This is a genomic window from Mesorhizobium sp. WSM4810, assembly GCF_055811235.1.
Genome location: NZ_JBVVQV010000007.1, coordinates 165,710 through 279,439, shown reverse-complemented (window position 1 = coordinate 279,439; position 113,730 = coordinate 165,710). Strand labels below are relative to the sequence as shown.

Genomic DNA, 113,730 nt, shown 5'->3' with positions numbered 1-113,730 from the left:
TCCCAACTTGCCCAGGGAATGCCATGTAGTTCCCGAAGGGCGGTCTTCGAATAGGGCGTCCGAATGCGCAGATCGTCGGCAACCTCCAGATAGGGACTGGAGATCGGGTCGAACGCATAGGTGTCACGTCCCTTGCTGTCGGCGTGGGCCGCCAGCAACTCGGCCTCACGCGCCAGCCAACGGTCGACCTACGGAGACATCCGGTTGGCAGCGTGCCATCGGACAACGGAGAGAAACTTATGTGTCTATCAGGCCAACTGCTCGACATGTTCTCACGAGAGAGCGGCTCAACGAGATCGCAAGAGAGTGACTTACCGAGACTGGAAAGGGCGTCCGTTCAACCCCGCCGACCGCGCCGAATGTGAACTAGATCCCCTTACGTTGGATGCGTGGCGTGGACCTTCCAATCCCTGATAAACGCTAGCGACGCTCATTTATCTTCGCCTGAAGTCGAGCTACTGCGTCGAGAAGCGCGACCGTTGCCTCGCTGTCTAGCGCAATCTCCAAGCGGCCACCTGTAGTGCGAACAGAGAGAATGCCGAAAGGGCCCTTGTCGTCCGCGACCGTGCTTATGTGAAACTCGGTGGGAACGAAAGGCTTTTCCTTTTTCATCGTTCACCTATCACTCCGTCACACAGCTTACGAACTCTATCGGTGCGACAGGAATTATCCTCGTGCATGGTAGCATGGCAGACGGGGAACTGTCAGCAGAGCAGGCAGGAAGGCCGTTCTTCGCGAAATGACTGCATCGCATATCGGCACAGAACGATGTCGGATATGGCCATGCTCGCCGCAGAGGTGCCTGATGCGCAGCTTCACCACCTCTGGCTGTACTCATTGCGTCGCCGGCCCTTTCTTCAACTCTTTGGGCGGTGGACCGGCGTGTTTCTGAAGCCTGGCCGCCGATGATCGCATTCTCGATCTCAAGCTCTCTGGTGGCTTCGCATGAGCCAAGTGTATTTGCGCGTCCAATCCGCACCGGTTTTCGTGAAGACCCGGGTAAGCACGTTGGGAACAAATCGGCCATCCGCTGCTTAGAGAAGCCTAGAGCCATTGGCATGGACTGGCGAGGACCAAACGTGGCGAATTATCTAACACTGCCTACGACTACATCGAAGGGTCGGATCAGGGTGGTCGTGGAAACACCGCGTGGCGCCGAAGCAAAGTTGACTTACAAGCCCAAGAAGAAGCTTTTCGAATATACGCGGCCGCTTCCAGCGGGCCTGGCCTACCCGTACGACTGGGGCTTTCTGCCTTCTACACTGGGCGACGATGGCGACGCCCTCGATGGCCTGGTCATCCATGAGGCCACCAGCGCTCCCGGTGTTGTCATCAAGTGCGATCTGCTGGCTGCCCTTTGTGTCATGCAAACGGAGAACGGCGAGACCGTGAGAAACGATCGCTTTGTATTTTGCCCGCACAAGCAAGACGCCCATAGCGAGTCTCTCCTTGGCGAGAATGTTCCGGATCGTCTGCGATCCGAGATCGAGCAGTTTTTCCTCGCGTCGGTGTCCGGCACCGACAAACAAATCGAATTCGAAGGCTGGCACGATTCCAGCCAAGCTCTCCGGAACATCCATCGGGCCATGAGAACTTTCGAGCGGAAACAGCGAGCCGCCGGTCCCTGAGCGCTCCACAATATGAGAAGAATGTAGCTTGAGAACACAAGGCTGCCTGGACGTCGGTGGCGGCACTTTCACAGGTCAACAACGGCGAAGTGCACCCGCAATAGAGCAGGCAGGAAGGCCGTTCATTTTTTCGCGAAATGACTGCATCGCATATGGCGCAGGGGTTGCGGGCGGGCACTTGAGGCGCGGGCATATTTTGACCCGTCAAGCAGCCCACCAGCTCCTGCGGAGATATCGGCAAGGTGGCTAGTTCCCGCTTATAAAAGACTAGGGGATTGCCGCGCGAGAACGTTTCGCACATTCGAGACCTGCCATTGGCCGTTGCGGGCTGTTCGAACGCCTCGATTTGTTCAGAGCGATTGCCAGGCCACGCAGGCTGGTGATGCCCGACTGCTGGATGGAGGCGATGATCGGCAGCACGGTCTGGGCAAATCTGTCAGCCTCCCGGATCGAGATCTTCCGACCTTTCGCCGCAGCTTCAGCTGTGTTGGTCGGATTACCGAGTTTTATGCCAGTGGTCTTGCGAGAGGCGAGGGCGGCCTTGGTTCGTTCCGAGATCAGCCGCCGTTCTTTTTCTGCCAAGGCGGCGTAGAGGTGCAACATGAACGGATCGGCATCGGCGCCAAGTTCGGCGACTATAAAAGGAACGCGCTGGACCATCAGGCCGGCTATGAAGGCGACATCGCGCGACAGGCGGTCGAGCTTGGCCACGACGACCGGGCATTTGAGCTGCCGGGCAAGGGCGAGGGCGGCTGCAAGTTGCGGACGGCGATCCAGGGCGTCCGAGCCCTTGCCGGTTTCGACCTCGGTGAACTCCTGGATGATGGCAATTCCCTCGGCTTCAGCAAAGCGGGCGACCGCGGCACGCTGGGCCTCAATGCCGAGACCTGATCGTCCTTGGCGCTGGGTCGAGACCCGATAGTAGGCGACTGCTCTCGTCATGCTGCTGTTTCCGGGGTGTTCAAACTGCAAACCACCGTTTGCAGTGTGCTCACAAGACACGGTTCAGCAAGTTCTTTCAGGAATTAGCCTTCAGCAGCAACGCGGTTGAGCTGGAGCGCCGCCTATATGACGCAGACTTGTTGGAAGGCACTTCATGAGCAAGCCGAGTTTTCGCATCCAGTGCAGATAACCATCCTTCGTCAGCACGTTGCTTCCTTATCGCGCCCGCCACAGAGGCGCAGCCGCCGCGGATGCAGCTACTTCCAATTCGTATGGGCACGCCCTAAGTCTGCGGCCAGAACGCAATCTCGCGACAAACGTTCACGTCAGTGTGGATTACAGGTGCGGCTGTGCAGGCCCTATCGAGCTCGGCCCTAGCCAAGCTAGCTGCGCCCCTTCACTAGGACGTACCCATGCAGAACAAGTCCCTAGCAGCCACTGGCTTTCTCTGCCTGGGCGTTCTCGTCTTCTCACTGCAGGACGTGATCCTGAAGGGCCTCTCGGACACCTATCCCGTTACGCAAGCGATGACTGTTCGATCAATCGTCGCATTGCCCATTCTGCTGGTGCTGGTCGGCGCGACCGCCAGAATACGGTCTATTTTCTCAAAGCGAGCCGGGCTGCTCGCCATCCGAGCGGTAATCTCGCTTGGAGCATACCTCTTCTATTATCTCTCGATCGCAGCGCTTCCTCTGGCCGATGCTGTCGCACTCTTTTTCGTCGCCCCGCTTATCATTGCAGGTCTCGGGATTCTCTTCCTCGGAGAGCGGCCTCACACCGCAACCCTGATCGCGCTCATTGTTGGTCTGCTCGGCGTCATCATAACGCTGCAACCGGGTCTTGCTATATTCGAATGGGCAGCTGCGTTGACCCTCCTGGCTGCTGCTCTGTACTCGTCGGCCCAGGTCTTGGCGAGGAAGCTTGGCGACAGCGAGGTCGCCGCGGTTATCACCTTCTATCAGAACCTGGCCTTCCTCACCGGCGCGCCGGCGCTGGCGGCGCTTGTGAGCTTGGGCGGCCTTGAAGACGCCAATCATCCAAGTCTTGCCTTCCTCACGCGCCCATGGGTCTGGCCTACGCTCCAGGATACTTTGCTGATGGCCGGCTGCGGTGTGATCGCATCTGCCGGAATGACATTGCTTTCCCAGGCTTATCGCCTTGCCCCAGCAGGCAACGTTGCCGTCTTCGAGTACACGGCCATCGTCTGGGTTCCACTTTGGGGGCTGCTGTTTTTCGACGAGGTGCCGAAGATCACCACCGTTCTCGGTGCAGTTTTGATCTGCGGAGCGGGGCTGTTCGCCCTAAGATCCGCGAGGTGAAGCGGCTCTAGTCGGGAACAAAGTCGAATAACCGTGATTTTGTACGTTGCCCAGAGTGGCAGGACCGATAGCTATCCAACGGGTGTTCCATGGATTCTCCAACGTTGCCTCCGCCACCTCCGCATGAACTCAGCCAAGCACTGAAACGCAATATCCAAGCGATTGAGGAGCGCCGGGCGAAGGAAGCAAGCGAGGCAACTTTGGAAGAGAAAATCGCTGAGGCGATTACCTCTTTTACGGGCAGTATGCGTTTCGTGTACCTTCACTTGGCCGTGTATGGCGGCTGGATCGTCTCGAACTTGGGCTGGATACCGATCACTCCGCCATTTGATCCGACATTCGTGATATTGGCCATGGTAGCTTCCGTCGAGGCCATATTCCTCTCGACCTTTGTACTGATCAGCCAAAACCGGATGTCAGCTGCCGCAGACAAGCGGGCGGATCTGGACCTTCAGGTGAGCCTGCTGACGGAGCACGAACTCACAAAGCTTATTGGGCTTGTCGATTCGATAGCGGATCGGTTGAATGCAAAACCAGCCGTAAGCGATATAGAAGTTGGCGAGATTAAGAGGGACATCGCGCCAGAAGCAGTGCTGGACGAGATCGAATCGAAGCAGCGGGAGACTGCGGAGAAGCTGGACCAGCGCTAGTGTCGTGATTTCGGTTGATTTTGATTTCGGGCTTGGGTCGAACTCGAAATCAAAACGACAGTCGGAATGACAGATCGGTACTGTCGGCAATGCCGCCCTACAGAAGCTTGCTTCTTCATAGGTGGTAACGAAGGTCACTGATGTGTCCAGTTTTCCTTCTAGCTCATGGATGGAGGTCTCCTTCCAGCGCGCCCTGGTCTTCAGCCAGAAAATTGCTGCGGTGACGGCCTCCCGACCTTCACCGGTCGCTCTGCGGTAAAGGCTTTCAGCAACCCGTGCGTTGGCCCATGCTTCCCGCCAGTCGGCGCGGTCGTCATTGAGCACCTTGCCTCTGGCGAGACCTTCTCCATCGCCGAACCGCTCTCGCCATGAGGGATCGTAGCTGACGCCATATGGAGGATCGCAAACGCACAGGTGCGGCTTGACGCCGGTAAGCACCCGCTCGACATCCTCAGCATTGGTGCTGTCGCCGCAGATAAGCCGGTGCTTGCCCAAAAGCCAGACATCGCCGGGCAGGGTGACCAATTGGTCACCAGTTGGTTTGCTTTGTGTGTTCTCCGCATAGCGGCATTGCACCAAACGACCCGCAGCTTTCGAGCCGGAAAACCCTGTGATTTCAACGGGGGAAAGCTAGGGAGTAAAAAGGCGCACTCCCCAGCTTTGGAGAATATCGGCCGACAGAGAGCAAATGAGTCGCTTTCACCACTACAGCGACTCCACAGCTTTTGGCCGAAGGGCCTGCTGTTCTGCGGGGTTTCGGGGCCGCGAAGTCCATGCAGAGAACATTGTGAAAGAATTAAGTGGTAGCGGGAGAGGGACTTGAACCCCCGACCCCAGGATTATGATTCCCGTGCTCTAACCAACTGAGCTACCCCGCCAGGGCGGCGAAAGGCCCGAAATCTGCCTCAAATCAGAGGGCATGTCGAAGCGTTCGCCGAGGTCGGGGGGATATAAGGTTGGGACGCCAAGCCTGTCAAGCATCGATGCAGCCGGTGTCGACGCAGCCGGTCTGGCGCCACACTCTATCGCATCCTGTCGCGTCGCCAAGCTTCTCGGTCTGAGACGTACTTTGTGTGTCCAGGCGGACGCACCTCGCTCTGATGGCCGAAAAGCTTTGCCGGGCAGACAATCGGGCACAGAAATGCCGGGTTGAGTTCGGCGGGGCGCGCCGCTATGTCTCGGCCACGAAATTCTAGAGTTGGAATGATGAAACCGCGCATTGCAGTCCTCGGTTGCGGATACTGGGGCAGCAACCACATCCGCACCCTCAAGGCGCTCGGCGCGCTGCACGCGGTCTCGGACGTCAACCCTGCCCGCGCCGAAGGTTTCGCCAGTGAGCAGGATTGCCTGGCGATCGAGCCGGAGGCGCTGTTTGTGCGCAGCGACATCGACGCCATTGTGATGGCGCTGCCGCCGCAGTTCCACGCCGATATGGCGGTGCGCGCCGTCCAGGGCGGCAAGGACGTGCTGGTGGAGAAGCCGATCGCGCTGACGGTGGCCGATGCCGAGCGTTCGGTGAAGGCGGCGGTCGACAATGGCCGCGTCTTCATGGTCGGTCATGTGCTGCGCTTTCATCCCGCCTTCGAGACGTTGAAGGCGCTGATCGACAATGGCGAGCTCGGCGAGGTCCGCTATATCCATTCGCACCGGCTCGGGCTCGGCAAGTTCCACACCGAGAACGATGCGCTGTGGGACCTGGCGCCGCACGATCTGTCGATGATCCTGGCCATCACCGGCACGGAACCGATCGAGGTGCGTGGCGAAGGGGCAGCGCTCCTCGACAATCTCAGCGATTTCGCGCATCTGCACATGCGCTTTCCCAACGGTCTGCGCAGCCACCTATTCGCGTCGCGGCTCAATCCCTACCGCGAACGGCGGCTGACCGTGGTCGGCACCAAGGCGATGGCGGTGTTCGACGATGTCGAGCCGTGGGAGCGCAAGCTCGCCGTCTACCGCCACGCGGTCTGGCAAGACAGCGGCCAATGGGCCTTCACCACCAACGAGCCGTCCTATGTTGCAGTGGGCGAGGGCATGCCGCTGACGCGAGAGCTCGAGCATTTCATCCAGTGCATCGAGACGCGGGCAGAACCGCGTACCAGCGGCGAGGAAGCCATCAGGGTGCTGCGTATCCTGACCGCTGGCACGGTTGCCCACACCGGATCGTCTTCCTGAGAGAAAGTGCGGCTGTATCAGAGCCTGATCGATCCCGATAGATCGGGATTATCGTCTATTCGGCGGGAATCTGCGCCGGCCGGGCCGCCAGCCGCGTCAGCATCGCCTCGGCCTCGGCGCCGCGTTCGGAACGCTCGATGAAGCCGCCGCCGAAAACGCGGGCCTCGTTGCCGTCGTCGGAATAGAGCACGCAGGCCTGGCCGGGCGCGATACCGGACTCGCCCTCGACCAGTTCCACCGAAGTGATCCCGGCGTTGTGACGCAGCACGGCCGGGCGTGGCGGGCGTGTCGAGCGGACCTTGGCGAAAAGCTCCAGCCCGGCGGCCGGAATATCTGACAGCGCAGCGTCGCCCAGCCAGTTCATGTCGCGCAAATAGATCTTGTGCGTTTCCAGCGCCTCGCGCGGGCCAACGACGACGCGGGCCCGGTCGGCGTCGAGATGGACGACGTAGAGCGGCTCGCCCGAGGCAATGCCGATGCCGCGGCGCTGACCGATCGTGTAGCGCAAAATGCCTTCATGGCGGCCGAGCACGCGGCCGTCGATATGGACGATGTCGCCCGGATTGGCAGCAGTCGGCTTCAGCTTGGCGATGATATCGGAGTACTTGCCCTGCGGCACGAAGCAGATGTCCTGGCTGTCCTGCTTGGCAGCGACCGTCAGCCCCATTTCCTCGGCGATGGCGCGAACCTGCGGCTTCGACAGGCCGCCGAGCGGAAAGCGCAGGTAGTCGATCTGCGCCTGTGTGGTGGCGAACAGGAAATAGCTCTGGTCGCGATCTGCGTCGACCGGCCGGTACAGCGCGCGATGGGCGCCGTTGGCGCCGGAGCGGATGTAATGGCCGGTGGCCAGCGCCTCGGCGCCGAGTTCCTTGGCGGTCGCCAGGAGGTCGGCGAATTTCACCGTCTGGTTGCAGGAAACGCAAGGGATCGGCGTTTCGCCGGCCACATAGCTCTCGGCGAAGGGGTCGATAACCGCCTTGCGGAAACGCTCCTCGTAATTAAGCACATAATGCGGAATGCCGAGCGTTTCGGAGACGCGGCGGGCATCGTCGATGTCCTGGCCGGCGCAGCACGAGCCGGCCCGGTGCGTTGCCGCGCCATGGTCGTAGAGCTGCAGCGTGACGCCGACGACATCATAGCCTTCATGCTTCAAAAGGCCGGCAACAACCGACGAATCGACGCCGCCCGACATGGCGACAACGATGCGGGTATCTTCGGGGCGTCCGGGAAGGTCGAGGCTGTTCATGGTTCTTTCGTTCTGCACGGCGCCTGGATGACGGCGCCTGAATGCCAATGGCCGGAATATAGGTCAAGCTTTCCGGGTGCGCCAGCTTCGCGAACCGGCCGATTTTTTTGAACGGATTCGGGCGCTTGCTGGGCAGATGCCTCAAATGCCGACGAAAAGACTAACGCGGCGTTCATGATCCTTACTTAGCTATTAGGGATCGCTTAGGCAAATTTTAAAGCTGTGGCGGTAATGTGGTGGGGATTGGGTCTTTGAGTTTTTAGTAGAGAGTACGATGACCGATCTTGTTAGACCGCGCGTCAAATATGTTATCGGGCCTGACGGCAGCCCCCTTACGATTGCCGATCTGCCGCCGACGAACACACGTCGCTGGGTTATCCGGCGCAAGGCCGAAGTGGTGGCGGCGGTGCGCGGCGGGCTGCTGAGCCTCGAAGAGGCATGCCAGCGCTACAAGCTGACCACCGAGGAATTCCTGTCCTGGCAGGCGTCGATCGATGAATATGGCCTTGCCGGCCTGCGCACGACGCGCATCCAGCAATATCGGCATTAGGGCTGGTTCAAGGATGTCAAAAGGCGCGGCAATCCGCGCCCTTTTTGCTTTGCCGACAGGTTTTCTCTGCTTCAGACGGTCAGCACCACCTGCCGATCGGGCTGACAAAAGGCATGAGCAGCGCCTGCTTCTTGGAGCAAGCATTTTCGCGTCGACCTTGCCGAGTTCCACAAGCCTGCGCGGTCGGCCCCGAGCCGAACTCGGCCGGAACCTGGTGGGCTGCTCAATCAGATAAGGTCCTGGCCGGAATCGCCTGCGCCCGACACCAGGATGCCCAGGTGCGGGCGGTCGCGGAGCATCAAGGGGATTTGGCAGCGTAGGCCTGAAACTGGCAGTTGCTCGACCTACGAGCGGCGACATTCCAGATGGGCAACGCCCTGATCGCTGGGTGCTGACCGGCCTGAAAGCCTTGTTTTCAGCCGATCATGGCGCTGCGGCCGCCGGTCTCGGCGTCTCGGATCTTGGTGTCGCGTGATTCGAGCATTTCTGCTTTGGAAAGCTCCGCTTCGGCTTCGCCAAGCAGTGATTCGGCAACGCTACGCTGCTGGGCGAGGTCGCTTTGCGAATTTCTGAGATTGTCGCGGCGCAAGCGTGCTGCCTTGGCGAAGGTCGGATAGGCAAAATGGTTGATGTCGGTGATGCCGGCTTTCTTTTCTTCGGCAGTGATCTGGAGTTCCAGTTCGACAGCCATGCGCTCGAATTCGGCGATCATCATGTCGAGTTGCAGCATCTGCCGCCGCTTCTCGTTCACCTGAAACTGCTTCAGCCGAACGAGGTTTTCACGTGACTTCATGATTCGGTACTCCTGGAAACGCACACCTGCACATATCGTCTAATCCGCCTGGCAAACTCAGGCTTCGACCCGCTTCCACCGACTTTACCAGAACTATGGGAAACAAATTCCTAAAGTTTTTTGCCGGCGGTAACCATTCGTTTACGGGCATTGTTAATCATACGGCTCAGGACTTAAGGCCGGGTAAAAATTCCGGCCCCGATGCGGAAGCACGGCTAGCGAGTCCCTGGAGTCACTTAGTCTGGCTTATTAATGTTTTGCATTAGCGGTTTGGTTCTTAGATTCGCTATTAGATTCAACAGGGTGTAGAAAAGGGTTAAAAAATCTGGTACCGTCAACGGCACGGAATTAGGTTTTGTTAACCATTCGATGGCAGCCTCTGCTCAGGCAATCACTGCTCCGGTCCTGGACGGGTCGTGAAATGGTCCGGCAGCAGAAAAGGGGAATGAAATGCGTGTTCTGCTGATAGAAGATGACAGTGCGACCGCACAGAGCATCGAGCTGATGCTGAAATCGGAAAGTTTCAATGTCTATACGACCGATCTTGGCGAAGAAGGGGTCGATCTAGGTAAGCTCTACGACTACGACATCATCCTTCTCGACCTTAATCTCCCCGACATGTCGGGATACGAGGTGTTGAGAACACTTCGCCTTTCCAAAGTGAAGACGCCGATCCTTATCCTCTCCGGCATGGCCGGCATCGAGGACAAGGTACGTGGCCTCGGCTTCGGCGCAGACGACTATATGACCAAGCCGTTCCACAAGGACGAACTGGTCGCCCGCATCCACGCCATCGTGCGGCGTTCCAAGGGCCATGCCCAGTCGGTCATCACCACCGGCGACCTGGTGGTCAACCTTGATGCCAAGACCGTCGAGGTCGGTGGCCAGCGCGTGCATCTGACCGGCAAGGAATACCAGATGCTGGAGCTGCTCTCGCTGCGCAAGGGCACTACGCTCACGAAGGAAATGTTCCTCAACCACCTTTACGGTGGCATGGATGAACCGGAACTGAAGATCATCGACGTCTTCATCTGCAAGCTGCGCAAGAAGCTCGACGCTGCTTCCGGCGGCCAGAACTACATCGAGACGGTTTGGGGTCGCGGCTACGTGCTGCGCGAGCCGGAAGACATCCGCGTCAGCGCCTGAGCTGACGACGCCGATCCGATCGATTTTTCCGACAAAAATCCGGCTTCGGCCGGATTTTGCGTTTTTATGTCGCAGATATTGGAGAGCCGATTTCCGCGGCCATGCGCCAGCGGCGGCGAATCAGCCGGCAAATCTCAAGGTGCGGAAGCGCTCGAGAAGTTGCGGCCGAGTGAACGGCTTCAGCAAATAGCCTTGCGCGCCGGCGCGCTTTGCCCGCATGATCGAAGCGACGTCGACCTCAACCAGCAAAATCAGGATCTGGGGTTGTATCGGACTTTCCATGGCGCGTACGCGGCGAATGACGTCCTCGGCCTGCATGTCCGGCAAGGCGCCGTCGACAATGATGATATCCGGCATGTCGGCAGTGCACATCTCAACCGCATCAAGCCCGCTGGCAGCTTCGATGACCAGCATGTCGGAACCACCCAGGATGCGCTTTGCAACCCTCCTGATGACGCTCGACTCGTCGATGAACATGCAGCGTTTCATTTCCGGGCCCTCTTTGCCATGCGGCAATCCGGCAGCGTCGCGGTCTGGAGGCACCGTAGGATCAATCCGGTAAAGAAGCTGAAAAGCCGATAGGTAAAATTTTTGCAAGAACAGCTTTTACGGAAACTTCTTAACCGATGCTTCGGCCGAACTAGCCTGGATGGCTCATTTCATTCCACCGTGATGGCGTAGTAAATATTGTCTAAAAACTCTTATCTGTTCTTTTCAATCATTTCTTAGCAACTTCAAGCAGCCGAGAGAACGATTTCTTCTGCGGTCGCGTGGATCGATATTGTCATGTTCGCCTCGCGCGCCAAAAGCAGTGTGTAGTAGGGCTGCACCGAATGCGCGTCGATCGGTTCTTCAGGCTTGTTGCCGGAATGGAGCTCCAGGAATTTGGGCGGCACGCGCAGCATCGGACCGCTCGCGGCGAGCGCAAAGCGTGGTTCCGTGTCGAGGTTTTCAAGCGTGACCGTAAGCTTGCCGCCACGCGGAATGGCAGCGTTGGCGACGAGAATGAGGTTGAGCAGCAGCTTTACCTTGTTCTTGGGCAGCAGCGCACGGGGTCCATTCCAGATCAGTTCCGGCTTCTCGTTCTTCAAGAAGGCGATCGCAACGGCCTCGGCATCGCCGGTGTCGATCATCATGCCGGCAGAACCGGCTGCGCCGAAGGCGATGCGGGCGAATTGCAGGCGGGCCGAAGCGTTTCTGGCGCTCTGGCGAATCAATCTCATGGCGTCTTCGTCGGCGCCGCCTTCGTCGAGCAGCTCAAGCCCGTTGTTTATGGCGCCGACCGGCGAAATGATGTCGTGGCAGACCCGGCTGCACAAAAGCGCGGCGAGATCGGGTGCGGAAAGGGTGAAAAGCTCGGCCATCGGCGAAAGTCCCTGCAAAATTTCACTGGAAATGGCCGGGCGATCAACGATCACGCCTGCCCACACGAATCACGCTCGCTCTCCCAAGGCCTACTGAATACACAGCGCCTGAGCGTGCAGCAACAAATCCGGAATTGTCGTTATCGAAAATGGTGTGTTCACCCAGGGTGCGGATACTGCGGGCCGACGCGAAATCAGCGCGAAACCAGCCTACTAACCGCCATCTTCATGTGAAAGCTTAATGGTTGAAAAAGGATTACGGCATAGTTTGTCCTTAACAGTCATCCTTAACGGCCGCCAAAGAGCCGCACGGATGCGAGGCGTCGGCGAAAGTGCTCCCTGACGGAGATTGGAAGCATGTTTTCCCGATACTACGACCGGAGTTTTTTCCGTGTCTTCACAGACCGGAGTTTTCTCCGTGTCTTCTCGATGGCGATCGCTCTCATGGGCCTTGTCGTCTTTTCAACCTCGCCTTCGCGGGCCCAGGAGTACACCGCTCAGGAGATCGTCGATTCCGGTCATAAATTCTTCGGTGCGACGTCGGGCGGGCTCGCCACCGTCGTGGAGAAGATTTTCTCCTCCTATGGCCTGCCCAATGGCTATTTGCTTGGCGAGGAGGGCTCGGGCGCCCTGATCGGTGGCCTGACCTATGGTGAAGGCACACTCTACACCAAGAATGCCGGCGATCACAAAGTGTTCTGGCAGGGCCCGTCTCTCGGCTGGGATTTTGGCGGCGAGGGCTCGCGGGTGATGATGCTGGTCTATAATCTCGACGATGTGAACAGCCTCTACAATCGTTTCGGCGGCCTTGCCGGCTCCGCCTACCTCGTGGCTGGCGTCGGCTTCAACGTGATGAAGAACAACAATGTGCTGCTGGTGCCGATCCGTACCGGCGTCGGCGCCCGGCTTGGCGTCAATCTCGGCTACCTCAAGCTTACCCAGCGCGCCACCTGGAATCCATTCTGAGCAAGTGGTTGCCTCGTCACCGCGATTGTTTCCAGGATCGACGGTCTGAACAATGCTGCGGCAGACCCTTGCCGCGGCACTGGAATTCCGTCATGCGAACGTGGCACAGTCCCTTACGGTTGTTTGCCGTTCATAACGGATAGTCACCTTGGTTCAGTCGGTCCTGTTCTTTGTCCTCGGCTTTCTCTGCGCCGGCTTTCTGGCGCTGATGATTGCCCCGGCCATCTGGCGGCGGGCCGTGATGCTGACGCGTAAACGCATCGAGGGCTCGATGCCGCTGACGCTGGCCGAGATCCAGGCGGAGAAGGATCGCATCCGCGCCGAGTTCGCCATGGCGACACGTCGGCTTGAGATGAGCGTCAAGGCGTTGCGCGAGAAATCGGCCGAACAGCTTGTCGAGATCGGCCGTGGCCGCGAAGCACTGAAGGAACTGGCGCTCGAGCGGAAGGACAAGGAACAGGCCCTTTCCGCGCTCGAGGTCAAGGGCGAAGACCTTCGGCAGCGCAAAGACCAGTTGCAGCTTTTGTCGGATCGGCTTGCTCAAACCGAGGATGCCCTGGAAAAGCGTGTGCTCGAGCTGAAAAAACTGGAGCACATGTATGACGACGCCAGCTTTTCTTCCAGCAGCCGTCAGATCGAACTTGTGGCGCGCGAATCCGAATTGCAAAAGCTGGCCGATGATATTTCAGTGCTGCGCGGTCAGCGCAAGGAGGCGGACAGGCGCCAACAGGAGATCGCGGCCGAGAGCAAGGCCGCGCGAGACGCGTTGAAAGCCGAGAAGAAAAGGACCGGCGAACTGGACAAGAAGATCGAGCGCCTGCTCGCCACGCTTGCCGATCGCGAGGACAAGCTTGAACGCCGCGAAAAGGAAATCGCGCGGCTTCGCGAAAAGCTGAAAAGCGAAAGCGTGGAAAATGCGTCGGCGGCGGTGCGTCTCGTCGGAGCGCAAGGCAGTCAGGCCGATGTGGCCGTCAAGGGCGATATGGAAAAAGCTATCGCCAGGCTCGACAGCGACCGGGAGCAGTTGGAGGCGAGATTGACGGCACTGGCCAGCGAGAACAAGCGGCTGAAAACGGATCTTGCCGCCGACGCGGCATCCAGATCCGAAGGCGCCAGCGCTGCGTTGCGCGAGCAGATGAGCGACCTGGCGGCGCAGGTCGTAGCCCTGACGGCGAAGCTCGACGGGCCGGAATCGCCGATCGCAAAGGTTCTTGCGGCACCCAACCCACCAGGAAGCGGTGAACGCAGCCTTGCCGATCGCGTGCGGGCGCTGCAGCAGGCCGAATCGGGGCATTGAGCCAAGGCAGTGATGCTGACTTCTGCGGCTCAGGTCCTGCTTGCCGAGAAATGATGCAAGGCGATGGCTGACGCGGCGGCGACATTCAGGCTGTCGAAGCCTTCTGTCATATTGATCCGCACCGTCCGCAGGCGGGCGAGCAGCATCTCGGGCAGGCCTTCGCCTTCAGTGCCGAGATAGAGTGCCAGCCGTTCGGTCCTTTTCGCATCGCGGATGTCGGTTTGTCCGCGCGGCGACAATGCGAATTGGCCGAAGCCCAGCCGATCGAGCGCCGCGGTAAAGCCGACGGTCTCAGCGAAGGAGGCAAAAGGAACTTTCAGCGCGGCGCCGACCGAAACGCGGATCGCCTTGCGGTACAGGGGATCGCAGCAGGTCGCGTCCAGAAACACGGCATCGGCGCCGAAGGCGGCGGCGTTGCGAAAGATCGAGCCCATATTGTCATGGTTGGCGATGCCGACCAGCGCGACGATCAACGCGCGGGCGGGCAGGGCATCCAGCAAGGCCTCTGCAGGCTGCGCCTCGCCCTTGCGGCCGATCGCCAATATGCCGCGATGCATGTGAAAGCCGGCAATCCTGTCCATAACCTCGCTGGCCGCCACGTAGACCGGAAGGTCCGCGGGCGCCTTGCGCAGGGTTGCGTCGAGGCCTGCCAGCCGGTTTTCGAGCACCAGCACCGATTCGGCGGCAAAGCGTTTGGCCGCGAGCAACATTTCGAGCACCACCTTGCCTTCGGCAACGAAACGACCCTGCCGGCCGGCAAGATCGCGCTCGCGAATGTCGAGATAGGCGGCGACGCGCGGGTCTTGCGGGTCGTCGATACGAATGCTGCGCATGCTTGCCTCAACTGACCCGCATCGGCCCGATCGTGGTGGGTTTTGCGACAGCACGACGCGTGGATCCAAAGTGTCAGAGCGTACCTTCTGGGTCCAAGTGGACGCAAGTCGCTCAAAAGCGCGTCGCGTTCGACCGACCTCAACCGACCTCTCGCGACGCGCTTTAGGTTGTTGTTTTATGCATGTCGCTATCGCAAAACCGCTGCACGGGCATGCTTTTGCGCGACATGCATTAGGAGTCGTCAGCGAGGCAAGGGGCGCTCGGACCAGTTCTTATCTTATGCATGTGCCGGCTTTGGGCGACATGCATTGGCCGGTCAAGTCCCGGAGCGACGCGAGCGGTATGCCATCTGCGATAGCTCACCCTCGCCGAAAACCCCGTCCAGCGTGTTGAGAAGTTCGCGCACGGCATCGGATTTGCAGGAATAGTAGATCATCTGCCGGTCGCGCCGGGTCTCGACGAGATCGAGCGCCCGCAGTTTGGCCAGATGCTGTGACAGGGCGGATTGGCTGAGCAGAACCTTTTCGGCGATAGCGCCGACGGACATTTCACCTTCGGCCAGGTGGATCATGATCAACAGTCGTTTCTCGTTGCCCATCAGCGTCAGAAACGAGGCCGCTGATTCGGCATTGGCGATTAGCTTTTTCGAGACCATCGATCCCCCATACCTTCCTGCTCCTCCGGCGCTATGGGGGCAATAGCGTCTGATTCCATAGGCTCACTTGCGAATTTGCGCTGGCGATTCAACGCGACCGGGAAAGCGTAGAACATCTAGCTCAAACCTCAAGACTTGCTTTCGACCCGGCGCGATTAACTGTCGGACTGTGTTTAATCCGCCACTCGGCCGGTTTTTGCCATGTCGACCAGAACATGCCTGAGCTCGCGCGCCGTCCTCAATGGCTCGGGAAAGAACACCCGGCAGATATCGTCGCCCAATGCCAGGTCCATGCCGTCGGCGTCAAAGCCGGTGACGACCCAGCCGTCGCCCGCCGCCTTGGCGAAGTGGCGCGCGTAGACGGCAATTGCGTCGCTATGGTCGGCATTCATATGGTCGAGGGCGGATTGTTCGCCAGCGGCAAGCTCTTCGACGATCGGCGCGGTCGTGACCAGATCGGCGCGTTCGAGCAGGTAGGCCTTGCCAAAGCCGCCGTTGAGACTGGCGCGCTCCAGCTCTAGGCGGAAGATCGAGAAGTCGCCAAGGCCGGCATAGAGCTTCGCCTTGGGGTTGCGGTTGAGATAGCGCCGTTCGGCGCCGGCGTGCTCGTCGGATCCACGCTCAAGCCGTGCCGCCCGACTGACGAGCGTCAACCGTGGGTGCGCCAGCGGGTCGCCCCTGCCGGGCTCGCCGACAAGCAGCGAACAGCGCGGGTCGGCAAGGATCGCGCCGGTATGGGCGGACAACATCGATACAAGGATCAGCGGCGTGCCGTCGATATCGGTGGCGACACCAACCCTGCTGGCCAGCGGCGAACCGGTGCCGGGCTCGATCACCGCCAGCGCGCCGAAACGGGCACTGCGGATCAGCGTCTTCGCCAGCCTGATCGCTTCGGCGTCGGTCTCGCGGATCACGTCCTTCTTCCGATCGTTCAAATCCACACCGTCCTAAGCTGATCTTTGCTCTCCAGTTATCAACCTATCACACGGGATTTGACAAGGGCCCCAGATTTGAAAAGGGCCTCAGTCTCGCTTTCCGAAAGACCGAAGCGTGCCAGCACCGTCGCCGCCTGACAATCGTGATCGGCCGGCATGGCGGCAAGCGTCGGCCGGGAGCGCGAAAAGCGCGGCGCTGGGGCGGGGCGCTCAAGCGCACCCGACTTCAAGAAGGCGTTGCGAGCGCGATTGTGCGGATGATCCCTGGCTTCCCGCAGCGACAAGACCGGTGCGACGCAAGCATCGGTCGCAGCAAAGAGACGGTCCCAGTCGTCCCGTGACTTTTGCCCGACCCGATCGACAATGGCGGCCCGCATCTGCGGCCACAAATACCTGTCGTATTGGCCGCGTACAAAAATCTGGTCGAGCGGCAGCAGTCTTGCGAATTCGGCGAAGAACCGGGGCTCAAGGCAGCCGACGGCGACGTGCCGTGCGTCCGCGGTCTCATAGGTGTCGTAAAAGGGCGCGCCGGAATCGAGCAGGTTCGTGCCACGCGTGTCACTCCACAGGCCCGCCGCCATCAGGGCGTGCACAGGTGTCGCCAGCATTGAAGCGCCCTCGGTCATCGCGGCGTCGATCACCTGACCCTTGCCGGAGCGCGAGCGCTCAAACAGGGCGGCCAGTGCGCCGGCGACCAGCATCATGGCGCCGCCGCCGTAGTCGGCGACAAGATTGAGCGGTGGGACCGGCCGGCCGCCTTGCTGGCCAATGGCATGCAGCACACCCGAATAGGCGAGGTAGGTGATGTCGTGGCCGGCACGTCCCGATAGCGGACCGTCCTGACCGAAACCCGTCACGCGGCCGTAGATCAGGGCCGGATTGCGCGCCAGAACCGCATCCGGCCCGAGACCAAGCCGCTCCATGACATCGGGACGAAACCCTTCGACCAGCATGTCGGCCTTTTCGGCAAGGCGCAGCACCAGTTCGGCGCCTTCCCAGCGCTTCAGGTCAATCCGCAGGATGGAGCGGCCGTGACAGTCGATGTCGTATTCGTCCGGTAGCGCCAGAAACGGCTGGCTCGATCCAGCCCGCTCGATGCGCAGCACCTCGGCGCCCATCTCCGACAGCATCAGGCCGGCCAGCGGCACCGGTCCAAGCCCGGCCATCTCGATCACCGTCAGGCCGGCGAGCGGGCCAGTCTTCGCCTGAAGGGCGACTTCGGCACTCATGGTCGGCTACTTCGGCGCCATGCGGATGGCGCCATCGAGGCGGATGGTCTCGCCGTTGAGCATCTGGTTTTCGATGATATGCAGCACAAGGGCTGCATATTCGGAAGGCTCGCCGAGACGGGACGGGAAGGGCACCGCGGCGCCGAGCGTATCCTGCACCTCTTGCGGCATGCCGGCCATCATCGGCGTCTTGAAGATGCCGGGCGCGATGGTGCAGACGCGAATGCCCGACCGGGCAAGATCGCGCGCCACCGGCAGCGTCATGCCGACGACGCCGCCTTTGGAGGCTGAATAGGCCGCCTGGCCGATCTGACCGTCATAGGCGGCGACCGATGCCGTGTTGACGATGACGCCGCGCTCGCCGCCCTCCACCGGCTCAAGCTTCGCGGCCCGGTCGGCGACGAGGCGGATCATGTTGAAGGTGCCGATCAAATTGACCTCGATCACCTTGCGGTATTGGTCGAGCGGGTGCGGACCGTCCTTGCCGATCGTCTTCATGCCGATGGCGATGCCGGCGCAATTGACCAGGATACGGGGTTCGCCGAACTTTTTTACCACTTCTGCCACTGAAGCAGCACCGCCGTCGGCGCTGCTTACGTCGCATTGGATGGCGATGCCGCCGATATCGGCCGCGATCTTCGCCGCACGCTCGATGCCGAGGTCGAGGATGGCAACGCCGGCGCCCTTTGCGGCCAGTTCACGTGCCGTCGCTTCTCCGAGGCCGGAGCCGCCACCGGTGACGATCGCAATCTGGCCGTTCGGGTTCATGTCGGCGTCCTCCATCTAAAGCGCGTCGAACTGAACGGACTCAATCGAAGCGCTTTAAATCTCTGTTTTTATTGCATCTCGTTACCCAAAACCGCTGCGCACTTTTGGGCGACATGCACCATCGGCAACATGCTACGAAGCCTGACAGTATGGCGCAACAGCATCCGGATGGTCACGCCATCGCGGCGATTTGCGCGGCAATCCTTGCCTGATCGGCGTGGCAAACCTCCCCCACCAGCCGTGCCATCGCGCCCGGCACGATCTCATGCGACAACAGCCGGTCAGGATCGACCGGGCGCGGCATGGAGATTTGCCCACGCGGGATTCTCTTGAAGCCGAGCGGGCCGTAATAGGGCTCGTCGCCGACAAGCATCACCGCCGGCATGCCGGCCTTGGCGGCGGCCTCTAGCGCGATCGCCACCAGCCGGCGGCCAATGCCGAGATTCTTGTAGGCCGGCCGCACGGCAAGCGGTCCGAGCATCAGCGCGCGGCCGGCGCCGGCCGCGATGCGCGTCATGCGCACAGAGGCGACGACGATATCGCCATCGACGGCCACGAAGGACAGAGCGCGTTCATGCGGGCCGCCCTCACGGATCTTGTAGGCGCCCAGCACGAAACGGCCCGGCCCGAAGGCTTCGTCGTTGATGGTTTCGATTTCGGGGTCATGCGCCGGAGTTTCCGGCAGGTATTTCACGTCGGCAAGGCTCATGGTCTTTGCGTTCCGGTAGACGGGGAAAGGTTTGCTGCAAACGGCAGCGTTCGCCGGTCAGCGCTTCATCAAGCGCGGGCGCCCTTTCGTCGTCGGTCGAACCGGATCAAGGCAAAGTCAAGCATGCGGATTTTCCGCTAGCACCAATCTTCAGCCACTGCAATCGGCCGTTTGCTGCCGCCATTCGTTTGCCGCCTTCGTTTGCCGTCATTCGTCTGCCGCACCGGGCGATTGACGAACTGTTCAACGCCTGGCGATTTCCGCATCGTCGGTTTGTGCCTAAATCCCTACGAAGAGGAAAGGACATCACATGGGATTGCTGGTCGACGGGAAATGGCAGGACAGCGGGTACGACACCAAGGCGAGCGACGGCGAATTCGTGCGGGCGCAGTCGCAATGGCGCGACTGGGTCACGGTTGACGGCAGGCCGGCCGAAGGCCGCACGCGCGGCTTCAAGGCCGAGCCGGGCCGCTATCATCTCTATGTCTCGCTTGCCTGTCCCTGGGCGCACCGGACGCTGATCTTTCGGGCACTGAAAAAACTCGAGGACGTGATTTCCGTCTCGATCGTCCATCATTTCATGGGCGCCAACGGCTGGACCTTCCTGGCCGAGGACGGCGCCACCGGCGATACGCTCTGCGGCCTCGACTTCCTGCATCAAATCTACACCAAGGCCGATCCCGCCTATTCCGGCCGCGTGACGGTGCCGGTTCTGTGGGACAGGCGAGAACAGACAATCGTCTGCAACGAGTCCTCCGAGATCATTCGGATGCTCAATTCAGCCTTCGACAAATGGGGCGATGCCAGCCTCGATTTTTATCCGAAAGCACTGCGCGGCGAAATCGACGCGGTCAACGCTCTGGTCTATCCATCAGTCAACAACGGTATCTATCGCGCCGGCTTCGCCACCACGCAAGCGGCCTATGAGAAAGCGTTTGGTGAACTGTTCGCGGCGCTCGACCAGCTCGAGGATCGCCTATCTCGCCAGCGTTATCTCGTCGGTGACCGCATCACCGAGGCCGATTGGCGGCTGTTCACCACGCTGGTCCGCTTCGACCCGGTCTATGTCGGCCATTTCAAGTGCAACCTGCGCCGCATCGCCGACTATCCGAACCTGTCGAACTATCTGCGCGACCTCTACCAGGTCCCGGGCGTCGCCGGCACGGTGAGCCTGCACCACATCAAGGCGCACTATTACGGCAGCCACGCAACGATCAACCCGACGCACATCGTGCCGGTCGGGCCGGAACTGGACTACGCGGCGCCGCATGATCGGGCGCGGTTCAGGAAGGCAGCGTGATCTACCAGAAGGGCGATGCCGCCGCGCCGCTGAAAATCTCGGCAATCCGCCGCAACGTGGCCGGCGTCGTTGCTTCCGGCAGGCGGTCGAGCGGAAAGAAGCCGGCTGCGGCGATCTCGCGGTCCGGCAGCTTCGGCGCCGTCTGATTGAACTGCTCGACCAAATAGAGGCCGACATGGTCGCGGCGGCTGGCCCGACGGTTGAAATGCATCGATTTCAGCACCGGCGGCGCGGTCAATGCAATATTGCCCTCCTCGGAGAGCTCGCGCGCCAACGCCTCGATCATCGTCTCGCCCAGCTCGACGCCCCCGCCGGGAAGCTGCCAGCCCGGTACATAGGTATGGCGAATGAGGAAGACGGAACTGGACGTGCGATCGTGGATCAAGCCACGCACCCCAAGCGTCATCGGCCGCCGCAGCACGAAGTACAGATGAAACAGCCTTGCCCTGAGACCCGGCCAGCCGGTCTGGCGGAAAGCTTGCTCCGGATCGGGCCGCATCATCACCCACGAAACCGTGGGTGGAAAGCAGCGCGTGCGTCGCTTATGAAGGAGGGATGTTCAGGCTCGCGCATATTTCCGATATCCACTTGGGACCGCTTCCCGGTGTAACCTATCGCGATCTCGCCTCCAAGCGGGTGGTCGGTTACGTCAACTGGCAGCGCAATCGCCGCCGCCACATGCGCGACGCCGTCATCGACACCATCGTCGCCGATATCAAGGCGAGCGCACCCGATCACCTTGCCGTCACCGGCGATCTGGTCAATCTGGCGCTCGATGGCGAGATCGAGATGGGCAAGCACTGGCTGGAGACGCTGGGCTCCCCCGACGATGTGTCGGTCGTTCCGGGAAACCACGACGCCTATGTGCCCGGTGCTTTCGACAAGTCCTGCCGGTCGTGGACGGCGTGGATGACCGGCGACGGCGTCAATACGCCGGTCGACCGCGAAGCCTTTCCCTATCTGCGCGTGCGTGGCAACGTCGCGCTGATCGGTGTCACGACGGCGCGGGCGACGGCTCCGTTCATGGCCAACGGCTTTTTTCTGGAAGACCAGGCGGAAAGGCTGCGGGACGTGCTCGATGCCACGGCCAAACGCGGGCTGTTCCGGGTGATCATGATCCACCATCCGCCGGTGCGCGGCGCCGTTTCGCAGCCCAAGCGGCTGTTCGGCATTGCCCGCTTCCAAAAGGTCGTTCAGCGGCACGGGGCCGAGCTTGTGCTGCACGGCCATTCGCACGAGCCGACGCTGTTCTCGATCAATGGGCGCGGCGCCAAAATTCCAGTGGTCGGCGTCGCTGCCGCAGGGCAGGCGCCAGGCGGCAGGCGTCCAGCGGCGCAATATAATCTGCTGGAGATCGATGGTGAAATAGGCAACTGGCGGCTCAGGCTGACGCGACGTGGCCTGACCGGGCCGGCCATCCCGCCTGCCGATCTGGAGGTTGTGGAGCTTGGCGCGGACGCTATGGCGTGAAACTCAGTCCCATCGCAACGAGGCGGTCCCAGAACAACACGATCGATACCGCCAGCCCGACCAGGGCGCCGGCAGCGATCAGGCCGAGACCGGAGAGAAAGGCTGACCAACGCTTGCGGCGCTTGACGGATCGCAGCGGCGGCTCGGCTTCCGGGACCAAGGCACGTTTCAGGCCGGCAGCCTGCTCGACCCCGCCTTCCAGCATTCTCTGGCGTTCGATGACGCGCTCCGCGACGTAGCGCGTCACCTGATCGGCAACCGGTTTCATCTCGGTCGATTCGGCGAGCACCACGCGGCCGATGCGCGTGTCCTTGAGGAAGCGATAGGTGCGGCGGTCGCGCCCCATGGCGACATGGCTGACGGCGTCGATCCAGAGGCGCGGCTGCAGCCCGGACGAGACGGCGAAGTCGAAATTGTCCATGTCGGCGGGCACGTCGGCGAAGACCGGCGCGAGTTCGGCGGCAAGCAATTCGAGCCGCATGCGATGCGCTTCGCGCATGTCGACCACGACGTCGTCGCGGTCGGCGAAAGCGTTTTTCACGTCGCGGATGGCGTCCGACAATTTTCGCGACTCATCGGCCTGGCTTATGGTCTCGGCTGCATCCTTCATCGGCGTTGCCTCGCGTTTGGTTAACACCGAATTAACATAGTCGTTGGCAAAATGCAGCAAAATGCGCTTGCGAGATCGATAGGCGGCTTGCAAAATCCGGCCCGAAGCCGCGCTTTGACAGGGATCAGCCCGCTGCGGGAGCGGAGTTTGGACGAAGCGGCCTGCTGCGGCGTTTCATGTTGTGGCGGACGATCTCGGCGATCAGGACGGGCGCTTCCTCGACCAGCATATGGCCGGCCTTCGACACGTGGTGCAGGTGGAAATGCGCCGGCAGACCATCGGCCTGGCTGAAGGGCAGCACCGCGTCATCGGTCCCCCAGACCACAATCACCGGCATATCCAGTGTTTCGAGCCGTTCGTGCGGGATGACGCCCTGCCGATCGTCCCTGGTCATGGCGGCTGCGATCTCGACAAGTTTGTGCAACTGGCCGGGACGCGCGCGCATTGCGCCAAGCACATCCACGATGCGCTCCGAGGGCGGGCTTTGCGGTCCGGACATGGCGGCGAGGCAGGCGCGAATTTCACTTTTGCCGGCTGCCGCTGCGTAACGGCGCAACAGCGGGCCATTGATCTCAGTGCCAAACCCGCCCGGCGCCAGAAGCGTCAGCGAGGCTATTCTTGCGGGTTCGGCCAGTGCCATCAGCACAGCCGCCGCCCCGCCCATCGAATGGCCGACGAGATGCACCCTCCTGATTCTGCGTGCGGCGAGGTCTGCCAGAACAGCCTGGGCGGCTGTCCTGGCCGGGCCGCCACCCGGGAAATCGAGGGACAGCCCATGGCCCGGAAGATCATAGGCCAGTGTCCGTGAACCAGGTGCCAGTGTCGAAATCACCTCGTGCCAGTCGCCGTGGCAACCGCCGAAGCCATGCAGAAATACAACCGTCTTCGGGCCGGCGCCCCGTTCGGTAGCGTAAAGCGATGAAATCATGAAATTCTATGGTTTTACGCGAATTCGGATGTTGCGGGATTGCGTCTTTTACCAGGTTCGATGGCCAGTAAGTTTTCGCGATCGGCCGTTCTGGTCGCAAGGACTAGCTGGCATTGCCGAGCCCGGCCGCACGCAAAGCCTCGACCAGCCGCTCGGTCAGATCTGCGGGGTATCTCCGCTCGACAAAAGTCGCGCGCGGATCGGCGGCGAATTTCGGGAACTTGACAGTCAACTCGTCCAGAAGTTCGTGCGCCAGTTGATCGCGGCCGGCGACCTTGGCAGTGATCAGCCGCGCAGCCAGATAGTGCGATTTCGTCGGCGTCGCTTGCAACGCATCGCTAGCAAGTGCGGCCTTGTTCATATCGCCAGCCATGAACTGGCCGACGAAAAGCCCGTAATCCCACCAGGTCGGATGGGCGCTGGAGGTTTCGGCGGCGTGAGCAAGGATCGGTGTTCCCTCCCCGTACCTGCCGGCGAAAATCAGCCCGTAGGCATAAGCTGCCGCCATGCTGAGGTCGTAAGGGTTGAGTTCGTAGGCCTTGCGCATCCAGCGGATCGATTCCTCCGAATTGCCGAGGCGGGAATTGAGATAGCCATAGGCACGGTGGGCATAGGGGCTGGTCGGCCCCATCTGCACGGCGCGACGCGCCAGCGACATCGCCTGTTCGATCGTTGCGCCGGCTGGATAGGCGTAGTGATCTGTGCCCGCCTCGAGATGCAGGGTCGCCAGCTCCGAAAAGACGAGCGACGATTTCGCATCCCGATCGACCAGGATTTCGAGGCAGCGATAGGCAGCCTCATGGGTTTTGGCGCCCTGGTCGAGATAGTATTTGTCGTTGAGCAGCAGACATTCCGTCAGGCCGGTCTGAAGGCCGCTCTGTTCGATATAGTTGTAGATCGCGCCCGAGGCGGGAACGGCCGAACTCAAAATGCCGGCGACACTGTCCTCGACGGTGGAGGGTGTGCTGTCGGCGGCAGTCAAGTTGCGTGACAGCAGGACCCGCCCGGTCGCCACGCTTTGAAGCTCCAGCGTGACATCGCCTGCCGTTGGCCCCGGCAAGACATCGAACACGAAGCTGATCGCATCGGCGACCGGATCGGGCGGGCCGTCAGCATCGCGACCGATGAAGGTGACCGTGTCGAAGCGGCTGAGGCCGGCGCGCAGCGATGCGGCGACTCGGGCAGCCTCGGCACTGTTGGTTTTCACCGCAATGTAGACGAGCGGAAGGCTTTCAACCGGAGCCCATGGCGCAATGCTGCCGGTTGCCACCGCATTTTCAATCGTCGGCGCGGCATCGCTTCCGGCCAGCAATGCGCTGCCCCCCTGACGAAGGATCAGCACCCCCAGCATGGCGATGACCAGAGCGATCGCCAGCCAGAAGAACTGGAGATGACGCAGCACCGAGGGTGCCGGCTGGCGAACGACGGGGGACGATGCGGCAGGTGCGGCCATGACGGGTTCTTCGGGCGATTCCGGCAAGGTGGCCGCCGCTTCGACGTGTTCCGCCGACGCCGGCTCGACCGGCAGGCGGATCGCGTTGAGTTCATAGGATGGAACATAGCCGCCACGCGGAATGGCAATGCGGATCGGCTCGGCAACACCCTCATTGGCAAAGTAATGCTGCAGAAGCTCGCGCAGCCTGCCCGCCTGCACCCGCACCACGGCGTCGGTCGACGGATCGAAATCGCCGTCCTTGCCGAAAACATCCATCGCGATGGAAAAGCCCTTGAGCTTGTCGGCTTCGCCTGCCTGCTCGCGCTCGACCAGATAGCGAAGCAGCTTACGCGCTCGTTCGGATCTCCCGAACGTTTCGCTGGCTAGCAATCGCTCCAGCGTCTCGCGCACTGCGGGGGCGGCAGGCGTGGCATGCTGCAAGTGTCGATCCTCTCGAAGTCGGCACAGGTTAAGACGCAATCATATAGCGCCTGCACTGCCATACAAGCATGCATCCATTATGCGATCGCGTACCCCACCGGATAATATTCCGGTGGTTAATGGCGCGAAAGACTGGAGCAGGATGATACCATCCGGGGTCATCTTGCTCCAGCTCAGCTCCTCTAGTCGGCCTTTCCGCCGACGATGCGATTGGCGGCGGAAACCACGGCTTCCAGCGAAGCGGCCACGATATTGGTGTTGATGCCGGCGCCGAACAGCTTGCCGCCGGGATGCTCCATCTCGACATAGGAGATGGCCGAGGCATTCGAGCCGCGCTGCATGGAGTGCTCCGAATAGTCGAGCACCGACATCGGCACGCCGACATGGCGCGACAGCGCGTCGACAAAGCCGTCGATCGGACCGGTTCCGGAGCCTGATATCGTCACCTCCTTGCCGCTGTCGAGGATGATCGCCTCCACCGCTCGCCGCCCCTTGATCTCGATGTCGGGATAAGTGTGGTGGTCGAGGAATTTCAGCCGCGCGTCGGGCTGATCGACGTAGGTTTCGAGAAAGCGCTCGTAGATGCGCTTGGCCGGCACCTCCTTGCCTTCGGCGTCGGTGATCGCCTGGATCGCTTGACTGAACTCGATCTGCAGGTTGCGCGGCAGATTGAGGCCGTAGTCCGCCTGCAGCACATAGGCGATGCCGCCCTTGCCGGACTGCGAGTTGATGCGGATGATCGCCTCGTAGTTGCGCCCGACATCGGCCGGGTCGATCGGCAGATAGGGCACTTCCCAGTACGGCGTGTTGGCCTTGCGCAACGCCTTCATGCCCTTGTTGATGGCATCCTGATGCGAGCCGGAAAAGGCGGTGTAGACGAGCTCGCCGACATAGGGATGGCGCTCGGGGATCTTCAACTGGTTCGAATATTCGTAGACGTCCTTCATCCGGTTGATGTCGGAGCAGTCGAGCTCGGGATCGACGCCTTGCGTGTACATGTTGAGCGCCAGCGTGACGATGTCGACATTGCCGGTGCGCTCGCCATTGCCGAACAGCGTGCCTTCGACGCGGTCCGCGCCCGCCATCAGGCCGAGTTCGGTGGTGGCGATCCCGGTGCCGCGGTCATTGTGCGGATGCAGCGAAATGAGCAGGTTCTCGCGGTTGTCGAGATTGCGGCACATCCATTCGATGCGATCGGCATAGATGTTGGGTGTCGACATCTCGACCGTGGACGGCAGGTTGATGATCAGCTTGTTTTCCGGCGTCGGCTTCATGATTTCGGTGACGGCGTTGCAGATTTCCAGCGCCACTTCGAGCTCGGTGCCGGTAAAGCTCTCCGGCGAATATTCGAAACGATAGAAGCCGCCGGCCTTCGCTGCCATGTCGGTGATCATCTTGGCCGCATCGGTGGCGATCCGCCTGATGCCGGCGACGTCCTTCTCGAAGACGACGCGGCGCTGCAGTTCGCTGGTCGAATTGTAGAAATGCACGATCGGGTTGGTGGCGCCCTGCAGCGCCTCGAAAGTGCGGGTGATCAGTTCCGGCCGGCACTGCACCAGCACCTGCAGCGAGACATCGTCTGATACATTGCCCTCTTCGATGCACCAGCGGGCGAAATCGAAGTCGGTCTGCGAGGCCGACGGGAAACCGATCTCGATCTCCTTGAAGCCCATGTCGAGGAGCAGGGCGAACATGCGCGCCTTGCGCTCGTGGCCCATCGGATCGATCAGCGCCTGGTTGCCGTCGCGCAGGTCGACCGAGCACCAGATCGGGGCCTTGTCGATGACTTTCGAAGGCCACACGCGGTCGGTGAGACCGACGGTCGGGTAGGGTTGGTATTTGCGGGCTGCCTCCGGCATGCCCCGGGCTGCCTCCGGCATGCCCCGGGCTGCCCCCGGCATGGCCCGGGCATCCTGGCCCATCTCCCCGCTGTCTGAGCGGATCTCTTCTCGTGCGTTCATTGTCGTCTCTCCCGGCGGCTCGCGGGATCCGCCTTCAGGCGGATTTGGTGCCGAGCGGCGCCTTTACCAGATGTTCATTCGCTAGATGTGACTTGCCAATTTTGAGACTGGCCAAGGAGCATGCGCGTGAGCGGCGGTTCGACCGCCGGGCGCTCCTTCAGCGAACCCGGCGATCGCCGATAAGGCCGAGCAGCAGCAGAGCGGAAGCAAGCGCGCGCACGGTCTCGCCAGCAAAGCCGGTCTGACGGGAAGCGACGGAGGTGGCGCGGTTGGTCATGGCGGTTTTCATACAGGAGCAGCCAAAGCGAGGCAAGTGGGGCCGAACGACAGTGTCGTAAGCAGATGAGTTGTCCGGATTAGGTAGCACGTGAGTTGTCCGATTTTATCACCAGCGCATGGAGGCTGGGGATAAAACGGACAGCATGGCAACCCGGCGTCGAACACTCGCCGTCCACAGCAACATCGGCCGTCTCTCGATCGAACCTGGCGCCGACTGGAACAAAAAACGTTCCTGCGTTGTTCTCCAACCGTCCCGATGTTCGAAGGGGCTGGGTTATACGCCGGCCAGAGGCGATCCTTGCGGCAGGCGCTCGGCGGGCACGCAAAGCCAAGGGATGGCGAGGCAAATGGATCCTGACGATCTCAATACAGAACGGATCGTCACTGTGTTCGGCGGGACAGGTTTTCTCGGGCGCCGGATCGTGAAGCGGCTCCTGGAAAGGGGTTTCACGGTCCGCGCCGCATCCCGCCACCCGGCTCGTGTGGGCCAGGTTTTTTCCTCGACGGCAAGGCCGCCCGAAGCCGTCGAGGCGGACATATTGGATGCGTCCTCGATCGGGACGGCCATTGACGGATCACAAGCGATCGTGAACGCCGTCAGTCTCTACGTCGAGCAGGGCGCCCAGACGTTTGAGCGCGTGCATGTGGAAGCCGCAGCTGAACTTGCCGCCGCGTCGCGCGCTGGCGAGGTCGACCGGTTCGTCCAGATTTCGGGGATCGGCTCCGATCCTCAATCGGATTCGAACTACATCAGGGCACGTGGGCGCGGAGAAGAGGCGGTGGCGGGCGCATTTCCCGGCGCCATCATTGTGCGTCCCGCCGTCATGACGGGACCTGACGACGTTTTCCTCACGACGATTGTCAGGCTGATACGTCTCCTGCCGGTTTATCCGCTGTTCGGCGATGGTGGCACACGGCTTCAGCCGGTCTATGTGGAAGACGTCGCAGACGCAGTCAGCCGGCTGATCGGCGGGCGAAACCACAAGGGCTCATCGATATTCGAATTCGGCGGCCCGCGCATCTACACCTATAAGGAACTGCTGCGGGAGATCGCCCGACAGCTCGATACCCACATCAGGCTGATGCCGGTGCCGTTTGCGGCGTGGGACGCCTTGGCCGGCGTCGCGGAGCTCCTTCCGGGAGCGCCGATTACGCACAACCAGGTCGATCTTATGCGGCACGACAATGTGGCCGCAATCGGCGCGCCGGGCCTGAAGGAACTCGACATCGCGCCGCGCGATATCGAGGAGGTGATCCGCTTGATCGAACGGCGCGCGTGAGGCTGCTCGGGCTCGTCTCCTGCTTGGCAGGACTCTACGATCCTGCCGGGAACCTATCGCCATGCGGCGGGTTGGTCGAGTTTGAACCAATGAAGAAGAAGGAAAAGAACCATGGCCAGATGCGATCAATGCGGAAATGACTATGACAAGGCTTTCGAAGTGACGCTGGCTGAGGAAAGCTATACGTTCGACAGCTTCGAATGCGCGATCCAGAAACTTGCGCCGCTCTGCCCGCATTGCGGGTGCCGGATCATCGGACATGGTGTCGAACAAGATGACATCATCTACTGCTGCGCACATTGCGCCGCGGAGGAAGGTGCAAGCGCGCTGACCGATCGCGCGCCTTGATCGCCCGCATTCCCAGTGGCAAGCGACGGTGCCGGTCGTCGAGCCTAGCTGTCCTTCCTCGGTTTCTCGGCGACGATATTGCCGCGCTTCTTCCACTCCGAGAAGCCGCCGCGCAGGCTGCGCGCGTCAAGTCCCATCTCCTGCGCGACCTTGGCGGCGAGCAGCGAGCGCCAGCCGGACGCGCAGTAAAACACAAAGGTCCTGGGCTCGGCGAATATCGGCTTGTGGTAGGGGCTTTCCGGGTCGATCCCAGAATTCGAGCATGCCGCGCGGCGCATGGAACGCGCCGGCGATCATGCCCTCGCGCTCCAGTTCCCGCGGATCCCGGATGTCGACCATGACAACGCCGTCGGGAATGGTCGCCATGTCCGCTGCCTCGACCGAGCGGACGACCGCATCGGCGTCGGCCAGCAGGTCCTTGTATCCCTTCGGCATGGTCAGCGCCCCATCGCGTAGAACTCGTCGTTCGGCCGCATGCTGGTGACGTTGGCCAGCCGGTTTGACATGGCGAAGAAGGCGGCGATGGCCGCGATGTCCCAGGCGTCCTCGTCGGTGAAGCCATGCATCTTGAGGTCCGCGATGTCCGCGTCGCCGACCTCGTAGGCGCGCGCGGAAACCTTCATGGCGAAATCGAGCATCGCCATCTGGCGCGGGGTGATGTCGGCCTTGCGGTAGTTGGTGGCCACCTGATCGGCGATCAGCGGGTTCTTTGCGCGAATGCGCAGGATCGCACCATGGGCGACCACGCAGTACTGGCACTGATTGGCATTGCTCGTGGCCACGACGATCATCTCCCGCTCGGCCTTGGTGATCGGGCCGGGTTTGTCCATCAGCGCGTCGTGATAGGCGAAGAAGGCGCGGAACTCGTCCGGCCGATGCGCAAGCACGAGGAAGACGTTGGGCACGAAGCCCGACTTCTCCTGCACGGCGAGTATCCGTTCGCGGATGTCGTCGGGAAGGCCGGCGATCTCGGGAACCGGGAAGCGGCTTATGGCGGGCGCGGTCATCTGTGTTCTCTCCCTTGCACGGCCGTCAATGCGACCAGCTTTAGGCCGTCGAAGGCTTTTCTGCGAGCCTCATGGAAGGGCTGAAGTCGGAACGGCCGCGCGCCGGCCAGGTTGAAAGGCGCCGCCCCAGGACCATGGCTGCGAAAGTCAGGAACATTGCTCGACACGGGCTTATTGGCAGGCACGGAACCGTGGTAGCAAAACCGTGACCAGCGAAAGCAACAAAAGGGCGGTTTGGCCGTTCTGATCAGCCGCACAAGCGGCGGGGTATCCGAAGACATGACTACGCCGCAAATCCTGTCGTTCGCCGTTATCTTCATAATGATGGCGGCGCTCGTATGGGGTCGGTATCGATATGATCTGGTTGCAGCCGCGGCACTGTTGTCCGCACTCGCGGTTGGCATCGTGCCTTTTGACGAGGCCTTCAGCGGGTTCAGCGACGATATCGTGATCATTGTCGGCAGTGCCCTGCTGGTGAGCGCAGGCATCGCACGCTCGGGCATCATGGAAGTCGCCATCAGGCGGTTCGCTCCGAACCTGTCGGGCGTTCGCTCGCAACTGGCGCTGCTGGTCATCGTGGTCACGATCCTGTCTGCCTTCGTAAAGAACATCGGTGCGCTCGCGATCATGATCCCGATAGCCTTCCAGTTCGCGCGCCGGTCGAGCGTTTCACCGTCGATATTCCTGATGCCTATGGCGTTCGGGTCGCTGCTCGGCGGACTCATGACGCAGGTGGGGACATCTCCCAACGTCGTTGTGTCGCGGGTGCGGGAGGAACTGACCGGCACCGCCTTCACAATGTTCGATTTTACACCTGTTGGAGCTGCCCTGGCCGCCGCCGGAACGATCTTTCTGGTGTTTTTCTATTGGCTGCTGCCGGTGCGCGAAAAGCTGGGCGGGTCGGTGAATGAAGCCATCGATATCAAGAATTACCTGACAGAGGCCCGGATTGTCCGCGATTCCACTGTGCTCGGCAAAACCGTCGCAGACCTCATGAAGCTTTCCGGCGGCGATGCTATCGTGACATCGATCCTGCGCAACCGGACCATGCGGATGACGCCACTGCCCGACGTTGTCCTCAAGATGAACGACATTCTGCTGCTCGAGGGCGACCCAGGGGCGCTGGATCGCCTTGTCTCGCAGGGCAAACTCAGCGTTACGGGCAGCCGGGCCAGCGGGGATGACACGACCGGCGAGCTGGTCGCTATCGAAGCCGTCATCGGTGAAAACTCCCCGTTGATCGGCTGGACAGCCCAGCGCCTTGCCCTCTATCACCGCTTCAATGTCAACCTCCTGGCTGTCAGCCGTCACGGCGAGCGCCCCGACCGCAGGCTGGCCGAAATCCAGCTAAGGCTGGGCGACGTCATCGTGCTGCAGGGCAATGCCGCGACGATACCCGAGATACTGCGTGAACTCGGCTGCCTGCCGCTGGCAGAAAGGGCTATCCTGCTTGGCAGCGTCCGCAAAGGTGTTGTGCCGGTAACCATCCTTGCTCTCGCCATGATGGCGACTGCGTTCGGGCTGCTCCCGGTCTCCGTCGCTTTCTTTGCGGCCGCGGTCGGGATGGTGCTTTTCAAGGTCATCCCGGTCCGAGACGTCTACCAATCGCTGGATGGGCCAATCCTCGTCATGCTCGCCGTTCTCATTCCGGTGAGCGATTCGCTACGCAGTACAGGGGCGACCGGCGTCATTGCCGGCGAGCTTGCCAAACTGGGGACCATTCTTCCGGCGCCCGGCGCATTGATGCTCATCCTTGTCGCCGCGATGGCCGTTACGCCATTCCTCAACAATGCCGCCACCGTTCTGGTCATGGCGCCGATCGCCGCCGCGTTTGCCGGCGATCTCGGCTACAGGCCGGAAGCATTTCTGATGGCAGTCGCCATTGGCGCCGGCTGCGATTTTCTCACCCCGATCGGCCACCAGTGCAACACGCTCGTCATGGGGCCGGGCGGCTACCGTTTCAGCGACTATCCGCGCCTGGGACTGCCGCTATCGTTCCTCGTCGTCATTGTTGCCGTGCCGATGCTCATGATCGTTTGGCCAATGAACTAATATATGCTCCTCGCCATCCTCAAAAGAGGCCGAGCGTTTGCAGCAGGCTTTCGAATGTGACCTTTGGTTTCTTACCTGTTTGCCTATCCGTGTACATGTAGTCGTCGGACGACTGCTTGCGTATGTTGCTCGGGCTATACCCGAACTGCTGCGTGAAAGCTCGACTGAAATTCGCCGCTGAATCAAAGCCGACTGCTAGACCAACTTCGGCGACCTTTCGGGTGTCGGAAGGATCCGCTAACATTGCATGAGCTGCGGACAGACGTCGTCGACGAATGTAATTCGCAACGCCGCCGGACGTTTCGAAAAGCTCATAGAGCCGTGTCCTCGAGGTCGCCAGTTCCCGGGCGAGAGCATCCGGTGTCAGGTCGGGCGAGGCAAGATTGCTCGAAATGAAGCGTCTCGCCCGCGTCATCAATCCGATTTGTGAGATCTGATCGTTGCCGTCATCACGATCCACCAAAGGTGTAACCGCGTCGAATACCATTTTCCGCAAACGGTCCTTGATTCTAGGAAGGTCGTCTTGCGTGAAGCGATCGAGATTGGCTTCAACGCTTGACACAAGATCGATCAGCAGTTTGGCCCGGTGTCCACCCAAAACGACGTTGTTGCTCGCCGCCGGCAAGCTACCTCCATCGGCAAACAGATCGACGGGAACGATCAGGCTGATCGACTCCGTTGCCAGCGCCCGCCCGCTAAACGGATGCCCGAGCGACCGGATTTCAATCATGCCCGGTTCATTTTGCGCGACACGTCCGTCAACTCCGGTCCAGGTGCGACCGGCGCGGAGAACGGTGATCTGCCAATGGTCAATTGGACTGAACCGCACCGCGTCTGGCGAGCGTTCGTAACTGAAGGCCGGAACCGTTTGTTGCAACAAAAGCATGCCGCCCAGATTCCACACCGCCTGCTGGACGACAAATCCATCCTCGGGATTCACATTGTTCGGCAGACGCGAATCCATCAATATCGCCATATGCTCCCGCCAGGCAGCAAACTGCTGGACTGGTGGAAGGATTTCCGTCTCAAAGCGTAACGACGTCAGGACGGCCTTCTCCACCTCATCCTCACCGAGTGGATCCTGCGACATGCGCGGCCAGCGGCGACGTTCGACAGATGTCGGCTCCCTGTCGTTAGGTGGGACCGTCTTATCCGACATCATTGCCTCCAGCCACGACCCGGAAGTCCGCGACGTCGCGCTGCTTCAGGAGATATGCCACGTCATCGCCATGGGGAGGAACTGACCGACCGCATAGACAACATTCCGACCCTGCCAACTTGTATGGAAGAACGACATGCGTCGTCATCTTCGAAGTGTATCGTTTATAAGAAACAAAATCATTGGCTATATTTAAGGATCCCTGGTTGTAAAGTAGTTAATTATATCGCGCACCAAGTCAACAAAGCTTAGCCGTTAGCGGATCGATCCTGAACCGACCATGAATGGGTTTCTTGGCTCGCTTCGAGATAAAGGCCTTTGGCAGCACCGATCTCGGCACAGGCAATAGAATCGCCTGAAGCCCACCGTCTCCCTCAAAAAACAAATGTCTGCGGCGGTCAGCTGCAAAAATGGACGATGTGAAAAGTTTCCGGATTCCCTGATATCGCAACGTACGAACCGGGGAGGTATTGGACATCATCAAATTCACTCGAGAAAGAAAACCTGAAGTCTCAGTGCATTCTAGACACCTACATGTCTTCATTCTAGCGCTGATGGTTAACGAATGAGGTGTTCCAGTGAGTATAGCATTTCATCCTACAAATTTGAACTCTGCTCTTTCATCGCAACGGAGGGTACTTGTCGCGGGCGGGGCCGGCTTTCTCGGATCACATCTGTGCGAACGTCTTTTGCAAGACGGCCATTCTGTTATCTGCGTAGACAATTTTTCCACGGGGCGGCTCGAGAATTTGCGCCACCTCCTGAACTACGACACGTTCAGCTTTGTGCGCCACGATATCGTGGAACGGCTCGATCTGCCGGTCAACGAGATCTACAATCTCGCCTGCCCGGCTTCACCGCCGCACTATCAGGCCGACCCGGTCCATACGTTGAAGACGAACGTGATCGGGTCGCTCAATCTTCTGGAACTGGCAGCACATTACCAGGCGCGGATTTTCCAGGCTTCCACCTCGGAAGTCTACGGCGATCCCCATGTGCATCCGCAGCCCGAAAGCTATTGGGGCAATGTCAATTCCTTCGGTCCGCGCTCTTGTTATGACGAAGGAAAGCGCTCTGCCGAGACTCTGTTCTACGATTTTCATCAGCAATACGGCGTCGACATCCGTATCGTGCGCATCTTCAACACCTATGGTCCGCGCATGCGCCCGGATGACGGCCGGGTCGTTTCCAACTTCATCGTGCAGGCGCTCAAGGGCGAAGACATCACCGTTTACGGCGACGGGTCGCAGACCCGTTCCTTCTGTTACGTGGACGATCTGATCGAAGGCTTCTACCGGCTCATGTACAGCCCTCAGGCGATCCATACGCCTGTCAACATCGGCAATCCCGGCGAATTTACAGTCGGTGAGTTGGCCGAGCAGATCGTGGGAATGACCGGCTCGAGCTCCAAAGTCGTCTATCACCCGTTGCCCGTGGACGATCCGCGCCAGCGTCGGCCCGACATCACAGTGGCCCGGAGAGAACTTGGATGGGAGCCGACCGTGGCGTTGGCCGATGGGCTGAAGTCAACGATCGCTTATTTCGAACGGCAGTTGAGGAAGCCCTCCGGAAAGCTGGCGGAGGCCGCCTGATGTCCGGCAAGAACGTACTTGTCGTTGGTGGGGCCGGCTTTATCGGCAGCCATACAGCCAAGCTTTTGGCCAGGCAGAGTTATGATCCGATTGTCTACGACAATCTATCCACGGGTCACCGGTCAGCCGTCCGATGGGGCGCCTTCGTTGAAGGCAACATCCTTGATTCGGAGCGGTTGACCCACGTCATGGATGAGTATCGCCCTATCGGGGTGATCCATTTTGCTGCATCGGCCTATGTCGGCGAATCCGTAGAGAAACCGGCAAAATATTATCAGAACAACGTCAACGGGACCCAATCGCTGCTGGACGCCTGCCAGAGAAGCGGAACGCGCAATATCATCTTCTCGTCAAGCTGCGCCACCTACGGCATTCCGGATCGCTTGCCGATTCGCGAAGGCGAGAGCCAGCGCCCGATCAATCCTTATGGACGCACGAAGCTCATCGCGGAGCAAATGCTTGCCGATTATTCGGCTGCCTATGCGCTGCGCTACGTGGCGCTGCGTTATTTCAATGCGTCCGGCGCGGATATCGACGGGGAAATCGGCGAAACCCACGATCCAGAAACACATCTCATTCCGCGAGCCATGATGGCCGCTGCAGGCAGGATCGATTTTCTCGAAGTCTATGGCCAGGATTACGATACGCCCGACGGCACCTGCATTCGCGACTATATTCATGTCGCGGATCTCGCGCGCGCGCATGTGCTGGCGCTCGAACATCTGATCAACGGCGGTGGCAATCTGGCCGTCAATCTTGGCAGCGGGCGTGGTACATCCATCAAGGAAATTCTCGAAGCGATCAGCCGGCTGACAGGTCGTAACGTGCCGGTCGAGATGCGCGCTCGTCGTGCGGGCGATCCTCCGGTGCTTTATGCCGATCCGGCGCTCGCTGCCGAAAAACTTGGCTTTCAGGCGCTCTATTCCGATCTCGATACGATCATTCGCACAGCGGCTCCCTTCTTCGGGCTCGAGGTGCGCTCATGAGCACGCCGCGCATCGCGCTGTCCGTTGACAGGGAAGAACCCCTGATGGTGCCGGTCTTCACCGGCCGAAAGCGCGTCGAGTACATTATGGGCGCGGTTTTGTGGGCGATGGCCGTCGCATTCTTCTGGCAATGGTGGGTTTTCGGAGCCACCCACACCAACATGGTCGGCTCAATTCTGGTGACGGCGCTTCTGGCGTGGGTAACGCTTTTGCCAGTCTACTTCATCACCATTTTCTTCAATGCACGCCGGCCGCACGGACGGCTGCGTATCTCCGCCGGCAGTCGCGTTGCCATGGTGGTCACCAAGGCTCCATCAGAACCTTTTGAGGTGGTGGCCGAAACCTTGCGGGCCATGTTAGCCCAGAACGTGCCTCACGACACGTGGCTGGCCGATGAGGATCCATCGCCCGCAACGCTCGCATGGTGTCGCGAACATGGCGTATTCGTTTCCACCCGCAAAAATCGCGCCGATTACCATCGCCAGTCCTGGCCCCGCCGCACACGCTGCAAGGAAGGCAACCTGGCTTTCTTCTACGATCATTATGGCTACGACCAATATGATTTTGTGTCGCAGCTCGATGCCGATCATGTTCCCGAACCGGACTACCTATATAACATGTTGCGGCCTTTTGCCGACCCGACAATCGGTTATGTTTCCGCGCCCAGCATTTGCGATCGCAATGCACATGAAAGCTGGTCCGCGCGTGGCCGCCTCTACATCGAAGCGAGCATGCATGGGTCACTGCAAGCCGGATACAACAATGGCTTCGCGCCCGTATGCATCGGATCGCACTATGCGGTGCGCACTGCGGCACTGAAGGAAATCGGCGGGCTGGGGCCAGAACTCGCCGAGGATCATTCCACAACGCTCTTCATGAATGCCTATGGCTGGCGAGGGGCTCACGCGCTTGATGCCATCGCCCATGGCGACGGCCCACGGACGTTTGCCGATCTTGTAACGCAGGAGTTCCAGTGGTCGCGGAGCCTGGTGACGATCCTGTTGCAATACTCACCAAAACTGATCGGACACTTGCCGCTGCGTTTGAAGGTTCAATTCCTATTTTCGCAGTTCTGGTACCCGCTATACGCCTTCTTTCTTGCTCTGACATTCCTGTTGCCCGTGATTGTGCTGGTCAAGGGCGATAATTTCGTCAACGTCACTTACCCAGAGTTTCTGCTCCATTTCATGCCGCAGTCGCTTATGATCCTGCTTTTGGCATTCTGGTGGCGGTCGAGTCGCACATTTCGGCCTATCGACGGCAAGATTTTCAGTTGGGAAGCGATGTTGTTTTTGCTGGCACGCTGGCCGTGGGTTCTGGCTGGAACCTTTGCCGCGTTCCGTGACTGGATGACCGGATCCTTTGTTGATTTTCGCGTCACGCCAAAAGGCACGTCCGAAGTCGATCCACTGCCGTTTCGCGTGCTGGCGCCGTATGCCTTCGTGGTCCTGATCTCCATTCTGCCGGTCGTGTTCGTGCAGGATGCGTATCAAACGCGCGGCTTTTTCGTCTTCGCCATCATCAATGCTTGCTTTTACTTGCTGCTGATTTTCATCATCTTGCTGCAGCATGGCAGGGAGAATAACGTGCGGATGAAAAGCCGCGCCTATCGCCCCGCGCTGGCAAGCAGTTTCATGGCCCTTTTGATGGTTACCAGCTTCGCCACGGTCGAGCGTGGACGCGACGGCATTGAGGCGCTCGCCTGGGGAACCAAAAGCTTTTCCCTGTTCGACGACAGATTCTCAATTGCAGGGGCAGGCGTCGGTGGTCGCGCTGTTCACAAGACCATCTTCAATCCACGTTGGCGCACTCCCAGCAATTCAAATCAGCGATAGAAGGCAATCAACACATGAAGATCGCAATCATTGGAACAGGCTATGTCGGTTTGGTCAGCGGCACATGCCCGGCCGCACTGCCTCATGCGATCGAACACGCCCATCGAGGACAAACGGCGGGCACCGCTCATCTCGAGATGGCAGGAGGTTCCGGTGGCAGTTTCTAAATCTGAAAGGGCTCTATTGCTGTCAGGTTTCCGGATGCTGACAGCAGTCGCTTGGGCAGTGTCCTGCATTGCTGCACCGGCCTTTGCCTCTTCCTCACAGGTTTCCGTTCTGCCGGAAGGGGCACGTCGCATGACAGCAGGCGAAATCTACGATCTCTATAGAGACAAGAGCTGGCAGTGGGACAGCGGAGCCGGACGAATGGTGGGCGCGAACCGGCAATTTTCGGCGTGGACTGACGGTGAGACGGGCAAATCCTGGGCGGAAGGCCGCTGGATCATCACCGAGACAGGTTGGATGTGTCTCAACGCGACATGGCATTCCGAACAGGGTGTATTTCCCGCCAAGACCTGCTTTTCGCATCGCATCGACAATGGAACGATCTATCAGAAGCGCGAGCCCGGTGGTGAGTGGTATGCGTTCCGTAACGCCGAGGTCCACCAAGGCGACGAGGCCAGCAAGCTAGTGTCCACCGATCTGGTTTCCCGTCCACTCGATGCCATCAAAGCCGCGCTTGGTGCGGCACAGCAATCTGAACAGTAAGAAAGGGAGGGGTCCTTGAAAAGTCTCTTTAAACTATCAGCAGCCTTGCTTTGCGGCTTATGCATTTCCGGTGGTGTTTATGCAGCCAGCGGCGTGTCGGGAGCGAGTGTCGACAGCCGCAATCAGTTTCGGGATAAGCGTCCCATCATCACGGCTGACTCTGTAACCCCCGGCGCCTACGATCCGCATGCGGATTATACCAACGATTCCAACTCAAAAATCGAACACCTTTTTCTTCCCTGGGAAGATGTGGATCTGGCAACGCTCAGCGCCGCAGATGCCTATGCGCGTGAGCGTGGACGTTCCCTGTTGATCACAGTCGAGCCGTGGTCCTGGGCGCGGGACTGGCGTGTAGGTCCCGAGGATTTGCTCGCCGGGATTTTGGGCGGGCGCTACGATGCCAATATGTCAGCGGTCTGCTCTGCGGCGGCGCAGCTGAAAAGCCCCGTCACTATCCGCTGGGGGCAGGAAATGGAAGATAATGACGGGCAATTCACCTGGGCTTTCTGGAATGCTGAAGGTTATGTGAACGCCTATAGGCATGTCATCGACATATGCCGCAAGCATCTTCCGTCGGCCCAATACATGTGGTCACCGAAAGGAGAAGAAGGACTGGAAGCCTTCTATCCTGGCGACAAATATGTCGACATTATCGGTCTGTCCGTCTTTGGCTATCAGCCCTATGACAAGCTGGAGGTCGGTCGTGATACGACTTTTGTGGAGCGCACAAAGCCGGGTTATGACCGTGTGACGGGCTTCGGCAAACCAATCGCCATTGCGGAGCTTGGCTACGAAGGTAACGACGAATATGCTCGTGACTGGGCCGCGGAAGCAAACAAGCCGCATGCCGAGTTCCCGGACATGACAGCCGTTGTCTACTTCAACGATCTTGAAGTCTATCCATGGCCGAGAAAGGTTGGCCGGCCCGATTGGCGCGTGGCCAACCATCCGCTGGACTGATCCAAGTCGTTCGACAGAGTGGTTCGGCTTTCACCAGATGGCCGAACCGCTCCATCCCTTTATTTCTATGCGGTTCCAACGCAGGACTCTTACGCAGTCTTACTGGAATTGCCTTGGTGGAGAGGAAGTAAAATGTTTTCGATCCGTTCGATTATCTCAAGTGCGGTGCTGTTTGTGTTCTTGCTTGCAGGCAATGCCTACGCCGCTCCCAAACAACCGGCGGGCGACGCTATAGAAAAACGCGCCGCTGCCGCGACGCCGATGAAGGCCTCAGCGGTTGAAAAGCTCTATGCCGGCCGCACCTGGAAATGGCAAAACGGCGGTGGGTTCTATTCTGCGGAGACAACTGCTCGCGGGCTGTTCTCTGCAAATAGGAAGCCGTTCGCCGCTTGGTCGCGCAAACGGGCAGCATGGTCCTATGCGGAGGGAAACTGGTATGCGACCAATGGGGGCAAGCTCTGCATGCGCGCTCTCTGGACCAGCAAAGTAGCGAAAGGGAGTCTGGCCAGAAGCGGTGCAATCACATGTTTCCTGCACCGTGAAAAACATGGCGTCGTTTATCAGAAGCCTTTCAAGGGTGGGAAATGGTATGTCTTTCGTCACAATCCCGCTCGCCGGGACGATGAGGCGCGCAAACTGGTCAAAGGTAATCGGGTAAGCAAAGAAGTTTCGCATCTTAAGGCGAATTCTCGATAACCGCGCAAAAACGGAGCCGCCGCGGCTTCAGGCTCAGGCGCGGCGGCTTCTGTCAAAACCAGGTCCAACATTAAACGCCCGGCTGATTCGAGACCCTTCGAGTGTAGCAACGCGCTTTCTGACCAAAGCCGCTCGGAGTGCAGACATAGCTGTTGCTGTTCAAGTACCGGGATGCTGATATTTTAACGACCTTGCCGGCGGGTTTCTTGTTGTAGCGAACATCGTTGTTAACCCGATATTTGACAAGGTAGACGGACCGTGTCTCTCTCTCTGGCTTACGCAATTCGCCTGCTCGCGCGTTTGCGCCGAGAGCCACGGAAAAAGCAAGCCCGATCGCTGCAATCGCCACTCTTCTAAAACGGTTCCGATGCGCAGTAGAAAACGTCATGTGCTAGCCTCCAATGTTTTTGTTCTGGAGTGCGTTGTACCCACAGGACTTTAGGTTCTGGTTTGAACTATCTTGATAAATTTAGACAAAATGTTGCATTCCCCATGCAGAGAGATCGGCCTTGGACTTGGCTTCGGCGAGAGCGTGCCGGCATCGACAGCTCCTGCAGGCAGTCATCGCGCGGGCCTGCAGGAATTCTGTGCGCGAGGCCATGATGATGGAAAGGAAAGAATCATCGCTTGGCTATCGAGGAACTGCTGGACCAGCTGCTTGCTGGTCGACACGCCTTGCACATACAACCCCGCAAGCGTGGCCACCAAGGCCCGCTCCGAACGCTGGCGACGCTCGAACAGCCCGGTGGAGAAGCGGCCAACCCGGTCCTACGGAATCCGCAGCTCAAGCTTGCCGACGCGGGTGACAAGGGTGCGGCCGTAATAAACTCGAGCGGTAGCCGAGCCGCTCCAGCGTCCACTCGCCTTCGAGGCACTCAGCGCCTCATCCCGCCGCGCCCCATTGGATTCGAGAAAAGGGCTGCCACCGACCGGCCACCAGTGCAACACGCTCGCCATGGGATCGGGCGGCTACCGTTTCAGCGACTATCCACATTTGGGACTGCTGCTATCGTTCCTCGTCGTCATTGTTGCCGTGCCGATGCTCATGATCGTTTGGCCAATGAGCTGATATGCGGCGGACGGATCAATCCTGGCGGCCTTCGCGGGTCCACAGTTCGGAAAATTCCGGATTGGCTGGGGCGCCAGGATTCGAACCTGGGATTGTCGGTACCAAAAACCGATGCCTTACCACTTGGCTACGCCCCAGCAGTCGGAACATGCCCGCTGCGCGCGGCCTTATAGGACGAGCCGACGGAAAGCTCAATGGCGAGAATGGCAAGTGTCGAGAACGGAAAGTGCGCGGAACTGATCCACCGGTTCCCGCAGATTGGCGTCGCGTATCATCTGCTGTCGGGCGATGGCATCTATTCACCCCAACTGCCATTTCATTGCCGGCCGGATCGAAGAAATGGAACCGCCTGCCGCCGGGAATGAGAAGATCGGCTTGGGGTCGTGCCGCCGGCATTTTCGACGGCCAGCGTTTCAAGTTCTCCGGTCAGTCACATGGCGCTATCGCTAGTTCCTGTTTTGTCCTCCTAAACTGGCCGTCGAGCCGCAAGTCTTTTTGTCATCGCTTTTTCTTAATCGATTGTAGAAGCCGGCTGGCCCGCCGACGGCTTGCCTTTCGCACTGCAGCATCATATCGCTCGTGCAGGGACACGGCGGAACTTCGGCTTCGTTGATCTTTTCAATCTCCTGCAACCGGAGAGCAAGCATGACCAAATGGGTCTACACCTTTGGCGACGGCGCTGCGGAAGGCCGTGCCGGCGACAGGAACCTTTTGGGCGGCAAGGGCGCCAATCTGGCCGAAATGTGCAGCCTGGGGCTGCCGGTGCCGCCGGGCTTCACCATCACCACCGAGGTCTGCAACGCCTATTACGCCAACGGCCGCACCTACCCGGCTTCGCTGGAGGCGGACGTCGCGGTCGCGCTTGACCACATCGGCCGGCTGACCGGGCGCCGTTTCGGCGATCCCTCAAAACTGCTTTTGGTGTCGGTGCGTTCCGGTGCCCGCGCTTCGATGCCCGGCATGATGGACACCGTGCTCAATCTCGGCCTGAACGACGAGACGGTCGAGGCACTGGCCGCCGATTCAGGCGACGCGCGCTTTGCCTATGACAGCTACCGGCGTTTCATCCAGATGTATTCCGATGTCGTCATGGGCCTCGACCATGAGGTGTTCGAGGAAATCCTCGAAGACCAAAAGGGCGGCCTCGGCCATGAACTCGATACCGAACTGAGCGCCATCGAATGGCAGGGCGTGATCGCGCTCTACAAGGCCAAGGTCGAGGAGGAACTCGGCAAACCGTTTCCGCAAGATCCGAACGAGCAGCTCTGGGGTGCGATCGGCGCCGTGTTTTCGAGCTGGATGAACAACCGCGCCATCACCTACCGGCGCCTGCACGACATTCCCGAAAGCTGGGGCACCGCGGTCAACGTCCAGGCCATGGTCTTCGGCAATATGGGCGAGACCTCGGCCACCGGCGTCGCCTTCACCCGCAATCCGTCGACCGGCGAAAAGATGCTCTATGGCGAGTTCCTGGTGAATGCGCAGGGCGAGGATGTCGTCGCCGGCATCCGCACGCCGCAAAACATCACCGAGGCGGCGCGCATTGCCGCCGGCTCCGACAAGCCGTCGCTGCAGAAGCTGATGCCGGAAGCGTTTCAGTCTTTCGTCACCATCTCCGACCGTCTGGAAAAGCACTACCGCGACATGCAGGATCTCGAATTCACCATCGAGCGCGGCAAATTGTGGATGCTGCAGACCAGGTCCGGCAAGCGCACCGCCAAGGCGGCGCTCAAAATCGCCGTCGAGATGGCGCGCGACAAGCTCATTTCAAAGGAGGAGGCCGTCGCCCGCATCGATCCGGCCTCGCTCGACCAGTTGCTGCACCCGACCATCGATCCGAAGGCGGCACGCGATGTCATCGGCATCGGCCTGCCCGCATCTCCGGGGGCAGCCACCGGCGAGATTGTCTTTTCCTCCAACGATGCCGAGGAGCTCAAGACGCAAGGCCGCAAGGCGATTCTCGTGCGCATCGAGACCAGTCCCGAGGACATCCACGGCATGCATGCGGCGGAAGGCATCCTGACCACGCGTGGCGGCATGACCAGCCACGCGGCGGTGGTGGCGCGCGGCATGGGCAAGCCCTGTGTGTCGGGCGCCGGCTCGCTGCGCGTCGACTACAGAGCCGGCACCCTGATGGCGATGGGATCGACGTTCCGCAAGGGCGATATCATCACCATCGACGGCGGCAACGGCCAGGTGCTGAAAGGCGCCGTACCAATGCTGCAGCCGGAGCTCTCGGGCGATTTCGCCGCCATCATGGAATGGGCCGATGCCGTGCGCCGCATGAAGGTGCGCACCAACGCCGAAACGCCGCTCGACGCGCGCATGGCGCGTTCCTTCGGCGCCGAAGGCATCGGGCTTTGCCGCACCGAGCACATGTTCTTCGAGGGCGACCGCATCGTTGCCATGCGCGAGATGATCCTGGCCGACACGGAAAAGGGCCGGCGAACGGCGCTCGCAAAACTCTTGCCCATGCAGCGCTCGGATTTCCTCGAATTGTTCGAGATCATGGCCGGCCTGCCGGTGACGATCCGCTTGCTCGATCCGCCGCTGCACGAATTCCTGCCCAAGACCGAGGAAGAGGTGGCCGAAGTCGCCGCCGCCATGAACGTGCCGCCCGACAAGCTCAGGCAGCGCACCGAAGCCCTGCACGAATTCAACCCGATGCTTGGCCATCGCGGCTGCCGGCTTGCGGTTTCCTATCCCGAAATCGCCGAGATGCAGGCGCGCGCCATTTTCGAGGCCGCCGTCGAAGCCGGCAGGAAGGCCGGCGCGCTGGTGGTCCCGGAAATCATGGTGCCGCTGGTCGGTCTGGTGAAGGAGCTCGACTACGTCAAGCTGCGGATCGATGCCGTCGCCAGGAGCGTGATGGAGGAAACCGGCGTCAAGATCACCTATCTTACCGGCACGATGATCGAACTGCCGCGCGCCGCGATCCGCGCCCAGGTCATCGCCGAGGCGGCCGAATTCTTCTCTTTCGGCACCAACGATCTGACCCAGACCACTTTTGGCATCTCACGCGACGATGCGGCCTCGTTCCTGGAGACCTATCGCCAGAAGGGCATCATCGAGCAGGATCCGTTCGTGTCGCTCGACATCGAGGGCGTCGGCGAACTGGTGCGGATGGCGGCCGAAAAAGGCAGGGCAACGCGGCCGGACATCAAGCTCGGCATTTGCGGCGAACATGGCGGCGATCCGGCGTCGATCCATTTCTGCGAGGAAATCGGCCTCGACTACGTGTCGTGCTCGCCCTACCGCGTGCCGATCGCCAGGCTGGCTGCCGCGCAGGCGGCGGTGCAGGCTGCAAAGACCGGTCGCGGGTAAGGGGGCCGGCATCGGCCATGGCCGTGCCATCGAATGATCGGCGGGACAGGCCGCGAGCCGTCCCTGCTCAGGCTGGCCCTGCTCAGGCTGGTTTGGCTTCGACCGTCACCTTGTTGGGATAGAACGCGCCGTGATCGCGGATTTCGATCATCTCGTCGAAAGGCCGCTCATAGGCCCACATCGCATCCTTGCCTGCTTCCGCGGCAGGCAGCACGCTCCAATAGCTTGCATCGCCCTTATATGGGCAATGAGTCGACGAGTCCGTCTTGCGAAGCTGGTCGAAATCGATGTCTTCGAATGGAATGTAGAGGATCCCGGGGTAGGGGGATTCGGTCAACACCTTGGCCCTCCTGGACGAGGCAATGACCGCGTCGCCGGCGCGTACGGTCACAGTTCCGCTGTACGGCTCGATGGTAATGACTTTATCCGGGTTGCGCTGAAAGCCGGGTGACGGATTGGCGGTCTGGTCCATGACGGTTCTCCTTGCACGACCTAAGGTGTGTAGGGCGTGTGCGCTACGCAAGGGCGCTGTCGAATGCGGGGGCTCCATCGCCTTTTGGCGTTGAAGGATATCTCGTCAAATCGAGCATGGCTATGACCGATCAGGGCCGATGACCGATCAGGCTGATGACCGATCAGGCGGCAGCCTGAAAGGCGTCCATCAGCCCGGCATAGGCGGCGGCGATACCGGCGACAGGATTGGTGCTTCGCGACGCGGTTTCGACCTTGAGCGCACCACCGCCGGTCGGCAAGGTAAGAAGCAGGAACTGGCGGTTGCCGCCATCGCCGACGCAAGCCGCGGCGACATGCTGGCTTTCGCCTTCGTTCTGAACGCACATCTTGAACAGCAGCGTGCCGCCGACCGCCTCAAGGGCGCCGCCGACGACTTCGACGAATTCGTCCTCGGAAACGGTTTTGGCGTCCGGCACCAAATCGGCCAGGCTTTCGGCAAGCGAATCTTCGAGAGCTTTGTCGTCGAGCTGCGCGTCCATGCGAACCTCTTTCATTCGCCAATCACACCCCTACCATTAATCAAAGTTAATGTCGACAATGGCCGGATTGTGGCGGTTTTCCCTGCCTTTTTGAACAATGGGCTGCTTCTGCCCGGTCATGGCTGGACAATCCGCGTGTTCGTCCCACAATGGAACGAAAACCAATGGGGGAACGAAAACCCATGGGAGGAGAAGAATGCTCGGACTGATGCAGGAATGGCCGCTGCTTTGCCACAAGCTTATCGACAATGCAGCCAGGCAGCACTGCGAACGCGAGATTGTGTCGCGCTCGATCGAGGGCCCGATCGTCCGGACCACTTACGTCGAAATTCATCGCCGCGCCTTGCGGGTCGCCGAGCGGCTCGAGCGTGATGGCTTTGGGCTTGGCGATCGCATCGCCACATTGGCCTGGAACACGGCGCGCCACATCGAAGCCTGGTACGGCATCATGGGTGTCGGCGCGATCTATCACACGCTTAATCCGCGCCTGTTTCCCGAGCAGATCGCCTGGATCATGAACAATGCCGAGGACAAGGCGATCTTCGTCGACCTGACATTCATGCCGCTGCTTGAAAAGATCGCCGGCGCGGTCAAATCGCTCAAGCAAGTGATCGTGCTGACCGACAAGGCACACATGCCGCAGACGGCGCTGCCGAATGCTGTTGCCTATGAGGAATGGCTTGACGAAGCCGACGGCGCCTTCACCTGGAAGACGTTCGATGAAAACACCGCCGCCGGCATGTGCTACACCTCGGGCACGACAGGCGATCCGAAAGGCGTGCTCTACAGCCATCGCTCGAACGTGCTGCACGCCATGATTGCGGCGATGCCCGATGCGATGGGCCTCTCCTCGCGCGACACCATACTGCCGGTTGTGCCGATGTTCCACGCCAACGCCTGGGGCCTTGGCCAGAGCGGCCCGATGATCGGCGCCAAGCTGGTCATGCCTGGCTGCAAGATGGACGGCGCCTCGATCTATGAATTGCTCGACACCGAAAAGGTGACGTTCAGCGCCGCCGTGCCGACAGTGTGGTTGATGCTGCTGCAGTACCTGGAGGAGACCGGCAAGAAACTTCCCTATCTGAACAAGGTCGTTATCGGCGGCTCATCCTGCCCGCGTGCGATCACGGCAAAGTTCCAGGGCAATTACGATGTTGAGGTCATCCATGCATGGGGCATGACCGAAATGTCGCCGCTCGGCACGCTGTGTACCTTGAAGCCGGGCTATGCCGGGCTTGAGGGCGAAGCCCGGCTCGACGTCCAGAGCAAGCAGGGTTTTCCACCTTTCGGGGTCGAGATGAAGGTCACCGACGACGACGACAAGGAACTGCCATGGGACGGCGAGACATTCGGACGCTTGAAGGTCCGCGGACCGGCCGTCGCGCGTGCCTATTATGGCGGCATCGGATCCGAACAGTTCGATGAAGAAGGCTGGTTCGATACCGGTGATGTCGCCCATATCGACCCAGGGGGCTACATGCAGATCACCGATCGCGCCAAGGACGTCATCAAGTCGGGCGGCGAATGGATCTCGACCATCGAGCTCGAGAATCTGGCGATCGGTCATCCGGATGTGGCGGAGGCGGCCGCCATCGGCATCCAACATTCGAAATGGGGCGAACGGCCGTTGCTTGTCGTCGTCCGCAAGCCGGGCCGGGAGCCGACCAAGACGGATATCCTGGCTTTCATGGACGGCAAGGTGGCGAAGTGGTGGATGCCGGATGACGTCGCCTTCGTCGGCGAAATTCCCCACACCGCCACCGGCAAGATCCAGAAGACAACCTTGCGCCGGCAGTTCAGGGACTATCGCCTGCCGACGGACTGACTGACATGACGTCTTTCGCCTTCAAGCCGCCGCTGAACGGCTTAAGCGCCGGTCCGGGGTGAAGCAGTGCTGAAAATGATGAAAACTCCCGAGCGACAGACGTCGAAGGCGGCCGGCTGGTCGCGGCGGACAGGCGCTTTTTCGGCGGTCCTTCTGCTGACCGTTCTCGTCGGCCACCGCTATCAGCTTGTTGAAACGCCGGCTTTCCTTTGGGTGCTCGGCATTGTCGCGCTGCTTGCCGCCTTTGCGCTGTTGTTCGCCGGATTTGCGTTTTCGAGACTGTGGAATTTCGGCGACCGTGGCGGTCGCGATCTCACCGTCGGCACGGTGCTGGCGCTGCTGGTGCTTGTTCCTTTTGGCATTGCCGCCTACTGGGCAGCGACTTCTCCGCCGCTCAGGGATATCTCGACGGATTTCGACGATCCGCCGGTGCTCGACACCAGCACCCGGACCGGTGATATGAACGCGCTTTCGTCACCGAACCCGGGCGAGCGGCGCCTGCAGACCGAGACCTATCCGCTTGTCACCGGACGCAGCTACAATCTGCCTTTCGATCGGGTCCTGGAAGCAGTCGAAACCGTGCTCGATCGTCGGGACTGGCAGCTTGCGGCGCCGTTTCCCCGTGCGATCGGGCAAAGCGAGGTGACGATCAATGCCCTGGCCAGGAGCTTCATCCTCAGCCTTCCCGCCGACGTCGCCATCCGTGTGACCGACGATGGCGACGCGGTCATCGTCGACATGCGCTCGGCCTCGCGTTACGGCCGCTACGACCTTGGCGACAATGCGGCCCGCATCGTGGATTTCCTGGCCGAGCTGGATAAGGAAGTCGCCGGCCAGGTCGGCACGGCCCCGGCCGAGTGAATCGCTTTGACGCCACAGAAATGCGGCTGATACAATCACGGGTTGAGTATGCGGGCAGGCTATTCGCCGGGGTCGAATTCACCCTTGAGCAAAATTGTCTCCACCGGTCCAAGCGGATTGATGATGCGGCTCTCCAGGACTTCGACAAGCTTGCGTCCGACAGCCGTCATATCGACGGAATGAACTTCGATCTTCGCCGGCAGGAACCGTGCCAGCCGCGTGCTGTCACGCGTTACGATGTGGACGTCGCTCCCCGGAGCAAGACCTCTTTTGCCAAGAGCGTGCAGCGCCCCCAGAAGGCCGAGTTCGTTGGCGCATGCCAGGCCTGTCGGCGGATCTGAACAAGCCAGCAAGCGATCGAACCAGGCTGCGCTCGATTCCATGGTGAACATGCCATGACCGATCAGCGCTTGGTCGATCGCAATGCCGGCCTCGGCCATTGCCCTTGCATAGCCGGAAAGACGCATGGCGCTTGCCTGATCCTCCGGCACCAGAAGTTGCAGTGCAATGCGTCGGCAGCCCTTGTCCATGAGCCGTCGGGTTGCCTCGTAGGCAATCTGTTCATTGTCGACATCGACATAAGGATAGGCGGTATCCAGGTCGGTTCTTCCAAACGCGACGAATGGCATGCGTTGATCCAGCAGCAGCTTGACGCGCGGATCACCCGACACCAGGCGCGTGATGATCAGTCCGTCCGTGCTGCGCGCCTGAAGCTGCCGCTGCACGCTCTCGACGGGATCGTCGTCGGGCGTGGTGGAATAGATGGACAGACTATAACCGGCTTGCCGCGCCGCCAGCGTCATGCCTTCGATCAAAGGCAGCTTCAACAGATCGGACAGATGGTCTCGGGTCTCCATCGGCAGCACTGCCGTCAGCGTCAGCGTTCGACCGGTTTTGAGCGCACGACCATGATGGTTTGGCAGATAGCCGACCCGCTTGGCCGCCTCCTTGACGCGGGCTATGGTCGAGGGCTGCACTTCCGGCCCATCCTTCAGAGCGCGGGACACCGTGGTCACCGAGAGGGAAAGTTCCGCCGCGATCTGCTTTAGATTGGCCATTGTTCGCCCGACTTCATTTGCGAAAGCGCCGGCTGACTTGCTGACCGCCATAACGTTACCGGATTCGACATCCCGGTCAATCCGAACGCCCGTGGCAAGCAGCTTGACTCCTGCGTATTCAGATGCAATCGTAACGTTACGATTACGAATAAATGGCCATTTCAGGCAATGTTTGATGACGTTGGGGAGGAGAACCTATGTCCTGGCTGCGCATTTCCTTAACAGCATTCGCCATCTCGGCTGCCGTGCCCGTCCACGCGCAAACACTCACCATTACGACCGCAGGCGGCGATTATGGCAACGCCATGAAAGAGGCCATGTGGGGCCCTGCTGCAAAAGAGCTTGGCTATGATGTCCGCGAGGAGACCCTGAGCGACGGCCTGGCCGCCTTGAAGATGCAGGTCACCTCGGGGGCAATTGCGACCGACATTATCCACCTCGGCTCACCGGAAGGCGCGCAGGCGGCCGCTCAATCGCTGCTCGAGCCGCTCGACTACAAGATCATCGATCCCAAATCCGTGCCCGACGGCGCAAAGTCGGACTACTGCTATCCGTTCGATTCCTATGGCACTGTCCTGTCGTGGAACACCAAGACCTATGGCGAGAACCCGCCGAAGACCTGGGCCGAGTTCTGGGACGTAGCCAAATTCCCGGGCCGCCGCGCGTTGCGCGCCAATGCGCAGGACTCGATCGAGATCGCGCTTCTCTCCGAGGGCGTGGCGCCGGCGGACGTCTATGCCGTGCTCAGCACGCCGGAAGGGCTGGAGCGCGCCATCAAGCGGCTTGAAGCGATCAAACCGGATGTCGCCGTGTGGTGGACCTCGGGAGCCCAGTCCGCGCAGCTGCTGAAGGATGGTGAGGCGGATCTGGTCGTTACCTGGAACGGAAGGGCAGAGACCGTGAAAAAAGATGGCGGCGCGGCTGACTACACGTTCAAGGGGTCGGTCATCGGCACGGACTGCCTTGGGGTGCCGAAGGGAGCGCCGAACAAGGAAGCCGCGATGAAGCTCATCGCTGCGATGACGCAGCCCGCGCGCGTTGCGAAGCTGACCGATTTCATCGCCTACGGCCCGGTCAATCCTGCGGCCTATGAGGGTGGCCTGATTCCCGAGGACCGTCTGAAGACGCTTGCGACGGCGCCTGAAAATGCCGGCACTTCGGTGTTTTCCAATTCGGAATGGTGGGTCAAGAACGGCGAGGCTGCCCAACAGGCCTTCGATGAGATGATGGCCCGCTGAGTCTCGGCTGACAAGGCAGGAGCAGATGATGAAGTCGCTCCCGATCACCATCGACAGCGTCAGCAAGGCTTACGGGTCCTACGTCGCACTGGATGATGTCTCGCTCGACATTCAAGCTGGCGAGTTCCTCACGCTGCTGGGGCCATCGGGATCGGGCAAGACCACGCTGCTCATGGCTCTGGCCGGTTTTGTCCGGCCGGATTCCGGCAAGCTGTTGTTGGGCGATCGCGACATCACCCGCCTGGCGCCGAACAAACGCGACATCGGCATCGTATTCCAGAATTACGCCTTGTTTCCCCACATGAATGTCCTGGCGAATGTCGCGTATCCGCTGGCGCTGCGCAAGACGCCGAGAGCGGAGGCGCGTCAACGGGCGCTTGCCACCCTGGCCCGCGTCAAGCTGGATGGCCTGGCGGAGCGCAATGTTGCCGCACTGTCCGGCGGCCAGCGTCAACGGGTGGCATTGGCGCGGGCAATCGTCTTCGAACCGCGCGTGATGCTGATGGACGAGCCGCTGTCGGCGCTCGACAAGAATCTGCGCGAAACCATGCAGTACGAGATCCGGCGTCTGCACGATGACCTGGGGATCACCACAATCTATGTGACACACGACCAGCGCGAAGCGCTGATCATGTCCGACCGGATTGCGGTGATGAACTCCGGCCGCATCCAACAGATCGATACGCCGCAGCGGATCTATGATCGTCCGTCGACCCGCTTCGTCGCCGAGTTCATGGGCGAGGCAAACATTGTGCCGCCGGGCTCGGTGCGCAGGATCGACGGCGCCGAAGCGTCACGCGAGACCCTGATGATTCGCGCCGAAAGCTTCCATCTTGATGCCAAGCTCGCCGGGGCAGACGCAGTGGCTCTCGAAGGAACACTGCGCGCCAAGGCGTTCCGCGGCGAGAACTGGCTTTTGACGCTGGCGCTTGACGGTGGCCAGGAGGTCCTTGTCTGCATTCCGGCAGCACTGGCCGGCGGTTGCGCCGAGCTTGCCGCCGGTCAGCGGATGACCGCCTATGCACCAGCAGCGAAGATTCACGCGATACCGGGAGCGCTGGCGTGACCGTCACCGCGGATCCAGCGCTCTTGGCGGATGCGCGCCGCGAGCGGCGGTTTTTTCTTTCGCTTTCGCTGCCGGCGCTGTTCATCGTTGGACTGGCGGCGATACTGCCCATCCTTTGGATCATCCGGCAATCTTTTTTGACCACAGGCGGTGAGTACACTGTCGGCAACTACGCGAAAGTACTTTCGAGCGGACTGACATGGTCGGCGCTCGTCACCACCCTCGAACTGTCCCTCGGCACGCTGGCGATCTGCATTCTTCTGGGCACCCCGCTGGCACTCGCCTTGGCCAGCGCCAGGCCAAGGGTGGCCAACGTGCTGATGGCCTTCGTCATGCTGCCGTTGTGGACCGCCATCCTGGTGCGCACCTATGGCTGGCTCGTGCTGTTGCGGCGTGATGGCCTGATCAACGCGGCCTTGACTGGTTCGGGCCTGACGGCGGAGCCTTTTCCGCTGGTCTATAATTTTACCGGAACGCTGATCGGCATGGTTCACTACATGCTGCCGATCTTTCTGCTGCCGGTTTATGCCGCGATGCGCGATATCGACCCAAACCTCGTTCGCGCGGCAGCGAGCATGGGAGCGACCCTCGGGCAGGTCATCCGCACCGTCATCATGCCGCTTTCGGCCGGCGGCATCTTCTCGGGTTCGGTCATCGTCCTCATCTATTCCATCGGTTTTTTCATCACGCCGGCGGTGCTTGGCGGCGGCAAGGTAAATCCTCTCTCTACCCGGATCGAGCGTGCGCTATCGACCTTTCAGGATTGGGGGTCGGCCAGCGTCCTGGGCATTCTGCTCCTCGTTCTGATGGCGCTGATCGGTGTGATGCTGCTGGCGGCACGCCGCCTGCTGGCCCACAACACAGGGGCAGCCTCCCATGCTTGAAGCCTATCCGCAAAACAGGCTCGCCCGCATCGTCCTCTGGAGCTTTGCTGCTCTGGTCATGGCATTTCTGATGTTGCCGACGCTGGTCGTGGTGCCGCTTTCGTTTTCGGCGTCTGATCTCCTCGAGTTTCCGCCGCAAGCCTACTCGCTGCGCTGGTACGAGAACTTCTTCGGCTCGGCGACGTGGATGGCAGCACTCAGGACCAGCCTGATCCTTGGGACGTTGACGGCGCTGATCGCGGTGCCTTTTGCGCTGCTCGCCTGCATCTCGATGAATCGGCTGGGCGGCAAGACCGCGGCTTCCATCCAGGGCGTCCTGCTCACCCCCTCGGTCACCCCCGGAATCCTGCTGGCGATCGGCCTCTTCTTTGTGCTGGCGGCGCAACGTCTGGTCGGAACGCTGTTCGGTGTGCTGGTCGGACATGTGGTGCTGGCTGTTCCGGTGGCGTGCATTGTGTTGTTGCCGGCCCTGGCTCGCTTCGACTGGAACCAGGTTCAGGCCGCGCGCAGCCTCGGCGCGGACTGGGCCAGGGCCATTGGCGGAATAATCGTTCCGCAACTTCGGCTCAGCCTGTTGTCGGCGACCTTGATGGCCTTCCTGACGTCGCTCGATGAGTCCGTGATTTCGATCTTCGTCGCAAGTGGTCGCAACAGCACGATGCCGAAGCTCATGTTCATCTCGCTGCGCGATCAGATCGATCCGACCATTGCGGCGATCTCGACATTGTGGACCGCTATTGTTGTGGTCGTCGTCGTGATCGTGGCCGTTCGCCAAAAATCCTGACCGAGACTGGAAGCATGCCCCAAAATCATCACGCGGCCGGTGCTCCGGCGGATCAATCGACTGACATCCCTCAGGTTGGCTTGGCCATCATCACCGGGTCGGCAAACTGGGGGCTTGCCTTCCCGGAAGATGTCGGAGTCGAGGGCGTGCGCACGCTGCGGCGCGACATGAGTTTTGAAACGCCTTTCGGTCGTTCCGACAACTGGAAGTTGCTCGAGTTCGATGCCTCGATTTCAGCCGAAGGCAGAGCAAAGCGGGCGTTGTGCATGTATTCGCACGGCAATCCCCGCGACCATATCGACCATTCCTGCCATCGCCGCGCGTTCTGGGTGTTGATGCAAGCGGGGGTGCGGCAAGTCCTCGCCTGCTCGACCGTTGGCGCCGTCAACAAGGCGATCCAGCCCGGCGACATGGTGGTGCCCGCCGATATCATCGAACTGACGCAGACCCCGTTTTCACTGCTTCCGGACCGCCAGAGTTTTGACTGTTCGGGCAAGCAGATCGTATGTCCAAGATGTGCGGCGGTTCTGGCCGAGACGGCCCGCCGCCATTGGCCGGCCGAATGCCGCGTGCATGGCATCGAACAGCAACTGGTGGCTGCCCATTGTTATGGGCCGCGGCTGACAACCCCGGCCGAAGCCTTGGCCTATCGCGGCATGGGGGCGGACGTGCTCAACCACTCCATCGCCCCTGAGGCGACCCTGGCGCGCGAGATCGGCGCCTGCTTCGTGCCCTGTGCGTTCGTCACGGCGGGTTTCAACGACTATATGGACCGCAACCGCCAGAAATTGCTGCAGGAGGACGTGCTGCCCAATCTCTCCATGACAGCCTCGCTTGTCGCGCTGGAGACCGCCGCGCGGCTTCCGGCCAATCCGCAATGCTCTTGCCAGGGTCTGAAGTCGCCCCAACCCGAAGAGCGTTCCAGCCGGTTCTGAGCTTTCAGGAGCGTAGTTCTGGCGGGAGCTTAGCCAGGCAGGCTGAAAATGCCGTCGATGTCAGGGTCGCCGTCGGTGCTCGCCAGGCCGCGCGCCACCAGGTCCTCGAGATGGGCAAGCACCGACAGCGCGGCCGCGCCATGCAGGCGCGGGTCGGTATCCCGATAGATCGCCGCGACCATCTCCTTGATCGTCCGGTCGCCGCTTCTGATCCGCTCCAGGATCGCGCGTTCGCGCATCCTGCGATGCGACTTCAGCTCGCGCATGAAGCTGCTCGGCGCTGTCACCGGCCCGCCATGGCCGGGCAGCAGCAGGCGGTCGTCGCGCTCGATCAGCCGATCCAGCGAGGCCATATAGTCGGCCATGGCGCCGTCCGGCGGCGCAACAATGGAGGTCGCCCAGGCCATGACATGATCGGCCGAGAGCAGGATACCGGCTCCTTCCAGCGCAAAGGCTGCGTGGTTGGCGGTATGGCCCGGCGTCAGCACCGTTCTGATCGCCCAGCCGTCGCCGTCGACCACCATATCGTCGGCAAGCGCGATATCCGGATTGAAGGCGGTGTCGGCGCTGGCGTCGAGCGGATTGATTTCGCCGGTGCGCAGCGGCCTCGCCGGCCGATGCGGACCCTCGGCCAGGATAATTGCACCGGTGTGCTGCTTTAGCCGCGCTGCCAGCGGGGAATGGTCGCGATGCGTGTGGCTGACGAAAATATGGCTGACCGGCCTGTCTGCGATCACCGCGAGCAGTGTCTTGAGATGCGCCTCGTCATCCGGCCCCGGATCGATCACCGCCAGCGTCTCGCGCCCGACGATGTAGCTGTTGGTGCCGTAGAATGTGAACGTGCCGGGATTTTTCGCGGTGACCCGAACCACGTCGGGCGCAACGGTCACGCCCTGGCCGTAGGCCGGGTCGAAGTCTGTGTCGAATTTCAGCGCCATAGCGAATGTCGTTCAGCTCTGTTCCAGAGGCGGCAAAACCGATTGCCGCATAACACGGAAGCCAATATAGGAAAACGCAAGGCCGCGATCTGCGGCAATCCGAATGAGGAAGACCATGGCAATTGCAACGACGCCGCTTGTTTCTCTCGCTCTGCCTGAAAAGGGTGCGGCCCGCCTGGCGACCCAGCTTTTGCTGGCGATCGTCGGTACGCTGGTGCTGACCTTGTCGGCCAAGACCAGGGTTTTGCTCGGACCGGTCGACATCTCGATGCAGACCTTGGCCGTCTTCCTGATATCAGCTGCGTTCGGCATGCGCCTCGGCGTCGCCACGCTGCTTCTCTACATGGCGGAGGGCGCGATCGGCTTGCCGGTCTTCCAGGGCACGCCGGAAAAGGGCATCGGCATAGCCTACATGCTCGGCTCGACCGGCGGCTATCTCTTCGGCTTCGTCGTCATGGCGGCGATCGTCGGCTGGGCCGCCGATCGCGGCTGGGATCGCCATCCGGTCAAGCTCTTCAACGCGATGCTGGTTGCCGAAATCGTCATGATGGCGATGGGCTTTGCCTGGCTGGCGCTGCTCATCGGCCCGGAAAAGTCATGGCAGTTCGGCGTCGTGCCCTTCATCGTCGGCGACCTGATCAAGGTCGGCCTGGCAGCGAGCCTTGTGCCCGCCGTCTGGTCGCTGCTCAAACGCTCCTGAGCTCTGGTCGACAGATCGGGCGCGGCACTGATCGAGCACGCAACCACAGATCGTGGAACGGTTACCGTTTCAGCGACGGCCTACCGCGAGTTCTCGTCAAAGCAGACCGCCGCCAAGCGGTCGGTAACGCTTTGCTAACGATAACCGTCACACAATGTTCAAATCGACTGATTAAGCACCAGAAGAGCCAGCGGTTCGTCGCGAGTCAGCGTAACCAGGCAGCTACATATCGACGCAATTGCTCGATACCGCTGCTGGATAGCTAAACAAGAAATCGGCGCGATGACTATTAGGCGCAGCTAAAGTAGTGGACAATTAACAGGATTCGACCAATCGCCTTGATTCTCGCGACATGGTTGCTTGCTGGTGTCTTCACGCTGTCGTAACGCTTGCCCCGACCGTGCCAAGACCGCCGAGAAGGATACTTGTGATCAGCCCGGAAAAAACAACTGTTAAGGCGACTGTATTGCCGCAGCGGCCCGCAACCGGCATCGCAGCACGCTGGTATGCCGCCAGCGTTTTTCCGGGAAAGGAAGACGTCGCCGAACGGCATCTCCGGCTGCAGGGGTTTCACCCGTTTATACCTCGCTGCGAGAGGACCATTCGTCATGCCCGGCGCGTCGAGACGCGACCGGCAGCCTATTTTCCAGGTTACATGTTCATCGCCCTCGATGTCGCGCTGCAGCGCTGGCGCTCGGTCAATGGAACGTTCGGTGTGCGCTCCCTCATCATGCAGGGCGAGCGGCCATTGCCGGTCCCCTCGGGGCTGGTGGAGCGGTTCATTGCCCTGACCGGCAAGGACGGCTTGCTTGATTTCAGCGGAGGCCTTACTGCGGGCGCTTCGGTTCGGATTCTCTCAGGCCCTTTCGCGGAGATGATCGGTCGTCTTGACCGGCTCGATCCGGCCGGAAGGGCTCGGGTTCTGGTTGCCATCATGAATGGCGAGATTCCTGTCGACATGGATTCAAGAGAACTCGTCGCGATCGCGTAGCGCCACCATCAAGGCGGCGCGGTGATGTAGATTGTTGTGGTATCCGCTCTCGGGATTCACCCTGGAGTGCGGTAGCCGTCGATTGGTAAGTCTCTGCGAGATCGCCTCATCCGCGCCGATTGGGAGTACGTGGCATGCGAATAACAATGATTGGCGCCGGCTATGTCGGGCTTGTCTCGGGCGCCTGTTTCGCCGACTTTGGCCATCAGGTCTGCTGCATTGATCGCGATCCAGAAAAGCTTGCCATGCTCAAGGGCGGCAAGATACCAATCTATGAGCCAGGGCTCGAGGAACTCGTCACGACCAACGCTTTGCAAGGTCGCTTGCGTTTCGACGACAATCTGGCGGATGCGGTTTCTCAATCGGATGTCGTCTTCATTGCCGTGGGCACGCCGTCGCGACGTGGCGACGGTTTTGCCGATCTATCCTTTGTTTATGACGCGGCGGCCGAAGTAGGCCGGGCGCTGAAGGGATTTACGGTCGTTGTGACGAAATCGACGGTGCCTGTTGGTACTGGTGACGAGGTCGAGCGAATTATCCGCGAGCAGAATCCAACGGCCGATTTTGCGGTGGTCTCCAATCCGGAATTTCTTCGCGAGGGATCGGCGATCGACGATTTCAAGCGGCCTGATCGCATCGTTGTCGGGACCGACTCGACAGCGGCCAAGGCAGTGATGGGCGAGGTCTACCGTCCGCTCTCGCTGAATGCCGCGCCGATTTTCTATACGAGCCGACGTACGGCGGAGCTTACCAAATATGCAGGGAATGCATTTCTGGCGATGAAGATCACCTTCATCAACGAAATTGCCGATCTCTGCGAGCGGTTGGGAGCCGATGTGCAGGACGTCGCGCGGGGCATCGGCCTGGACAATCGCATCGGCGCAAAGTTTCTTCACGCCGGGCCGGGCTACGGCGGCTCCTGTTTCCCGAAAGATACGCTGGCGCTGGTCAAGACCGCGCAGGACGCGGCAAGTCCCATCCGGCTTATTGAAACGACGGTCTCGATAAACGACCAGCGTAAACGGGCAATGGCGCGCAAAGTGGTCGATGCCTGCGGGGGCTCGGTTCGCGGCAAGACCATTGGCGTCCTCGGCCTTACGTTCAAGCCAAACACCGACGATATGCGCGACGCCCCCTCCTTAGCCATCATTCAGGCGCTCAAGGATGCGGGCGCTTCGATCAAGGCGTATGACCCGGTCGGCATGGAGCAGGCGCGCAAGCTGATCGACGGCATTGAATTCGGGGACAGCGCCTACGCGGTAGCCGACGGCTCCCATGCGATAGTGATCGTCACCGAGTGGAATGCCTTTCGGTCATTGGATCTCAAGCGGCTCCGTGCACTCATGGCGATGCCAGTGATGGTTGACCTTCGAAACGTTTACCGAGGTGAGGATGTCGTGAAGGAAGGCATAGCCTATTCGAGCGTTGGCCGAGAGCGGCATCTAGTCAGGTGAATGTCAGGTTTTCGTGGGACCCGGTTCGCGAGTGGCAATTTGAACACCACCACCATCCAACTGCCCAATCGCAGACATCTCCTGCTTCGGATGCGGTTTCAGCTGCTTGGCGGATTGATATTCGCCATTCTGCTGCCGGCTCTCATCAGGATGTCGGTCGATCCCCGCGTAATCTGGTCATCGAACATGCAGGCCACCATTTTTGCGGCATTCGTCGCTCATACCACGGGTTACATGCTTTACAAGCGGATCGGCAACTTCCCCGGCGTCGCCGCGGCTGGCTACATCTTCCCCACATTCGCCCTGACCTACGGCCTTGTGTTCGTGACCATCTTCTTTTTCAGGTTCGATTATAGTCGATTTCAAGCGGCAGCCAGCTTCAGCCAATCGACCTTGTGGTATTTTGGCTTGAGCCTAGCCACGCGGCGGATGGACTCATACCGGCTTGCCATAATTCCGGGAGGGGATGTCGACCGGCTGCAGAGCATCGAAGGTGTGAGCTGGCACAGAGTTAATTCGCCCAACACAATTGTCGAGTATGCCAGCGGCGTGGTTGCTGATCTGCGGGCCGATCTTTCCGATGAGTGGGAGCGATACATCGCCGACCGCGCGCTGTCGGGAACGCCAGTCTATCATGTGAAACAAATAAGAGAATCGCTCACAGGCCGTGTTGAAATCGAGCATTTGTCTGAGAATACATTGGGGTCGTTGAATCCAAATCAGGCCTATCTAAAAATAAAACAGGCAATAGACTGGTTGTCTGCCTTGTTTGTGCTTGCTGTGTTCTCGCCATTGCTAGTGTTTGTGGTGATTGCCATAAAGATCGATTCACCCGGACCTGCGCTATTTAGACAGAAGCGAATGGGCTACCGGGGAAATCCGTACGAGGTCTATAAATTCAGAACGATGAAGCTCGGCAGCGCTTCCAATGACGAGAAGGAAGAGGCTATTACGAAGATTGGCGACGCGCGCATCACTCGTGTCGGGCGTTTTTTGAGAACGTCCAGAATCGACGAGTTGCCGCAGGCTATCAATATATTGCGCGGCGAAATGAGCTGGATCGGGCCACGCCCGGAAGCACTCGTACTCTCCAACTGGTATGAGGCCGAGCTGCCGTTCTATCGATACCGGCATATCGTCCGGCCTGGCATCACTGGATGGGCGCAAGTCAATCAAGGTCATGTCGCGGCGGTAAGCGACGTTCTGGAGAAGCTTCACTACGACTTCTACTACATCAAAAACTTCTCCCCGTGGCTCGACGTGCTGATCGTATTTCGGACCATCCGGACCATGCTGACAGGGTTTGGCGCGCGTTGATAAAGCGGCAACCCGCACATCTCCAGTTTTTGAATGGGTATTGTAATGTCTAAAGACACGCTGATCAGCGTTGAGAAATATCGTCGTATCGACCTTGGAGACGCACAATGACCAGAAAAACCGCCCTTATCACCGGCATCACCGGCCAGGATGGCGCCTATCTGGCGGAACTTCTCTTGGCAAAGGGCTATGACGTCCATGGCATCAAGCGACGGTCCTCGTCGTTCAACACCGGTCGCATCGACAATCTCTACCAGGATCCGCATGAGAAGGACGTAAGGCTGTCGCTGCACTATGGCGACATGACCGACGCCACCAACCTCATCCGTATCGTCCAGGAAGTTCAGCCAGACGAGATCTACAATCTCGCCGCGCAATCGCATGTCCAGGTGAGCTTCGAGACCGCGGAATATACCGCGAATGCCGACGCGATCGGCACATTGCGTCTCCTCGAAGCAGTCCGGCTGCTTGGCCTGACAAAAAAGACGCGTTTTTACCAGGCATCGACTTCCGAGCTCTACGGCAAGGTGCAGGAAATCCCGCAGCGGGAGACGACGCCTTTCTATCCTCGGTCGCCATATGCGGCGGCAAAGATCTATGCCTACTGGATCACCGTGAATTACCGCGAAGCTTACGAAATTCATGCTTCCAACGGCATCCTGTTCAATCACGAAAGCCCGATGCGCGGCGAGACCTTCGTTACCCGCAAGATTACGCGTGCGGCGGCTGCAATCAGCCTCGGTCTTCAGGACAAGCTTTATCTCGGTAATCTGTCGGCTGAACGGGATTGGGGCCATGCCCGCGATTACGTCGAAGGCATGTGGCGAATTCTTCAGCATGACGTGCCAGACGACTACGTTCTTGCAACCGGGGTGAAGAACTCGGTCCGCCGTTTTGTCGAGCTTGCATTCAGCGAGGTGGGGACTGAGATTGAGTGGGTCGGTTCCGGCGTCGACGAAAAAGGCATCGACGCGAAATCGGGCGCCGTTCTGGTCGAGGTGGACCCGCGCTATTTCAGACCGACAGAAGTAGAGCTTCTGATCGGCGACGCCTCGAAAGCGGAGCGCGTTCTAGGGTGGAAGGCGACAACGTCGCTCGCCACGATGGTCCAGGAGATGATCCAGTCCGACCTCGAAACGGTAAGGCGGGAATCCGAACATCGGCGCCTGGACGAGGATCGCATTCGCGTGGCGGCACAGTAGTGAAGTTTGGGTCGGTATGAAAATCTCTGTCTTGACCGTCTGTTGGAACTCGGCGGCGACGATCCGGCATACGGTCGACAGCTTCCTGGCCCAGGATCATGGCGACAAGGAACTGGTGGTCATCGACGGGAATTCGTCGGACGAGACGTTGTCAATTGTCCGGTCTTACCCTCCGGACCAGATCCGGCTGATCAGCGAGCCCGACAGCGGAATGTATGATGCACTCAACAAGGGGCTGGGTCTCTATACCGGAGACGCGGTAGGCGTGCTGAATTCAGACGATTGCTTTCACGATCGCACAGCGCTGCGACGGATATCCGCAGGGCTCGAAACAGCCGACATCGTGCATGGTGACCTGGATTTTGTCGAAGACCATCTGGGCAAGCGGGTCGTACGCCGTTGGCGTGCTGCGGCCCGACCCGCCAAGGGCTTTCGGACCGGATGGATGCCCGCCCATCCAACGTTCTATGTGAGGCGAACAGTGGCGGAAGCTGTGGGCGACTTTGATCTCGAACTGAAGGTCGCATCAGACTACGATTGGATGCTCCGTGCCATTGAGTTATTCGGATTCAAATCCGCTCTTATCGATCAGGTCATGATCGACATGATGCAAGGCGGCAAAAGTACCAACGGCATTCGCTCTCACGTAGCTCATAATTTCGAAGCCTTGCATTCCAGGCGCAAATGGCTCGGTTCCGGTCCGGTCGATTATGCGCTGGTCGCGAAGCCGGTTCGCAAGGTCGGCCAGTTCATTGCAGCACGAATTGGATCGTAGCTTGCGTTGCGCTGACTTCTTTTCGGCGGTGATGGAGATATTGACGCCGACTGCCGGTTTCTGCATGCCAGGAATTTGGCTGGATAGTACATTGGCAGTTGGTCCTTCAGTGGCGTCAATGCGCATCATGGTTTTATCTGCCAGACACAATGGGCGGACCGAGCTGAGCCGGGTGCTTCAGCATCATCTTAACCTCAGCGAGTAAGGCACAATGGCCCGTATTTATGATAGCCGTAAACGCATTCTAGTGACCGGTGGCGCCGGTTTTCTGGGGTCTCATTTGATAGACAAGCTGTTATCCCAAGGGCACGAGATCATCTGCGTGGACAATCTGTTTACCGGCACAAAGCGAAACATCGACCACCTTCACAATCACCCACGTTTTGAATTTATGCGCCATGACGTATGTTTCCCCTTATATGTCGAGGTGGATGAAATCTATAATCTGGCATGCCCCGCGTCGCCAATTCACTATCAGCACGATCCGGTGCAAACGACGAAGACCTCCGTACACGGGGCGATCAACATGCTGGGCCTGGCTAAGCGCTTGAAGTGCAAAATCATGCAGGCTTCAACCAGCGAAGTGTATGGAGATCCGGTCGTGCATCCGCAAACCGAGGGATATTGGGGAAACGTTAATCCGATCGGCTCGCGTTCTTGCTACGACGAGGGAAAGCGGTGTGCCGAAACGCTATTTTTCGACTATCACAGGCAACATAGCGTAGCCATCAAAATTGCGCGAATATTCAACACCTATGGTCCCCGCATGCACCTGAGGGACGGCAGGGTCGTCTCAAACTTCATATCGCAAGCCTTGGCAGGTGAAGACATTACCCTGTACGGCGACGGGAGCCAAACTCGCTCATTTTGCTATGTCGACGATCTTGTCGAAGCATTTGTCCGGTTGATGGATACGGATGCCACGGTTACCGGGCCGATCAACCTGGGTAATCCAGTTGAATATACGATGGTGGAGCTTGCAGAAGCTGTCCTGGAAATCACCGGCTCTCGTTCAAAATTGGTTCGTCAGCCTCTTCCTGCCGATGATCCGACGCGCCGACGCCCGGACATCTCTCTGGCCAGGGAGAATCTTAAATGGGAGCCTAAGGTAAAATTGGTTGAAGGTTTAATAAAAACAACAGAGTACTTCAAGTCTATTGTATAGACTGAGTTTGTGAGGCGTCAAGTCTCGTAGTAATGCGTACGTGCCGCGAGGCCATTTTAGTGCGCAAGGTAATTCCTAGGAAGCGCAGGATCGCGCACAAAGTGCTAAGGGTTCGATGTTCCCTAGTACGACCGAAGGCCGCCACGTATGGAAAGCGGTTAACGTCATATCCTGTTGACAGCGCAGGTGTTTCCTGCGGTAGGTTTTCTCACGTTCGATCTAGGGCTGTTCACATGCTGCAATCTCTGAGTAACAAAACGAAGGTACAGTTGCGCGACGTTGGGCGGCGGTTCGGACTTGAAGTCCGTCTGAATGGCGTCAATTCGCGCGATGATTTGCGTTTGGTGCATTTCCTTCGCATGCATGAAATCGATCTCGTTATCGATGTCGGCGCCAACAAAGGCCAGTTTGGTACAATGCTGTTTGCGGCGGGGTTCCAAGGCTCAATGATTTCGTTTGAACCGCTGCCGGACGCGCATTCCGAACTCATGCGCACGACTAAGGCGTCAGGCCGGCGCTGGATAGTGGGACCGGCTGTTGCGCTGAGCGACACCACCGGGTCGGCGACGTTCAACGTTACGGAAGCATCGACGAGCAGCTCGCTGCACGAGCCGCGCGAGTCGTTCGTGGAACATACCCCTCAGGTGGCCGTCGCCAAACGGATCGAAGTCAAGACAGAGCGGCTCGATTCGTTCGCAAATATGATCGATCATGCTGGCAAGCGAGCGTTCTTAAAACTTGACGTGCAGGGCGGCGAAGCTGCTGTTCTTGCAGGTGCCTCCGCGGTATTGCCGCAACTGCAGGGCGTCCTGTCTGAACTATCGCTGGTCGAACTTTATGCGGGTCAAGCGACGGCTATCGAGGTGCACCAACTCATTGCCGGTGGTGGGTTCGAACTATGGGATATCTGGCAAGGGTATCGAAACCCGCGGACTCAGCGTTTGACCCAGATTGATGCACTGTATTTTCGTGCAAGCGCTCGGCCTTAGAATCTTGAAACAATGTGCAGGGCTCGAGAGGGCTAAATCCAATCGTGAGCTTCCCAAGCAATGAATGTGACGGCTCCGCACGGATTATTCGACTAGCATGAATGTAGTTCAGATCGTTGGCTGCGCGCTCGACTCTGGTGCGGGTCGAGGAATCCGCGCTGTGCACGAAGCACTATTGACTGCTGGAGTTCGTTCGCGCATCGTGGGAAGGGTTGAGCGAGACCTTCCGAAGGAGTTGTACGCCAGAAGAGTTTCTCTGCTCCAACGACTGCCTGTTGGTATCAAAAACCGTTTTTACAAGTGGAATTTCACGCGGCAATTTGGCGAGATTCCGGCGAATTTCCATCCCATCTCCCATGGCCTCGGCCTGCACAATTCGCCGGAATATCGAAGGGCTGATGTCATTCATGTCCAGTGGGCCCACGCGCCCACGCTTGGGCCGGCATTCTGGCGCGCAATTGGAAGTGAAAAGCGGCCGGTGATTTGGACACTGCGCGATATGTGGCCGTTCACCGGCGGGTGTCATTTTTCCGGCAGGTGCGAGAAGTATGCCAGTGGCTGTGGCCAGTGCCCGCTCTTGGGTGGAGGGTATGAGACGATTACATCTAACGATCTTGTATTCAAGGCCGAGCACTACGGGCCGCAATCGGTATTTGTCGGGATCAGCAACACGATCGCCGAGCAGGCCCGAAAGAGTGCGGTGCTGCGCGAGCGTGATATATATATAATCCCAAACAGCGTGCAAATGAGCCATCTTTGCGCGATGGATAAGGCGCAGGCTCGTAGCGCATTGGGACTCCCGGCGAAGAAGTTCGTTATCGCCACTGGTGCTTTGAATTTGGCCGATCCGCGCAAAGGCGCGGATATCATGCGGCACCTGCTCAATGTATATCGAGAAGACAAAAACGTTCATTGGTGTTTGTTTGGAAATGGCCTTGCAGAACTTGTCGATCCGGTGCCCGAAAACTGCACCAGTTTTGGCCTCCTCCGCGACGATGTCATTCTAAACCAGATATATTCGGCAGCCGACGTGTTTGTAATGCCCTCACTTCAGGAGTCGTTCGGCAAGGTCACGGTCGAGGCAATGGCATGCGGAACTCCCGTCATCGGGCTCGTAAAGACGCCAGCCGAGGAGATTATCAGTCACGGGCAGACCGGATGGCTGGCAAAGCACGGTGACGCTGACGCAGTAATGGCCGCTGTTGAGACGGCACGAGCCCTGCCAGTTCCATTGTTACGGAATTTTGGACTGAGGGCACGCGCCGCCGTAATCGACAGATACTCACCAGAGGCTATCGCACATCTTTATATTGACCTGTATGAATCTTTGTTGAGTGGCAATCAAGCATGACCCGCGGCGACCGTCCTGAGAGGGTGAGGATTGGCGCGCGCTCTATAATCGCGGCGCAGAGCGTCCTCGACATTCCGCCGGATTGCCTGGCTGGCAGCGCGCCCTCCAAGGTCACACGTTGTCTTGTACCGACGCATGCCGCTTCTATTGAATGAAGAGCTATTTCTTCAACTCCGCCTGGATTATGGCCGACAGCCTCGTTGCGCGGATCCTGGGCCTTCTGGTCACAGTCGTCGTCGCGCGATATCTCGGGCCCGAAGATTTTGGAATGTACGCCTATGTCATGTCCATGGTCGCCTTGTTCGGGATCATTGGCCATATGGGGCTGGACGGTCTTCTGATTCGTGAACTGCTCGACGAGCGCCGGATGCAATCCGAAACGCTTGGCATTGCGTTTGTCATGAAAGGCGCCGGCTTCGCTCTGGCCGTCTTGGGGCTCCTGACGTTCGGGCTGCTGATGCCCGGTAATCTTCCCGAGGAACGCTGGCTGTTCGTGCTGGCAAGCCTTGCCGTTGCCATGCAGCCGATCAGCGCGGTGCTGGGCAATTGGTTCCGCTCGCGCGTCGAGGCGCGCTATGCCGTCGTTTCCAACCTCGTCGGCGTGGTGGCGGGGGGAGCATTCAAGGTGGGCGCCGTTCTCGCCGGTGCGGGAGTGGTCGCCGTGGGAGTGGGCCAGACACTAGGCGCGGCGATCGGAGCCATACTGCTGATCGTAGTGTTCCTGCGGCGTGGAGGTCCGGCGCTGGGCACCTGGTCTTTCTCGATGCTGCGGGCAAGGACCATGCTTGGCGAGGGCGTGATGATCTTCGTAGGATCCATGTTCGCAGTCATCTATCTTAAGATAGATCAGGTGATGCTGCGGGCCATGCAGGGACCCGAAACGGTTGGCATATACTCAATCGCATCGCTCCTCTCCGAGGCGCTTTATTTTATCCCGGCGGCGATCGTCGGTACGGCATTTCCAAAACTTGTGCAGATAAATGCCGGGGATCCCGCGGCATTTGCGGAACGCTTGCAGGATTTGTTCGACATTCTCGCGACCTCGGCGCTGATCGTGCTGGTCGGCCTGTTCGCTCTAGGCCCGCTAACGATCAATCTTGCCATGGGTCCATCCTACTCCCCCGCTGTCCCGATCTTTCTGGTTCACGTATTATCGTTGCCGTTCATATTCCTACGCCAGGGCTTTAGTCGCTGGGTGATTATTAAGAACATGGCCAAGTTCTCTATGATGACCCAGGGCGCCGGGGCGCTGCTCAACGTTGGGCTGAACTTAGTGCTCATACCCCAATTTGGGGGCATAGGAGCGGCAGCTGCGACTCTTTTCTCCTACGCGGCCGCATCCTACTTCGCCTTGCTCTTGTCCTCCGACACACAGCCGATCTTCCGCATGATGACCAGATCGTTGTTTCAGCCATGGCGCGGCATCCGAAAACTAATGACACTCTACCGAAAATTGAGGAATGGCTGAAGATGACCGAGTTCATCGACAAAGCGGCACGTTTCCAAAGGTTCGCAAGGCGTTCCCCCCGCCAGGCGGCTCGCGCACTTTTCGTGGTCCTGCTCGACCGCCTGCGCGCCGGATTGATCCGGCCCGCGAGTCGCAGCGGGTTCCTTGCGTCGGTCTATTTCACGTTTTTCAGCAGTCGCTTCTATCGGGAGCATCGTGCCGTTCTGTCTGGGATTGTTGCCAATCGGAACAGCGACATCGCCGTCCAGAGGAGCTCATCGCAGCTGCGCCGCAACATACATCGTCTTGAGAAGGGGCTGATCATGCGCCCGAGGAGGGCCGTATTTGCGGAGGATTACATCGAGGCCACCGTATCTCTGTTCCTGCGCGGCGCGGCTGGAACAGCGCTCGACCGCGATGAGCTGAAATGGGCAGCGGACGTCCTGACGACCTATTTCTCGATAGTAGCCGAGACGCCCAGGATCAAGAAGGCAAAGGAGCGTTTCCTCGCATGGCCAAGTCAGACGCCGACACCAAGCTTCGTGCCTTATCCAAGCTCTAGCCGTACCCGCAGCGAAATCAGCTTCGATCAGCTGTATGCATTGTTTTCGGAACGGCGTTCGGTTAGATGGTATTCTCCCGCGCCGGTTCCTGAGGATCTCATCGAGAAGGCCGTTTCGGCGGCCTCTCTTGCTTCCTCCGCCTGCAACCGCCAGCCCTATTCGTTCCTATTGTTCCGGGATCCGGAAAAGGCCGCTCACATTGCATCCCTTGCCGGCGGGACGGGCGGTTTTTCGAAAAACATCCCTTGTCTGATCCTCGTTGTGGGAGACCTCTCCTACTATGTACATGAGCGTGATAGGCACCTGGTCTATATCGACTCGTCTCTCGCTTCGGCTCAGTTGATGCTCGCCTTCCAGACACTGGGCCTGTCGACCTGCGCAATCAACTGGCCTGATGTCGACGAACGCGAAAAAGCCTTGCAGGCGGCCGTGGGATTGGAGACTCATGAGCGGGTGATCATGTTCATTGCGGTGGGCTATGCCGACCGGGACGGTCAGATACCATACTCTCAGAAAAAAGGGGCTGACCTCTTGCTTCAAGCGCTATGACCTTGACATTTGAAATCAGAAAAGCCGGATTTGAGAACAAGGGGGCGGCGATGATGCTCATCGCGGCCTCACAGGAAGTGAAGGCGCGGTACCCCGCTGCGCGGGTTGCGATGGCACCCGACGCGACCAGTCCGTATGAACTCCGGGCGCGATATGGTCTTTGGCACAGGGCGGAGCTAGTCCGACGTGGCGTCGATCTCGGCAAGATCGTCGAGCTCGCCCCGGGCAAGTTACGTCATCGTTTCGGATTTGTGACGGGAGCGGAGGTGGATGTGATCCTCGACGCCGCCGGCCTGGCCTATTCGGACCAATGGGGCCCGCAGCATACCGAGGATTTGGCGCGCCGGGCCGTCGCTTGGAAGCGCGCGGGCAAGCGCCTTATTCTGCTGCCTCAGGCACTTGGTCCGTTTGGTACGGATCGCATTCGCCGCGCAATAAATGTCGTTGCCGACCACGCGGACCTGATTTTCGCGCGCGATAAATACTCGATGGAAAATCTTGTGAGTGCCGTAGGCGGCCGTGCATCGATCCGGCTTGCGCCCGACTTCACCAATCTGCTGGTAGCTCGTCCGCCCGCCAATCCTCCGCGAGGCGAGAAACTGGTGGCGATCGTGCCGAACGCGCGGATGGTCGACAAAACCAGCGGTGACGTAAGCGGCAATTATGCGGGCTTTCTGCGGCAAGTGGCGAGCATGTTTCAGTCGGCGGGAATGACTCCGTTCTTCCTGATTCATGAGGGCGCCGGGGATCGAGTGTTGGCCGAGCATGTCAACGCACAGCTCTCCGAACCCATTCAGATATGGACGGCAGGGGATCCTCTCGAGGCAAAAGGCCTGATTGGCAAATGCAGCGGGCTAGTCGGCAGCCGCTACCATGCCCTGATCAGCGCCTTGTCCCAGGGAGTGCCAGTGGTTGGCACGGGCTGGAGCCATAAATACCGAGCCCTGTTCGAGGATTATGGCTGCGAGAATATGTTGGCCGATGTGTCGGCTAGCGAGGAAGGTCTCGAGACCAGGCTTCGCTCCCTCATCGACGGTAGTCAACGCGCCGCGCTCTCAGATGAACTCGCAGAGCCCGGGGCGCGAATCAAGGCCGGTGTGCAGCAGATGTGGAAGGACGTGTTCCAGCTTCTTGACAAGGCCGCCTGACCTGCGTCTTTGCTGGCATTTCACTGGGCATCTATGCCCATTTTGGGGTCTCCCGTACGCATTTGATCCGCGCGTTCGGCGACTGGAATTTGGCTGTTAGATCGGAGCTAGGCTTTTTGCAAACTGTCGAGAGAGTGGTCTATGTGAAAACCTGTGGCGGTCACAGGAAATCATACCTGATTACGCTGAGTGATATCTTTGGAATGGAAAGAGCCTTTGGGCGTATTACTGCTAAGATGGCTTATAAATTAATATCTTGCAGGGAATTATTGTTTGCTACGCTCGACGAGCATATAGTTTCATTCGTCTGCTTCTCTTTAGTAAGAAGCCTTCTTGGTAAGAATACGGTTGCGTTGTTTCTGCGGCCGGAGCAATGTTTCATACCAGGCAAGCTTAAATACCGTCTAAAATGGCTGCTTTTCAGAGCTCTGCGATACCTTCCGGGTCTCACAGTTGTAGCCATAACCCCGTTCGATGTAGTGGCCAGCTACGCTCAGGTGGCCACTGCAGGTGTGCATGACCCAGAGTATTGGGACTTGCATGACGGTGTATCCGTTCTATCTCCGAAGGAGACCAGCCTATCTGCCCAACTTCGCTCGATGGCAGGTCGCAAGCGCCTTTGCATTGCGGTCGGCGTTCTGAATGCCGGGAAGGGCTTGGAGTTCCTTGCCGACGCTCTGGAGCAGTTTCCGGAAATCAAGGAACACACTCAGATTGTGGTGGCGGGCTCAGCAAACCCGCACACCCGCAGCGTGTTAGAAAAACTTTCTGATACAGGAGCGGTCGTGATAGACCGATTTCTTTCTGACGCCGAACTGCTGAGTTTGATAAGTACCTCAGAGCTAATCTGGGCATGTTATAATCCCGCATATGATCAGGCCTCCGGCATTTTTGGTCGAGCAGTACAGCTGGGCTCGGTACCTATCACTCGTGAGGGGGCAGTGGTTTCTCGGCTGGCGTTCGAGTCCGGAATCCCCTTTATTCCAGTGAGATATGGGGTCACGGAGCAGTTGGCGAAGGTCTTGATCGCAGGACGGTCTACTGCCGGTGCCCAGATAGGTCCAGACGATGGCGAGATTGGTGAATGGCGTCGGACTTTTATCGAGGTTATAAATGCAGGTCTGGCAGGAAAGAGTTGAGTATGGTCAACGTCCTTCTGGCCAATTGAGGTATTTTTCAAGTATCAGACGGACTGTACATAATTATACAGCCCGTATTCGGAACAAGGATTCTTATGGTAAATGGAGGGAAAAGCCGTTCCTCCCGGGGGGGGCACTCGGTTGTCGCGGCGACTTCTGGTATGGCTCTCTGGTTTGCGGCTTTTGCGAAGGCGCAAGATTTCGAAGGTCAGCTATATCCCCCTATGAATGCTCCGCTTGAACTCCTTTTTGCTCAGGGGCGTAATTTGTCACTTGGAGCTATGTTCATAGCGATTGTCGCGACGTTAATGTTGGGGAAGGGGATTCGCCGTAGAGACTGGCGCAATGCGTCAATGTACATTGCAGCAGTTAACGTGTTCATTATTTTTAAGTTATTTCTTTATGGTAACTCGGAGATATTTATCTTAGGGTCATTTGCGATAGCTATTCAAATATTAGTGTTTGTAGTATGTGCATCACGCTACGAGCGAGAGAGCTTTGAGGGATCGAACCTCATGCCTTACGTTGTAAAGGTTATCTACATATTTTCGATTCTGTTTTTGTCCTGCAATGTGTATGCATACATCTATTTTCCCGGTAGCTCAGCTGTCAAGTTTAGTGCGAGATTTTTCGGTGTGACCGCAAACCCGCAGCACTTGGCGATGGTGTGCGCTTTGTGCGTGCCGGCGCTATTGTATTGTGTCGTTCATTACCGAGTAAAAAGCATTATTGGAGTGTCGGCGGGGGTCATGTTGGCGTGTGTCCTTTTTCTCGAGTATCAATCAGGATCTCGGTTAGGATTTTTTGGGACGCTGCTGTGTATTATTATGGGCTCTCGGGTTTTTTTGGACCGGCGCCGTATCGTTTACGTGTTGATTTTATCCGTTTTAGCGTTACCCTTGGTCTATTTCTCATTTTACGATTCAATATCGGACTTAATTCGATCGCGTTTCGTGGAAGGACGTTCCGATACTCGGTCTGAGTATTGGGTCGCGGGATGGAATCAGTTTCTTCAAAGTCCATTTGTTGGTAGCGAGCCAAGCGAAGAGCCGGCGAGGTATTATTTTACTGTAAGTTCTTGGATATCTGCAGCATCCAGTGGGGGGGTGATAGCGTTGGCATTTCTGTTGATGTTTCTTATCTCTTCTATCGGCTATTTTTTTAAGGTTACTAGATTAAGGTATCGTCGTTTTGATACGGAACACGTGGACCTATATTTATCGGCCATTGTGTTGATTCTCGCCATAAGCGTCTTTGAGGCCGTGTTCCTTGGTGTATTTTCCTCACATACAATGATGGTCTATTTGTATATTGCTGGTGCTGGTTCTCTAGCTGGCGCAAAAAGATTCCTCAGCGCGCCGCATTACAAGTTTTATGGTGCAAGCGGACTTGGTGTTAGGCACCTGCGATGAACACAAAATAGACGGAAATAGCTATGACGACACGTAACATCGAATCGATTGCGTTCGCTTGGTCCGGTCTTCCAGACTACGCAGCTAGATGCATTCGTCTCGTAATTGACCGATTTCCTGGACGCGTGACAGTGATTGGAACCCGGCCGGTTGTGCCGATTGCAGGCATGGAACGTTCTCTCGGTCAGGCTGTACACTGGATTGATGGTCGGGACGCCAATGCGGACTGGACGCGCTTGGGCATGCGCCGGCCCGACTTATTTTTCCAAGGAGGATTTCACTGGGCGGCCTTCAATTCACTCGCTGCCCGCTGCCGGTCGAACGGCGGAAAAGTGATCTTGCAAACCGATTCGAATTGGCAAGGAACCCTGCGGCAGCACCTGCTTGATCCGATACGACATAGCGTTCTTTTGAGACGGCGCTTCGATGGCGTGTTTGTGCCAGGCGTTTCGGGAACAATATACGCCGAGCGCATGGGTTATCGGCCAGGCACGGTGCTCCAGGGAATGTACGGCGCCGATCCAGCGTTGTTTAACGGGGGTGCACCCCTGCATTCTCGCCCCAAGCGCTTTTTGTTCGTTGGAAGACTGGTGCAGGTGAAGTTCGTTGTTGCCCTGGCGCAGGCGTTTATGGATTTCGCTGCTGATAATCCGGATTGGTCGCTTCAAATCTGTGGGGCCGGGCCATTGCGGGACCAACTGCCTCGTCATCCCTTGATCGAGGTCTCCGATTTTCTTCAGCCGGCGCAACTTGCTGATGTGTTCCGGAATGCGCGCTGTCTGGTCCTTCCATCCCTGTCCGAGCCCTGGGGCTTGGTGGCGCATGAAGCTGTACTCAGCGGATGCGCTCTTGCCTTGTCACAAGTTGTAGGCGCGGCGTCGGACCTCGCAACGCAAAGCAACTCGGTTTTGTTTCGTCCCGGTGATGTGAATGCCATCACTGACGCCCTGCGGTCAATCGCTTCCTGGGATACGCACCACTGGCAGGAAGCAGAAAGCGCGTCTCGATCGGTGGCCACGAAATTTGGGCCGGAGCCATTCGCCAATGCTGTTGCTCGGTTTATCGACAAAATGCACAGCGAGATGTGAGTCGAGTGACGGACGAAGAATTCGGTGTCGTGTTTCTTGAGGCGGCTGGATCGATCTGGTTGCAGAGATGGTCGGTCATATGAAGATCGTGCAAGTTGTGGCATCAGTTGCTGCGGAAGCCTCTGGTCCAAGCTATTCGGTTCGGCGGCTTTCCGATTCTCTGTGTGAACGGGGAATTGAATCGCAGCTGTGGAGCACGATAACGAGAGGGCAACCGGACCCGAACGTTGCGCGCTCTCGCGTTTTTCCGTGCGATTTTGGCCAAGTACCGGTCGCCAAGAGACTGTGTTTTTCAAGAAAGCTTTACGAGGCGTTGGATCAATCAGCCAGCTCCGGGGCGATTTTTCACTCGCATGGGCTCTGGCTGATGCCGAATGTCTACCCCGGCTGGAGCGCGGCGCGATATGGGCGACCATTGATTGTGTCTCCCAGAGGGATGCTGGGTGAAGGTGCGCTTCAATTCTCTTACTATAAAAAGCGGGCTTTTTGGGCAATGGCACAGAAGCGCGCCCTCCACTCCACAGCCTGCTTCCACGCTACCAGTCTACAGGAGTGTCTGGAACTACGTGCTTTTGGACTGACCGCGCCGGTGGCAATTATTCCGAATGGCATCGATTTGCCTTTGTTGGCCGAGAGGCCAAAAGAGGGTGAACGAATGCGAACTGTACTTTGCCTGAGTAGGATACATCCCAAGAAGGGAATTGATCGTCTTGTTAAAGCATGGGCACGTATAGAAGCTACGCATGGCAATTGGCGACTTCGGATAGTCGGTCCTTCGGAGAAAGGGACCAGGGAGGCACTGGAACGACGCTGCCAGGCGCTCGGTTTGGTCAGAGTAGTTTTTGAAGATGCCGTCTTTGGCGAGGCCAAGCAAGAAGCGTATCAGGATGCCGACTTGTTCGCTTTGCCTACTTTGAATGAAAATTTTGGTATGGTGGTGGCCGAAGCCCTGGCGAATGCGACACCGGTAATCTGTACCGTTGGCGCTCCATGGAAGGGGCTCGCCGAACATCGATGCGGTTGGTGGATAGATCATGGGATAGAGCCACTTTCCGCGGCCTTGAAAACCGCCATGGCGATGCCGCGAACGTCCCTGGATGCAATGGGATCGCGGGGCCGGGCATGGATGGAACGCGATTTCTCATGGCAGAGGATCGCTGCCAACATGGCCCATGTCTATCGCTGGTGTGTCAAAAGCGATAAGCAGCCAGACTTTGTGCTCACTGATACATGATCGATGCTTCGAGCCAAGCTCTCACTCGCGACGGGCACGCAGCCCGCAGTAACAAAAAGGGCGCCATCACGGCCTCTGGATGACTGGACAAGATGGATCCCGCTAATTTAGCCTCGCATGTAGCCGCCAATCGGGCGTCACGGAAGTGGTCCAGGAAGGAAAAGCTGGGTCGCTCCCTTTGGGCTCTTACGGGGCCACTGTTCTCGGTGAGCCCAAGGCTTCTGTGGGGATGGCGGCGGTTTTTGCTCAGGCGGTTCGGCGCGACTGTCGGCAAAGACGTGCATGTCTATCCCTCTGTGAGGATCGCCATTCCATGGAATCTTGTGATCGGTGACTCCGCTGCCATTGGCGACAGAGCTGTGCTTTACGCCTTGGGAAAGATCAGTATCGGGGAGGCCGCCACAATTTCGCAGGGTGCACATCTATGTGCGGGTTCGCATGACCACAGGGATCCTCGAATGCCGCTCACGAAACCGCCGATCTCCATTGGTGCCGGGGCATGGATCTGCGCCGATGCATTCATCGGTCCGGGAGTCACAATTGGTGAACGAGCCGTGGTCGGAGCCAGGGCTGTCGTCGTACGTGACGTCGGTCCGAATCTGGTTGTTGTTGGGAACCCGGCCAGGAGCGTCGGTACACGCTGACCTCAGAGTCAAAGATTGCCATCGGCGTCATGGTTGTTTCGAACGTGGATGAAGGTACTGTCGTGGTCGGAAATCCAGCATGGGTTGTGGGTAAACGTGAAATGCCATCAGTCTTGATTCTGACCTACAACGAGGCAGTCAACATTGCAGATTGCATAGCGTCAATACCTTGGCGGGAGCAAATCTATGTACTTGATTCGGAGAGTACCGACAGTACTGCCAAGATAGCAGAGGAGATGGGAGCGGTGGTTGTAACGAGACCTTTTACTGACTACGCAGATCAACGAAATTTTGGTCTAACGTTGGCGGGCCTCGATGAGTGGATTGTTATGCTTGACGCGGACGAAAGGATGACGCGTGAGCTAGCAGCGGAGATCGAACATCACATTGAGACAGCAGATGCAAGCGTCGCTATGTTTCGGGTTCGGAGAAAGGACCTGTTTCTGGATCGCTGGCTTCGACGCTCCTCGGGATATCCTACTTGGTTCCCTCGGGTATTTCGCCGCGGAAGGGTTCTGGTAGAGCGCAAGGTAAACGAGAGTTACCGTGCCGACGGTTCTGCCAAGGAGCTTGAGGGCCATATTCTCCATTTTCCGTTTAATAAAGGCTTGGACTGGTGGCTGGAAAGGCACAATCGCTACTCAACGATGGAAGCGAGACTGATTAGGGGAACGCCAATTACGTTGCGTACAGTAAGATGTTTAGTGTCTAGAGATCCCGGCGCCAGGCGCGAGGCACAGAAGAACTTGGCTTACAGGATTCCTGGACGCCCATTCTTAGTATTTATTTATCTTTATATTGTTCGCCTTGGAATATTGGACGGTGCTGCAGGGTACCAATTTGCCTGCCTTAGGCTGGCTTACGAAATTATGATAGATGCAAAAGCCGCTCACTCTTCGTATTATGACGCGTCGCCAAAGACTTAAGTATGGAAATTTGTCTAGTATCCGGTGGCCATGTTCTTATTCACATACTTTTTTAAATTCGGGCTTCTCGATAGGTTCAGCTGGATTTCAGTACGCCTTCTACAAAACTTGGTATTTTCAAACGATTCGATTGTTAATTTCTGAGGCGGAAAGGAACGTAAATGAGAGCTTCTCTGCGTGTGGGTCTGGTATTCTGATGCGCCAACTTAGAATTTTGTTGGAACGGATGATGCGTGATCAGGTACGCCGTCGCCGGATGCCTGAGGAATTTGGCGGTTTGCCGATTATGGTCTCTACGGCCGGAGGGTTGCGATATTTCTTCAAGTCAATTTCCCAAATCGACCCGGACCTTCTTTCAGCGGCGAGAATGTTGATAAGGAAAGGCGATACCGTTTGGGACATTGGCGCCAACATTGGGCTTTTCACCGTCGCCGCGGCTGGTTTGGCCGGTTCAAAAGGGCGCGTTGTTGCGTTCGAACCAGACACTTCCCTGGTGGCTTTGCTGCGCCGCACCGCCAGCCTCCAGCCTAGTGAAGCCGCAGAACTGTTGATCATCCCCGCGGGAATGGCGGGCGTAATGGGCTTCAGGTCGTTTGCTATTGCCAGCCGCGCACGAGCCTCGAATGCGCTGGCCGAATACGGAAATTCGCAGACGGGCGGTGTCCGTGAGCTGCAAACCATCATATGTCTGTCTCTTGATGAATGCCTTAAGTTGCTGCCATCGCCTGATGTCGTGAAAATCGATGTCGAAGGGGCCGAGGCGGAATTGCTTGATGCGAGTTCTCGCTTCTTGAGAGACGCGCGTCCGGCTCTGGCCATCGAGGTTTCCCCTCGTAACTCCGCTGAAATTGGTCGTATCCTGGTCGGGAGCGATTATCGGTTATTCGACGGTTCCAAACCGCTCCTGCCAAATTCCGATATTGAGGGTCCTGCGTGGAATACAATTGCTATCCCTGCGGAGAAGGCTGGTAGGTTTATTCAGAGTTGAAGGGGCGTGTAACATCACCTGGCCGGCTGATTAACGGTCGCGGCGTTGGCCTTCATCAAGAACTCCAGGCTGTTGGGGTCCCGACCTGGGATTTACGCATGAACGCAAAAAGCGCCGTGCTCATGCCGCTCGGAACCAGTGAGCTCCAGGCTCTCACCAGGTGAAAGATGGCGGCCTTGCCGGCATGATAGGCCGGCTCGGCCTCCCAGGAATGCAAGGCGATCTCATATCCGGAAAAGTGACGCCTCAACGCCGATCTGGTGTTCAGGCGATAATGGGCTTCGAAGACATCCTTGTCCTTGCGACCTGGCTGGGCGAAATATTGCGGCGGCAAGCCATTCCATGATCCGGAGCGAATACAGCAAGGAGAAACAGATGGCAAAATTTCTTACTTTGTTTGAGTAAAGGGCCGTTCTGTGCTGGCGATGGTCGCATCAAGCAGCGCACCGTCACCGTCTCCCGCGAGACTGGCTGGCTCCACGGCCGGCGCCGCTTTCCCGGCGAACTGCACCTGCCGAACAACCATCGTGCGCGTCAGCTCGCGCACTGGACTGAAGGACAAAGCCGCTTCGACACGCGGTACTTTATCGCCTCCGCCGAGCCGAACGGGCCGCTCATGCCGTGCGCCGCCACTGGAGAACGCTCTGCACTGGACCCTCGACGTGTCGTCTTCAACGCACGCGTCGCTTGCGTTGCGATCCTTCGCGCCCCCCTCTGTCCTGCCGGACATCTCCCCCACTTGGGGGGAGATTGGCCGTCATCCTGGGTTTCGCCATTCTCTGATGGCGCAAGAGTGGGCGGGACGCTGAAGCTGCCAATCTCCCCCCTCGTGGGGGAGATGCTGAGTCTTGGCAAAGAGGGCAGGACAGAGGGGGCGCTGTCCCGCCAGCCTATCCTCTATCCCGCCTCTATCCCGCCTTGGCCTCGGCCAACCCAAACCCACCAACAGGATGCGTTTCGACCTGGAACTCAAACCCGGCGATGATCGGCCGCGCCCTGGCGATCGCCGCCTGGACTTCCGGCAGTTGCAGCGAAGCCTTGTGGCTTGCCTGGTCGGTCCATACCTCGGTCACCCAGATCGCGTCGGCATCGGCCGGATCGGTGGCGATGATATAGCTCAGGCAGCCCGGCATGGCGCCGGTGCTGGCAAGCAGGACGTCCATCATTGCGTCGCGCTGGCCGCGCGTCGCCCGCATCTTGCCGATCAGACCATACATTGCCGGTTTCTCCGTTGCTTGCTGCGACAAGTATGCAGGCCGCCACTCACGGCATCAACTGGCCACCGTTCACCTCGTGGCCGGTGATGTAACCGCTCAACAGGGCCGACGAGAGGAACGGCGCCGACGCAGTCCTGCGGCGTGCCGACGCAATCCTGCGGCGTGCCGGCGCGGCCCTGCGGAATGGTGGCAACCATGGCCTGCTCCTCGGTCGAATAGCGCTCATGGAAAGGGGTCGCGATGGTGCCCGGCGCCACCGCGTTGACGCGAGCCGATCAGTTCCTTGGCCATGCCGCGGGTCACATTGGAGACGAGCCGAGCCATAAAGGCCTGCGCCGCCGCCGGCGCCATTGCGTGCCGCAATCGACGAGGTGTTGACGATGAAGCCGCCCTGGCGCTTCAGCCATGGCATCGCCTGGCGTGATGCGGTCAGCACGGAGCGGGCGTTGAGGTCCGCGTCGCAATGCGCCTCGCTCAGTTCGGCTAAGGCACGCGGCCGAGGCGGCATTGTTGACCAGGCCATCGAGCGTTGCGCGCTGTCCTCGACGACGCGCTCGACATCGGCAGGAAACGAGAAATCGCCCTGGACCGGGAATACCTCGCCACCGCCGTTGCGGATGGTTTTGGCCAGGTTTTCGGCAGCCGCCCGACTTGAATGCAGCGCGACGCGGCACTTCTGCGCGGCGTAGGCCAGTGCAAGTGCCGCCCCGATGCCGGTCGAAGCGCCGGTGATCAGCACCTCCTGCCGGCGAGGTCGCCAAAGTGGGGGTGACAAGGGTTGAGGTGACAAGGGTGGCGGTGACAGGGGCGGTTGTGGTGGTTGGCATTCCTCCGGGGCTCTCCTGCTCTTCATAGGGCCTCGCCGTGCTCATGTTAAAGTCCGTAGAGGTTCAGGGCCGCAAATAGGCGTAGCCGTGGCGCTGCAATTCGGCGAGCTTGACGACGCCGCCGGTCGCGGCGGCATGGAAGCCGTCGAGCAGATCGGTGAGCGCAACGTCCATGCCGTGCATGGTGTTGGCGCAAGCATGCGGGGCCAGCCCGTCGCCAACCAGACCGGAAAAACGGCCGGACATGGCAGCCGAGGCGCTCTTCGACTTGAAGGCGGCGAGTGCCGGTCCGTGCACGACCAGCACGATGTCGACCTTGCCGCCGGTGCCCTCATAGTGGTTCCTGATATTGCCCAGAACGAAGCCGACCTTGTCGAGGTCGCTGAGGTGATAGGCGACCTTTTGCCTGTCCTCTTCCACTGCCGCCGCCTTGACCTGGCGCAGCCCGAGAAGACCGGCGGCTCCGGCAAGGCCGGCGCGGAAAATATCGCGGCGTCGCATCATGTCGTTCTCCAGCATGTCCTCGCAAATTGCGTGGCTTCGGCCTCGATCCTAGCATAAATTGAAGTTGCGTCGTAGTCGGCGAAGAGGGGCGAGGAGGGGCACATGACATCGAAGACCATTGGGGGGGAAGACCATTGTGGGGAAGACCATTGTGGGCGCCGGACTTGCTGTCGCCTTGCTGGCCGCTGTCGCCGGCACGGCCCTTGCCGACGATACGGGTGAGCTCACCGAACTCAGCCCGGACGGCAAGGATGGCTGTTTCGGGCGTATCTATGATGCCGCGCATCTCAAGGTGCACCCGAACCAGAAGGTGGGACGGATTTTCTTGTACTATGGCAGCGATCCGGTCAGCCATCCGAACGAGGAGCCGAGCAGTGGTCCATCCGGCTACAACGGTTTTTTGGCGACGACGGTGCGCGGCGCCAACAAGCCCGAATGGGTCGGCGGCTGGTGCGGCAAGGGTGATCCGCAGTCGGGCGAGATCCATTGCGGCATGGAATGCGACCGCACCATGGCCTTGGTGAACGTCGACGAAAAAGGCCGGCTGATCGTCTCCGGCGTGCATCGCAACCTTTATCTCGATGCCGGCGCCGAGGACGAGCTTGGCGAAACGGAGTTTGCCAGGCAGGCACTCGGCACGCAAGACGACGGCTTTCGGCTCGACCGCATGCCGGGTGAGACCTGCAAGGCCGAATTCGCGCGCATCGATCCGGTCGATCCGGCGCTGGGAGCACCGCTGCGCGAGCGGCTGAAACGGGACCAGCCGTTCTGCTACGGGCGCGACTACGATGCCGCGCATCTCGGCTCGCATCCCGATCAGCTTACCCACACCATCCGGGTTTTCCGGGGCCCGATCGAACTGGCCGCCTTCGCCAAGGACGGCGATCCGGCAAGCTGGCCTGATGGCGCCGACATAGAAGTTTCCGTCACCACGCGCCAAAGTGCCGTAGAGGTCACGCAGAGCTACAGTTGCGACGGCGAAGCGGACCAGTGGCGCTGTGTGGCGAGCGCAAGGACGAGCGACTTTTCCTGCGACATCGCGGCCAGGGAGATTTTTCTGCGCCGCGGCGCCAACGGCACGATGATGCTGGCCAACCCCAACAGCAGCCTGCCGATCGTCGACCTCTGCTCGAAGGCGACCGACGGCGAGACCGCATCCGACGACAAGGTCTATCGGCTGGAACCGATGCCGCAGGCTGCCTGCGCGCCTTGATCGGATCCGAATCCTTGGTTCGGAAATTGGCGGATATGACGGGGAGCTGGATGGAAATGCGCAAGGCAAACGCGTTCTGGTCGGTCGTTCGCAGGCGGTGCGCCTGCCAATCGCCAGCGCCAACGATTAGCCAGAGACCAACATGCCTTCGTCATCCCAGGGCGGAGTGAACGCGAAGCGGAGCGCAGACCCTGGGATCCATGCCGTAACATCCGCCGAAGAATGCAGCAGTTCGGAATGTGTCGTCCTCCGTTCCGGACCCGTCGTGACGAAGAAGCACTCGATTCTGGTCCGCCTTCGTGTGCCACAGAGGTAACGGCATGGATCCCAGGGTCTCCGCGACGTCGCTTCGCTCCTGCTCCGCCCTGGGATGACGAGGGAGGGGTGTTGCGGCCCATCTGCAAGGGGCGATTTTGCCACTGAAGGGACCATCGACGTTCGCTGCCGCCTCACGCGAACGGCACGGCGGTCGTGCCCTTGGGCAGTTTTGCCTCGTCATCGGGCTCGACATGGATGGTGACGCGCACCGAGGGGATTTCTGCCTTCAGCGCATCCTCGATGCGGTCGCAGATGACGTGGCTGGCGCCCACCGACATGTCGGCGTCGACGACCAGGTGGAACTCGATGAAGGTGGCGCGGCCGGCAATCCGCGTCTTCAGATCGTGGACTTCCAGCGCGCCTTTGCAATTGGCCGAGATGATGTCGCGGATGCGCATGTGCTCCTGCGTGTCGACGGCGCGGTCCATCAGACCGTTCATCGACGAGCCGATGACGTGCCAGCCCTGCCACAGGATGTTCAGCGCAACGATGACGGCAAGAGCAGGATCGAGCACTTGCCAGCCGGTCAGCACGGCGCCGACCACACCCATGAACACGCCGACCGAGGTCGCCACGTCGGTCATGATGTGCCTGCCGTCGGCGACCAGTGCCGGTGACTTCTCGTCACGGCCGGCACGGATCAGCGTCAAGGCCCAGAAGGCGTTGATCACCGTCGCGACGCCGTTGATGGCAAGGCCGGTCCAGGGCTGGTCGAGCGGCACGGGGTGCCGCAAGGACCACCATACTTCGTTGAGGATCAGAAGGGCTGCCAGCACGATCAGCACGCCTTCCAGGACAGCCGAGAAATACTCGGCCTTGTGATGGCCGAACGGATGATCCTGGTCGGCCGGCTTGTGGCTGACCTGGATCGCCCAATAGGCGGCTGCCGAGGCAATGACGTTGACGATCGATTCCAGCGCGTCCGAATACAGCGCCACGGAACCGGTGACGTACCAGGCCGCAAGCTTCAGGCCGAGCACGACGAAGGCGAGGATGATCGACCAGAAGGCGAGGCTGGCGACCTTGCGCTTGGCGGTCGCCTTGATTTCGGCTGTTGTCATTGAGGAAGCCGCGTTCTTCGGCGCCCCCCTCTGTCCTGCCGGACATCTCCCCCACAAGGGGGGAGATCGGCTGTCATGGATGACGTCGTGCGAGATATTCGGGCTAGATCTGCAATGCTTGAGATTGGCGAAAGCCGAAATGAGAGACAATCTCCCCCCAAGTGGGGGAGATGTCCGGCAGGACAGAGGGGGGCGACGTAGGGCGCAAACCTCAACACGGAAACTCCTCGCCCTAAGCCGCCTTTTCCTTGGCCTTGCGCGGCAGATGCGCAACGATGTTCTCGATGATGCGCATGCCGGCATTGTGGCCGAGCGTCATGATCGATTCCGGGTGGAACTGCACTGCGGCGATCGGCTCCTTGCTGTGCTCGAAGGCCATGATGACGCCTTCTTCCGTCTCGGCCGTGACGACGAAGCCGTCGGGCAGCCGCACCGGATCGGCGAAGATCGAGTGATAGCGGCCGACCGTCACCTCCTTGGGCAGGCCGGAAAAGATAATACCCGGCTTCGACACGCGGATGCGCGACGGTTTGCCATGCATCGGCACGTGCAACTGCCGCAGCTCTCCGCCATAGGCCTCGGCCAGCGCCTGCAGGCCGAGGCAGACGCCGAAGATCGGCAGGTCGCGCGCGCGGGCCCGCTTGATGGTGGCGGCGCAGTCAAAATCCTTCGGCGTGCCGGGACCGGGCGACAGCACGACCAGGTTGGGTTTCAGCCGGTCGAAGACCTCGTCCGGCACAGGCGTGCGCACGGTCGAGACATTGGCGCCGGTCTGGCGGAAATAATTGGCCAGCGTGTGGACGAAGGAGTCCTCGTGGTCGACCAGCAGGATGTTGACGCCGTCGCCGACGCGCGCGGTGGCGCGTTCGGTGTCGGCGGCATTGCCTAATTTGGCGTCGCGGATGGCGGAGATCATGGCGGATGCCTTCAGTTCGGTTTCGGCTTCTTCTTCCTCGGGAATGCTGTCGAAGAGCAGCGTGGCGCCGGCGCGCACCTCGGCGATGCCGTCCTTGATGCGGATGGTGCGAAGCGTCATGCCGGTGTTCATGTCACCGTTGAAATTGACCATGCCGATCGCCCCGCCATACCAGGCGCGCGGGCTCTTCTCGTTCTGCTCGATGAAGCGCATCGCCCATAATTTCGGCGCGCCGGTGACGGTGACCGCCCAGGCATGCGACAAGAACGCGTCGAAGGCGTCCATGCCTTCGCGCAGCCGCCCCTCGATATGGTCGACGGTGTGGATCAGCCGCGAATACATCTCGATCTGGCGGCGGCCGATGACGCGCACCGAGCCCGGGTCGCAGACCCTCGACTTGTCGTTGCGGTCGACGTCCGAGCACATGGTTAGCTCGGATTCGTCCTTCTTCGAATTGAGCAGCTTCAGGATCTGCTCGCTATCGGAAATGGCGTCGCCGCCGCGCTTGATCGTGCCGGAGATCGGGCAGGTCTCGACACGGCGGCCGTTGACGCGCACGAACATCTCGGGCGAGGCGCCGACCAAATATTCGCCTTCGCCGAGATTGATGAAGAAGGAATAGGGCGAGGGGTTGATGGCCTTCAGCTTGCGGGAGATATCGGAGGGCGGTGTCTCGCAGCGCTCGTAGAACATCTGGCCGGGCACCACCTCGAACAGGTCGCCGCGCTTGAACGATTGCATCGCCTTGCGCACCAGATTGGCATATTCGCCGGGCTCATGGTCGCCGCGCGGCGGGATGCGGTCGGCGGTCTTGAACGGCTCGACGATTTCGTCGCGCGGCAATCCCTGTGTCGAAAACCCATCGCTGGAATAGTCGTAGCGGTCGGTCCAGGCCTTGGTCGAATAGTGGTCGACGACCAGAATCTCGTCGGGCAGGAACAGCACGAGGTCGCGCTGGCTTTGCTGGCGCTCGAGCTTGTAGTCGACCGGATCGAACTGGAAGGCGAGATCGTACCCGAAGGCGCCATAAAGACCGAGATTGGCGTCTTCCTCTGTCTTGAACAGAGCGGTGATGGCGCGCAGCACGGTGAAGACGGAGGGAACGCGGCTGCGTTCTTCTTCAGTGAAAACACGGCCGGGCCTGGCCACGTCGAGGCGGATCAGTCTTTTCGACGTCTCGGCGATCGTCACGTCGTCAAGGCCGCCGAGCGCCTTGCCGACCACCGGCAGAAGCATCTCGCCACGGCTGTTCAACGCCTCGATGCGCATGGCGCGGCCACGCGCCGAGATCACCAGCGGCGGGTCGATGATGGCGGTGTCCCAGCGCGTATAGCGGCCGGGATATTCGTAATTCGACGAAAACACGGCGCCACGGCGCGCATTCAGCCCGTCGACATAGGCGTCGATCGCGCCTTCGTAAGGCCGGTCATGGCGCTCGCGGGTAATCGTCACGCCACCCGCCGTGACGAAGCGCTCCGCCCCGTTCTCCAGAATTTTCGTCGTCATTGCCGTCTCCATCAGCGTCTTGGCTATTTCAGCATCTTGGATATTTCAGCGTCTTGGGGGCAACGGACCGGGGCATGGCTTTAAAAAACAAATGGCCGCCCGGACATTCCGTTGCGGCCACCTTCCATTTTTCACGCGCACGCGTTCGAACAGGCCGCTGTCAGCGAGCCCACCACCAAACGGTCTTGATCGAGCGCATGTTCATGGCGATTCCAATAGCGGCGATTGCACGGCCGCGCAACTGGATTCCAATGGAGGGCATGGAGAAGGGCATGAGCCCTCAATCCTCCAGCGTTCCCGACCGTGCATCGGCGCTCTTCCTGTCGCCGACCAGCTTCAGCAGATCTTCGCCGGCGCGGATGATGCGGCGGGAACGCCGTGTCAGGATGATGCCCGCCTGCGGCGCGAACAGCTGGGTGCGGCCGCCGGCTTCACCCGGCGCATGGACGATGGTGGCGAGCAGTGCGCCTTTTGCCACACGGTCGCCGGGCTTCACGTTATAGAGGACCGCGCCGGCCCGAGGCGCCGGCATCATGTCGATGTTTTCGAGCGGCGCGACGATACCGGTGAAGCTGCCGGGCGTGGACAGGGCCTGATCCAGGATCACGCCGCGCCCCACCAGCAGCCGATAGAGCCCTTCGGCATCGGCGCCGGCCAGAGCGCCGTCGACATCGAGTATGCCGCGATACTCGACCGTGGTGGCGACGCGCCGGTCGAACCGCGCCACCTCGGCAGGGAGGTTCAGATACGGCGTGATCGAGGCGCCTTCGAAGGTGCCGTCGGTATCTTCATCCCACAGGATCACCGCATCGACGCCCATGGCCGCCGCACAATCCGCCATGGCCGGCCACAGGCTGGTGTGAACATAGAGGTAGGCGAGGCCCTCGTCGTCGCAGTGCAGGTCGAGCACGATGTCGTGGCCGATCGACAGCTGCAGCAGCCGGCTCTTCAGCCGCAGATCGGCAGTACCAAGCGTGGTGTCGGGCAACAATTTAACGTCAGGCGCGGCCAGCAGCGGAAAGCCGCGATTGAAGTTGGTGCGCGTGCCCAGGTGAAAACGGCCCTGGTGCTCGCCGAAATGATACTGGGCGCGGCCGATCGGATTGGCTTGCGGCACCACGGTGATATTGCCCTTGATGCGGCCTTCGGCTTCGGCCTTTTCAAGCATCGGCATCAGCGCGTCGATGGCGACGACGCCCGGCAGTTCGCCGGCATGCAGTGCGGCCTGCAGATAGGCCGAGGATGCCGCCCTGTCCGTTCCCTCGAAGCGGAACACTGGGAATTCGTAGCAAACGCCCTCGCTGTCGCCGGCGATACGCTCGATCGATTTCTGCATGATATTCCTCCAGGAAAACACATGCCTTTTCGCCGACACGCTGTCGATTGGTCCAGTCTGCTGCGCTATGGGCGCAACTATTGCGCGGGGTGCGTCACCAGCAGTTGGCGATCCAGTGTCTGCGACATCACCGCCACCGCGACCGCCAGCAGGGCCAAAGCCGCGCCGTTGTGCGCTTGCCGCTTGCGGTCGTAGCCTATGCCAGCGGCTTCAATTCCTGGGCGATGGTGGGCAGAAGTTCCGAGACGTTGGGGTGGATGTGCATGGCGCGCGCGAGCGTGCTGATCGGCGCCTTGGCGTACATCAGATCGAGCACGCAGTGTATCGCCTCGTCGCCGCCGGGGCCGAGCACCGAACAGCCGAGGATTTCGTTGGTGTCGGCATCGGCCAGGATCTTCATGAAACCTTGCGTCTCGCCTTTCTCGACGGCACGGCCGACTCGGGTCATCGGCCGCTGGCCGACCAGCGCGCGGCGGCCGGACTTTCTAACCGCTGCCTCGGTCATGCCGCAGCGGCCGAGCGGCGGGTCGGTATAGAGCGCATAGGCCTCGATGCGATCGCTCACCCTGCGCGGATCGTTGTCGAGCAGATTGGCGGCGACGATCTCGTAGTCATTGTAGGAGGTGTGGGTGAAGGCGCCCTTGCCGTTGCAGTCGCCCATCGCCCAGATGCCGGGCACGCTGGTGCGCAGCTGGTCGTCGACGACAATGAAGCCGCGTTTGTCGACCTCGACGCCGGCCTTGTCGAGGCCGAGATCGTCGGTGTTGGGCGTCCGGCCCACTGCCAGCAGCACATGCGAGCCGACAGCCGGCGCCTTGCCGGCGGTGAAAGTCACGGCAATGTCGCTGCCCTGCCTGGCGAAGCTGATGTCGCCGGCGCCGAGATGAACCGTGATGCCTTCGTTTTCGAGGATGGACAGGATGGCGGCCGAGACATCCTCGTCCTCGCGGCCGATCAGCCGCGGGCTCTTTTCGATCACCGTGACCTGTGAACCGAAACGGCGGAACATCTGCGCGAATTCGAGCGAGACGTAGCTGCCGCCGACGACGACGAGGTGGCGCGGCAGCACGTCGAGATCCATCATCGACGAGTTGGTCAGGAACGGAATCTCGTCGACGCCTGGCAGATCAGGCACCGAGGCGCGGCCGCCGGTGTTGATGAATATTTTGCCGGCGCTCAGCAGCTCGTCGCCGACGCGCACCGTGTTGGCGGTCTCGAAGCGCGCATGGCCGCGAAAAAGCGTGCATCCGTCCATGCCGGCAATCCAGCTTTCGAGGTTGCCGCGGGCGTCGTTCGACACCTTGTCCTTGCGTGCCTTGATCGCCTTGTAGTCGACGCCGACCGGACCGGAGAGCGTCACGCCGTAGTCGGCGGCGCGGCGGGCGAGATGCGCGGCATAGGCGCTGGCGACCATGGCCTTGGTCGGCATGCAGCCGGTGTTGACGCAGGTGCCGCCGACCAGCTTTCGCTCGATCAGCGCCACACTCATGCCGGCCGCCGTCAGCCGGCCGGCGAGCGGCGGGCCGGCCTGTCCGGCGCCGATGATGATGGCGTCGAATGACCTTGCCATCATGCCACCGCCGCCACGATCAGCAGGCCGCCGACGATTGCCACCGCGTCCTCGATGAAGGCGGCGGGCTGGTCCTTGCCGAAAGCCAGGGCCAGGCGTTTGCGCAGCTCGGCGCCGCCCAGCGTGCCGATCACCGCGCCGATGGCGCCGGCGATCAGGCCGCCGACCGTGGCGCCGCCGGTCGCGCCGATCACCGCGCCGGTGAAGGCGCCGACAGCGATGCGCGCGCCGAACTGCTGCGGCACCTTGCGGCTCGGCGTCGACGGCAACTGGTCGGTGACCAGCTCGGCAATGGCCAGGATGGTGAAGATGCCGACGGTGATCCAGTGGCCCATGAAGCTGGCCCAGGTTCCGGCGACCGGCAGCCAGCCGAGCCAGGCGCCCCAGGCGACGGCGGCGGGCGCGGTCATGGCGCGAAGGCCAGCCACGACGCCGATGAGAAGTGCAAGAAGGTACAGCATGATTGACCCCTCGATCACACGGCCTGGGGACAGCCCAGCCGGGGCAGGCTAGCATAGGTTCGGCATTTGACCAGAGGCCTGCGATCTCTGGCATTCGCCATATTGAAACAGCAGGGGTAGGATGGGAGGGCCGCCATGGCTCGAAGCGGCAGGATCGAGCGCAGGGCAATCGCTTCAGGACAAAAGATAGCGTACAACTCAGGTTGGATGACCAATTCTCGATGACGGCGCCGCCGGCAGGCAGGTGAGGGGCAGCGCCGACACCGACAGTGGTTGTTCCAATATGAGTTGCAACTATCTTGCCACGCGCTCCTGAGCGTTCTTCGAGAATTCGCGGCGGTACTGCGCGGGCGTGGTTCTGAGCCGCGCCGCAAAATGCTGGCGCAGCGAGGTGGCGCTGCCGAAGCCGGCCTCGAAGGCAACCGTGTCCATTGATTTTTCCGTTGCTTCCAGCAGCCGCTGCGCCAGCGCGACGCGCTGGTCGGTCAGCCAGTCGCCGAAGCTGGTGCCGATTGTTTTCTGGAAGCGGCGGGTGAATGTCCGGCGGGTGAGGCCGGCGATGTCGGCGACACTGTCCAGGCTGTGCGTCTCGTGCAACGTCTTGCGCACGGTGTCGAGAGCCTGTGCGAAGCGGTCGGCATTGCCGGTCCTGGCGATGGGGCGTTCTATGAACTGCGCCTGCCCGCCCTGACGATGAGGAGAAAGCACGATCTGCCGGGCAAGCCGGAGTGCCGCCTCCGCGCCATAGCGAGCCCGTATGATGTGGAGACAGCAGTCGAGCCCGGCGGCGACACCGGCCGAGGTCACGACATCGCCATTGTCGATGTAGAGCACCTCCGGCTCGACGAGAATGTCGGGATAGAGGGCTTGCAGCTGGTCGGAAAAAGCCCAGTGCGTCGCGGCTCGCCGCCCCGAAAGCAGTCCGGTCGCCGCAACAGCGAACGTTCCCAGGCACAATCCGACAATCAGCGCACCGCCCCGGTGCGCGCGACGCAGCGCCTCGATCAGTGCCGCTGGCGGTGGGACTTCGAGGTTCTTCCAGCTGGGCACGATGACGATGTCGGCGCCATCAAGCGCGGAAAGCCCGTGCGGGGCGCTGATGGTCAGCCCCGCATCGGTGCGGATCGGCCCGTCCTCAATCGCGCAGACCCGGAACTCGAAGCGCGGCAGGCCGAGCGTCGTGCGATCCTCTGCGAATACAAGGCAGGGCACGGAGAGGTGGAACGGGCTGATGCCATCGAAGGCGATGGCGGCAACGATCGGATCGGCCATGATGAGCACCAATGAGGGGTTGGACCCGAATGTCCCAATTATTTCGAACTATGTCAATCGGGACACTTTTGCGGACCGATGCCGAGTCTATCCTCGACCCATCAATGTCAACGGGAAAGGAAAACTCCATGTCGGAATCAGCCAAAGGCAAAGCGCCACGCCGTGCCCTCATCGTCGTCGACGTTCAGAACGACTATGACGGCGGCAATCTCGCCATCAAGCACCCGCCCTTCCGCGACACCGTCGCCAATGTGGCGCGCGCCATGGACGCGGCCGCCGAGGCAGGCGTCAAGGTGGTGGTCGTCAAGCAGTTGGCGCCGGAAACATCACCGGTCTTCGCCAAGGGCAGTCACGGCGCAGAATTGCATCCCGAGATCGCGAGGCGAAACCGCGACCACTACATCGAAAAGACCTTGCCAAGCGCCTTCACCGGCACCGACCTCGAGGAATGGCTGCGCGCCAACGCTATCGATACGATCACGGTCATCGGCTACATGACGCATAATTGCGATCTGTCGACGGTCATCCACGCCGTCCATATGGGCTTGGCGGTCGAGTTCCTGTCGGATGCAACGGGGTCGCTACCCTATGCCAACAGCGCCGGCTACGCCTCGGCCGAGGACATCCATCGCGTGGTGACGGTTGTCCTGCAGTCGCGCTTCGCCGCCGTTCTCAAGACCGCCGAATGGATCGACTGCCTGAAGACCGGCGTGCTGCCCGAGCGCGATACGCCCTACGCCTCCAACCAGCGCGCGCTGGCACGCAGCGCCGCCTAGAAGTTTGGTGCGCCAAGCAAAAAGAGGGCGCCGCAGCGCTGCGGCGCCCCTATCATTCCGGCCTTCAAAATTCTCAGAACAGGCCTTCGATCTGGCCCATCTCGTTCAGGAATATCTTCTCCGAGGACGGCGCCTTGGGCAGGCCGGGCATGGTCATGACCTCGCCGCAGATGACGACGATGAAGCCGGCGCCGGCAGACAGCCTGACCTCGCGCACCGGCACGGTGTGGCCGGTCGGCGCGCCGCGCAGGTTCGGATCGGTCGAAAACGAATATTGCGTCTTGGCCATGCAAACCGGCAGGTTGCCGTAGCCGGCGTGCTCCCAGGCGTGGAGCTGGTCGCGCACCGACTTGTCGGCGATCGCTTCGGATCCGCGATAGATGCGCTGGACGATGGTGTTGATCTTCTCGAACAGCGGCATGGCGTCGGGATAGAGCGGCGCAAACTGCGAGGAGCCGGATTCGGCCAGCGTCACCACCTTGTTGGCGAGTTCCTCGATGCCGGCCGAGCCGTGGGCCCAGTGCTTGCACAGGATCGCCTCTTCGCCCATCGACGCGACGTAGTCCTTCATCGCCCTGATTTCAGCGTCGGTGTCGGAATAGAAATGGTTGATGGCGACCACGGCAGGCACGCCGAACTGCCTGACATTCTCGATGTGACGGCCGAGATTGGCGCAGCCCTTCTTGACCGCCTCGACGTTCTCCTTGCCGAGGTCTTCCTTCTTGACGCCGCCATTCATCTTCATGGCGCGCACGGTGGCGACGATGACCGTGGCCGCCGGCTTCAGGCCGGCCTTGCGGCACTTGATGTCGAAGAATTTTTCGGCTCCGAGATCGGCGCCGAAACCGGCTTCGGTGACGACATAGTCGGCAAGTTTCAGCGCCGTCGTGGTGGCGACGACCGAGTTGCAGCCGTGCGCGATGTTGGCGAAGGGGCCGCCATGGACGAAGGCCGGGTTGTTCTCCAGCGTCTGCACGAGGTTGGGCTGCATGGCGTCCTTGAGCAGCACGGCCATGGCGCCGTCGGCCTTGAGGTCGCGGGCATAGACGGCCGACTTGTCGCGGCGATAGGCGACGATGATGTCGCCGAGGCGCTTTTCCAAATCCTTCAGGTCGGTGGCGAGGCACAGGATCGCCATGACCTCCGAGGCGACGGTGATGTCAAAGCCGCCCTCGCGCGGAAAACCGTTGGCGACGCCGCCGAGCGAGCAAATGATCTCGCGCAGTGCGCGGTCGTTCATGTCCATGACGCGGCGCCAGACGACGCGGCGGATGTCGATGCCGAGTTCGTTGCCCCAGTAGATGTGGTTGTCGATCAGCGCCGAAAGCAAATTATGCGCCGTGGTGATGGCATGGAAATCGCCGGTGAAGTGGAGGTTCATGTCCTCCATCGGCACGACCTGCGCATAGCCGCCGCCGGCAGCGCCGCCCTTGACGCCGAAATTCGGCCCGAGCGAGGCCTCGCGGATGCAGACGATGGCCTTCTTGCCGATGCGGTTGAGACCGTCGCCGAGGCCCACCGTCGTCGTCGTCTTGCCTTCGCCGGCCGGCGTCGGGTTGATGGCGGTGACGAGGATCAGCTTGCCGTCCTTGTTTGCCTTCACCGACTTGATGAACTCGGCCGAGATCTTCGCCTTGTCGTGGCCGTAAGGCAAAAGATGCTCGCTTGGAATGCCGATCTTCTGGCCGATCGCCTGGATCTGCTTCTTGTCGGCGGCGCGCGCGATCTCGATGTCGGACTTCACTTCGGCCATGGCGGCTTTCCTCTGGATTGGACGGTGGAGGGGACGGGTTTGATCAGTGTGGTCGCAAGCCTGTTCGAAACAGCCCGGTACTGCAGGCGAGGGCACGTTCTAGCCCTGTCGCTGCCGTGGCGTCAACTTGCATGCAACTATGTTTCCTCTAGAGAAAGACGGCTCCTGGTCGACCTGACCCGGATCTTCGCGGGTTGTCGCGCCGTATAGAAGCCAGAGCACGCGCCGTCCTGCCGTCTCAAAACAGCCGCGGAATGCACGGAATGCGACAGGGTCCGAGCGCCGGTCGGCGCTTCGAGCGGTGGCGTTAGAATGCGCCGATCTGGTGCATCAGCCCCAAGCCGTCAAGCTGGCCGAAATGTTCGACCACGATGCCGTTCTCGACGCGATCAATGTTAATCGCACCAACCGAGACGCAGTTTCCGCTCGGTGCGACGCCGTGGAAGATGCCGGTGTGCGTGCCCTGAAAGCGACCGCGCGTGACCACCTTGTCGGCATCGCTGACAAAGTCGTCGATGACGTGATGGCCGTCCGGGAAACCAACAAAGAATTCGGTCAGGGATTTTCGCCAGTCATCAAAGCCGATCGGATTGGCGCTGGCGAGGTGAACGGCGAGATCCGGAGAGACCAGACCGGCCAGTCTATCCCAGTCCCGCGCATCGATCGTGGCATAGAGATTTCGAGCAATTTCGCGGATATCCATCGCGTGTCCTCGCTGGCTGCCGCCCACGGTTGAACGACGGCGAGACGATCAGGTTCCGCTCCCGGAGATGCGCAGCCGAACTGCTGCGACAGGACGTTGCCGATCTCGACCAGGGCCAGCGGTGATTCAAGCCAAGGCGTCTTTCACCAATCGCTTGCTTCACCGATCCAGGACGGACCTGACCTCGACGAGGTTCGATCGAACCCTAAGCACATAAAAACCCATCGTGGTGAGGTGGGTGGGCATGATCCAGCCATCCTCGCGGCCGTTGGAGATTATCAGAGGCTGGATGGCGAGCGCTGCCTTGAGCTGGCCTTCCACGCTGTTCCACAGCGGCGTGAGGCCGCGATTGTCGAGGATCTGCTGAAAATCGTGATGCGCCGCCGTCAGGATGCCGTAATAGCCGTAGAGCTGGCCGTAGGCGAACCAGAAGCGGTCGTCAGCGCGCGTGTCGAACCAGCCACTGTGGAAGTTCTGCGAGCGGTCGCGGATCAGGTCCGACGTCGAGCCTATGTCACTCGCGATCCGGTCGACGAACTGCAACAGATTGTCGGCGCGCGCGTTGAAGACAACCTCGCATTTCATGAGCCGGTCGTTGAAGGCGCGAAGGCTGCTCGCCGCCGTGCGATAGAAACTCGGCGTCGGGGTTTTCGGACCAAAGGGCCTGAGGCCGAAGTACCAGGTTTCCTCGTCGAAGGTGATCGCGCCGCGCGCATCCTGCAGGTTCTGGTCGATCTGGCTGGTGCCGCGGACGCGGCCCAGCGTGTCGACAAGCTCGACCGTGGTGCGCCGGATGGCCTGATTGACCCCGCGCTGGAAGGAGGCCTTGTTGTCGAGAAACGGCGTGCGGTCCCAGTCCATGCCGAAGAGCCCGAGCTTGTAGAGTATCATCGACGAGATCCAGGCATTCTTGTTGACGTTGAAATCGATGAGATCGGCCGTAACCTGGACAATGGCCGAGTGGGTGCAGGTCTTGACCTCTCCCTCGACGCCAGCGGTTTCCCCGGTGGCGGAAGGAGCGGGCTGTGCCGGCGTGGTTCCGGCCGGCTGCGTGAACCTATATGCTTCCGCATAGGCGGGATTGAAATTGCTCCAGACCTGCGTGTTCCAGATGAAATAGCCGTAGAGGCCGATCAGCATGAGCAGAGCGAGGCCGAGCACCGCCTTCAGGATCCAGCCGCGCTGCGTATACCAGCGCCCGGCCCACAGGAACGGCCACAGGATCACGCCGACGGCGAAGCCGATGCCGCGGCCGATCCACTGGAACATCCGTGTGAAGAAGTTCACGATCGGATCAAGCATGGCGATGTCACCCCTCGTCAGTCAGCCAAGTATTCGATAAGGTTAGGCATTCAATCGGTAAGGCCGTAGAGGCGTGTGCGAAACGCCACCTTGTCTTTCAGATATGTGGTTTTCAGAACGTCCACAACATGCGATCGCCAAGCGTCGCTGAAGCCGTCATAGTCCCTGTAAAAACCCGGTTTGTTGAAGACGTAGCGCGAGACGAAGTCCTGCGGCACGAAATCCGAGATCAACTGGTTGGTCAGCCAGGCGTCGGGATGTCCGGGCTTGGCCCGGATCGTCAGGAAACGCTGCTGCGGGAACACGTCCTCGATCTTGAGATAGCCGAGGTGAGCGATCTCGCGCTTGGCGGCGTTGAGAAAGGGAAAATTTCCGTCCCTGGTGATCAGGTCGGCATGGCTGTGGATCCAGGTCTGCAGCCAGACCTTGTCGACGTCGGTCAGGTTGCGGTCGGGCTCGGCGTCGCGGATCAGCGCCCGCACCACCATTTCGGCGCGGTGCTCGAGATAGCCTGATGTTTCGATCCACGAGGCCCGCGGCAGTTCGATGCGGCCGGTCGCGGCAAGGAACTTGAACACCCTGTCGGCATCATTGATCGAGAGGTAGCTCACCTGCCACGGCCGCGAGCGGCGGAAGCCGGGTGCTGCCGGGTCGCTGATCACCGTCGTCATGTCGGGGTCGATGAACACATAGAGCCCGCCGAAATGGCTGGTCCAATAGGCGCTGTGGCGAAAGATCACCTGATCCGGCACCAGCGCGTTCTCGCGGATGTCGCCGCAGATCTTGGCAAGCTCGACCATGCGGGTGAGCATGGCGCTGTCGCGCCAGGCGTCCGGCTCCTGCTTCAACCGGTCGACGAGCTTGCCGAGTTCGGCGGCTTTGCCGAGCACGTCCTCCGCCGACAGCACCTTGAACTCGACTTGGTTGATCGACAGCAGGTCCTCGATGTCGTCGACCTTGGGGACCGAATCCTCGATCTCGCCGTAGATGACATCCTTGATGGTCAGCGCGTCGATGGCGCGCTGGTTCGTCGACATGAACTCGAACATCAGCTGCGAGGTGTTGGAAAAGGCGGTGTGGACCACCGGCAGGTCGACCTGCGACGGCGTCAGGAGGATGAAGCGGCGATTGATCTCGTTGGGATCGAGGTAGCTGTAGTCGCCGCATTCCTCGGCCACTTGCGGCGAGAAGCCGGTGCGGTCGATCTCGAAGCTCTTCAGCTTCGTCGGCTTCAGGCCGAAGGCGACCAAAGCCTTGTTGTAGCGCTGGATCAGATGTGGCTCGTCGATGGTCAGCAGCCGGCCATAGATCAGCTCGTTCTCGCGCAAAAGGTCGGACTTCCTGGCGGGGCTCATCTATCTCTTCTCCCCGTTCACGGGGAGAAGGTGCCCGAAGGGCGGATGAGGGGCGCGGGCATCCCTTCTCCCCTTGTGGGAGAAGGTGGATCGGCGCGCAGCGCCGAGACAGATGAGGGGTGCTGGACGGAGCGCCATCGGCGCCAAGCTGGAGCACCCCTCATCCGTCGCCTTCGGCGACACCTTCTCCCACAAGGGGAGAAGGGAGCGTCGGCGCGTCTCACGCATTCCACAGGCCCTTCTTCTTCAGCTCCTCGATCTCGCGGACCGCGCGGTCGCGCAGGCGGGTGTCGCGGATCATCTTGGTCACTGCGGCGTCGTCTGACTTGTCGGAATAGCGGAACTCCGAGTCGGCGTAGCGGTTGACCTCCTGCATGACCATGTCCATCGAGAACGGGCCGCGCAGTTCCTCGATCATCGCCTTCTTGTCGTCGTAGCTCTTGTGCATGAAGACTTCAGGCCTCTCGAACCATTCGTCCGGCAACTCGATGTCCATGGCGCGCATCTTGATCGCATCGGTGACATTCTTGATGGCGCGGCCGGTGAAGCGCGGCTCGGCCTCCTTGATCATGTGCAGATAGGTGCCGATGTCGGCCATCGACTTCGGCGCGCCGTTCTCCTTCATGTAGCGCTCATAGACCTTCATCAGCCCGTCTTCCCTGGGCTTCTCGTGCTCTTCATAGGCCTCCATCACCGCGCGCTGGATTTCTTGGGCGGCATAGAGCTTGTGGTCGCCGAGCGGGATCTTGTGGTTCTTGCCGGCGAGCAGCACGAAGATGTCGATATAGTCGTCGCGCGTTTGGGGCCCATCGACCAGCCAGCGGGCGCCGGCGCGTTGGCGCAGCGCGTCGTCGACGTTTTCGGGATAGTTGGAGAACATGCCGAAGGAGCAGTTGCCGCGCACCACCGTGGCCGCACCCCCGAATGCGTCCATCAGGACGCCGGTGATTTCCTGCTGGCCGGCCGAGGCGCGATCGTCGGAGCGGCGGGCCGCCACCTGGTCGATATCGTCGATGGTGCCGAAGCCGATGACGCGCGAGTTCAGCACATTGTTGATGAACTGGCGGCAGTTCTGGCCCGACTTGCCCTGGTAGGAGGAGATCTGGTCGACGCCGAAATTCTCGTAGGCGAAGGGATAGCCGGCGACCTGGCAGTAGCCGTTGACGAGACCGGCGATCATCTGGATCAGCGTCGTCTTGCCGGTGCCGGGCGCGCCGTCGCCGATGAAGGTGAACAGGAAGCCGCCGAGCTCGACAAACGGGTTCAGCTCGCGCTCGAAATCGTATGCCATCAGCATCTTGGCGAGCTTGACCGACTGGTATTTGGCGATGTGGTTGCCGACGACCTCTTCCGGCTTCTTGAAGGTCATCACCAGCGGCTTCGACCGCTTGCCCGGCGCGACGTCGAAGCCGTCGAGGGTGAAGTCGTCGACGTCGATGCGGATATGCGCATTCTCAAACGGACCAATGCCGTCGAAGCGGCCCTTTCGCGCCAAAAGCCCGTCGATGACGACACGGGCGAATGCGCGCGCCCGGGTCATCAGATCGGCGTCGTCCTTCGCGCCTGCTATTGCCCTGTCGAGGCCGGCTACGATCGATTTCACCGCGTCCTGCGGCGTGTCGAACAAAAAGTCCGGCTCGGGCGTGTCGTTCGGCGCCTCGCCGTCGCTGTCGATCAGCTGGAACAGATAGGAGGCGAGGCTGAAGGCCGAAATATAGGCCGAGGCCGACAGCAGCTTCTTGAAGGCGGCGGCCTCGTCGCCTTCGAGCGGCGCGCGGGCGTTTTTCGCCTTCAGGCTCTCGAGATCTGAGCCTTCGGCGAAGACATCGGCGATGGCCAGTGCGATCGCCAGCCCGCGCCGGGTGCGATAAAGCAGCATGTGCTGTGCAATGCTCAGCAGCTGGTCGTCGGGATGGACGGCGGCGACGGTCTTGGAAAGCTCGACCTCGCGCGTGCGGCGCACCGAGCCGACCGAGACGGTCGAGACGAAGCGGCGGTTGGTGCCGGCCAGTGCGGTACCGGATTCCCGCGACGGGTCCTCCAGCACGACGATGCGGGTGATGAAGCTCTGCGCGGTGGCGCGGTGCTTTTCGATTGCCGCTTCCGAAATCGTGGTCAGGCCGGTGTCCATGAAGGATGCTCCGCGGTTTGACTGTCAGACGTCACTGATGACCTGTCCTTTGGACAGGATGTGGACCTTGTAGCCGGAAAAGATCTTCTGCGCCTCGCCGGCGGCGTAGAGCGCCTGATAGGCCTCATGCGGGATCAGCGCGTGCTTCTCGTAGCTCGACACGCCTTGTCGCGCCGCCTCCAGATCGTCGGTGTCGATGAAGAATTCCTGCGTCGCCTTCTCGCTCGAAAACAACCCCTTGCGACCTGGCTTTTCGGATTTCGAATAAACCTCCTGGATGGTCCAGGTCAGCAGCCAGGCGTTTTCCGGCTTGCGCACCTTGTCCAGAATGTCGGTCACCGTCGAATTGTTGTCGGTGATCCCGGCCGAATAGAAAGGCCCGAGCACGACGCGGCGCAGCTGCTTGGGGTGGAGTTGCTCGAAATCCTTGTCGAGGTTGACCGCGATCGTAGCCGGCGACAGAGTATAGGCGGAGTTCTTCTCGGTGAAGTCGTCGAAGCGGTGGGCAAGCTCGGGATTGAGCAGTCCTTCAACCGGAAGCGGAATGTCGACCTTTTCGTTGAGCTTGCCATTTCGGTCGACAAGCTGCCCGATCATCTCTTCGGAGGAATCCTCGACCGTCACCATGTAGACCAGCGGCAGGTTGGCGCTGCCGTCGAAGGCTGCCCAATGGGCGAGGTAGTAAGGCCGCCTGGTCTTCGGATTGACCGAGACTTTTGCCGTCTGCGCCAAGGTGAACGGCCCGAAGGTCGTCTCGCTCCTGACGCCTTCCAGATAGAGCCGCTCGGCCATCGACTTCTGCAGCGCCTCGGGGAATTCCTTGTGGCGCAGGATGAAGTCGGCCATTTCCTCGCGCAACTCGTCGGCCAGCGGTATGTTGGCGAGACGCGTATTGGCCTGGCGGCGGTCGTTTTCAAGTTCGAGCACGTTCTGGAAGACCGGAAAGCCGCTTTCGGCGCGCGAGATGCGGAATGTCTCCATGAAGCCCAGCCGGTTGCGCCAGCAGGAAAACGAGTTGTCGAGCCGCGCAATGTATTCGGCGACGATCTTGGCGACGATGCCGTGCCGGTAGAGCGGCGAGCGATCGTCGCGCATGAACACTTCGAGGCCGCTGAGTGCCGCGGTGATCGCCGAGAAATACCGCGTTGCGGCTTCGTTTTCGGGGGTCATGCAGCCAGCCCTTGGGAGATATGCAGCAATTACGACTGCACGTAGTTTGCCGCATTGTGCTTTTTCAGCACGTCGTCGAAGCGGCGGGCAAAGGCATCGTCGGCCAGCTTCTTGCGGCGCTGGATGTCGGCGGTCGCCACCATGTTCTTCTCGTGCATTTCGAGGAGATCGCCAATGTGCTTCTGCGAGGCCGCGCCGATGCCGGCCATGGTTTCCTCGGCGGTGTTGTCGACCTGGCTGCCCAGCGTGTTGATCTTGTGAGCGACGTCCTGCTGGGCGGCGGTCTTCAGCGAATCTTCCAGGGCCTTGTAGAGCACGATGCGCTGCTCGGTATCGATGGTCAGCTTGTTGATCAGCGTCGACTGCGCCGCGATCTGGTTGTTGAGCGAATCGACGAAGGTCTGGAACATCGAGGTGTAGCGCTCCAGCGTCTGGCTTTCGGCCAGCAGTTCCTGCTCCTTGGCCTGCTTCTCGTTGTACTCGGTTGCCAGTTTCGAACGCTCGCCCTCAAGCTCGGTGCGCTCCTTCTGGCTGGTCGAGGCGGCGATCTTGTTCTCGATGTCGAGCAGCATCGGATTGAGCTCCTCGATGCGCTTTTGCACGGTCTCGAGATTCGACATGGTTGCCTTGCGGCGCTCGATCACCTGCGACAGGCTGGCCTCGGAGGTCTTGTAACGCTGGTCGAGGATCTGCTTCTGCGCCTTGAGGATGCCGACGATGGTGTCGGATTTCGCCAGAAGCTCCTGCAGATTGCCGGCCAGCGACATGTTGCGGACGCGGTCGGTGCGCATGCGCTGCTTGCTCTGGTCGGAAAATATGCCGACGAAGCTTTCCCAGCCGGTGTAGTTCTTCATGCTCTCGAATTCGGCGCCGAAGACGTTGGTGGCGTCCTCCAGCCCGATGATCAGGTCGGCGATGTTGCCTTCCATCACCTTCTGCTGCTTCAGCACATCCTCGATGCGGGCATTCTCGAGGTCGAAATTGGCGTCGCCGATCTTCCTGTCGGTCCTGGCGAGCGTGTCGAGCACGGCGCCGGACTGCTCGATCTTGGTGCGCATGTCCTGCACGACCTGATTGGTCTTGGCAATTTCGGCATCGAAATTCTGCAATGTCGCCATAGGAGCCTCCCGCTTCGGCAATTGTTCGTGTCGCGAACGCCGCGAATATATGTATGGCAAGGGGGGAAGGAAAGGCGGAAGATGCCGCGATACCTCAAACAAAACCCGACCCCATCGGCCTGCCTTCCACCGCTGGTGATTGGCGAAAAGCCGAAGCCGCACCCGATCTCCCCCGCAAGGGCCCGCAAGGGGGGAGATCGGCAGCGTCGCCGACGGCGCTGCTCAGGCCTTGGTGAAGCCGATGAAATCGTCGGGCGCGGCGCGGCCCATTTCCTCTTCCCAATGGCGGCGGCAGAGCGAGACATAAACATCCTTGCCGATCGCCACCTGTTCGCCCTGTCTCGCCACCTTGCCGTCCGCGCCGAGGCGCACGACCATCGTCGCCTTGCGGCCGCAGCGGCAGATGGTGCGCACCTCGCGCAGATCGTCTGCTATCGCCAGGAGCGCGCGCGAGCCGGAAAACAGCTTGCCCTGGAAATCCGTGCGCAGGCCGTAGCACATCACCGGGATGTCCAGCCGGTCGGCGATGCGGGCAAGCTGCCACGCCTGCTCCTCTTCGAGGAACTGCGCCTCGTCGACGAAGACGCAATGCACGGTCGTGTGGTCGTGATGCTCGGCGACCCTGGCGAACAGGTCGTCGCCGTCGCGGAACATCTCAGCCTCCGCCTCCAGGCCGATGCGCGACGAGATCAGCCCGGTGTCGCCCTTGCGGTAGTGGCCGGCGACGAACAGCATCGTCATCATGCCGCGCTCGCGGTAATTGTAGGAGGCCTGCAGCAGCATCGTCGTCTTGCCGGCATTCATCGTCGCATAGTGGAAGTACAGCTTGGCCATGCCGCCTCTTTAAGCCGAGTTGTCCCAACGCGGGGAGGGGGCGTCCCGACGTTCCACCGGAAAAGCGCCTGGCCACCGGAAAAGCGGCGAATCTGTCGCTGGTCGGCCAGCCCGCGCCGTTGATCGCGATTGTCTTATCGCTTGAAACCGCACCAGAATGGTGTTTGGCTGACGAAACAAGGCGGAGACAAATCCGCAATTTCGCTTCGCCGACAGATCACAATGGGAGAATACAGATGTCGCGTATGAAACTACTCGCCGCCGGCTTCGGTCTGGCGGCATTTCTTTCGGCGAGCGGTGCACTCGCCGCCGAGCCGGAAAGCTGCAAGCCGGTGCGTTTTGCCGATGTCGGCTGGACCGACATCACCGCCACCACCGCTACCGCCAGCGTCATCCTCGAAGCGCTCGGCTACGAGCCCGACGTGCAGGTGCTGTCGGTTCCGGTCACCTACACCTCGCTGAAGAACAAGGACGTCGACGTCTTCCTTGGCAATTGGATGCCGACCATGGAAGCCGACATAAAACCCTATCTCGAAGACAAGTCGGTCGAGACGGTCGTGACCAACCTGGAAGGCGCGAAATATACGCTCGCCGTTCCACAGCACACCTATGATGCCGGTCTGAAGGATTTCACCGATATCGCCAAATTCAAGGACAAGCTCGACGGCAAGATTTACGGCATCGAAGCCGGCAATGACGGCAACCGCCTGATCCTCGACATGATCGCCGCCGACAAGTTCGGCCTGAAGGATTTCGAGCTTGTCGAAAGCTCCGAAGCCGGCATGCTGTCGGCGGTGCAGAAGGCGGCCGCATCGGGCGAAGACGTGGTCTTCCTCGGCTGGGAGCCGCATCCGATGAACGCCAACATCAAGATGGCCTATCTGTCGGGTGGCGACGAGGTGTTCGGCCCGAATTTCGGCGGCGCGACCGTCGCCACCAATGTCCGGGCCGGCTACACCACCGAATGCCCGAACGTCGGCGCGCTGCTCAAGAACATGGTGTTCTCGCTCAAGATGGAAAACGAGATCATGGGTGCGATCCTCAATGACGGCGCCGACCCGAAAGCCGCGGCCACCGAATGGCTCAAGGCCAATCCGGACGCGATGACGCCATGGCTCGCCGGCGTGACGACCTTCGACGGCGGCGACGCCGCGGCCGCGGTGAAAACCGCACTGGGTTCGTAGCAAACTTACACCTCCCCCGTGTGGGAGGTTCGGCGCGGCACGCGCCGCGGTTGGGATGGTTCGGAACGGAGCATAACCGTGACCATCCCACCCGGCTCGGCTGCGCGGTTCGGCCCACCCCGTCAGGGGAGAGGTGAAGAAGAATGAGGGGACATTTGCCATGGATCCGGTTTCGCAACTGATTTCGAGCTTCAAGATCCCGATCGGGCGGTGGGGCAAGACCTTCTTCGACTTTCTGACCACCAATTTCGAGTGGTTTTTCGACAGTATCGCCGACGGGCTCACCGTCGTTCTCGACGGGCTCGTCGATCTTTTGCTGCTCGTCCCCCCGGTCCTCCTGGTCGCCGCCATAGCCGGGCTTGCCTGGTACCTGCAGAAATCATGGAAGCTGGCGCTTGCCGTCGCGCTCGGCCTGCTCTTCATCGTCAACCAGGATCTCTGGCAGGAAACCGTCGAGACGCTGGTGTTGGTCGTGGGCGCCGCTGCGGCCTCGATGGCCATCGGCGTGCCGATCGGCATCTGGGCGGCGCATAACGAGCGCGGCTACCGCTATCTCCAGCCGGTCCTCGACCTGATGCAGACCATGCCGACCTTCGTCTACCTGATCCCGGTGCTCATTCTCTTCGGCCTCGGCATCGCACCCGGCCTCATCGTCACCGTCATCTTCGCCGCTCCCGCGCCGATCCGCCTGACGCATCTCGGCATCACCTCGGTGCCGAAACCGATGATCGAGGCCGGCGAAGCCTTCGGCGCGACGAAACGCCAGCTGCTGTGGAAAGTCGAGCTGCCGGCGGCGCTGCCGACCATCATGGCGGGCCTGACGCAGTGCATCATGCTCTGCCTCTCCATGGTGGTGATCGCTGCGCTCATCGGCGCCAACGGCCTGGGCAAGCCGGTGGTGCGCGCGCTGAACTCGGTCAACATCCCGCTCGGCCTCGAAGCCGGCCTCGCCATCGTCGTGCTCGCCATCATCCTCGACCGCATCAGCCGCATCGGCACGGGAGCCGCCAAATGAGCGCTGCGGTCGATTTCAAGAATGTCGACATCGTCTTCGGCGCGGCGCGCAAGGAAGCGCTGGCGCTCGTCGACAGGGGCGCAACGCGTCAGGAAATTTTGGAGAAGACCGGCGCCGTGCTCGGCTGCGCCGGTGCCAATTTGACCGTCAACGAGGGCGAGATTTCCGTCCTGATGGGCCTCTCCGGCTCCGGCAAATCGACGCTGCTGCGCGCCGTCAACCTGCTCAACGTGCCGGCGCGCGGCAACGTCATGGTCAAGGACGGCGACCGCATGGTCGATGTCGCAACCTGCGACGCCGCCACGCTGCGCCACATCCGACAGACGCGGGTCGCCATGGTGTTTCAGCAGTTCGGCCTTCTGCCCTGGCGCACCGTCGCGGAAAATGTCGGCTTTGGGCTCGAGCTTTCCGGCGTGCCCGAAGCCGAGCGCAAGGCGCGCGTCGACCGCCAGTTGAAGCTCGTCGGCCTCGACCAGTGGGCGTCGAAATACGCCCACGAGCTTTCCGGCGGCATGCAGCAGCGCGTCGGGCTGGCGCGCGCGTTTGCCACCGAAGCGCCGATCCTGCTGATGGACGAGCCGTTCTCGGCGCTCGACCCGCTGATCCGGACCAAGCTGCAGGACGAATTGCTGCAGCTTCAGGCCGAGCTGAAGAAGACCATCGTCTTCGTCAGCCACGATCTCGAGGAGGCGCTGAAGATCGGCAGCCACATCACCATCATGGAAGGCGGGCGCATCGTGCAGACCGGCGCGCCGGAAGACATCGTGCTGCGCCCCGCCAACGACTATGTCCGCGACTTCATCGCCAATGTGAATCCGCTCTCGGTGCTGACTGCCTGGAACGTGATGCGCGACCGCCGTGATCTCGACCACGGCGAGGACGGCTGGGTGTGGCTCGACCGCCGCAAGACGACGCGTTTCAAGATCGATGAGCACGGGCTGGTGGCGGCGGCCGAGCGCGATGGCAAGCCGGCGTTCTGGGTGTCGTGCGCCGATGTCGAGGCGCAGCCGGAGGAGACGACGCAGGTATTCTGGGCCAATCCCGGCACCTCGCTGAAGACGGTGATGCTGGCCATGCACCGCTCGCAGACCGCACCGGTGGCGCTGTTCGACGACCAGTCGCGCTTCGTCGGCGCCATCGGCATCAGGGATGTGTTGTCGGCGGTGTTGCGGCGGTAGCTATTTCTAAACGAAACGGCCCGTATCGTTTCTTCGCGGTCTCTGCGCGGCTTAGCGGCGGTCCCACATAAGGCATGGACTTGTGAACGGCGGCGCCCCGCCAGGAAGGCGGTTTGCGGGCGGTTCAAAATGGACGATTGCTTTCGTTCATGTCAGGATAAAAGCGAAATTCTTGCGCGCAGTTGCCGGTTCCGATGCCTGAGATCGTCACCAAACCCCGCACCAAGACGAAGCCGAAGATCGAACGGCCGAAGCTCTACAAGGTCATCCTCCTTAATGACGATTTCACGCCGCGCGAGTTCGTGGTGACGGTGCTCAAGGGCGAGTTCAAGCTGAGCGAGGACCTGGCTCGGCGGGTGATGATCACCGCGCACCAGCGCGGCGTCTGCGTCGTCGCCGTCTTCACCAGGGACGTCGCCGAGACCAAGGCGACACGGGCGACCGATGCCGGCAAGGCCAAGGGCTACCCGCTGATGTTCACGACGGAACCGGAGGAGTAGTGCCGGCTTCCCCTCCTCCCCTTGCTGCGGGAGAAGGTGGATTGGCGTGCAGCGCCAAGACGGTTGAGGGTACTGGACGGAGTGCGGTGACTGACAACTGCTCATCGCCGAGGCACGTTCGCAGCGCTGCGTAGGGCGCATCGGTGTAACGTCGAAAGGGCAATGCCCGCCTATACTGTAACCACAGTTGCGCCCATGCCGAATCTCGAAAACCTCAAAAAGCAGGCCAAGCAATATTGCGGTGGCACCGCGAACGGTACTATCCGGTCGCAGCCGAGATCAGGGCTGCGTTGCCACGCTTCCAGCATCTCGATGACAATCAGGTACTGGAAGCAAATTTCAAGCTCAGCGACGCGCAGGAACTGATCGCGCGTCAATCGGGGTTCGAGGGATGGCAGGCGCTCAAGACAGGAGCCCCAGCCATGACAGATCAGAAAAAACAGACCGTACCTGCACCCGTTCTGAGTTCAACCTCAGCGCAGTTGTTCGTCACCGACATCAAAGCGTCGTTCGAATTCTTCACCACCAAGCTCGGCTTCGGAGTCGACTTTGTTTACGGCGACCCGGCATTTTACGGACAGGTGACACGTGACAATGCGCAACTCGCGCTGAGGCTGGTTTGCGAACCTGTGTTCGTTGGCGATATACGGCAACGTGAACACCTGCTCTCCGCCGGGATCACAGTCGATACTGCAGACGAGATTAAACAGCTCTTTCTGAATTTTCAGGCCGCAGGGGTGCCCTTTCACTAAGTCCTCAGGAAAGAACCCTGGGGTGCCAGAAACTTCATTGTTATGGATCCAGACGGAAATCTCATTTTGTTTGCTGGCCCCGGCGACTGAGCCGTCTGCGTCGTCGCCGTCTTCACAAGGGACGTCGCCGAGACCAAGGCGACTCGGGCGACCGATGCCGGCAAGGCCAAGGGCTACCCGCTGATGTTCACGACGGAACCGGAGGAGTAGCGCGCCCGCTTCCCTTCCCCCTGTGGGAGAAGGTGGATTGGCGCGCAGCGCCAAGACGGTTGAGGGGTGCTGGACGGAGTGCCGTCGCTGCCAAGCTGGAACACCCCTCATCCGACCGAGCGGAGCCTGTCCTCGGGCTTGCCGGAGGCAAGACCCGTGGGCTCGGCCACCTTCTCCCACAAGGGGAGAAGGAAAATCGGCGTCGCTACCGCCCCTCGCGGTACCACATCGAGCCCAATGCCAGCAGCAGCAGGCCGAGGCCGAGGAACCCGCCGAACAGCGGCACGCGCGAGACGGCCTTCAGCACACTGTCGTCGGTGGTGCGCAGGCCGATCCAGTCGTTGCCGGCCGCCGCGCCCGTGGAGCGGACCGGGACGACCGACGGCAGCGTCACGCCGCCGGCGAGATTGCCAAGGGTCGACGATTGCGCCAGGCGGCGCACGCTGCCGCCGGTGGCCTCGGCCGGCGCTCTCAGCCGGTTCTCGGTGGAGACGACGTCGGTGAATTCCGGTGCGTTGACCGGGCCGACATGGGCAAGCGCTTTCAGGTCGCCATTGCCGACCTGATAGAGGCCGATCTCGCTGGTCTCGATGCTGCCGAGGAAGACGCCGGGTTCGGCTCTCTCGAGCTTGACGGTCATCGCCTTGCCGGACGGGGTGATGATCTGCGCCGGGCCGGGATCGTCGCTCATCGTCTGGCGGCGGATTTCCAGCATCATGCCGCGGCCGTCGGCAGTCAGCCGCTCCTCCTCGAGTTCGGGCTCCTTCATCAGCCAGTGGGCGATGCGGCGATAGAGCTGGACATGCGGGCCGCCGCCCTCGAAGCCGCGCGCCCACAACCAGCCCTGGTCGGACAAAAACATGCCGACGCGGCCTTCACCCTTGCGGTCGAGCAGCAGCAGCGGACGGTTGTCGGCGCCCTTCATTACCGCCTCGCCCCCGGGGTTCTCGACGCCGATGGTGCGGAACCAGCGGCTCCAGTGCGGCGGCTCGGTGGCGGAGCCGTCAAGCCCGCGCGTCACCGGATGGCGCTGGCCGAGCTCGGTGAGGCGCGGATAAAAGGCCTTTTCGACGACTTCGCCGGTCGGCATCGCCGGCAGCGCCGACATCAAAGGCGTGCGGGCGATGGAACTTTCGCTGGCATATTCGGGTCCTGCCGCGATCAGCAGCGCGCCGCCCTTTTCAACATATTCGGCGATGTAGTCGTAATAGAGGACCGGCAGCACGTCGCGGTGCTGGTAGCGGTCGAAGATGATCAGGTCGAAATCCTTGATCTTCTCGACGAACAGTTCGCGCGTCGGGAAGGCGATCAGCGACAATTCGTTGATCGGCGTGCCGTCCTGCTTTTCCGGCGGCCGCAGAATGGTGAAGTGGACAAGATCGACCGAGGCGTCGGATTTCAGAAGGTTGCGCCAGGTGCGTTCGCCGGCATGCGGTTCGCCGGAGACCAGCAGCACGCGCAAATTCTCGCGGATGCCGTCGATCAGCGCGATGGCGCGGTTGTTGGTGTCGGTGAGTTCGTCGGGCTCGGGATCGATGGCGAGTTCGACGATGTTGCGGCCGGCGCCGGGAATGGTCACCTGCAGCGGCATGGCCTGGCCGATGGTGGCGCGCTCGACCGAGACCTGCTCGCCATTGACCGAGACGCGCACATCGACCGAGCCGGCCTCGTTGTTGGTACCGATGACGCGATAGGTCATTTCGAGCGGCTTGCCGACCAGACCGAAGCGCGGCGCATTCTCGAAGCGGATGCGGCGATCCTTTTCCTGGTCGTTGCCGGTGATTAGCGCGTGCAGCGGGGCGTTGAAGTCGGGCGTTCCGCCTGGGGCGTCATGCACCTCGCCGTCGGTGATCATGATGGCGCCGCCGATGCGCGAAGGCGGCACGTCGCGGAAAGCGCTCTCAAGTGCCCCGAAAAGCCGCGTTTCGGTGCGCTCCTCGGCGGCTTCCGACTTGCCGGCCTCGACGACGCGGACGTCGAACTGCTTGAAGCGGCCGAGGCGCTGCTGAAGCCCGGCCAGCGCCTCGTCGGTCTGCCTGGTGCGCTCGCCAATGTCCTGGCTCTGGCTGCGGTCGACGACGACGGCGACGACGCTTTTCAGCGCCTCGCGCTCTTCGTCGAGCAACACCGGGTTGAGCAGGGCAGCAGTCAGCGCCAGCAGGGCGGCAAAACGGAAGACCGCGCCGCGCTGGCGGAACCACAGGCCGACCAATGCCAGCAGCAACAGCGGCGCCAGCACCAGGCCGAGCAGCGGCCAGGAGATGAGCGGTTCGAAGGCGAGCGACAAGTTCATGGCTTACTGCCCCAGCCGTTCGAGCAGCACCGGCACATGCACCTGATCGGATTTGTAGTTGCCGGTCAGCATGTACATCATGATGTTGACGCCGCCGCGCAGCGCATAAATGCGCTGCATCGGATCCGACGGCACGGTCGGCAAAAGCGGGTCGCCATTCTCGTCGACCGCCCAGGCGCCGGCGAGATCATTGGCGGTGATCATGATCGGCGAGACGCCGTCGCCGGTGCGTACCGGGCGGTTCTCGGTGTTGCTGGCTTCGAGCGACGCCGCGACCCAGAGCGGGCCACCGGCGAAGCGTCCGGGAAACTCAGGCAGGATGTAAAAGGATTTGGTCAGCACATGGTCCGACGGCACCGGCTCCAGCGCCGGCACGTTGAGGTTGCCGAGGATGTCGCGCAGCCGCTCCGTCGCCGGGCTGGCCTGCTCCGCGCCGATGCCGGTGGCGAACTGGTCGCGCGTGTCGAACAGCACCGTGCCGCCCTGCTGCATATAGGCGTCGACGCGGGCGATCGCGGCCTGGCTCGGCATCGGCGCGGCAGGATCGATCGGCCAGTAGATCAGCGGATAGAAGGCAAGCTGGTCCTTCGAGATATCGACGCTGGCCGGCGCCCCCGGCTCAAGCGCGGTCTTCTCGATCAGAAAGCGGGTCAGGCCCTCCAGCCCGGCCTGGCTGATCGAATCGACGCTCCGGTCGCCGGTCTGCACATAGCCGATCCGGGTTTTCGAAATGTCCTCGATCGCCCGCTCATCACCGGGTTTGGCATCGTCGGCGCGGGCGATGTCGGTGTGGCCGACCAGGGCGCCGAGCGTAATCAGCAGGGCGGCGGTGGTTGCGGCGGCCGTGCCGGCGCGGCGCGGCCGGCGCGATAACAGGCCGCCCATCCAGAACACCGCCAGCGTATCAAGGACCATCAGCAGGAGAGCTGCCGCCACCAGCGGGCCCTTCAAATTGTGCGATTCGTCGAAAGCGTACTGGACGGTGGTGACCGGCACGGTGATCTGAGGACGGACCAGCGGCGCCAAGCGGCTTTCGGCATTGAGCAGATTGTGAGCGATGACGCCGGTGTCGGAGCCATACAGGCCGGGCGGATTCTCGAACGTCACCGGCAGCGGGCCGGCACCCGGCACCAGCGGCCGTGCATCCGGCGTCGGCGGCACCAGCGTGCCATCGGCTGATATCATGCGGTAGGGCGCCAGCGAGGCGGCGGCGGCTTCGGCATTGGCGACCGCCGCACCCTGGTTGCGCGACAGTTGCACGATGCGGCGCAGCATCTCGACGAAACTGCCGGAGATCGGCAGGTTCGACCAGGTCGCCTCCGGCGTGACATGGAACAGGACAAGCGTGCCTTTGCCCTTCTTCATCCCGGTCACCAGTGGCGTGCCGTCGGCAAGCGTGGCCCAGCTGCGCTCGACGATATCGGGCGTCGGCTCGGCCAGCACCTGCCTGGTGACGGTGACCTCGGCCGGTGGAGCGAGATCGGCGAAGGGGCCGGTCTTCGGAAAATCGGTGACCGGCTGCGGCGTCGTCCACGACAGCGCGCCGCCGAGCGAGCGCTCGCCGGTGCGCAGCCTGACCGGCAGCAGGTCGTCGTCATTGCCGGCGGCGACCAGCCGCGAGCCGGCGAATCGCACCAGCGTGCCGCCATTGTCGACCCAGTCGACCAGCCTTTGCCGCACCTGCTGCGGAATGGTGCCGACATCGGCCATGACGATCATCGCCGGCTTCTGGTCGAGGAGCTGCGGGATGGCGTCGGCAAGGTCGGCGCTCGACGGCTCGGCCAGATCGGCGAAGGGCTGCAGCGCGCGGCGGATGTAGTACAGCGGCGACAGAAGCGGCTGCGCCTGGTCGGCTTCGGCCTGCGACAGCAGTCCGACGCGGCGGCGCTTGGAACTCTCGTCGAGCACGCGAACGGCGCCGGCCTGCCGCTGACCGTCGAGCGTGATCGAGGCGAAGTCGTTGCGCAGCTCGAAAGGCACCGCCATCGTGCCGGTGGCGGTGGATTCGCCCGGCGAGAAGGTCAGCGTGGCGTCGGCGATGCGGCGGCCCTTGTCGTCGAAGGCGCCGGCGGTCACCTGAGCCGGCGCCGGATCGCCCGGCGCGCGGATGGCGGTCAGCTCGAAGCCGTCCACCTGGTTGTCGGCGCCGGTCAGGCCGATCAGGCCAGGCCGGTCGGAGGCGGCCCAGACGACACGGGCGGCGTTCTTCGACAGAAGCGTGTTGAAGGCGGCCTCGTCGCCTTCCGCCGCCAGACCATCGGCGAGCACGGCGACGCTGGCGCCCGGCAAGCTCTCCAGGGTTGTCGCGACGCGGGCATAGACGGCCGGGCGGTCGGTCGGGATCGGCCGCGGCTTTGCCGCGCGCAGCCGGTCGAGCGCGGTGGCGGCGTCGAACGGGCCGATCTCGGCATTCGGTTTTTCGGCGGTGAAGGCGATGATGACAGGCACGTCGTTGGAGCTGGCATCGGCGATCAGCCGTTCGGCAGTGGCGACGCGCTGGCCCCAGTCGGCGGCACTTGCCCAGTCATTGTCGATGACCAGCGCAAGCGCGGTGCCCTCGGCCGGCAGTCTTTCACGCGGGTTGAACACAGGTTCGGCCAGCGCCGCAACGATAAGGGCCGCCATCAGCAGCCTGAGCAGCGTCAGCCACCACGGGCTCTGTTGCGGCGTCTCCTCGCGCTTCAGCACGCGGGCCAGGATCTTCAGCGGCGGGAAGACCTCGGTCTGCGGCTTGGGCGGGGTGAACCGCAAAAGCCACCAGATCACCGGCAGGGCCAGAAGGCCCCACAGCACCATCGGCGCCCCGAAGGAGAGTGGCAGCCAGCTCATGCGCGGATCCTCCCGGCTGAGCTGCCATCGACGGTCATCGCCATGTGGACACGCACCAGCGCATCGGAGGCGAGGCGGTCGGTGTGGTTGACGGTAAAGCTCCAGCCGAGGCGCTTGCACCAGTCGGTCAGTTCCTGGCGGCGGGCGATGTAAAGCAGTCGGTAGTCGTCGCCCAGCGTTTCGGCGCGGCCCGCGGTCAGCTTGTCGCCGGTCTCGGGATCGGTGAATTCGGTGCGGCCGGCATAGGGGAATCTCTCCTCGGCCGGGTCGGCGACCTCGATCAGATGGGCACGCACGCCGTGGCGGGCGAGCACGTCAAGCCAGGCGATTGTGTCCTCGACCGGATCGAGGAAGTCGCTGACGACGACGATGTCGCAGAAGCGGCGGATGGCGGACAGGTCGGGCTTTGCCGGCAATTCGCCGGCATGGCTGAGTTGTGCTGCGATCCGCTCGGCGCCGTTGCGGGCGGTGAACGGATCGGTCAGCCCGGGCCAGGCGATACGCTCGCCGCTGCGCGACAGAAGCTCGGCCATGGCCAGCGCCAGCACCAGCGCGCGGGACTCCTTCGAGACGGTGGCGCCGGTCGATTTGTAGAGCATGGAAGGCGAGGGATCTGCCCACAGCCACACCGTATGGGCGGCCTCCCATTCGCGGTCTCGCACATAGATGTGGTCGTCGCGGGCCGAGCGGCGCCAGTCGATACGCGAGGAGTCGCCCTCGACATAGGGCCGGAACTGCCAGAAATTCTCGCCGATGCCGCGCTTGCGGCGGCCGTGCCAGCCGGCGATCACCGTGTTGACGATGCGACGCGCCTCGACCAGCAGGTCCGGCACCAGCGATGCCCGCAACCGGCCGCGGGCGAGCGCATCACGCGTCGCCGCCGGTGCCTGGGCCTCGCCTATACGCGCCATCAGATGCCTTTTGCCAGTTTCGCCACCACGTCGCGCACGGTCGTGCCCTCGGCACGGGCGGCAAAGGTCAGCGCCATGCGGTGCTGCAGCACCGGCTCGGCCAGCGCTCTGATGTCGTCGATCGACGGCGCCAGCCGTCCGTCATAAAGGGCGCGGGCGCGGGCGCACAGTGTCAGCGACTGGCTGGCGCGCGGGCCCGGGCCCCAGGCGACGTGCTTGTCGGTCTCGGCATTGCCCTGGCCGGGACGCGCCGAGCGCACCAACTGGAGGATCGCCTCGACGACGCTTTCCGGCACCGGCATGCGGCGAATGAGGGTCTGGATCTCCTTCAGCCGCGCCGGCTGCAGCACGTTCTGCGCCTTGGCGTCCTCAATGCCGGTGGTCTCCAGGAGGATGCGGCGCTCCGCCTCGATTTCCGGATAGAGGATGTCGACCTGCATCAGGAAACGGTCAAGCTGCGCCTCGGGCAGCGGATAGGTGCCCTCCTGCTCCAGCGGGTTCTGCGTCGCCAGCACGTGGAAGGGCGCCGGCAGGTCATGGCGGACACCGGCAATGGTGACGTGGTATTCCTGCATCGCCTGCAGCAGCGCCGACTGGGTGCGCGGCGAGGCGCGGTTGATCTCGTCGGCCATCAGCAGTTGCGCGAAGATCGGCCCGGAGATGAAGCGGAACGAGCGCTTGCCGAATTCGTCCTGCTCCATCACCTCGGAGCCGAGAATATCGGACGGCATCAGGTCGGGCGTGAACTGGATGCGGCGGGAATCGAGGCCGAGCACGATGCCCAGCGTCTCGACCAGCTTGGTCTTGGCGAGGCCGGGCACGCCGACCAGCAGCGCATGGCCGCCTGCGAGCAGCGCCACCAGCGTGCGTTCGACGACGCTTTCCTGGCCGAAGATGACGCGGCCGACGCCCTCGCGAACCCTGGAAATGTCGGCCAGCGCCGTCTCGGCCAGGGCGATCATGTCCTCTTCGCTGATCGGGCTTTCCTTGATCATCACGCTCATGCAGCATCGATCCTTCTCGTTGGAAATACCGGCTTGCAGCTTCGACGCCACAGAGTGCCGCGATTCGGCCTCGCGTGGCGCCTGTCTTTGAACTTAAATCACTGACTTAGGCTGACAAGCGGAACAACAGTGACTATTTCGTGACCATGACAGAACGCGCCGAAGATCGTGAAGGAAGTTTGACGACCGCGACCGCGGCGCTCGGACTGGAGGCGCTGATCTCGCGTGCCGCCCGCGCGGGCAACGGGCCGGCGCCGGTGGATCGTTGGAATCCGGCCTTTTGCGGCGATCTCGACATGGAGATCCGGCAGGACGGCACCTGGTTCTACCAGGGCACGCCGATCGGCCGCATGCCGCTGGTGCAGCTGTTTTCCTCCGTGCTGCGCAAGGACGAAGACGGCAGGACCTATCTGGTGACGCCGGTGGAAAGGGTCGGCATCGGCGTCGTCGACGCGCCCTTCATCGCCGTCGAGATGGATGTTTGCGGCACCGGCGATGGCCAGGTCATCACCTTTCGTACCAATGTCGGCGATGTGGTCGAGGCCGGGCCGGAGCATCCGCTGCGCTTTGTCGACGAGGAGGCAACCGGCGGCCTGAAACCCTATGTGCTGGTGCGCGGACGGCTGGAGGCGCTGCTGGCGCGGCCGGTCATGTATGAATTGGTCGAGCATGGCGAGGAGATCGAGGTCGGCGGCCGAAGGATGTTTGCCGTCCGCTCGAAGGGTGCGGTCTATCCGATCATGCCGGCGGAAAAACTGCAGCGGCTGAGCGCATGAGAGGGCGACGCCAAATGGACCGGGGCCAAATGGACCGGGGCCAAATGAACCGGGGCATGATGGACCAGGTGACGCGATGAACCAGGTGACACTATGGACCAAGTGACGCCGGCGCCGTTTTCGGCCGCGGATTTTCGCGCCCGCGTCGCGGCGCAGCCGCTGGCGCATGCCGCCGACGATTATGGCGACCATCGCTTCAACCCGGGACATCCGCGTTTGAAGCTCGCAAAGGCGCTGCGCGATGCCGCCGTGCTGATCCCGGTGGTCGATCATGGACGCGATGCAACGGTTCTGCTGACCAAGCGGGCGGAAAAGCTGCGCAGCCATTCGGGGCAGGTGGCCTTTCCCGGAGGCACGATCGATCCTACCGATCCGAGCCCGGAGGCGGCGGCATTGCGCGAGACATTCGAGGAGATCGGGCTTGGCCAGGATCGGGTCGAGATCATTGGCCGCATGCCCGATTACGTCTCCGGCAGCGGCTACCGGATCGCCCCGGTGCTGGGAATAGTGCGGCCGGACTTTTCACTGACGCTGAATTCCGAGGAGGTCGACGCCGCCTTCGAAGTGCCGCTGCGCTTTCTGATGGACCCGGCCAACCACGGCCGCGACAGCCGCATGTGGAACGATCTCGAATGGGTCTTCTACGAAATGCCCTATGACGGACAGCGCATCTGGGGCGTCACCGCGGGCATCATCCGCACGCTCTATGAAAGGCTCTATACGTGAGCGGCCGGGTGTCGCTCGCGGGCAAAGCCGACTGGCTCGGGGAACGGCATTTGCAGCGCCTGCTGGCGGCTTTGGCGGATGGCGGCGAGGAGGCGCGCGTCGCCGGCGGTGCGGTGCGCAATGCGCTCATCGGCCAGCCGGTTGCCGACGTCGATATCGCCACCACAACCGTGCCTGACGAGACCATCCGCCGCGCCGAGGCGGCGGGTTTCAAGGCGGTGCCGACCGGCATCGAGCACGGCACCATCACGATTGTCGCCGGCGGCAAGCCATTCGAGGTGACCACGCTGCGCGCCGACATCGAGACCGACGGACGGCGGGCAAAAGTGTTGTTCGGGCGCGACTGGAAGGCCGATGCGGAACGACGCGATTTCACCATCAACGCGCTCTATGCCGAGGCCGACGGCACGATCGTCGACCTGGTCGGCGGCATTGCCGATATCGAGGCGCGCCGGCTGCGCTTCATCGGCGATCCGGAGGCGCGCATCCGCGAGGATTATCTGCGCATCCTACGCTTTTTCCGCTTCTTCGCCTGGTATGGCGACGGCCGGCCGGATGCCGAAGGGCTGAAGGCTTGCGCCCGGCTCAAGGAGGGGCTTGGCCAACTCTCGGTCGAGCGCGTCTGGTCCGAACTGAAGAAGCTGCTGTCGGCCCCCGATCCATCGCGCGCCCTGCTGTGGATGCGCCAGGCGGGCGTGCTCAC

General features: G+C 60.8%; 99 protein-coding genes, 2 tRNA genes and 7 pseudogenes (1 of these 108 running past the window's edge). 58 read left to right on the top strand and 50 right to left on the bottom strand.

Going from position 1 to position 113,730, the window contains the following annotated elements; all coding sequences use genetic code 11:
* Positions 1 to 1,136: 1,136 nt before the first annotated feature.
* Entirely contained in the window at positions 1,137 to 1,628 is a 492-nt protein-coding gene (locus AC0L3O_RS13935; protein ID WP_473532949.1) for an inorganic diphosphatase, read from the top strand.
* 267 nt (positions 1,629 to 1,895) lie between these two features.
* On the opposite strand, the gene AC0L3O_RS13930 is transcribed toward AC0L3O_RS13935, so the two are convergent.
* Complete coding sequence (locus AC0L3O_RS13930; RefSeq protein WP_473537255.1) at positions 1,896 to 2,570, bottom strand: recombinase family protein; 675 nt, start codon at positions 2,568 to 2,570, stop codon at positions 1,896 to 1,898.
* A 413-nt stretch (positions 2,571 to 2,983) separates the two neighbouring features.
* Here AC0L3O_RS13930 and AC0L3O_RS13925 point away from each other — a divergent pair, with 413 nt between their 5' ends.
* Both AC0L3O_RS13925 and AC0L3O_RS13920 read left to right on the top strand, forming a co-directional pair.
* A complete protein-coding gene (locus AC0L3O_RS13925; protein WP_287065229.1) occupies positions 2,984 to 3,889 on the top strand; it encodes a DMT family transporter in 906 nt (301 codons plus the stop codon).
* Positions 3,890 to 3,978: 89 nt separating this feature from the next.
* Entirely contained in the window at positions 3,979 to 4,539 is a 561-nt protein-coding gene (locus AC0L3O_RS13920) for a DUF1003 domain-containing protein (protein WP_473532952.1), read from the top strand.
* An 801-nt stretch (positions 4,540 to 5,340) separates the two neighbouring features.
* Here AC0L3O_RS13920 and AC0L3O_RS13915 read toward each other — a convergent pair.
* Positions 5,341 to 5,417, bottom strand: a tRNA-Met gene (locus tag AC0L3O_RS13915).
* A gap of 328 nt (positions 5,418 to 5,745) precedes the next feature.
* On the opposite strand from AC0L3O_RS13915, the gene AC0L3O_RS13910 reads away from it, so the two are divergent.
* Positions 5,746 to 6,711 carry a Gfo/Idh/MocA family protein gene (locus tag AC0L3O_RS13910; RefSeq protein WP_023797942.1) on the top strand — a complete coding sequence of 322 codons (966 nt, stop codon included), beginning with the start codon at positions 5,746 to 5,748 and terminating at the stop codon, positions 6,709 to 6,711.
* Positions 6,712 to 6,766: 55 nt separating this feature from the next.
* On the opposite strand, the gene mnmA is transcribed toward AC0L3O_RS13910, so the two are convergent.
* Positions 6,767 to 7,957, bottom strand: a complete 1,191-nt coding sequence (gene mnmA / locus AC0L3O_RS13905) for a tRNA 2-thiouridine(34) synthase MnmA (RefSeq protein ID WP_473535131.1) — start codon at positions 7,955 to 7,957, stop codon at positions 6,767 to 6,769.
* 274 nt (positions 7,958 to 8,231) lie between these two features.
* On the opposite strand from mnmA, the gene sciP reads away from it, so the two are divergent.
* Positions 8,232 to 8,507 (top strand): CtrA inhibitor SciP, encoded by a 276-nt coding sequence (sciP, locus tag AC0L3O_RS13900; protein ID WP_006203587.1) that lies wholly within the window; start codon positions 8,232 to 8,234, stop codon positions 8,505 to 8,507.
* Between the two features lie 415 nt (positions 8,508 to 8,922).
* Here the strand turns inward: sciP and AC0L3O_RS13895 are convergent, their stop codons facing one another.
* Positions 8,923 to 9,300, bottom strand: a complete 378-nt coding sequence (locus AC0L3O_RS13895) for a flagellar export protein FliJ (protein ID WP_023797940.1) — start codon at positions 9,298 to 9,300, stop codon at positions 8,923 to 8,925.
* 450 nt (positions 9,301 to 9,750) lie between these two features.
* On the opposite strand from AC0L3O_RS13895, the gene ctrA reads away from it, so the two are divergent.
* Positions 9,751 to 10,446 (top strand): response regulator transcription factor CtrA, encoded by a 696-nt coding sequence (ctrA, locus tag AC0L3O_RS13890; protein WP_006203583.1) that lies wholly within the window; start codon positions 9,751 to 9,753, stop codon positions 10,444 to 10,446.
* 120 nt (positions 10,447 to 10,566) lie between these two features.
* Here ctrA and AC0L3O_RS13885 read toward each other — a convergent pair whose 3' ends face one another.
* Entirely contained in the window at positions 10,567 to 10,935 is a 369-nt protein-coding gene (locus AC0L3O_RS13885) for a response regulator (RefSeq protein ID WP_023797938.1), read from the bottom strand.
* A gap of 245 nt (positions 10,936 to 11,180) precedes the next feature.
* Positions 11,181 to 11,810, bottom strand: a complete 630-nt coding sequence (chpT, locus tag AC0L3O_RS13880; RefSeq protein WP_023797937.1) for a histidine phosphotransferase ChpT — start codon at positions 11,808 to 11,810, stop codon at positions 11,181 to 11,183.
* A 357-nt stretch (positions 11,811 to 12,167) separates the two neighbouring features.
* On the opposite strand from chpT, the gene AC0L3O_RS13875 reads away from it, so the two are divergent.
* Complete coding sequence (locus AC0L3O_RS13875; RefSeq protein ID WP_023797936.1) at positions 12,168 to 12,776, top strand: DUF1134 domain-containing protein; 609 nt, start codon at positions 12,168 to 12,170, stop codon at positions 12,774 to 12,776.
* A 148-nt stretch (positions 12,777 to 12,924) separates the two neighbouring features.
* Positions 12,925 to 14,073, top strand: a complete 1,149-nt coding sequence (locus tag AC0L3O_RS13870) for a coiled-coil domain-containing protein (RefSeq protein WP_128169350.1) — start codon at positions 12,925 to 12,927, stop codon at positions 14,071 to 14,073.
* Positions 14,074 to 14,102: 29 nt separating this feature from the next.
* Here the strand turns inward: AC0L3O_RS13870 and AC0L3O_RS13865 are convergent, their stop codons facing one another.
* From AC0L3O_RS13865 to AC0L3O_RS13840, 6 genes are all read right to left on the bottom strand, one after another.
* On the bottom strand, positions 14,103 to 14,906 hold the full coding sequence (locus AC0L3O_RS13865; protein ID WP_473535129.1) for a TrmH family RNA methyltransferase: 804 nt from the start codon (positions 14,904 to 14,906) through the stop codon (positions 14,103 to 14,105).
* Positions 14,907 to 15,223: 317 nt separating this feature from the next.
* Positions 15,224 to 15,562 (bottom strand): ArsR/SmtB family transcription factor, encoded by a 339-nt coding sequence (locus tag AC0L3O_RS13860; RefSeq protein ID WP_128169352.1) that lies wholly within the window; start codon positions 15,560 to 15,562, stop codon positions 15,224 to 15,226.
* 173 nt (positions 15,563 to 15,735) lie between these two features.
* Positions 15,736 to 16,497: a HugZ family pyridoxamine 5'-phosphate oxidase gene (locus AC0L3O_RS13855; protein ID WP_031254499.1), complete on the bottom strand. Its 762-nt coding sequence runs from the start codon at positions 16,495 to 16,497 to the stop codon at positions 15,736 to 15,738.
* A gap of 38 nt (positions 16,498 to 16,535) precedes the next feature.
* Positions 16,536 to 17,726 (bottom strand): CaiB/BaiF CoA transferase family protein, encoded by a 1,191-nt coding sequence (locus AC0L3O_RS13850; protein WP_128169354.1) that lies wholly within the window; start codon positions 17,724 to 17,726, stop codon positions 16,536 to 16,538.
* A gap of 6 nt (positions 17,727 to 17,732) precedes the next feature.
* Positions 17,733 to 18,494, bottom strand: a complete 762-nt coding sequence (locus AC0L3O_RS13845; RefSeq protein WP_473535128.1) for a 3-hydroxyacyl-CoA dehydrogenase — start codon at positions 18,492 to 18,494, stop codon at positions 17,733 to 17,735.
* Positions 18,495 to 18,666: 172 nt separating this feature from the next.
* Entirely contained in the window at positions 18,667 to 19,203 is a 537-nt protein-coding gene (locus AC0L3O_RS13840) for a GNAT family N-acetyltransferase (protein WP_128174312.1), read from the bottom strand.
* 310 nt (positions 19,204 to 19,513) lie between these two features.
* On the opposite strand from AC0L3O_RS13840, the gene AC0L3O_RS13835 reads away from it, so the two are divergent.
* On the top strand, positions 19,514 to 20,503 hold the full coding sequence (locus tag AC0L3O_RS13835) for a glutathione S-transferase family protein (protein ID WP_473535127.1): 990 nt from the start codon (positions 19,514 to 19,516) through the stop codon (positions 20,501 to 20,503).
* 1 nt (position 20,504) lies between these two features.
* Here the strand turns inward: AC0L3O_RS13835 and AC0L3O_RS13830 are convergent, their stop codons facing one another.
* Positions 20,505 to 21,005 (bottom strand): NUDIX domain-containing protein, encoded by a 501-nt coding sequence (locus tag AC0L3O_RS13830; RefSeq protein WP_031254497.1) that lies wholly within the window; start codon positions 21,003 to 21,005, stop codon positions 20,505 to 20,507.
* A 53-nt stretch (positions 21,006 to 21,058) separates the two neighbouring features.
* Between AC0L3O_RS13830 and AC0L3O_RS13825 the strand changes: the two genes are divergently transcribed.
* Positions 21,059 to 21,973 (top strand): metallophosphoesterase family protein, encoded by a 915-nt coding sequence (locus AC0L3O_RS13825; protein ID WP_023797927.1) that lies wholly within the window; start codon positions 21,059 to 21,061, stop codon positions 21,971 to 21,973.
* On the opposite strand, the gene AC0L3O_RS13820 is transcribed toward AC0L3O_RS13825, so the two are convergent.
* The 4 genes from AC0L3O_RS13820 to leuA all read right to left on the bottom strand — a co-directional run bounded on the left by AC0L3O_RS13820 (position 21,963) and on the right by leuA (position 27,246).
* Entirely contained in the window at positions 21,963 to 22,583 is a 621-nt protein-coding gene (locus tag AC0L3O_RS13820) for a hypothetical protein (RefSeq protein WP_023797926.1), read from the bottom strand. The genes AC0L3O_RS13825 and AC0L3O_RS13820 overlap by 11 nt on opposite strands.
* 124 nt (positions 22,584 to 22,707) lie before the next feature.
* On the bottom strand, positions 22,708 to 23,511 hold the full coding sequence (locus AC0L3O_RS13815; protein ID WP_473615839.1) for an alpha/beta fold hydrolase: 804 nt from the start codon (positions 23,509 to 23,511) through the stop codon (positions 22,708 to 22,710).
* Positions 23,512 to 23,614: 103 nt separating this feature from the next.
* Positions 23,615 to 25,387 (bottom strand): hypothetical protein, encoded by a 1,773-nt coding sequence (locus AC0L3O_RS13810; protein WP_473535125.1) that lies wholly within the window; start codon positions 25,385 to 25,387, stop codon positions 23,615 to 23,617.
* 182 nt (positions 25,388 to 25,569) lie between these two features.
* Positions 25,570 to 27,246, bottom strand: a complete 1,677-nt coding sequence (gene leuA / locus AC0L3O_RS13805; protein WP_023797923.1) for a 2-isopropylmalate synthase — start codon at positions 27,244 to 27,246, stop codon at positions 25,570 to 25,572.
* Between the two features lie 728 nt (positions 27,247 to 27,974).
* Here leuA and AC0L3O_RS13800 point away from each other — a divergent pair.
* Both AC0L3O_RS13800 and AC0L3O_RS13795 read left to right on the top strand, forming a co-directional pair.
* Positions 27,975 to 28,907 carry a complex I NDUFA9 subunit family protein gene (locus AC0L3O_RS13800; protein WP_473615837.1) on the top strand — a complete coding sequence of 311 codons (933 nt, stop codon included), beginning with the start codon at positions 27,975 to 27,977 and terminating at the stop codon, positions 28,905 to 28,907.
* 111 nt (positions 28,908 to 29,018) lie between these two features.
* Positions 29,019 to 29,255 carry a hypothetical protein gene (locus AC0L3O_RS13795; RefSeq protein WP_023797920.1) on the top strand — a complete coding sequence of 79 codons (237 nt, stop codon included), beginning with the start codon at positions 29,019 to 29,021 and terminating at the stop codon, positions 29,253 to 29,255.
* Between the two features lie 44 nt (positions 29,256 to 29,299).
* Here AC0L3O_RS13795 and AC0L3O_RS13790 read toward each other — a convergent pair.
* Positions 29,300 to 29,690: pseudogene (locus AC0L3O_RS13790) on the bottom strand (rhodanese-like domain-containing protein).
* A gap of 2 nt (positions 29,691 to 29,692) precedes the next feature.
* Entirely contained in the window at positions 29,693 to 30,262 is a 570-nt protein-coding gene (locus tag AC0L3O_RS13785) for a peroxidase-related enzyme (RefSeq protein ID WP_128174323.1), read from the bottom strand.
* A 279-nt stretch (positions 30,263 to 30,541) separates the two neighbouring features.
* On the opposite strand from AC0L3O_RS13785, the gene AC0L3O_RS13780 reads away from it, so the two are divergent.
* The gene (locus AC0L3O_RS13780; RefSeq protein WP_473535123.1) at positions 30,542 to 32,314 is read left to right on the top strand and encodes an SLC13 family permease; all 1,773 of its coding nucleotides are present in this window, start codon (positions 30,542 to 30,544) and stop codon (positions 32,312 to 32,314) included.
* A 19-nt stretch (positions 32,315 to 32,333) separates the two neighbouring features.
* On the opposite strand, the gene AC0L3O_RS13775 is transcribed toward AC0L3O_RS13780, so the two are convergent.
* A complete protein-coding gene (locus AC0L3O_RS13775) occupies positions 32,334 to 33,476 on the bottom strand; it encodes a helix-turn-helix domain-containing protein (RefSeq protein WP_023797917.1) in 1,143 nt (380 codons plus the stop codon).
* A gap of 575 nt (positions 33,477 to 34,051) precedes the next feature.
* Between AC0L3O_RS13775 and AC0L3O_RS13770 the strand changes: the two genes are divergently transcribed.
* The 6 genes from AC0L3O_RS13770 to AC0L3O_RS13745 all read left to right on the top strand — a co-directional run bounded on the left by AC0L3O_RS13770 (position 34,052) and on the right by AC0L3O_RS13745 (position 40,250).
* Complete coding sequence (locus AC0L3O_RS13770) at positions 34,052 to 35,065, top strand: UDP-glucuronic acid decarboxylase family protein (protein ID WP_287227633.1); 1,014 nt, start codon at positions 34,052 to 34,054, stop codon at positions 35,063 to 35,065.
* The gene (gene galE, locus AC0L3O_RS13765; RefSeq protein ID WP_023797915.1) at positions 35,065 to 36,051 is read left to right on the top strand and encodes a UDP-glucose 4-epimerase GalE; all 987 of its coding nucleotides are present in this window, start codon (positions 35,065 to 35,067) and stop codon (positions 36,049 to 36,051) included. Before AC0L3O_RS13770 ends, galE begins: the two co-directional genes overlap by 1 nt.
* Positions 36,048 to 37,886 (top strand): glycosyltransferase family 2 protein, encoded by a 1,839-nt coding sequence (locus AC0L3O_RS13760; protein WP_128174327.1) that lies wholly within the window; start codon positions 36,048 to 36,050, stop codon positions 37,884 to 37,886. The genes galE and AC0L3O_RS13760 overlap by 4 nt, the downstream gene beginning before the upstream one ends.
* 201 nt (positions 37,887 to 38,087) lie before the next feature.
* The gene (locus AC0L3O_RS13755; RefSeq protein ID WP_023797912.1) at positions 38,088 to 38,594 is read left to right on the top strand and encodes a DUF995 domain-containing protein; all 507 of its coding nucleotides are present in this window, start codon (positions 38,088 to 38,090) and stop codon (positions 38,592 to 38,594) included.
* 15 nt (positions 38,595 to 38,609) lie between these two features.
* Complete coding sequence (locus tag AC0L3O_RS13750) at positions 38,610 to 39,554, top strand: glycoside hydrolase family 26 protein (RefSeq protein WP_128174330.1); 945 nt, start codon at positions 38,610 to 38,612, stop codon at positions 39,552 to 39,554.
* Positions 39,555 to 39,686: 132 nt separating this feature from the next.
* Complete coding sequence (locus AC0L3O_RS13745) at positions 39,687 to 40,250, top strand: DUF995 domain-containing protein (protein ID WP_023797910.1); 564 nt, start codon at positions 39,687 to 39,689, stop codon at positions 40,248 to 40,250.
* Between the two features lie 70 nt (positions 40,251 to 40,320).
* Here the strand turns inward: AC0L3O_RS13745 and AC0L3O_RS13740 are convergent, their stop codons facing one another.
* Together AC0L3O_RS13740 and AC0L3O_RS13735 are read right to left on the bottom strand one after the other, a co-directional pair.
* The gene (locus AC0L3O_RS13740; protein ID WP_306454934.1) at positions 40,321 to 40,638 is read right to left on the bottom strand and encodes a hypothetical protein; all 318 of its coding nucleotides are present in this window, start codon (positions 40,636 to 40,638) and stop codon (positions 40,321 to 40,323) included.
* Between the two features lie 269 nt (positions 40,639 to 40,907).
* A pseudogene (locus AC0L3O_RS13735) lies at positions 40,908 to 41,147 on the bottom strand (transposase); the annotation flags it as partial.
* Between the two features lie 22 nt (positions 41,148 to 41,169).
* On the opposite strand from AC0L3O_RS13735, the pseudogene AC0L3O_RS13730 reads away from it, so the two are divergent.
* A pseudogene (locus AC0L3O_RS13730) lies at positions 41,170 to 41,319 on the top strand (SLC13 family permease); the annotation flags it as partial.
* 62 nt (positions 41,320 to 41,381) lie between these two features.
* On the opposite strand, the gene AC0L3O_RS13725 reads toward AC0L3O_RS13730, so the two are convergent.
* Positions 41,382 to 41,456, bottom strand: a tRNA-Gln gene (locus tag AC0L3O_RS13725).
* A gap of 169 nt (positions 41,457 to 41,625) precedes the next feature.
* A pseudogene (locus tag AC0L3O_RS13720) lies at positions 41,626 to 41,725 on the bottom strand (VOC family protein); the annotation flags it as partial.
* A 239-nt stretch (positions 41,726 to 41,964) separates the two neighbouring features.
* Here AC0L3O_RS13720 and ppdK point away from each other — a divergent pair.
* Entirely contained in the window at positions 41,965 to 44,643 is a 2,679-nt protein-coding gene (gene ppdK, locus AC0L3O_RS13715; protein WP_473615836.1) for a pyruvate, phosphate dikinase, read from the top strand.
* Positions 44,644 to 44,725: 82 nt separating this feature from the next.
* On the opposite strand, the gene AC0L3O_RS13710 is transcribed toward ppdK, so the two are convergent.
* Both AC0L3O_RS13710 and AC0L3O_RS13705 read right to left on the bottom strand, forming a co-directional pair.
* Positions 44,726 to 45,115, bottom strand: coding sequence for a DUF427 domain-containing protein (locus AC0L3O_RS13710; RefSeq protein ID WP_473615834.1), 390 nt, complete (start codon positions 45,113 to 45,115; stop codon positions 44,726 to 44,728).
* Between the two features lie 163 nt (positions 45,116 to 45,278).
* Positions 45,279 to 45,635: a hypothetical protein gene (locus AC0L3O_RS13705; protein WP_023797902.1), complete on the bottom strand. Its 357-nt coding sequence runs from the start codon at positions 45,633 to 45,635 to the stop codon at positions 45,279 to 45,281.
* 196 nt (positions 45,636 to 45,831) lie between these two features.
* On the opposite strand from AC0L3O_RS13705, the gene AC0L3O_RS13700 reads away from it, so the two are divergent.
* Both AC0L3O_RS13700 and AC0L3O_RS13695 read left to right on the top strand, forming a co-directional pair.
* Positions 45,832 to 47,460 (top strand): fatty-acid--CoA ligase, encoded by a 1,629-nt coding sequence (locus AC0L3O_RS13700; RefSeq protein WP_473615833.1) that lies wholly within the window; start codon positions 45,832 to 45,834, stop codon positions 47,458 to 47,460.
* A 75-nt stretch (positions 47,461 to 47,535) separates the two neighbouring features.
* Positions 47,536 to 48,321, top strand: a complete 786-nt coding sequence (locus AC0L3O_RS13695) for a DUF1499 domain-containing protein (RefSeq protein WP_473615832.1) — start codon at positions 47,536 to 47,538, stop codon at positions 48,319 to 48,321.
* 59 nt (positions 48,322 to 48,380) lie between these two features.
* Here AC0L3O_RS13695 and AC0L3O_RS13690 read toward each other — a convergent pair whose 3' ends face one another.
* Positions 48,381 to 49,379 carry a LacI family DNA-binding transcriptional regulator gene (locus tag AC0L3O_RS13690; RefSeq protein ID WP_473615830.1) on the bottom strand — a complete coding sequence of 333 codons (999 nt, stop codon included), beginning with the start codon at positions 49,377 to 49,379 and terminating at the stop codon, positions 48,381 to 48,383.
* 197 nt (positions 49,380 to 49,576) lie between these two features.
* Between AC0L3O_RS13690 and AC0L3O_RS13685 the strand changes: the two genes are divergently transcribed.
* The 5 genes from AC0L3O_RS13685 to AC0L3O_RS13665 all read left to right on the top strand — a co-directional run bounded on the left by AC0L3O_RS13685 (position 49,577) and on the right by AC0L3O_RS13665 (position 54,286).
* On the top strand, positions 49,577 to 50,617 hold the full coding sequence (locus AC0L3O_RS13685; protein ID WP_473615829.1) for an ABC transporter substrate-binding protein: 1,041 nt from the start codon (positions 49,577 to 49,579) through the stop codon (positions 50,615 to 50,617).
* Between the two features lie 28 nt (positions 50,618 to 50,645).
* On the top strand, positions 50,646 to 51,683 hold the full coding sequence (locus tag AC0L3O_RS13680) for an ABC transporter ATP-binding protein (protein WP_473615828.1): 1,038 nt from the start codon (positions 50,646 to 50,648) through the stop codon (positions 51,681 to 51,683).
* Positions 51,680 to 52,567, top strand: coding sequence for an ABC transporter permease (locus AC0L3O_RS13675; protein ID WP_473615826.1), 888 nt, complete (start codon positions 51,680 to 51,682; stop codon positions 52,565 to 52,567). Before AC0L3O_RS13680 ends, AC0L3O_RS13675 begins: the two co-directional genes overlap by 4 nt.
* The gene (locus AC0L3O_RS13670; protein ID WP_473615825.1) at positions 52,560 to 53,351 is read left to right on the top strand and encodes an ABC transporter permease; all 792 of its coding nucleotides are present in this window, start codon (positions 52,560 to 52,562) and stop codon (positions 53,349 to 53,351) included. Before AC0L3O_RS13675 ends, AC0L3O_RS13670 begins: the two co-directional genes overlap by 8 nt.
* Positions 53,352 to 53,431: 80 nt before the next feature.
* On the top strand, positions 53,432 to 54,286 hold the full coding sequence (locus AC0L3O_RS13665) for a phosphorylase family protein (RefSeq protein WP_473615824.1): 855 nt from the start codon (positions 53,432 to 53,434) through the stop codon (positions 54,284 to 54,286).
* 29 nt (positions 54,287 to 54,315) lie between these two features.
* Here the strand turns inward: AC0L3O_RS13665 and AC0L3O_RS13660 are convergent, their stop codons facing one another.
* Entirely contained in the window at positions 54,316 to 55,224 is a 909-nt protein-coding gene (locus AC0L3O_RS13660) for an MBL fold metallo-hydrolase (RefSeq protein WP_473615822.1), read from the bottom strand.
* A 115-nt stretch (positions 55,225 to 55,339) separates the two neighbouring features.
* Here AC0L3O_RS13660 and AC0L3O_RS13655 point away from each other — a divergent pair, with 115 nt between their 5' ends.
* The 19 genes and pseudogenes from AC0L3O_RS13655 to AC0L3O_RS13565 all read left to right on the top strand — a co-directional run bounded on the left by AC0L3O_RS13655 (position 55,340) and on the right by AC0L3O_RS13565 (position 76,306).
* Positions 55,340 to 55,924, top strand: coding sequence for a biotin transporter BioY (locus AC0L3O_RS13655; RefSeq protein WP_128248012.1), 585 nt, complete (start codon positions 55,340 to 55,342; stop codon positions 55,922 to 55,924).
* A 352-nt stretch (positions 55,925 to 56,276) separates the two neighbouring features.
* On the top strand, positions 56,277 to 56,915 hold the full coding sequence (gene nusG, locus AC0L3O_RS13650) for a transcription termination/antitermination protein NusG (RefSeq protein WP_128169382.1): 639 nt from the start codon (positions 56,277 to 56,279) through the stop codon (positions 56,913 to 56,915).
* 134 nt (positions 56,916 to 57,049) lie between these two features.
* Positions 57,050 to 58,369, top strand: a complete 1,320-nt coding sequence (locus AC0L3O_RS13645; protein WP_473615821.1) for a UDP-glucose dehydrogenase family protein — start codon at positions 57,050 to 57,052, stop codon at positions 58,367 to 58,369.
* 39 nt (positions 58,370 to 58,408) lie between these two features.
* Positions 58,409 to 59,686 carry a sugar transferase gene (locus AC0L3O_RS13640; RefSeq protein ID WP_473615819.1) on the top strand — a complete coding sequence of 426 codons (1,278 nt, stop codon included), beginning with the start codon at positions 58,409 to 58,411 and terminating at the stop codon, positions 59,684 to 59,686.
* 107 nt (positions 59,687 to 59,793) lie between these two features.
* A pseudogene (gene gmd, locus AC0L3O_RS13635) lies at positions 59,794 to 60,874 on the top strand (GDP-mannose 4,6-dehydratase); the annotation flags it as partial.
* A gap of 30 nt (positions 60,875 to 60,904) precedes the next feature.
* Positions 60,905 to 61,663, top strand: a complete 759-nt coding sequence (locus tag AC0L3O_RS13630) for a glycosyltransferase family 2 protein (RefSeq protein ID WP_473615851.1) — start codon at positions 60,905 to 60,907, stop codon at positions 61,661 to 61,663.
* Positions 61,664 to 61,874: 211 nt separating this feature from the next.
* Positions 61,875 to 62,828, top strand: a complete 954-nt coding sequence (locus AC0L3O_RS13625; RefSeq protein ID WP_473615818.1) for a UDP-glucuronic acid decarboxylase family protein — start codon at positions 61,875 to 61,877, stop codon at positions 62,826 to 62,828.
* A gap of 233 nt (positions 62,829 to 63,061) precedes the next feature.
* Positions 63,062 to 63,817, top strand: a complete 756-nt coding sequence (locus tag AC0L3O_RS13620) for an FkbM family methyltransferase (RefSeq protein WP_287120818.1) — start codon at positions 63,062 to 63,064, stop codon at positions 63,815 to 63,817.
* A gap of 97 nt (positions 63,818 to 63,914) precedes the next feature.
* Complete coding sequence (locus AC0L3O_RS13615) at positions 63,915 to 65,168, top strand: glycosyltransferase (protein ID WP_473615817.1); 1,254 nt, start codon at positions 63,915 to 63,917, stop codon at positions 65,166 to 65,168.
* Between the two features lie 151 nt (positions 65,169 to 65,319).
* Complete coding sequence (locus AC0L3O_RS13610) at positions 65,320 to 66,636, top strand: flippase (protein WP_473615815.1); 1,317 nt, start codon at positions 65,320 to 65,322, stop codon at positions 66,634 to 66,636.
* Between the two features lie 2 nt (positions 66,637 to 66,638).
* The gene (locus AC0L3O_RS13605) at positions 66,639 to 67,727 is read left to right on the top strand and encodes a nitroreductase family protein (protein ID WP_473615814.1); all 1,089 of its coding nucleotides are present in this window, start codon (positions 66,639 to 66,641) and stop codon (positions 67,725 to 67,727) included.
* 2 nt (positions 67,728 to 67,729) lie between these two features.
* The gene (locus AC0L3O_RS13600; protein ID WP_473615812.1) at positions 67,730 to 68,875 is read left to right on the top strand and encodes a polysaccharide pyruvyl transferase family protein; all 1,146 of its coding nucleotides are present in this window, start codon (positions 67,730 to 67,732) and stop codon (positions 68,873 to 68,875) included.
* Between the two features lie 116 nt (positions 68,876 to 68,991).
* On the top strand, positions 68,992 to 70,014 hold the full coding sequence (locus AC0L3O_RS13595; RefSeq protein WP_473615811.1) for a glycosyltransferase family protein: 1,023 nt from the start codon (positions 68,992 to 68,994) through the stop codon (positions 70,012 to 70,014).
* A 161-nt stretch (positions 70,015 to 70,175) separates the two neighbouring features.
* Entirely contained in the window at positions 70,176 to 71,426 is a 1,251-nt protein-coding gene (locus tag AC0L3O_RS13590) for an O-antigen ligase family protein (protein ID WP_473615810.1), read from the top strand.
* A 23-nt stretch (positions 71,427 to 71,449) separates the two neighbouring features.
* Positions 71,450 to 72,514, top strand: a complete 1,065-nt coding sequence (locus tag AC0L3O_RS13585) for a glycosyltransferase family 4 protein (RefSeq protein ID WP_473615809.1) — start codon at positions 71,450 to 71,452, stop codon at positions 72,512 to 72,514.
* 79 nt (positions 72,515 to 72,593) lie between these two features.
* Positions 72,594 to 73,748 carry a glycosyltransferase gene (locus AC0L3O_RS13580; protein ID WP_473615807.1) on the top strand — a complete coding sequence of 385 codons (1,155 nt, stop codon included), beginning with the start codon at positions 72,594 to 72,596 and terminating at the stop codon, positions 73,746 to 73,748.
* A 92-nt stretch (positions 73,749 to 73,840) separates the two neighbouring features.
* Positions 73,841 to 74,392, top strand: a complete 552-nt coding sequence (locus AC0L3O_RS13575; protein WP_353682631.1) for an LbetaH domain-containing protein — start codon at positions 73,841 to 73,843, stop codon at positions 74,390 to 74,392.
* Positions 74,393 to 74,421: 29 nt separating this feature from the next.
* Complete coding sequence (locus AC0L3O_RS13570) at positions 74,422 to 75,318, top strand: glycosyltransferase family 2 protein (RefSeq protein ID WP_473615806.1); 897 nt, start codon at positions 74,422 to 74,424, stop codon at positions 75,316 to 75,318.
* Complete coding sequence (locus AC0L3O_RS13565) at positions 75,269 to 76,306, top strand: FkbM family methyltransferase (RefSeq protein WP_473615805.1); 1,038 nt, start codon at positions 75,269 to 75,271, stop codon at positions 76,304 to 76,306. The genes AC0L3O_RS13570 and AC0L3O_RS13565 overlap by 50 nt, the downstream gene beginning before the upstream one ends.
* Before the next feature lie 55 nt (positions 76,307 to 76,361).
* On the opposite strand, the gene AC0L3O_RS13560 is transcribed toward AC0L3O_RS13565, so the two are convergent.
* From AC0L3O_RS13560 to AC0L3O_RS13545, 4 genes are all read right to left on the bottom strand, one after another.
* Positions 76,362 to 76,640 (bottom strand): hypothetical protein, encoded by a 279-nt coding sequence (locus AC0L3O_RS13560; protein ID WP_473615803.1) that lies wholly within the window; start codon positions 76,638 to 76,640, stop codon positions 76,362 to 76,364.
* Positions 76,641 to 77,214: 574 nt separating this feature from the next.
* Positions 77,215 to 77,523 carry a putative quinol monooxygenase gene (locus AC0L3O_RS13555; protein ID WP_287120831.1) on the bottom strand — a complete coding sequence of 103 codons (309 nt, stop codon included), beginning with the start codon at positions 77,521 to 77,523 and terminating at the stop codon, positions 77,215 to 77,217.
* A gap of 46 nt (positions 77,524 to 77,569) precedes the next feature.
* Positions 77,570 to 78,262 carry an SDR family NAD(P)-dependent oxidoreductase gene (locus AC0L3O_RS13550; protein WP_473615802.1) on the bottom strand — a complete coding sequence of 231 codons (693 nt, stop codon included), beginning with the start codon at positions 78,260 to 78,262 and terminating at the stop codon, positions 77,570 to 77,572.
* A gap of 151 nt (positions 78,263 to 78,413) precedes the next feature.
* Positions 78,414 to 78,851, bottom strand: a complete 438-nt coding sequence (locus tag AC0L3O_RS13545) for a DsrE family protein (protein ID WP_473535142.1) — start codon at positions 78,849 to 78,851, stop codon at positions 78,414 to 78,416.
* A gap of 139 nt (positions 78,852 to 78,990) precedes the next feature.
* Between AC0L3O_RS13545 and AC0L3O_RS13540 the strand changes: the two genes are divergently transcribed.
* The gene (locus AC0L3O_RS13540) at positions 78,991 to 80,067 is read left to right on the top strand and encodes a hypothetical protein (protein WP_473615801.1); all 1,077 of its coding nucleotides are present in this window, start codon (positions 78,991 to 78,993) and stop codon (positions 80,065 to 80,067) included.
* 449 nt (positions 80,068 to 80,516) lie between these two features.
* Here AC0L3O_RS13540 and AC0L3O_RS13535 read toward each other — a convergent pair whose 3' ends face one another.
* The 6 genes from AC0L3O_RS13535 to AC0L3O_RS13510 all read right to left on the bottom strand — a co-directional run bounded on the left by AC0L3O_RS13535 (position 80,517) and on the right by AC0L3O_RS13510 (position 88,507).
* Positions 80,517 to 81,446, bottom strand: coding sequence for a cation diffusion facilitator family transporter (locus AC0L3O_RS13535; protein WP_473615799.1), 930 nt, complete (start codon positions 81,444 to 81,446; stop codon positions 80,517 to 80,519).
* A gap of 232 nt (positions 81,447 to 81,678) precedes the next feature.
* Positions 81,679 to 83,868 (bottom strand): anthranilate synthase, encoded by a 2,190-nt coding sequence (locus AC0L3O_RS13530; RefSeq protein WP_473615798.1) that lies wholly within the window; start codon positions 83,866 to 83,868, stop codon positions 81,679 to 81,681.
* Positions 83,869 to 84,148: 280 nt separating this feature from the next.
* Positions 84,149 to 85,204: a M14 family metallopeptidase gene (locus AC0L3O_RS13525; RefSeq protein ID WP_473615797.1), complete on the bottom strand. Its 1,056-nt coding sequence runs from the start codon at positions 85,202 to 85,204 to the stop codon at positions 84,149 to 84,151.
* Positions 85,205 to 85,400: 196 nt separating this feature from the next.
* On the bottom strand, positions 85,401 to 86,777 hold the full coding sequence (locus tag AC0L3O_RS13520) for an FAD-containing oxidoreductase (RefSeq protein ID WP_473615795.1): 1,377 nt from the start codon (positions 86,775 to 86,777) through the stop codon (positions 85,401 to 85,403).
* Positions 86,774 to 87,235: a DUF4126 domain-containing protein gene (locus AC0L3O_RS13515; RefSeq protein WP_473615794.1), complete on the bottom strand. Its 462-nt coding sequence runs from the start codon at positions 87,233 to 87,235 to the stop codon at positions 86,774 to 86,776. The genes AC0L3O_RS13520 and AC0L3O_RS13515 overlap by 4 nt, the downstream gene beginning before the upstream one ends.
* Before the next feature lie 294 nt (positions 87,236 to 87,529).
* A complete protein-coding gene (locus AC0L3O_RS13510) occupies positions 87,530 to 88,507 on the bottom strand; it encodes a helix-turn-helix domain-containing protein (protein WP_473615793.1) in 978 nt (325 codons plus the stop codon).
* Between the two features lie 128 nt (positions 88,508 to 88,635).
* Between AC0L3O_RS13510 and AC0L3O_RS13505 the strand changes: the two genes are divergently transcribed.
* Complete coding sequence (locus AC0L3O_RS13505; protein ID WP_473615791.1) at positions 88,636 to 89,283, top strand: cysteine hydrolase family protein; 648 nt, start codon at positions 88,636 to 88,638, stop codon at positions 89,281 to 89,283.
* Between the two features lie 73 nt (positions 89,284 to 89,356).
* Here AC0L3O_RS13505 and AC0L3O_RS13500 read toward each other — a convergent pair whose 3' ends face one another.
* From AC0L3O_RS13500 to AC0L3O_RS13465, 8 genes are all read right to left on the bottom strand, one after another.
* Positions 89,357 to 91,036 carry a formate--tetrahydrofolate ligase gene (locus tag AC0L3O_RS13500; RefSeq protein ID WP_023799967.1) on the bottom strand — a complete coding sequence of 560 codons (1,680 nt, stop codon included), beginning with the start codon at positions 91,034 to 91,036 and terminating at the stop codon, positions 89,357 to 89,359.
* A 307-nt stretch (positions 91,037 to 91,343) separates the two neighbouring features.
* A complete protein-coding gene (locus AC0L3O_RS13495; RefSeq protein WP_473615790.1) occupies positions 91,344 to 91,766 on the bottom strand; it encodes an ester cyclase in 423 nt (140 codons plus the stop codon).
* Positions 91,767 to 91,898: 132 nt separating this feature from the next.
* Positions 91,899 to 93,041, bottom strand: coding sequence for a DUF2333 family protein (locus AC0L3O_RS13490; RefSeq protein ID WP_473615789.1), 1,143 nt, complete (start codon positions 93,039 to 93,041; stop codon positions 91,899 to 91,901).
* 50 nt (positions 93,042 to 93,091) lie between these two features.
* Positions 93,092 to 94,396, bottom strand: coding sequence for a DUF6638 family protein (locus tag AC0L3O_RS13485; RefSeq protein WP_287227527.1), 1,305 nt, complete (start codon positions 94,394 to 94,396; stop codon positions 93,092 to 93,094).
* Positions 94,397 to 94,616: 220 nt separating this feature from the next.
* Positions 94,617 to 96,527, bottom strand: coding sequence for an AAA family ATPase (locus AC0L3O_RS13480; protein WP_473615787.1), 1,911 nt, complete (start codon positions 96,525 to 96,527; stop codon positions 94,617 to 94,619).
* 24 nt (positions 96,528 to 96,551) lie between these two features.
* Positions 96,552 to 97,697, bottom strand: coding sequence for a hypothetical protein (locus AC0L3O_RS13475; RefSeq protein WP_287227521.1), 1,146 nt, complete (start codon positions 97,695 to 97,697; stop codon positions 96,552 to 96,554).
* A 29-nt stretch (positions 97,698 to 97,726) separates the two neighbouring features.
* Positions 97,727 to 98,815 (bottom strand): hypothetical protein, encoded by a 1,089-nt coding sequence (locus AC0L3O_RS13470; RefSeq protein WP_023799959.1) that lies wholly within the window; start codon positions 98,813 to 98,815, stop codon positions 97,727 to 97,729.
* A gap of 222 nt (positions 98,816 to 99,037) precedes the next feature.
* Entirely contained in the window at positions 99,038 to 99,649 is a 612-nt protein-coding gene (locus AC0L3O_RS13465) for a thymidine kinase (RefSeq protein ID WP_128169406.1), read from the bottom strand.
* Between the two features lie 236 nt (positions 99,650 to 99,885).
* On the opposite strand from AC0L3O_RS13465, the gene AC0L3O_RS13460 reads away from it, so the two are divergent.
* The 6 genes and pseudogenes from AC0L3O_RS13460 to clpS (AC0L3O_RS13435) all read left to right on the top strand — a co-directional run.
* On the top strand, positions 99,886 to 100,833 hold the full coding sequence (locus tag AC0L3O_RS13460; RefSeq protein ID WP_473615786.1) for a choline ABC transporter substrate-binding protein: 948 nt from the start codon (positions 99,886 to 99,888) through the stop codon (positions 100,831 to 100,833).
* Positions 100,834 to 100,993: 160 nt separating this feature from the next.
* Entirely contained in the window at positions 100,994 to 101,848 is an 855-nt protein-coding gene (gene choW, locus AC0L3O_RS13455; protein ID WP_023799956.1) for a choline ABC transporter permease subunit, read from the top strand.
* Entirely contained in the window at positions 101,845 to 103,026 is a 1,182-nt protein-coding gene (gene choV / locus AC0L3O_RS13450; RefSeq protein ID WP_023799955.1) for a choline ABC transporter ATP-binding protein, read from the top strand. Before choW ends, choV begins: the two co-directional genes overlap by 4 nt.
* Before the next feature lie 194 nt (positions 103,027 to 103,220).
* The gene (clpS, locus tag AC0L3O_RS13445; RefSeq protein ID WP_473535091.1) at positions 103,221 to 103,526 is read left to right on the top strand and encodes an ATP-dependent Clp protease adapter ClpS; all 306 of its coding nucleotides are present in this window, start codon (positions 103,221 to 103,223) and stop codon (positions 103,524 to 103,526) included.
* Positions 103,527 to 103,721: 195 nt separating this feature from the next.
* Positions 103,722 to 104,368 (top strand): annotated as a pseudogene (locus AC0L3O_RS13440) (VOC family protein).
* Between the two features lie 3 nt (positions 104,369 to 104,371).
* Positions 104,372 to 104,488 (top strand): annotated as a pseudogene (gene clpS / locus AC0L3O_RS13435) (ATP-dependent Clp protease adaptor ClpS); the annotation flags it as partial.
* Between the two features lie 205 nt (positions 104,489 to 104,693).
* On the opposite strand, the gene AC0L3O_RS13430 reads toward clpS (AC0L3O_RS13435), so the two are convergent.
* Genes AC0L3O_RS13430 through AC0L3O_RS13415 form a run of 4 tightly spaced genes read right to left on the bottom strand, consistent with a single transcriptional unit; the run spans position 104,694 to position 111,525 of the window.
* On the bottom strand, positions 104,694 to 106,781 hold the full coding sequence (locus AC0L3O_RS13430; protein ID WP_473615785.1) for a hypothetical protein: 2,088 nt from the start codon (positions 106,779 to 106,781) through the stop codon (positions 104,694 to 104,696).
* Positions 106,782 to 106,784: 3 nt separating this feature from the next.
* Positions 106,785 to 109,610, bottom strand: a complete 2,826-nt coding sequence (locus tag AC0L3O_RS13425; RefSeq protein WP_128169701.1) for a DUF4159 domain-containing protein — start codon at positions 109,608 to 109,610, stop codon at positions 106,785 to 106,787.
* Positions 109,607 to 110,521, bottom strand: coding sequence for a DUF58 domain-containing protein (locus AC0L3O_RS13420; protein WP_473615783.1), 915 nt, complete (start codon positions 110,519 to 110,521; stop codon positions 109,607 to 109,609). The genes AC0L3O_RS13425 and AC0L3O_RS13420 overlap by 4 nt, the downstream gene beginning before the upstream one ends.
* Positions 110,521 to 111,525: an AAA family ATPase gene (locus tag AC0L3O_RS13415; protein WP_023799949.1), complete on the bottom strand. Its 1,005-nt coding sequence runs from the start codon at positions 111,523 to 111,525 to the stop codon at positions 110,521 to 110,523. Before AC0L3O_RS13415 ends, AC0L3O_RS13420 begins: the two co-directional genes overlap by 1 nt.
* Positions 111,526 to 111,671: 146 nt before the next feature.
* Here AC0L3O_RS13415 and AC0L3O_RS13410 point away from each other — a divergent pair, with 146 nt between their 5' ends.
* From AC0L3O_RS13410 to AC0L3O_RS13400, 3 genes are all read left to right on the top strand, one after another.
* Positions 111,672 to 112,301: a DUF1285 domain-containing protein gene (locus AC0L3O_RS13410; protein ID WP_473615850.1), complete on the top strand. Its 630-nt coding sequence runs from the start codon at positions 111,672 to 111,674 to the stop codon at positions 112,299 to 112,301.
* Between the two features lie 93 nt (positions 112,302 to 112,394).
* Positions 112,395 to 113,027 carry a CoA pyrophosphatase gene (locus AC0L3O_RS13405; RefSeq protein ID WP_128169702.1) on the top strand — a complete coding sequence of 211 codons (633 nt, stop codon included), beginning with the start codon at positions 112,395 to 112,397 and terminating at the stop codon, positions 113,025 to 113,027.
* On the top strand, positions 113,024 to 113,730 hold the 5' portion of the coding sequence (locus AC0L3O_RS13400; RefSeq protein WP_023799946.1) for a CCA tRNA nucleotidyltransferase. Its footprint extends 562 nt past the window's final position; 707 of the gene's 1,269 nt are visible here — the first part of the coding sequence; it begins with the start codon at positions 113,024 to 113,026; its stop codon lies beyond the right edge, outside the window. Before AC0L3O_RS13405 ends, AC0L3O_RS13400 begins: the two co-directional genes overlap by 4 nt.

What these genes read in the sequence shown, in the direction of transcription:
- AC0L3O_RS13930 (WP_473537255.1), bottom strand. Translation starts at nt 2,570, where the DNA reads ATGACGAGAGCAGTCGCCTACTATCGGGTCTCGACCCAGCGCCAAGGA.
- AC0L3O_RS13925 (WP_287065229.1), top strand. Translation starts at nt 2,984, where the DNA reads ATGCAGAACAAGTCCCTAGCAGCCACTGGCTTTCTCTGCCTGGGCGTT.
- AC0L3O_RS13920 (WP_473532952.1), top strand. Translation starts at nt 3,979, where the DNA reads ATGGATTCTCCAACGTTGCCTCCGCCACCTCCGCATGAACTCAGCCAA.
- AC0L3O_RS13910 (WP_023797942.1), top strand. Translation starts at nt 5,746, where the DNA reads ATGAAACCGCGCATTGCAGTCCTCGGTTGCGGATACTGGGGCAGCAAC.
- mnmA (WP_473535131.1), bottom strand. Translation starts at nt 7,957, where the DNA reads ATGAACAGCCTCGACCTTCCCGGACGCCCCGAAGATACCCGCATCGTT.
- sciP (WP_006203587.1), top strand. Translation starts at nt 8,232, where the DNA reads ATGACCGATCTTGTTAGACCGCGCGTCAAATATGTTATCGGGCCTGAC.
- AC0L3O_RS13895 (WP_023797940.1), bottom strand. Translation starts at nt 9,300, where the DNA reads ATGAAGTCACGTGAAAACCTCGTTCGGCTGAAGCAGTTTCAGGTGAAC.
- ctrA (WP_006203583.1), top strand. Translation starts at nt 9,751, where the DNA reads ATGCGTGTTCTGCTGATAGAAGATGACAGTGCGACCGCACAGAGCATC.
- AC0L3O_RS13885 (WP_023797938.1), bottom strand. Translation starts at nt 10,935, where the DNA reads ATGAAACGCTGCATGTTCATCGACGAGTCGAGCGTCATCAGGAGGGTT.
- chpT (WP_023797937.1), bottom strand. Translation starts at nt 11,810, where the DNA reads ATGGCCGAGCTTTTCACCCTTTCCGCACCCGATCTCGCCGCGCTTTTG.
- AC0L3O_RS13875 (WP_023797936.1), top strand. Translation starts at nt 12,168, where the DNA reads ATGTTTTCCCGATACTACGACCGGAGTTTTTTCCGTGTCTTCACAGAC.
- AC0L3O_RS13865 (WP_473535129.1), bottom strand. Translation starts at nt 14,906, where the DNA reads ATGCGCAGCATTCGTATCGACGACCCGCAAGACCCGCGCGTCGCCGCC.
- AC0L3O_RS13860 (WP_128169352.1), bottom strand. Translation starts at nt 15,562, where the DNA reads ATGGTCTCGAAAAAGCTAATCGCCAATGCCGAATCAGCGGCCTCGTTT.
- AC0L3O_RS13850 (WP_128169354.1), bottom strand. Translation starts at nt 17,726, where the DNA reads ATGAGTGCCGAAGTCGCCCTTCAGGCGAAGACTGGCCCGCTCGCCGGC.
- AC0L3O_RS13845 (WP_473535128.1), bottom strand. Translation starts at nt 18,494, where the DNA reads ATGAACCCGAACGGCCAGATTGCGATCGTCACCGGTGGCGGCTCCGGC.
- AC0L3O_RS13840 (WP_128174312.1), bottom strand. Translation starts at nt 19,203, where the DNA reads ATGAGCCTTGCCGACGTGAAATACCTGCCGGAAACTCCGGCGCATGAC.
- AC0L3O_RS13835 (WP_473535127.1), top strand. Translation starts at nt 19,514, where the DNA reads ATGGGATTGCTGGTCGACGGGAAATGGCAGGACAGCGGGTACGACACC.
- AC0L3O_RS13830 (WP_031254497.1), bottom strand. Translation starts at nt 21,005, where the DNA reads ATGATGCGGCCCGATCCGGAGCAAGCTTTCCGCCAGACCGGCTGGCCG.
- AC0L3O_RS13825 (WP_023797927.1), top strand. Translation starts at nt 21,059, where the DNA reads ATGTTCAGGCTCGCGCATATTTCCGATATCCACTTGGGACCGCTTCCC.
- AC0L3O_RS13820 (WP_023797926.1), bottom strand. Translation starts at nt 22,583, where the DNA reads ATGAAGGATGCAGCCGAGACCATAAGCCAGGCCGATGAGTCGCGAAAA.
- AC0L3O_RS13815 (WP_473615839.1), bottom strand. Translation starts at nt 23,511, where the DNA reads ATGATTTCATCGCTTTACGCTACCGAACGGGGCGCCGGCCCGAAGACG.
- leuA (WP_023797923.1), bottom strand. Translation starts at nt 27,246, where the DNA reads ATGCCGGAGGCAGCCCGCAAATACCAACCCTACCCGACCGTCGGTCTC.
- AC0L3O_RS13800 (WP_473615837.1), top strand. Translation starts at nt 27,975, where the DNA reads ATGGATCCTGACGATCTCAATACAGAACGGATCGTCACTGTGTTCGGC.
- AC0L3O_RS13795 (WP_023797920.1), top strand. Translation starts at nt 29,019, where the DNA reads ATGGCCAGATGCGATCAATGCGGAAATGACTATGACAAGGCTTTCGAA.
- AC0L3O_RS13785 (WP_128174323.1), bottom strand. Translation starts at nt 30,262, where the DNA reads ATGACCGCGCCCGCCATAAGCCGCTTCCCGGTTCCCGAGATCGCCGGC.
- AC0L3O_RS13780 (WP_473535123.1), top strand. Translation starts at nt 30,542, where the DNA reads ATGACTACGCCGCAAATCCTGTCGTTCGCCGTTATCTTCATAATGATG.
- AC0L3O_RS13775 (WP_023797917.1), bottom strand. Translation starts at nt 33,476, where the DNA reads ATGATGTCGGATAAGACGGTCCCACCTAACGACAGGGAGCCGACATCT.
- galE (WP_023797915.1), top strand. Translation starts at nt 35,065, where the DNA reads ATGTCCGGCAAGAACGTACTTGTCGTTGGTGGGGCCGGCTTTATCGGC.
- AC0L3O_RS13760 (WP_128174327.1), top strand. Translation starts at nt 36,048, where the DNA reads ATGAGCACGCCGCGCATCGCGCTGTCCGTTGACAGGGAAGAACCCCTG.
- AC0L3O_RS13755 (WP_023797912.1), top strand. Translation starts at nt 38,088, where the DNA reads ATGCTGACAGCAGTCGCTTGGGCAGTGTCCTGCATTGCTGCACCGGCC.
- AC0L3O_RS13745 (WP_023797910.1), top strand. Translation starts at nt 39,687, where the DNA reads ATGTTTTCGATCCGTTCGATTATCTCAAGTGCGGTGCTGTTTGTGTTC.
- AC0L3O_RS13740 (WP_306454934.1), bottom strand. Translation starts at nt 40,638, where the DNA reads ATGACGTTTTCTACTGCGCATCGGAACCGTTTTAGAAGAGTGGCGATT.
- ppdK (WP_473615836.1), top strand. Translation starts at nt 41,965, where the DNA reads ATGACCAAATGGGTCTACACCTTTGGCGACGGCGCTGCGGAAGGCCGT.
- AC0L3O_RS13710 (WP_473615834.1), bottom strand. Translation starts at nt 45,115, where the DNA reads ATGGACCAGACCGCCAATCCGTCACCCGGCTTTCAGCGCAACCCGGAT.
- AC0L3O_RS13705 (WP_023797902.1), bottom strand. Translation starts at nt 45,635, where the DNA reads ATGGACGCGCAGCTCGACGACAAAGCTCTCGAAGATTCGCTTGCCGAA.
- AC0L3O_RS13700 (WP_473615833.1), top strand. Translation starts at nt 45,832, where the DNA reads ATGCTCGGACTGATGCAGGAATGGCCGCTGCTTTGCCACAAGCTTATC.
- AC0L3O_RS13695 (WP_473615832.1), top strand. Translation starts at nt 47,536, where the DNA reads ATGATGAAAACTCCCGAGCGACAGACGTCGAAGGCGGCCGGCTGGTCG.
- AC0L3O_RS13690 (WP_473615830.1), bottom strand. Translation starts at nt 49,379, where the DNA reads ATGGCCAATCTAAAGCAGATCGCGGCGGAACTTTCCCTCTCGGTGACC.
- AC0L3O_RS13685 (WP_473615829.1), top strand. Translation starts at nt 49,577, where the DNA reads ATGTCCTGGCTGCGCATTTCCTTAACAGCATTCGCCATCTCGGCTGCC.
- AC0L3O_RS13680 (WP_473615828.1), top strand. Translation starts at nt 50,646, where the DNA reads ATGAAGTCGCTCCCGATCACCATCGACAGCGTCAGCAAGGCTTACGGG.
- AC0L3O_RS13670 (WP_473615825.1), top strand. Translation starts at nt 52,560, where the DNA reads ATGCTTGAAGCCTATCCGCAAAACAGGCTCGCCCGCATCGTCCTCTGG.
- AC0L3O_RS13660 (WP_473615822.1), bottom strand. Translation starts at nt 55,224, where the DNA reads ATGGCGCTGAAATTCGACACAGACTTCGACCCGGCCTACGGCCAGGGC.
- AC0L3O_RS13655 (WP_128248012.1), top strand. Translation starts at nt 55,340, where the DNA reads ATGGCAATTGCAACGACGCCGCTTGTTTCTCTCGCTCTGCCTGAAAAG.
- nusG (WP_128169382.1), top strand. Translation starts at nt 56,277, where the DNA reads ATGGTTGCTTGCTGGTGTCTTCACGCTGTCGTAACGCTTGCCCCGACC.
- AC0L3O_RS13645 (WP_473615821.1), top strand. Translation starts at nt 57,050, where the DNA reads ATGCGAATAACAATGATTGGCGCCGGCTATGTCGGGCTTGTCTCGGGC.
- AC0L3O_RS13630 (WP_473615851.1), top strand. Translation starts at nt 60,905, where the DNA reads ATGAAAATCTCTGTCTTGACCGTCTGTTGGAACTCGGCGGCGACGATC.
- AC0L3O_RS13625 (WP_473615818.1), top strand. Translation starts at nt 61,875, where the DNA reads ATGGCCCGTATTTATGATAGCCGTAAACGCATTCTAGTGACCGGTGGC.
- AC0L3O_RS13620 (WP_287120818.1), top strand. Translation starts at nt 63,062, where the DNA reads ATGCTGCAATCTCTGAGTAACAAAACGAAGGTACAGTTGCGCGACGTT.
- AC0L3O_RS13615 (WP_473615817.1), top strand. Translation starts at nt 63,915, where the DNA reads ATGAATGTAGTTCAGATCGTTGGCTGCGCGCTCGACTCTGGTGCGGGT.
- AC0L3O_RS13610 (WP_473615815.1), top strand. Translation starts at nt 65,320, where the DNA reads ATGAAGAGCTATTTCTTCAACTCCGCCTGGATTATGGCCGACAGCCTC.
- AC0L3O_RS13605 (WP_473615814.1), top strand. Translation starts at nt 66,639, where the DNA reads ATGACCGAGTTCATCGACAAAGCGGCACGTTTCCAAAGGTTCGCAAGG.
- AC0L3O_RS13590 (WP_473615810.1), top strand. Translation starts at nt 70,176, where the DNA reads ATGGCTCTCTGGTTTGCGGCTTTTGCGAAGGCGCAAGATTTCGAAGGT.
- AC0L3O_RS13585 (WP_473615809.1), top strand. Translation starts at nt 71,450, where the DNA reads ATGACGACACGTAACATCGAATCGATTGCGTTCGCTTGGTCCGGTCTT.
- AC0L3O_RS13580 (WP_473615807.1), top strand. Translation starts at nt 72,594, where the DNA reads ATGAAGATCGTGCAAGTTGTGGCATCAGTTGCTGCGGAAGCCTCTGGT.
- AC0L3O_RS13575 (WP_353682631.1), top strand. Translation starts at nt 73,841, where the DNA reads ATGGATCCCGCTAATTTAGCCTCGCATGTAGCCGCCAATCGGGCGTCA.
- AC0L3O_RS13570 (WP_473615806.1), top strand. Translation starts at nt 74,422, where the DNA reads ATGGTTGTTTCGAACGTGGATGAAGGTACTGTCGTGGTCGGAAATCCA.
- AC0L3O_RS13565 (WP_473615805.1), top strand. Translation starts at nt 75,269, where the DNA reads ATGCAAAAGCCGCTCACTCTTCGTATTATGACGCGTCGCCAAAGACTT.
- AC0L3O_RS13555 (WP_287120831.1), bottom strand. Translation starts at nt 77,523, where the DNA reads ATGTATGGTCTGATCGGCAAGATGCGGGCGACGCGCGGCCAGCGCGAC.
- AC0L3O_RS13545 (WP_473535142.1), bottom strand. Translation starts at nt 78,851, where the DNA reads ATGCGACGCCGCGATATTTTCCGCGCCGGCCTTGCCGGAGCCGCCGGT.
- AC0L3O_RS13535 (WP_473615799.1), bottom strand. Translation starts at nt 81,446, where the DNA reads ATGACAACAGCCGAAATCAAGGCGACCGCCAAGCGCAAGGTCGCCAGC.
- AC0L3O_RS13530 (WP_473615798.1), bottom strand. Translation starts at nt 83,868, where the DNA reads ATGACGACGAAAATTCTGGAGAACGGGGCGGAGCGCTTCGTCACGGCG.
- AC0L3O_RS13525 (WP_473615797.1), bottom strand. Translation starts at nt 85,204, where the DNA reads ATGCAGAAATCGATCGAGCGTATCGCCGGCGACAGCGAGGGCGTTTGC.
- AC0L3O_RS13520 (WP_473615795.1), bottom strand. Translation starts at nt 86,777, where the DNA reads ATGATGGCAAGGTCATTCGACGCCATCATCATCGGCGCCGGACAGGCC.
- AC0L3O_RS13515 (WP_473615794.1), bottom strand. Translation starts at nt 87,235, where the DNA reads ATGCTGTACCTTCTTGCACTTCTCATCGGCGTCGTGGCTGGCCTTCGC.
- AC0L3O_RS13510 (WP_473615793.1), bottom strand. Translation starts at nt 88,507, where the DNA reads ATGGCCGATCCGATCGTTGCCGCCATCGCCTTCGATGGCATCAGCCCG.
- AC0L3O_RS13505 (WP_473615791.1), top strand. Translation starts at nt 88,636, where the DNA reads ATGTCGGAATCAGCCAAAGGCAAAGCGCCACGCCGTGCCCTCATCGTC.
- AC0L3O_RS13500 (WP_023799967.1), bottom strand. Translation starts at nt 91,036, where the DNA reads ATGGCCGAAGTGAAGTCCGACATCGAGATCGCGCGCGCCGCCGACAAG.
- AC0L3O_RS13490 (WP_473615789.1), bottom strand. Translation starts at nt 93,041, where the DNA reads ATGCTTGATCCGATCGTGAACTTCTTCACACGGATGTTCCAGTGGATC.
- AC0L3O_RS13485 (WP_287227527.1), bottom strand. Translation starts at nt 94,396, where the DNA reads ATGAGCCCCGCCAGGAAGTCCGACCTTTTGCGCGAGAACGAGCTGATC.
- AC0L3O_RS13480 (WP_473615787.1), bottom strand. Translation starts at nt 96,527, where the DNA reads ATGGACACCGGCCTGACCACGATTTCGGAAGCGGCAATCGAAAAGCAC.
- AC0L3O_RS13475 (WP_287227521.1), bottom strand. Translation starts at nt 97,697, where the DNA reads ATGACCCCCGAAAACGAAGCCGCAACGCGGTATTTCTCGGCGATCACC.
- AC0L3O_RS13470 (WP_023799959.1), bottom strand. Translation starts at nt 98,815, where the DNA reads ATGGCGACATTGCAGAATTTCGATGCCGAAATTGCCAAGACCAATCAG.
- AC0L3O_RS13465 (WP_128169406.1), bottom strand. Translation starts at nt 99,649, where the DNA reads ATGGCCAAGCTGTACTTCCACTATGCGACGATGAATGCCGGCAAGACG.
- AC0L3O_RS13460 (WP_473615786.1), top strand. Translation starts at nt 99,886, where the DNA reads ATGTCGCGTATGAAACTACTCGCCGCCGGCTTCGGTCTGGCGGCATTT.
- choW (WP_023799956.1), top strand. Translation starts at nt 100,994, where the DNA reads ATGGATCCGGTTTCGCAACTGATTTCGAGCTTCAAGATCCCGATCGGG.
- choV (WP_023799955.1), top strand. Translation starts at nt 101,845, where the DNA reads ATGAGCGCTGCGGTCGATTTCAAGAATGTCGACATCGTCTTCGGCGCG.
- clpS (WP_473535091.1), top strand. Translation starts at nt 103,221, where the DNA reads ATGCCTGAGATCGTCACCAAACCCCGCACCAAGACGAAGCCGAAGATC.
- AC0L3O_RS13430 (WP_473615785.1), bottom strand. Translation starts at nt 106,781, where the DNA reads ATGAACTTGTCGCTCGCCTTCGAACCGCTCATCTCCTGGCCGCTGCTC.
- AC0L3O_RS13425 (WP_128169701.1), bottom strand. Translation starts at nt 109,610, where the DNA reads ATGAGCTGGCTGCCACTCTCCTTCGGGGCGCCGATGGTGCTGTGGGGC.
- AC0L3O_RS13420 (WP_473615783.1), bottom strand. Translation starts at nt 110,521, where the DNA reads ATGGCGCGTATAGGCGAGGCCCAGGCACCGGCGGCGACGCGTGATGCG.
- AC0L3O_RS13415 (WP_023799949.1), bottom strand. Translation starts at nt 111,525, where the DNA reads ATGAGCGTGATGATCAAGGAAAGCCCGATCAGCGAAGAGGACATGATC.
- AC0L3O_RS13410 (WP_473615850.1), top strand. Translation starts at nt 111,672, where the DNA reads ATGACAGAACGCGCCGAAGATCGTGAAGGAAGTTTGACGACCGCGACC.
- AC0L3O_RS13405 (WP_128169702.1), top strand. Translation starts at nt 112,395, where the DNA reads ATGGACCAAGTGACGCCGGCGCCGTTTTCGGCCGCGGATTTTCGCGCC.